The organism is Methylobacterium sp. P1-11, assembly GCF_008329595.1.
In the GTDB taxonomy this organism is placed as follows: Bacteria; Pseudomonadota; Alphaproteobacteria; order Rhizobiales; family Beijerinckiaceae; genus Methylobacterium.
The window spans coordinates 333,654-444,869 of record NZ_NPKS01000001.1 but is presented as its reverse complement, the minus strand read 5'-3'; the positions used below and the strand labels follow the sequence as shown (position 1 = coordinate 444,869).

At 68.6% G+C, this 111,216-nt stretch carries 100 protein-coding genes, 4 tRNA genes and 2 pseudogenes (1 of these 106 cut by a window edge); 51 read left to right on the top strand and 55 right to left on the bottom strand.

The features are described 5' to 3' along the window. Positions 1–343: 343 nt before the first annotated feature. Genes CIW48_RS02110 through metG form a run of 3 tightly spaced genes read right to left on the bottom strand, consistent with a single transcriptional unit; the run spans position 344 to position 3,564 of the window. A complete protein-coding gene (locus CIW48_RS02110; protein ID WP_149308602.1) occupies positions 344–1,147 on the bottom strand; it encodes an MBL fold metallo-hydrolase in 804 nt (267 codons plus the stop codon). A gap of 23 nt (positions 1,148–1,170) precedes the next feature. Further along, positions 1,171–1,971 (bottom strand): TatD family hydrolase, encoded by an 801-nt coding sequence (locus CIW48_RS02105; protein ID WP_149308600.1) that lies wholly within the window; start codon positions 1,969–1,971, stop codon positions 1,171–1,173. Positions 1,972–1,986: 15 nt separating this feature from the next. Then, positions 1,987–3,564: a methionine--tRNA ligase gene (metG, locus tag CIW48_RS02100; protein WP_149308598.1), complete on the bottom strand. Its 1,578-nt coding sequence runs from the start codon at positions 3,562–3,564 to the stop codon at positions 1,987–1,989. 984 nt (positions 3,565–4,548) lie between these two features. On the opposite strand from metG, the gene CIW48_RS02095 reads away from it, so the two are divergent. Beyond that, positions 4,549–5,487: a LysR family transcriptional regulator gene (locus tag CIW48_RS02095; RefSeq protein ID WP_149308596.1), complete on the top strand. Its 939-nt coding sequence runs from the start codon at positions 4,549–4,551 to the stop codon at positions 5,485–5,487. A 9-nt stretch (positions 5,488–5,496) separates the two neighbouring features. On the opposite strand, the gene CIW48_RS02090 is transcribed toward CIW48_RS02095, so the two are convergent. Next, positions 5,497–6,981: a DUF2252 domain-containing protein gene (locus CIW48_RS02090; RefSeq protein WP_149308594.1), complete on the bottom strand. Its 1,485-nt coding sequence runs from the start codon at positions 6,979–6,981 to the stop codon at positions 5,497–5,499. A 263-nt stretch (positions 6,982–7,244) separates the two neighbouring features. Here CIW48_RS02090 and CIW48_RS02085 point away from each other — a divergent pair, with 263 nt between their 5' ends. The 6 genes from CIW48_RS02085 (at position 7,245) to CIW48_RS02055 (ending at position 16,176) form a co-directional block, all read left to right on the top strand. After that, positions 7,245–8,897: an acetolactate synthase large subunit gene (locus tag CIW48_RS02085; RefSeq protein ID WP_149308592.1), complete on the top strand. Its 1,653-nt coding sequence runs from the start codon at positions 7,245–7,247 to the stop codon at positions 8,895–8,897. A 43-nt stretch (positions 8,898–8,940) separates the two neighbouring features. Beyond that, positions 8,941–10,116: an iron-containing alcohol dehydrogenase gene (locus tag CIW48_RS02080; protein WP_149308590.1), complete on the top strand. Its 1,176-nt coding sequence runs from the start codon at positions 8,941–8,943 to the stop codon at positions 10,114–10,116. A 253-nt stretch (positions 10,117–10,369) separates the two neighbouring features. Further along, complete coding sequence (locus CIW48_RS02070; protein WP_149308588.1) at positions 10,370–11,200, top strand: poly(R)-hydroxyalkanoic acid synthase subunit PhaE; 831 nt, start codon at positions 10,370–10,372, stop codon at positions 11,198–11,200. Further along, complete coding sequence (gene phaC, locus CIW48_RS02065; RefSeq protein WP_149308586.1) at positions 11,193–12,323, top strand: class III poly(R)-hydroxyalkanoic acid synthase subunit PhaC; 1,131 nt, start codon at positions 11,193–11,195, stop codon at positions 12,321–12,323. The genes CIW48_RS02070 and phaC overlap by 8 nt, the downstream gene beginning before the upstream one ends. 375 nt (positions 12,324–12,698) lie before the next feature. Next, positions 12,699–14,711 (top strand): CoA-transferase, encoded by a 2,013-nt coding sequence (locus CIW48_RS02060; RefSeq protein WP_149308584.1) that lies wholly within the window; start codon positions 12,699–12,701, stop codon positions 14,709–14,711. Then, positions 14,704–16,176: an NAD-dependent succinate-semialdehyde dehydrogenase gene (locus CIW48_RS02055; RefSeq protein WP_149308582.1), complete on the top strand. Its 1,473-nt coding sequence runs from the start codon at positions 14,704–14,706 to the stop codon at positions 16,174–16,176. Before CIW48_RS02060 ends, CIW48_RS02055 begins: the two co-directional genes overlap by 8 nt. Positions 16,177–16,259: 83 nt before the next feature. Here CIW48_RS02055 and CIW48_RS02050 read toward each other — a convergent pair whose 3' ends face one another. The 9 genes from CIW48_RS02050 to pedF form a co-directional block, all read right to left on the bottom strand. Then, positions 16,260–16,544 carry a hypothetical protein gene (locus CIW48_RS02050; RefSeq protein WP_149308580.1) on the bottom strand — a complete coding sequence of 95 codons (285 nt, stop codon included), beginning with the start codon at positions 16,542–16,544 and terminating at the stop codon, positions 16,260–16,262. Between the two features lie 62 nt (positions 16,545–16,606). Then, positions 16,607–17,530 (bottom strand): HlyD family secretion protein, encoded by a 924-nt coding sequence (locus CIW48_RS02045; protein WP_149308578.1) that lies wholly within the window; start codon positions 17,528–17,530, stop codon positions 16,607–16,609. After that, positions 17,527–17,736, bottom strand: a complete 210-nt coding sequence (locus CIW48_RS02040; RefSeq protein ID WP_149308576.1) for a DUF1656 domain-containing protein — start codon at positions 17,734–17,736, stop codon at positions 17,527–17,529. Before CIW48_RS02040 ends, CIW48_RS02045 begins: the two co-directional genes overlap by 4 nt. Continuing rightward, a complete protein-coding gene (locus CIW48_RS02035) occupies positions 17,733–19,787 on the bottom strand; it encodes an FUSC family protein (protein ID WP_149308574.1) in 2,055 nt (684 codons plus the stop codon). Before CIW48_RS02035 ends, CIW48_RS02040 begins: the two co-directional genes overlap by 4 nt. Continuing rightward, entirely contained in the window at positions 19,784–20,269 is a 486-nt protein-coding gene (locus tag CIW48_RS02030) for a MarR family transcriptional regulator (RefSeq protein WP_149308572.1), read from the bottom strand. Before CIW48_RS02030 ends, CIW48_RS02035 begins: the two co-directional genes overlap by 4 nt. 500 nt (positions 20,270–20,769) lie before the next feature. Continuing rightward, positions 20,770–21,429, bottom strand: coding sequence for a response regulator transcription factor (locus CIW48_RS02025; RefSeq protein WP_149308570.1), 660 nt, complete (start codon positions 21,427–21,429; stop codon positions 20,770–20,772). Positions 21,430–21,604: 175 nt separating this feature from the next. Further along, on the bottom strand, positions 21,605–23,374 hold the full coding sequence (locus CIW48_RS02020) for a PQQ-dependent methanol/ethanol family dehydrogenase (RefSeq protein ID WP_149308568.1): 1,770 nt from the start codon (positions 23,372–23,374) through the stop codon (positions 21,605–21,607). Positions 23,375–23,798: 424 nt separating this feature from the next. Further along, positions 23,799–24,659, bottom strand: coding sequence for a transporter substrate-binding domain-containing protein (locus CIW48_RS02015; protein WP_149308566.1), 861 nt, complete (start codon positions 24,657–24,659; stop codon positions 23,799–23,801). Next, positions 24,649–25,068 carry a cytochrome c-550 PedF gene (gene pedF, locus CIW48_RS02010; RefSeq protein WP_149308655.1) on the bottom strand — a complete coding sequence of 140 codons (420 nt, stop codon included), beginning with the start codon at positions 25,066–25,068 and terminating at the stop codon, positions 24,649–24,651. Before pedF ends, CIW48_RS02015 begins: the two co-directional genes overlap by 11 nt. A gap of 341 nt (positions 25,069–25,409) precedes the next feature. On the opposite strand from pedF, the gene CIW48_RS02005 reads away from it, so the two are divergent. From CIW48_RS02005 to CIW48_RS01985, 5 genes are all read left to right on the top strand, one after another. Then, positions 25,410–26,528, top strand: coding sequence for an ABC transporter substrate-binding protein (locus tag CIW48_RS02005; protein WP_246695092.1), 1,119 nt, complete (start codon positions 25,410–25,412; stop codon positions 26,526–26,528). Then, complete coding sequence (locus CIW48_RS02000; protein WP_149308561.1) at positions 26,525–27,532, top strand: YVTN family beta-propeller repeat protein; 1,008 nt, start codon at positions 26,525–26,527, stop codon at positions 27,530–27,532. Before CIW48_RS02005 ends, CIW48_RS02000 begins: the two co-directional genes overlap by 4 nt. A gap of 281 nt (positions 27,533–27,813) precedes the next feature. After that, positions 27,814–29,913, top strand: coding sequence for a 4Fe-4S binding protein (locus CIW48_RS01995; RefSeq protein ID WP_246695096.1), 2,100 nt, complete (start codon positions 27,814–27,816; stop codon positions 29,911–29,913). Continuing rightward, positions 29,910–30,887 carry an FAD:protein FMN transferase gene (locus tag CIW48_RS01990; protein ID WP_149308557.1) on the top strand — a complete coding sequence of 326 codons (978 nt, stop codon included), beginning with the start codon at positions 29,910–29,912 and terminating at the stop codon, positions 30,885–30,887. The genes CIW48_RS01995 and CIW48_RS01990 overlap by 4 nt, the downstream gene beginning before the upstream one ends. A 246-nt stretch (positions 30,888–31,133) precedes the next feature. After that, a complete protein-coding gene (locus CIW48_RS01985) occupies positions 31,134–32,276 on the top strand; it encodes a serine hydrolase (RefSeq protein WP_149308555.1) in 1,143 nt (380 codons plus the stop codon). Between the two features lie 298 nt (positions 32,277–32,574). On the opposite strand, the gene CIW48_RS01980 is transcribed toward CIW48_RS01985, so the two are convergent. The 5 genes from CIW48_RS01980 to rpoN all read right to left on the bottom strand — a co-directional run bounded on the left by CIW48_RS01980 (position 32,575) and on the right by rpoN (position 40,490). Further along, the gene (locus CIW48_RS01980) at positions 32,575–33,729 is read right to left on the bottom strand and encodes a M20 family metallopeptidase (RefSeq protein ID WP_149308553.1); all 1,155 of its coding nucleotides are present in this window, start codon (positions 33,727–33,729) and stop codon (positions 32,575–32,577) included. A gap of 549 nt (positions 33,730–34,278) precedes the next feature. Further along, the gene (locus CIW48_RS01975) at positions 34,279–34,965 is read right to left on the bottom strand and encodes a TylF/MycF/NovP-related O-methyltransferase (RefSeq protein WP_173009153.1); all 687 of its coding nucleotides are present in this window, start codon (positions 34,963–34,965) and stop codon (positions 34,279–34,281) included. A gap of 517 nt (positions 34,966–35,482) precedes the next feature. After that, positions 35,483–37,309 (bottom strand): glutamine--fructose-6-phosphate transaminase (isomerizing), encoded by a 1,827-nt coding sequence (gene glmS, locus CIW48_RS01970; RefSeq protein WP_149308550.1) that lies wholly within the window; start codon positions 37,307–37,309, stop codon positions 35,483–35,485. Positions 37,310–37,461: 152 nt separating this feature from the next. After that, positions 37,462–38,841 carry a bifunctional UDP-N-acetylglucosamine diphosphorylase/glucosamine-1-phosphate N-acetyltransferase GlmU gene (gene glmU, locus CIW48_RS01965; RefSeq protein WP_149308548.1) on the bottom strand — a complete coding sequence of 460 codons (1,380 nt, stop codon included), beginning with the start codon at positions 38,839–38,841 and terminating at the stop codon, positions 37,462–37,464. A 74-nt stretch (positions 38,842–38,915) separates the two neighbouring features. Further along, positions 38,916–40,490: an RNA polymerase factor sigma-54 gene (gene rpoN / locus CIW48_RS01960; protein ID WP_149308546.1), complete on the bottom strand. Its 1,575-nt coding sequence runs from the start codon at positions 40,488–40,490 to the stop codon at positions 38,916–38,918. A gap of 422 nt (positions 40,491–40,912) precedes the next feature. Between rpoN and CIW48_RS01955 the strand changes: the two genes are divergently transcribed. Next, the gene (locus tag CIW48_RS01955; protein ID WP_149308544.1) at positions 40,913–41,632 is read left to right on the top strand and encodes a Crp/Fnr family transcriptional regulator; all 720 of its coding nucleotides are present in this window, start codon (positions 40,913–40,915) and stop codon (positions 41,630–41,632) included. Between the two features lie 37 nt (positions 41,633–41,669). Here CIW48_RS01955 and CIW48_RS01950 read toward each other — a convergent pair whose 3' ends face one another. Beyond that, entirely contained in the window at positions 41,670–41,918 is a 249-nt protein-coding gene (locus tag CIW48_RS01950; protein ID WP_149308542.1) for a hypothetical protein, read from the bottom strand. A gap of 6 nt (positions 41,919–41,924) precedes the next feature. On the opposite strand from CIW48_RS01950, the gene CIW48_RS01945 reads away from it, so the two are divergent. Further along, positions 41,925–42,206: a hypothetical protein gene (locus CIW48_RS01945; RefSeq protein ID WP_246695091.1), complete on the top strand. Its 282-nt coding sequence runs from the start codon at positions 41,925–41,927 to the stop codon at positions 42,204–42,206. Positions 42,207–42,215: 9 nt separating this feature from the next. On the opposite strand, the gene CIW48_RS01940 is transcribed toward CIW48_RS01945, so the two are convergent. The 4 genes from CIW48_RS01940 to CIW48_RS01925 form a co-directional block, all read right to left on the bottom strand. Beyond that, entirely contained in the window at positions 42,216–42,587 is a 372-nt protein-coding gene (locus CIW48_RS01940; protein ID WP_149308540.1) for a hypothetical protein, read from the bottom strand. 4 nt (positions 42,588–42,591) lie between these two features. Next, complete coding sequence (locus tag CIW48_RS01935; protein WP_091786040.1) at positions 42,592–42,822, bottom strand: hypothetical protein; 231 nt, start codon at positions 42,820–42,822, stop codon at positions 42,592–42,594. A gap of 121 nt (positions 42,823–42,943) precedes the next feature. Beyond that, positions 42,944–44,533, bottom strand: a complete 1,590-nt coding sequence (locus CIW48_RS01930) for a glucan biosynthesis protein (RefSeq protein ID WP_149308538.1) — start codon at positions 44,531–44,533, stop codon at positions 42,944–42,946. Between the two features lie 88 nt (positions 44,534–44,621). Continuing rightward, a complete protein-coding gene (locus CIW48_RS01925; protein ID WP_149308536.1) occupies positions 44,622–45,287 on the bottom strand; it encodes an SCO family protein in 666 nt (221 codons plus the stop codon). 242 nt (positions 45,288–45,529) lie between these two features. Here CIW48_RS01925 and CIW48_RS01920 point away from each other — a divergent pair, with 242 nt between their 5' ends. Then, positions 45,530–46,432, top strand: a complete 903-nt coding sequence (locus CIW48_RS01920) for an MBL fold metallo-hydrolase (RefSeq protein ID WP_149308534.1) — start codon at positions 45,530–45,532, stop codon at positions 46,430–46,432. Positions 46,433–46,467: 35 nt separating this feature from the next. Here the strand turns inward: CIW48_RS01920 and CIW48_RS01915 are convergent, their stop codons facing one another. Both CIW48_RS01915 and CIW48_RS01910 read right to left on the bottom strand, forming a co-directional pair. Continuing rightward, positions 46,468–48,039 (bottom strand): EAL domain-containing protein, encoded by a 1,572-nt coding sequence (locus CIW48_RS01915; protein ID WP_149308532.1) that lies wholly within the window; start codon positions 48,037–48,039, stop codon positions 46,468–46,470. A 212-nt stretch (positions 48,040–48,251) separates the two neighbouring features. Further along, positions 48,252–48,684: pseudogene (locus tag CIW48_RS01910) on the bottom strand (helix-turn-helix transcriptional regulator). A gap of 570 nt (positions 48,685–49,254) precedes the next feature. On the opposite strand from CIW48_RS01910, the gene CIW48_RS33080 reads away from it, so the two are divergent. Both CIW48_RS33080 and CIW48_RS01905 read left to right on the top strand, forming a co-directional pair. Continuing rightward, positions 49,255–49,401, top strand: a complete 147-nt coding sequence (locus CIW48_RS33080) for a hypothetical protein (protein WP_173009152.1) — start codon at positions 49,255–49,257, stop codon at positions 49,399–49,401. Between the two features lie 213 nt (positions 49,402–49,614). Beyond that, positions 49,615–49,965: a hypothetical protein gene (locus CIW48_RS01905; RefSeq protein ID WP_246695090.1), complete on the top strand. Its 351-nt coding sequence runs from the start codon at positions 49,615–49,617 to the stop codon at positions 49,963–49,965. A 58-nt stretch (positions 49,966–50,023) separates the two neighbouring features. On the opposite strand, the gene CIW48_RS01900 is transcribed toward CIW48_RS01905, so the two are convergent. The 3 genes from CIW48_RS01900 to CIW48_RS01890 all read right to left on the bottom strand — a co-directional run bounded on the left by CIW48_RS01900 (position 50,024) and on the right by CIW48_RS01890 (position 52,809). Beyond that, on the bottom strand, positions 50,024–51,097 hold the full coding sequence (locus tag CIW48_RS01900; RefSeq protein WP_149308530.1) for a Gfo/Idh/MocA family oxidoreductase: 1,074 nt from the start codon (positions 51,095–51,097) through the stop codon (positions 50,024–50,026). Between the two features lie 2 nt (positions 51,098–51,099). After that, positions 51,100–52,227, bottom strand: a complete 1,128-nt coding sequence (locus CIW48_RS01895; protein ID WP_149308527.1) for a Gfo/Idh/MocA family oxidoreductase — start codon at positions 52,225–52,227, stop codon at positions 51,100–51,102. Positions 52,228–52,732: 505 nt separating this feature from the next. Next, a tRNA-Pro gene (locus tag CIW48_RS01890) sits at positions 52,733–52,809 on the bottom strand. A 140-nt stretch (positions 52,810–52,949) separates the two neighbouring features. On the opposite strand from CIW48_RS01890, the gene CIW48_RS01885 reads away from it, so the two are divergent. From CIW48_RS01885 to CIW48_RS01845, 9 genes are all read left to right on the top strand, one after another. Further along, on the top strand, positions 52,950–54,230 hold the full coding sequence (locus tag CIW48_RS01885) for a glycosyltransferase family 1 protein (RefSeq protein ID WP_149308525.1): 1,281 nt from the start codon (positions 52,950–52,952) through the stop codon (positions 54,228–54,230). Between the two features lie 162 nt (positions 54,231–54,392). Then, positions 54,393–54,713: a rhodanese-like domain-containing protein gene (locus tag CIW48_RS01880; protein WP_091785975.1), complete on the top strand. Its 321-nt coding sequence runs from the start codon at positions 54,393–54,395 to the stop codon at positions 54,711–54,713. A 145-nt stretch (positions 54,714–54,858) separates the two neighbouring features. Continuing rightward, positions 54,859–56,013: an efflux RND transporter periplasmic adaptor subunit gene (locus tag CIW48_RS01875; protein WP_091785973.1), complete on the top strand. Its 1,155-nt coding sequence runs from the start codon at positions 54,859–54,861 to the stop codon at positions 56,011–56,013. Positions 56,014–56,120: 107 nt separating this feature from the next. After that, positions 56,121–59,318: a multidrug efflux RND transporter permease subunit gene (locus CIW48_RS01870; protein ID WP_149308523.1), complete on the top strand. Its 3,198-nt coding sequence runs from the start codon at positions 56,121–56,123 to the stop codon at positions 59,316–59,318. Between the two features lie 106 nt (positions 59,319–59,424). Further along, entirely contained in the window at positions 59,425–59,940 is a 516-nt protein-coding gene (locus CIW48_RS01865) for a hypothetical protein (RefSeq protein WP_149308521.1), read from the top strand. Positions 59,941–60,015: 75 nt separating this feature from the next. Continuing rightward, positions 60,016–60,795, top strand: a complete 780-nt coding sequence (locus tag CIW48_RS01860; protein ID WP_149308651.1) for a lysophospholipid acyltransferase family protein — start codon at positions 60,016–60,018, stop codon at positions 60,793–60,795. 403 nt (positions 60,796–61,198) lie between these two features. After that, entirely contained in the window at positions 61,199–61,645 is a 447-nt protein-coding gene (locus CIW48_RS01855; RefSeq protein ID WP_091785964.1) for a hypothetical protein, read from the top strand. 135 nt (positions 61,646–61,780) lie between these two features. Further along, positions 61,781–62,887: a DUF2125 domain-containing protein gene (locus CIW48_RS01850; protein ID WP_149308518.1), complete on the top strand. Its 1,107-nt coding sequence runs from the start codon at positions 61,781–61,783 to the stop codon at positions 62,885–62,887. 397 nt (positions 62,888–63,284) lie between these two features. Beyond that, positions 63,285–63,947: a phosphoribosylanthranilate isomerase gene (locus CIW48_RS01845; protein WP_149308516.1), complete on the top strand. Its 663-nt coding sequence runs from the start codon at positions 63,285–63,287 to the stop codon at positions 63,945–63,947. A 33-nt stretch (positions 63,948–63,980) separates the two neighbouring features. Here the strand turns inward: CIW48_RS01845 and CIW48_RS01840 are convergent, their stop codons facing one another. The 4 genes from CIW48_RS01840 to rpsA form a co-directional block, all read right to left on the bottom strand. Further along, positions 63,981–64,349, bottom strand: coding sequence for a LapA family protein (locus tag CIW48_RS01840; protein WP_149308514.1), 369 nt, complete (start codon positions 64,347–64,349; stop codon positions 63,981–63,983). Positions 64,350–64,367: 18 nt separating this feature from the next. Further along, the gene (locus tag CIW48_RS01835; RefSeq protein ID WP_091785957.1) at positions 64,368–64,679 is read right to left on the bottom strand and encodes an integration host factor subunit beta; all 312 of its coding nucleotides are present in this window, start codon (positions 64,677–64,679) and stop codon (positions 64,368–64,370) included. Between the two features lie 50 nt (positions 64,680–64,729). Further along, complete coding sequence (sppA, locus tag CIW48_RS01830; protein ID WP_149308512.1) at positions 64,730–65,692, bottom strand: signal peptide peptidase SppA; 963 nt, start codon at positions 65,690–65,692, stop codon at positions 64,730–64,732. A 343-nt stretch (positions 65,693–66,035) separates the two neighbouring features. Further along, on the bottom strand, positions 66,036–67,748 hold the full coding sequence (rpsA, locus tag CIW48_RS01825; protein ID WP_091785953.1) for a 30S ribosomal protein S1: 1,713 nt from the start codon (positions 67,746–67,748) through the stop codon (positions 66,036–66,038). A 548-nt stretch (positions 67,749–68,296) separates the two neighbouring features. Between rpsA and CIW48_RS01820 the strand changes: the two genes are divergently transcribed. Next, positions 68,297–69,064 (top strand): Crp/Fnr family transcriptional regulator, encoded by a 768-nt coding sequence (locus tag CIW48_RS01820; RefSeq protein WP_149308649.1) that lies wholly within the window; start codon positions 68,297–68,299, stop codon positions 69,062–69,064. A 12-nt stretch (positions 69,065–69,076) separates the two neighbouring features. Here CIW48_RS01820 and CIW48_RS01815 read toward each other — a convergent pair whose 3' ends face one another. Further along, entirely contained in the window at positions 69,077–69,925 is an 849-nt protein-coding gene (locus CIW48_RS01815; RefSeq protein ID WP_149308510.1) for a transglutaminase family protein, read from the bottom strand. Positions 69,926–70,254: 329 nt separating this feature from the next. Between CIW48_RS01815 and serA the strand changes: the two genes are divergently transcribed. Together serA and CIW48_RS01805 are read left to right on the top strand one after the other, a co-directional pair. Continuing rightward, on the top strand, positions 70,255–71,505 hold the full coding sequence (gene serA / locus CIW48_RS01810; RefSeq protein WP_149308646.1) for a phosphoglycerate dehydrogenase: 1,251 nt from the start codon (positions 70,255–70,257) through the stop codon (positions 71,503–71,505). Positions 71,506–71,678: 173 nt separating this feature from the next. Beyond that, positions 71,679–72,158: a hypothetical protein gene (locus CIW48_RS01805; protein ID WP_149308508.1), complete on the top strand. Its 480-nt coding sequence runs from the start codon at positions 71,679–71,681 to the stop codon at positions 72,156–72,158. Between the two features lie 3 nt (positions 72,159–72,161). Here the strand turns inward: CIW48_RS01805 and CIW48_RS33075 are convergent, their stop codons facing one another. Beyond that, positions 72,162–72,314 carry a hypothetical protein gene (locus CIW48_RS33075; RefSeq protein WP_173009151.1) on the bottom strand — a complete coding sequence of 51 codons (153 nt, stop codon included), beginning with the start codon at positions 72,312–72,314 and terminating at the stop codon, positions 72,162–72,164. 314 nt (positions 72,315–72,628) lie between these two features. Here CIW48_RS33075 and CIW48_RS01800 point away from each other — a divergent pair, with 314 nt between their 5' ends. Beyond that, a complete protein-coding gene (locus CIW48_RS01800; protein ID WP_091785939.1) occupies positions 72,629–72,844 on the top strand; it encodes a hypothetical protein in 216 nt (71 codons plus the stop codon). A 200-nt stretch (positions 72,845–73,044) separates the two neighbouring features. Here CIW48_RS01800 and CIW48_RS01795 read toward each other — a convergent pair whose 3' ends face one another. The 6 genes from CIW48_RS01795 to CIW48_RS01775 form a co-directional block, all read right to left on the bottom strand. Continuing rightward, positions 73,045–73,377 carry a hypothetical protein gene (locus CIW48_RS01795; protein ID WP_149308506.1) on the bottom strand — a complete coding sequence of 111 codons (333 nt, stop codon included), beginning with the start codon at positions 73,375–73,377 and terminating at the stop codon, positions 73,045–73,047. A gap of 314 nt (positions 73,378–73,691) precedes the next feature. Continuing rightward, complete coding sequence (locus CIW48_RS01790; protein ID WP_149308504.1) at positions 73,692–74,270, bottom strand: NADPH-dependent FMN reductase; 579 nt, start codon at positions 74,268–74,270, stop codon at positions 73,692–73,694. 72 nt (positions 74,271–74,342) lie between these two features. After that, positions 74,343–74,759 (bottom strand): hypothetical protein, encoded by a 417-nt coding sequence (locus CIW48_RS01785; RefSeq protein ID WP_246695089.1) that lies wholly within the window; start codon positions 74,757–74,759, stop codon positions 74,343–74,345. 331 nt (positions 74,760–75,090) lie between these two features. Beyond that, positions 75,091–75,216 carry a hypothetical protein gene (locus CIW48_RS34450; RefSeq protein WP_281407327.1) on the bottom strand — a complete coding sequence of 42 codons (126 nt, stop codon included), beginning with the start codon at positions 75,214–75,216 and terminating at the stop codon, positions 75,091–75,093. A 103-nt stretch (positions 75,217–75,319) separates the two neighbouring features. Further along, positions 75,320–75,634: a hypothetical protein gene (locus tag CIW48_RS01780; protein WP_149308500.1), complete on the bottom strand. Its 315-nt coding sequence runs from the start codon at positions 75,632–75,634 to the stop codon at positions 75,320–75,322. Positions 75,635–75,668: 34 nt separating this feature from the next. Further along, complete coding sequence (locus CIW48_RS01775) at positions 75,669–76,529, bottom strand: SDR family oxidoreductase (protein WP_149308498.1); 861 nt, start codon at positions 76,527–76,529, stop codon at positions 75,669–75,671. Between the two features lie 409 nt (positions 76,530–76,938). On the opposite strand from CIW48_RS01775, the gene CIW48_RS01770 reads away from it, so the two are divergent. The 9 genes from CIW48_RS01770 to map all read left to right on the top strand — a co-directional run bounded on the left by CIW48_RS01770 (position 76,939) and on the right by map (position 80,800). Further along, the gene (locus tag CIW48_RS01770; RefSeq protein ID WP_149308496.1) at positions 76,939–77,121 is read left to right on the top strand and encodes a hypothetical protein; all 183 of its coding nucleotides are present in this window, start codon (positions 76,939–76,941) and stop codon (positions 77,119–77,121) included. Positions 77,122–77,192: 71 nt separating this feature from the next. Then, complete coding sequence (locus tag CIW48_RS01765; protein WP_149308494.1) at positions 77,193–77,510, top strand: hypothetical protein; 318 nt, start codon at positions 77,193–77,195, stop codon at positions 77,508–77,510. 162 nt (positions 77,511–77,672) lie between these two features. After that, entirely contained in the window at positions 77,673–77,867 is a 195-nt protein-coding gene (locus CIW48_RS01760; RefSeq protein ID WP_149308492.1) for a hypothetical protein, read from the top strand. 375 nt (positions 77,868–78,242) lie between these two features. Next, positions 78,243–78,371, top strand: coding sequence for a hypothetical protein (locus CIW48_RS34445; RefSeq protein ID WP_281407326.1), 129 nt, complete (start codon positions 78,243–78,245; stop codon positions 78,369–78,371). 24 nt (positions 78,372–78,395) lie between these two features. After that, positions 78,396–78,656 (top strand): hypothetical protein, encoded by a 261-nt coding sequence (locus CIW48_RS01755; protein WP_149308490.1) that lies wholly within the window; start codon positions 78,396–78,398, stop codon positions 78,654–78,656. Next, entirely contained in the window at positions 78,653–78,937 is a 285-nt protein-coding gene (locus tag CIW48_RS01750) for a hypothetical protein (RefSeq protein WP_149308488.1), read from the top strand. The genes CIW48_RS01755 and CIW48_RS01750 overlap by 4 nt, the downstream gene beginning before the upstream one ends. Then, on the top strand, positions 78,928–79,152 hold the full coding sequence (locus CIW48_RS01745; RefSeq protein WP_149308486.1) for a hypothetical protein: 225 nt from the start codon (positions 78,928–78,930) through the stop codon (positions 79,150–79,152). Before CIW48_RS01750 ends, CIW48_RS01745 begins: the two co-directional genes overlap by 10 nt. Before the next feature lie 27 nt (positions 79,153–79,179). Then, positions 79,180–79,383 carry a hypothetical protein gene (locus CIW48_RS01740; RefSeq protein ID WP_149308484.1) on the top strand — a complete coding sequence of 68 codons (204 nt, stop codon included), beginning with the start codon at positions 79,180–79,182 and terminating at the stop codon, positions 79,381–79,383. Positions 79,384–80,047: 664 nt separating this feature from the next. Continuing rightward, the gene (gene map, locus CIW48_RS01735; RefSeq protein WP_149308482.1) at positions 80,048–80,800 is read left to right on the top strand and encodes a type I methionyl aminopeptidase; all 753 of its coding nucleotides are present in this window, start codon (positions 80,048–80,050) and stop codon (positions 80,798–80,800) included. Positions 80,801–81,158: 358 nt separating this feature from the next. Here the strand turns inward: map and CIW48_RS01730 are convergent, their stop codons facing one another. Both CIW48_RS01730 and CIW48_RS01720 read right to left on the bottom strand, forming a co-directional pair. Further along, positions 81,159–81,377, bottom strand: a complete 219-nt coding sequence (locus CIW48_RS01730) for a hypothetical protein (protein ID WP_149308480.1) — start codon at positions 81,375–81,377, stop codon at positions 81,159–81,161. Between the two features lie 206 nt (positions 81,378–81,583). Beyond that, positions 81,584–81,808, bottom strand: a complete 225-nt coding sequence (locus CIW48_RS01720) for a hypothetical protein (RefSeq protein WP_149308476.1) — start codon at positions 81,806–81,808, stop codon at positions 81,584–81,586. 1,227 nt (positions 81,809–83,035) lie between these two features. On the opposite strand from CIW48_RS01720, the gene CIW48_RS01710 reads away from it, so the two are divergent. Continuing rightward, positions 83,036–83,911, top strand: a complete 876-nt coding sequence (locus tag CIW48_RS01710; protein WP_149308472.1) for a transporter — start codon at positions 83,036–83,038, stop codon at positions 83,909–83,911. A gap of 944 nt (positions 83,912–84,855) precedes the next feature. Here CIW48_RS01710 and CIW48_RS01700 read toward each other — a convergent pair. Then, positions 84,856–85,773: pseudogene (locus CIW48_RS01700) on the bottom strand (Y-family DNA polymerase); the annotation flags it as partial. A 243-nt stretch (positions 85,774–86,016) separates the two neighbouring features. Here CIW48_RS01700 and CIW48_RS01695 point away from each other — a divergent pair. The 3 genes from CIW48_RS01695 (at position 86,017) to CIW48_RS33070 (ending at position 87,554) form a co-directional block, all read left to right on the top strand. After that, complete coding sequence (locus CIW48_RS01695) at positions 86,017–86,271, top strand: hypothetical protein (RefSeq protein ID WP_149308470.1); 255 nt, start codon at positions 86,017–86,019, stop codon at positions 86,269–86,271. 33 nt (positions 86,272–86,304) lie between these two features. After that, a complete protein-coding gene (locus tag CIW48_RS01690) occupies positions 86,305–86,547 on the top strand; it encodes a hypothetical protein (RefSeq protein ID WP_149308468.1) in 243 nt (80 codons plus the stop codon). An 836-nt stretch (positions 86,548–87,383) separates the two neighbouring features. Further along, positions 87,384–87,554, top strand: coding sequence for a hypothetical protein (locus tag CIW48_RS33070; RefSeq protein WP_173009150.1), 171 nt, complete (start codon positions 87,384–87,386; stop codon positions 87,552–87,554). 361 nt (positions 87,555–87,915) lie between these two features. On the opposite strand, the gene CIW48_RS01685 is transcribed toward CIW48_RS33070, so the two are convergent. Continuing rightward, positions 87,916–87,991: transfer RNA gene (locus CIW48_RS01685), tRNA-Asn, on the bottom strand. Positions 87,992–88,320: 329 nt separating this feature from the next. On the opposite strand from CIW48_RS01685, the gene CIW48_RS01680 reads away from it, so the two are divergent. Continuing rightward, positions 88,321–88,509 (top strand): hypothetical protein, encoded by a 189-nt coding sequence (locus tag CIW48_RS01680; protein ID WP_246695088.1) that lies wholly within the window; start codon positions 88,321–88,323, stop codon positions 88,507–88,509. Between the two features lie 325 nt (positions 88,510–88,834). Beyond that, positions 88,835–90,514: a HAMP domain-containing methyl-accepting chemotaxis protein gene (locus CIW48_RS01675; RefSeq protein ID WP_149308464.1), complete on the top strand. Its 1,680-nt coding sequence runs from the start codon at positions 88,835–88,837 to the stop codon at positions 90,512–90,514. Positions 90,515–90,566: 52 nt separating this feature from the next. Here CIW48_RS01675 and CIW48_RS01670 read toward each other — a convergent pair. The 4 genes from CIW48_RS01670 to CIW48_RS01655 form a co-directional block, all read right to left on the bottom strand. After that, positions 90,567–90,640 (bottom strand) — tRNA-Cys (locus CIW48_RS01670). 118 nt (positions 90,641–90,758) lie between these two features. Continuing rightward, positions 90,759–91,628, bottom strand: coding sequence for an urease accessory protein UreD (locus CIW48_RS01665; protein ID WP_149308462.1), 870 nt, complete (start codon positions 91,626–91,628; stop codon positions 90,759–90,761). Beyond that, complete coding sequence (rocF, locus tag CIW48_RS01660) at positions 91,628–92,596, bottom strand: arginase (RefSeq protein WP_149308460.1); 969 nt, start codon at positions 92,594–92,596, stop codon at positions 91,628–91,630. Before rocF ends, CIW48_RS01665 begins: the two co-directional genes overlap by 1 nt. Positions 92,597–92,755: 159 nt before the next feature. Next, positions 92,756–93,271, bottom strand: a complete 516-nt coding sequence (locus tag CIW48_RS01655; protein ID WP_149308458.1) for a hypothetical protein — start codon at positions 93,269–93,271, stop codon at positions 92,756–92,758. Between the two features lie 473 nt (positions 93,272–93,744). On the opposite strand from CIW48_RS01655, the gene CIW48_RS01650 reads away from it, so the two are divergent. Further along, positions 93,745–95,901, top strand: coding sequence for a methyl-accepting chemotaxis protein (locus tag CIW48_RS01650; protein WP_149308456.1), 2,157 nt, complete (start codon positions 93,745–93,747; stop codon positions 95,899–95,901). A 22-nt stretch (positions 95,902–95,923) separates the two neighbouring features. Here CIW48_RS01650 and CIW48_RS01645 read toward each other — a convergent pair whose 3' ends face one another. Further along, positions 95,924–97,333, bottom strand: a complete 1,410-nt coding sequence (locus CIW48_RS01645) for an ATP-binding protein (RefSeq protein ID WP_149308454.1) — start codon at positions 97,331–97,333, stop codon at positions 95,924–95,926. Then, positions 97,330–98,085 (bottom strand): response regulator, encoded by a 756-nt coding sequence (locus CIW48_RS01640; protein WP_173009149.1) that lies wholly within the window; start codon positions 98,083–98,085, stop codon positions 97,330–97,332. Before CIW48_RS01640 ends, CIW48_RS01645 begins: the two co-directional genes overlap by 4 nt. A 124-nt stretch (positions 98,086–98,209) precedes the next feature. Here CIW48_RS01640 and CIW48_RS01635 point away from each other — a divergent pair, with 124 nt between their 5' ends. Both CIW48_RS01635 and CIW48_RS01630 read left to right on the top strand, forming a co-directional pair. After that, positions 98,210–99,454, top strand: a complete 1,245-nt coding sequence (locus CIW48_RS01635) for an acyl-CoA dehydrogenase family protein (RefSeq protein WP_149308450.1) — start codon at positions 98,210–98,212, stop codon at positions 99,452–99,454. Positions 99,455–99,560: 106 nt separating this feature from the next. Beyond that, the gene (locus CIW48_RS01630) at positions 99,561–101,426 is read left to right on the top strand and encodes a glycoside hydrolase family 15 protein (protein ID WP_149308448.1); all 1,866 of its coding nucleotides are present in this window, start codon (positions 99,561–99,563) and stop codon (positions 101,424–101,426) included. A 280-nt stretch (positions 101,427–101,706) separates the two neighbouring features. Here CIW48_RS01630 and CIW48_RS01625 read toward each other — a convergent pair whose 3' ends face one another. Then, positions 101,707–102,189, bottom strand: a complete 483-nt coding sequence (locus CIW48_RS01625) for a MarR family winged helix-turn-helix transcriptional regulator (RefSeq protein ID WP_246695087.1) — start codon at positions 102,187–102,189, stop codon at positions 101,707–101,709. Positions 102,190–102,942: 753 nt separating this feature from the next. Between CIW48_RS01625 and CIW48_RS01615 the strand changes: the two genes are divergently transcribed. From CIW48_RS01615 to CIW48_RS01605, 3 genes are all read left to right on the top strand, one after another. Beyond that, positions 102,943–104,028, top strand: a complete 1,086-nt coding sequence (locus CIW48_RS01615) for an efflux RND transporter periplasmic adaptor subunit (protein WP_149308444.1) — start codon at positions 102,943–102,945, stop codon at positions 104,026–104,028. Further along, a complete protein-coding gene (locus CIW48_RS01610; protein WP_149308442.1) occupies positions 104,025–107,147 on the top strand; it encodes an efflux RND transporter permease subunit in 3,123 nt (1,040 codons plus the stop codon). The genes CIW48_RS01615 and CIW48_RS01610 overlap by 4 nt, the downstream gene beginning before the upstream one ends. A 567-nt stretch (positions 107,148–107,714) precedes the next feature. After that, positions 107,715–108,257: a TetR/AcrR family transcriptional regulator gene (locus tag CIW48_RS01605; RefSeq protein WP_149308440.1), complete on the top strand. Its 543-nt coding sequence runs from the start codon at positions 107,715–107,717 to the stop codon at positions 108,255–108,257. A gap of 49 nt (positions 108,258–108,306) precedes the next feature. Here the strand turns inward: CIW48_RS01605 and CIW48_RS01600 are convergent, their stop codons facing one another. From CIW48_RS01600 to CIW48_RS01580, 4 genes are all read right to left on the bottom strand, one after another. Next, entirely contained in the window at positions 108,307–109,125 is an 819-nt protein-coding gene (locus tag CIW48_RS01600) for an oxidoreductase (protein ID WP_149308438.1), read from the bottom strand. Positions 109,126–110,105: 980 nt separating this feature from the next. Beyond that, entirely contained in the window at positions 110,106–110,378 is a 273-nt protein-coding gene (locus tag CIW48_RS01590) for a hypothetical protein (protein WP_149308434.1), read from the bottom strand. A 229-nt stretch (positions 110,379–110,607) separates the two neighbouring features. Continuing rightward, positions 110,608–110,683 (bottom strand) — tRNA-Lys (locus CIW48_RS01585). A gap of 100 nt (positions 110,684–110,783) precedes the next feature. Continuing rightward, a protein-coding gene (locus CIW48_RS01580; RefSeq protein ID WP_091779008.1) for a 2-isopropylmalate synthase crosses the window boundary here: on the bottom strand, positions 110,784–111,216 show its final stretch. It continues 1,133 nt past the right edge of the window; the window shows 433 of its 1,566 coding nt (coding positions 1,134–1,566); its start codon lies off the right edge, out of view; it ends in the stop codon at positions 110,784–110,786.

The window sequence follows — 111,216 nt, the reverse complement described above, 5'->3', positions numbered from 1 at the left end:
ACAACAGATCGGCACAAGTCTCTCACGCCAGGTCCTAAGACCCAGCCGCAAGGACAAACGCCGCCCGCGTCTCCCTTCCTCATTCCAACTTGTCAAAGAACTGCCCCAGTCACCCGAGGCTCATCAGAGGCAAACAGAAGACCACCCGGCTACTTCGCCGGCCAGTCCCGCCGCTTGTCAGAAGATGGCTCAGCGCCCGGTCCACTTCCGCGGCCGGCGCCGATGAACCGGGGTATACGGCCACCCATCCGGCCCGTCAACAGGCTTCTTGGCGGGACGGTCGATTTTCTTGGACTCCGCCGACGACAGGCGTGTGACGCCCGATTCGCGCGCTCCGCCGCGCTCAGGCGTTGAGGCTCAGGGTCAGGCCGTCATAGGCGGGCACGATGCCGTCCGGCAGGCGTGCCGCCAGGGCGCCGTAGTCGAGGTCGGTGTGCAGGTTGGTGAGCACGGCGCGGCGCGGCCGGACCGTACGGATCAGCGCCAAGGCGTCCGAGACCGAGAAGTGCGTCGGGTGCGGGGTGTCCCGCAGGGCATCGATGATCAGCAGGTCGAGGCCGTGCAGCCGGGCGAGGCTCGCCTCCGGGATCAGGCTGACGTCGGGCATGTAGGCCGCCGCGCCGAAGCGGAAGCCCAGGGCGGCCTCGTTGCCGTGCTCCACCGGGAGCGATTCCACGGTGATCGAACCCCCCTCCCCCTCCAGGGTCAGGTCGCGGCCGGCGGCGAGATCGCGCAGGTCGAGGATCGGCGGGTAGGCGCTCCCGGGGGGCGTCTCGAAGCAGTAGCCGAACCGCGTGGTGAGCAGCGACCGGGTCAGGGCGTCGGCGTAGACCGGGATGCGGGCCCGCATGGCGATCACCAGCGGGCGCAGGTCGTCGATCCCGTGAGTGTGGTCGGCGTGGGCGTGGGTGTAGAGCACCGCGTCGAGGCGGGTCACGCCGGCGTCGATGAGCTGCTCGCGCAGGTCGGGCGAGGTGTCGACCAGCAGCGTGGTCCGCCCCGCCCCCGACGCGCGCTCCACCAGGATCGAGCAGCGTCGCCGGCGGTTGCGCGGCTCCTCCGGGTCGCAGGCGCCCCAGCCGCTGCCGACCCGCGGCACCCCGCCGGACGAGCCGCAGCCGAGGATGCGCAGGGTCAGGCTCGCCATCCGGATCTCCCGCTCCTCACGCGTCACGCGGCGCCCGGAGGCGTTGCGGCGGCCTTGTCGAACAGCGTGAAAAAGTTTGCCGTCGTGATCCGGGCGAGGTCCTCGGCGGGCAGCCCCAGGGTCTCGGCCAGCGACCGGACGGTGTCGGCCGTGTAGGCCGGCTCGTTGGTTCGACCGCGATGGGGCTCGGGCGCCAGGAACGGCGCGTCGGTCTCCACCAGGATCCGGTCGCGGGGCACGGCCCGGGCGATGTCGCGCAGGTCGTGCGAGCGCCGGAAGGTGACGATCCCCGAGAAGGACACGTACAGCCCCAGCTCGACCCCGGCCTCCGCCAGCCGCCTCCCCGACGAGAAGCAGTGCAGCACCGCCCGGAACGGCGCCCGGCCCATCTCGTCGGCGAGCACCCGCTCCATGTGGTCGTCGGCGTCCCGGGCGTGGATCACCAGCGGCACCCCGGCGAGGCGCGCCGCCGCGATGTGGGCGCGCAGCACCCGCTCCTGCACGGCCTCGGGGGCGGCGTCGGAATAGTGGTAGTCGAGCCCGGCCTCGCCGATCCCGACGCAGCGCGCGTTGGCCTTGGCGATGGCGGCGATCGTCTCGGCGGCGACGTCCGGCTCCTCGGCGGCGCCGTGGGGATGGGTGCCGATCGTGTACCAGACCTCCGGATGGGCCTCGGCGATCGCCCGGTAGGTGTCGGCCTTGGCGACCCGGGTGGCGATCGTGAGCATGCCGGTGACGCCCGCCGACCTGGCGCGGGCGATCACGCCCGGGATGTCGGCCGCGAAGTCCGGGAAGTCGAGATGGCAGTGGCTGTCGATGAGCATCGGGTCTCAGGGCCGTCAGGCTGCCGGAGCTTCGGGGCGCTCGAAGCGCGGGAAGATCGGCGCGGGGGCGGGCAGCGCCGTGCCGGGCACGAGCCTTCCCCCCTCCCCCACAGCGGCGAGGCTGCGCCGGTCGGCCGGCACCGCCAGCAGGTCGAGGAGCTTGGCGGCCGCCCCCGGCACGAAGGGCTGGGTCAGGATGCCGAAGACGCGCAAGCTCTCCAGCGTCGTGTAGAGCACGGCGTTCATCCGCGCCGGGTCGGACTTGCGCAGTTTCCACGGCTCCTGGGCGGCGAAGTAGCGGTTGGCCTCGGCCACCACGGCCCAGATCTCGGCCAGGACGGTGTGGAGCGCCAACTCGCCCATCAGGGCGCGGGCTCGCGCCGGCAGGGCATCGGCCTGGGCCAGCAGGGCTCTGTCCGCGTCGTCCAGGCTGCCTGGATCCGGCACCGCGCCGTCGCAGTTCTTGGCGACCATTGAGAGCGAGCGCTGGGCGAGGTTGCCGAGGTCGTTGGCGAGATCGGCGTTGATCCGGCCGATGATCGCCTCGTGGCTGTAGCTGCCGTCGCCGCCGAACGGCACCTCGCGCAGCACGAAGTAGCGCACCGGGTCGACCCCGTAAGTGTCGGCGAGCTCGAACGGGTCGAGGACGTTGCCCAGCGACTTCGACATCTTCTCGCCCTTGGAGAGCAGGAAGCCGTGGCCGAAGACGCGCCTGGGCAGGGGCAGCCCGGCCGACATCAGGAAGGCCGGCCAGTAGACCGCGTGGAACCGGACGATGTCCTTGCCGATCACGTGCAGGTCCATCGGCCAGAATTTCGTGTTGGGGTTCTCCGCGTCGGGGAAGCCCGTGACCGTCAAGTAGTTGGTCAGGGCGTCGACCCACACATACATGACGTGGTTCGGGTGGCCGGGCACCGGCACGCCCCAGTCGAAATTGGTGCGGCTGACCGACAGGTCCTTGAGGCCGGAGCGCACGAAGCTCGCCACCTCGTTTCTTCGTGTGTCCGGCCCGATGAAGCCGGGCTGGTCCTCGTAAAGCTTCAGCAGCCGGTCCTGGTAGGCGGACAAACGAAAGAGGAAATTCTCCTCCTCCATCCACACCACGGGCGTGTCGGTGGCGAGGCTGCGGCGGCTGCCATCCTCCAGGAGCCGGGTCTCGGCCTCGTCGTAATAGGCCTCGTCCCGGACCGAGTACCAGCCGGCATACTTGTCGAGGTAGATGTCGCCGTTGGCCTCCATGCGCCGCCAGATCGCCTGGGCGGCTTCGTAATGGCCGGGCTCGGTGGTGCGGATGAAGCGGTCGTAGGCGCAGTCCATCCGGTCGGCCATGGCCTGGAACCGGGCGGCGGTGCCGTCGACGTATGCGCGCGGGGTGGTGCCGGCCCGGGTCGCCGCCTGCTGGATCTTCAGCCCGTGCTCGTCGGTCCCGGTGGAGAACAGCACATCGTAGCCGTCGAGCCGATGGAAGCGCGCGATGGCGTCGGCGGCGATCACCTCGTAGGCGTGGCCGATATGGGGCGCGCCGTTGGGATAGGAGATCGCGGTCGAGAGACCGAAGGTCTTTCGGGGATTCGCCGGGGCGTTGGACGTCACGTCTGTGGTGTTCCAGATGAGCGCGGGAAGCTGCCCGCGTTGTCGCGCGGCCGGAGCCGGGACGCAACCGGTGCCGCCCGTGAGACCGGCGCCATGGCGTCGTCGGCCGATCCGGGCGGCAGGGGGAACTCGGCCATCTCCGGACATGCGTCATCGTCCCCGCGCGCCTTTGGCGCCGGGGGCATGGCCCGGGAGATCACGAGGGACGCGGGACGCCGCGGGAACCCTGTGTCGGCCAGTCAACGCGCGGGATCCGATCCCCGCGGCGCCCGCGGCATCGACCGGGCGTGGTCCCCGGCCGGTGCCGTCTTTCTCGTCGCGGTGTCTTTCGACGCCCCGGACCTGCGCCTGCCTGCCAAGCGGTCTCTGCGAGGCGCACGCACCTCCGGAACCCGCTATCAGCGCCGTGGCCTTCCAGCCGTCCCGCCTCGTCGTGGGCGGGTTCGCAGGTCGCTCAGGGTCGGCCCAGAAGCGGGTCGGCGCGGGGGCATTTCCGCACCCGCCGGGCAAAGCACCGCCCGGTCTCACGCCCGCCACCGAGACACGCCCCGTACCGGTTCGCCGCCCGGGGCGATGGCGGCTGAGAGCCACCGACGCGGGCACCGCCCTAACCCACGGACCCGCCCGGTCAGCCACCAGACGGGCCCCATGACGGACGCCGCGGGATCGCTCCCGAAGTGCCGTGGACAGGTGCGGCTAGGAAGCACAAAATAGGAACATTGTCAAGATCGGGGAGCGACGGGACGTCTCGACGCGTGAGCGCGCGGCGCGGGCCCCCTCTCCCGCACGGGAGAGGGGGTAGGGCGCGGATGTCTCGACCGATGACGCCTGCCTTTCACACCGTTGCAGCACGAGCGGGAACGGCCCAGGAGCCGCCGTCGGAGCGGAATCCTGGCATGTCGGCGCACCCTGCTCCCGGGAATGACGGGGAAGCGGCCACGTCTGCTATGTCGGGCATCCGAGCCCTCACCGATCGCGTCGCCCGTGGCCATCGACCATATCGATCTCAGCCGGATCGACCTGAATCTGCTGGTCGCCCTCGACGCGCTTCTCGACGAGCGCAGCGTCACGCGGGCCGCCGCGCGGGTCGGGATCGGCCAATCGGCGATGAGTTCGAGCTTGGCCCGCCTGCGGCGGCTGTTCGACGACGAGCTCCTGACCCGGGCACCGGACGGAATGCGGCCGACGCCCCGGGCCCTCAAGATCGCCGAGCCGCTGCGCGCCACCCTCCGGCAGGTGCAGGCGCTGGTGCACCGGGAGGAGCAGTTCGATCCCACCACCGTCGAGCGCACCTTCACGGTGAGCCTGCCGGACAGCGTCGAGGCGCTACTCGGCCCGCGCCTGATCGCGCAGCTCCGGCGGGACGCGCCCGGCATCCGGCTGCTGCTGCGCTCGATCGACCGGACCCGGATCCTCGACGAACTCGACGCCGACCGGGTCGATCTCGCCATCGGCCTGTTCTCGGAGGGGCAGCTCCACCATAAGCAGCGCCTCCTCTACCGGGACAGCTACGTGGTGCTGTTCAACGCCGCGCTGATCGGCCTCCAGCCGCCGATCGGGCTCGACGATTACCTGCGCTTCCCGCACGTGCTGACGTCCCTGCGCGAGACCGCCCACGGGGTGGTCGACGACGCCCTCGCGCTGATCGGGCGCTCGCGCACCTTGGCGGTGACGACCCCGCGCTTCCTCGTCGTCCCGTTCATGGTCCGGGCGGCGCCGGTTATCGCCACGATGCACGCCCGGCTCGCCACCTCCTTCGCCAGTGCCCTGGCGCTCAGCGTCAGCCCCGTGCCGGTGCCCCTCGACGACGTGGCCGTATCGATGCTCTGGCACGCCTCCTACGACCACGACCCGGCTCACCGCTGGCTGAGGGATCTCCTGGTCCGGCTCGCCCACGAGCCGCCGGCCCCCGGCATCATCTGAGCCCCGCGCTCACAGGCAGGGATCGTCCGCGGCCTCCAGGCGGCCGCTCGCGATCGCCGCGCGGAACAGGGCAAAGTCGGCCGCATTGCGCTCCGCGTAGGCGGCGGCCCAGTCGGCGATCGCTCCGCTCAGGTCGTGGTGCTTGCCGCTGCCGCAATAGCCGGCGATCGCAGCCGCATCCCCGGTTCGGGCATGGGCACGGGCCAGCAGCGTCCCGTAGGCATACGAGAAGGTCAGAAGCGGCGCGCCGGACATCCGCGCCAGCGGAATCGCGCCCTTCAGGTTCTTCATCTGACGCACGTAGAACGGCCGGCCCGCGATGCTGGTCCAGCCCAGCAGCGGGTCGCCCACCGCCTGGAGCAGGCGCTGGCCGTAGATCACCCGCTCGCCCTCGTGCCCGGAGAACGGGGCCGGCACGCCCGGCAGGTACGGCGCGTGCGCCGGGCGGACCGCCTCCTTGACCTGGAGGAAGAGTGCGTCCGCGTCGGAATTGCCGAACAGCAGCGCCAGGTAGGCTCGGGTCCCGACGCTGCCGACACCGACGACGCGGTGGGCGACATCGACGACATGGTAGCGGTCGAGCATGAAGCGCCGCTCGCGCGGCAGGGTCTCGGCGTAGCGCTCCAGGCCGGTGACGACGCCCGCGCGGGTCGCCTCGTCCACGGGCGTCAGGATCGGCGGATCGGTCTGCAATTGCCAGCTGCCGTCGGTGCGCCGCTCGGCCACCTGGGCGAGGAGGCTGCGGTTGTTCCGCCGCCGCGCCTTGTCGACAGCGCGCCTGACCACGGCCCGGGCCTCCGCGTCCATCTGAAGCCCGGCGATGTCCGGGGCGTCGGCGCGCGTGGTCTGGTACCAGACGTCGAGGGAGCCCTGCGGCGCGAGGCGGCGCATCGTGTGCTGGTAGGCGGAGACCGCCTCCATGACGGCCGCGCGCCGCTCGCTCGCCGGTGCGCCCGCATCCGCGGTGGCGACCGCGAGCCCGGCGGCGAGCCGTTTCAGATCCCATTCCCACGGGCCGATCGTGACCTCGTCGAAATCGTTCAGGTCGAGGACGATGTCGCGCTGGGGCGTGCCGAACAGGCCGAAATTGTCGGTGTGCGCGTCGCCGTTCATCACGACGTCGATGCCGCTGCGCGGGCCGCGCGAAAGGTCCCAGGCCATGACGTGGGCGGCCCCGCGCAGGAACGCGAAGGGCGAGCTCGCCATCCGGGCGACCCGCAGCGGGATCAGGTGCGGCTGGCGGCCCTTATGGGCGGCCTCGATCAGGGCGATCGGGTCGGGCCGGTCCGGATCGGAGACCAGCGTGGCTTGGCCCGCATGGGGCACCTCGGCGCGCAGCCGCTTGCCGGCCCTGCGGCGCTTGTCCCAGGCCTCGACGCCCATGCGGAGGTCGATCCGCGGAAAGTCTGCGACCGGCGCGAGCACCGCTTCCACGCCCGGAGCGTCAGTGTCCCGGTCCTCCGGCGCAGTCTTGTCGCTTCCGATGCGATCCATCGATGTCCCACCTTGGAATGCAAAACGGGCTCAACCGCACGGTCATCCGCCCCGAGCCGGGGCAGACCTCCACGCGTTAGCATCCGGCCGGCTCTGTGACTTCTCGGGCCCGGACGGCCCTTGACCACTCTACAGGCGAGCCCTCTAACGAACCGAATAGTCAGGGGTTAATCCCCCGTCCTGTGCCGTTCACGGCCTCGCGATCGGAGGGCCGGAACTGCTCCGGGCGCTTCCGGGACGCCGTTGCATCAGCGAGACTTCGCATGCCCAAGGGTTCAGATCTCCTCGTCGCGGCGCTCGAGAACGAGGGCGTCGACCGCATCTTCGGCATTCCCGGGGAGGAGAATCTCGACGTCGTCGAATCCCTGCGCAACTCCAAGATCGAGCTGGTCCTCACCCGTCACGAGCAGGCGGCGAGCTTCATGGCCGCCACCCACGGCCGCCTCACCGGCCGCCCGGGCGTCTGCCTCTCGACGCTCGGCCCGGGCGCGCTGAACTTCTCCACCGGGGCCGCCTACGCGCATCTCGGCGCCATGCCGATGATCATCATCACCGGCCAGAAGGGCATCCTGACCTCGCGCCAGGCGAAGTTCCAGATCGTCGACGTGATCTCGTCGATGAAGCCGATCACCAAGATGGCCCGGCAGATCGTTTCGGCCTCCTCGATCCCCACCATCGTGCGCGACGCCTTCCGGGTCGCCACCGAGGAGCGGCCCGGCCCAGTGCTGCTGGAGCTTCCCGAGGACATCGCCGCCGAGGAGGCCGAGGCCGACCTCGTCCCCTCCCACCCGATCGACATTCCGGTCGCCCATCCGGCCGCGATCGAGCGCGCCGCCGCCATGATCCTCGGGGCCAAGCGACCGCTGGTCATGCTGGGCGCCGCCGCGAGCCGCCCCCGCGCCACCGGCGAGCTCGGCGGCTTCGTGCAGCGCACCGGCATCCCGTTCTTCACCACCCAGATGGGCAAGGGCACCGTCGCGGGCGGGACCGACCTCTACATGGGCACCGCGGCGCTGTCGGAGCGCGACTACGTCCACGAGGCGATCGACAAGGCCGACCTGATCATCGCCATCGGCCACGACACGATCGAGAAGCCGCCCTTCTTCATGGGGCAGGCCGACCAGAAGGTCCTGCACATCAGCTACATGCCGGCCAATGTCGAGCAGGTCTACTACCCCGACGCCGAGGTGGTCGGCGACCTCGGCCCGACGCTGAAGCTGCTGGCCGACAAGCTCGACGGCAAGCTCCCCAACGCGGGCGCGCTGCTGCACCTGCGCGAGCATATCCTCACCCATATCGGTGACCGGGCCGGCGAGGATCGCTTCCCGGTGACGCCGCAGCGCCTCGTGCGCGACGTGCGCCGGGTGATCCCGGAAGACGGCATCGTCTGCCTCGACAACGGGATGTACAAGATCTGGTTCGCCCGGAACTACCGGACCTACGTCGCCAACACGCTGCTCCTCGACAACGCGCTCGCCACGATGGGCGCCGGCCTGCCCTCGGCCATGATGGCGGCGATGCTCTACCCGAAGCGGCGCGTGATGGCCGTATGCGGCGACGGCGGCTTCATGATGAACAGCCAGGAGCTGGAGACCGCGGTGCGGCTCAAGCTCAACCTCGTGGTGCTGGTGCTCGACGATTCCGCCTACGGGATGATCCGCTGGAAGCAGGCCGTCGACAAGTTTGCCGATTACGGCATGACCTTCAACAACCCGGATTTCGTCCTCTACGCCAAGTCGTACGGGGCCACCGGCCACCGGGTCGAGTCGGTAAACGACCTCGTGCCGACGCTGGACCGGGCCTTCGCGGCGGGCGGCGTCCACCTCGTGGCGGTGCCGATCGACTATTCCGAGAACACCCGCGTGCTGGTCGACGAGCTGCGCGCCAAGGTGAAGGATTTCGAGCCCGCCGAGTGACCTCGGCCTCGCAGAGACTCGGCATGCAAGACAGGGAAGCGCGATGAATCCGTTCACCTTCCAGACCACGCCGAACGTGCTGTTCGAGGCCGGCGCCTCCCGGAAGCTGCCGCAGATCGTCGGCAGTTTCGGGGCCAAGCGCGTCCTGCTGGTCACCGACAAGGGCGTGCGCGGCGCCGGGCTGACCCGGGCCGCCGAGACGGCTCTGGCCTCCGCGGGCGTCACGCTGGACGTCTACGAGGACGTTGTTGCCGACCCGCCCTCCACGGTGATCGAGGCGGCGGCCAGGCGCGCCCGGGAGCTCGGGACCGATCTCGTCCTGTCGATCGGCGGCGGCTCGGCGCTCGATACCGCCAAGCTCGTGGCCTACCTCGCCAAGTCGGACGAGCCGCTCGACGCGATCTACGGCGTCGGCCTCGCCAAGGGCGACCGCCTGCCGCTGATCCTCGTACCCACAACGGCCGGCACCGGCTCCGAGGTGACGCCGATCTCGATCGTCACGACGCCGACCACCGAGAAGAAGGGCGTCGTCGCCCCGAAGCTCCTGCCCGACTGGGCGGTGCTCGACCCGGAGCTGACGCTGGGCCTTCCGTCCCACGTGACGGCCGCCACCGGCATCGACGCCATGGTCCACGCCATCGAGGCCTTCACCAGCAAGAACAAGAAGAACCCGATCTCCGACCAGCTCGCCAAGCAGGCGTTGGCGCTGCTCTCGGCCAACATCCGCACCGCCTGCACGGACGGCAAGAACCTCGAGGCGCGCTCCGGCATGCTGCTCGGTTCGATGCTGGCCGGCATGGCCTTCGCCAACGCGCCGGTCGCGGCGGTGCACGCCCTCGCCTACCCGGTCGGCGCGATCTTCCACGTGCCGCACGGGCTCTCGAACGCCCTCGTGCTGATGGGGGTGATGCGCTTCAACCTCTCGCACGCGGAGGCGCTCTACGCCGAGCTGGCGCCGATCCTCGACCCCGCCGCCGCGGACCTGCCGCGGCCCGAGGCCGCCAAGCGCTTCGTCGAGAGCCTCGACGCGATCTGCCGCGACTGCAAGGTGCCGGCCTCGCTCGCCGAGGTCGGGGTCGCCCGGCAGGATCTGGAGCGCATGGCCACCGACGCGATGAAGCAGACGCGGCTCCTCGTGAACAACCCGCGCGAGGTCACCTACGACGACGCCTTCGCGATCTACGCTGAGGCCCTCGGGGAGACGCGCCCGGCGGTATGAATACCCGACCGCTCGCGATCTCCCACCCTCTCCCTCATCCTGAGGTGCCCGCGTCAGCGGGTCTCGAAGGAGGGCTCCAGGGATCGCGCGGCCGGCTGGAGGGCTCCTTCGAGGCCTCCGCTCCGCTCCGGCACCTCAGGATGAGGAGAGTGAGTTGGAGATCGGCGGTCTGGATGAGGGCCCGGACGGGCCCGTGCGCTGACGACACGCTCCGCGGCATCGTGGGGCCGGAACGGCCGGGAGGAACGCCAGCATGGACCAGTTCGACGCGTTCCGGGCCATGGGCGAGTTCTGGACCCGGGCCGGCGCGGGGTTCTTCACCCCCGGCGCCGGGCAGGCCGCACCCGGCTTCGGCTGGCCGGTTTTCCCGGGGGGCGATCTCGCGGCTCTCGCGGCCGCGCAGTCCAAGCTGACCGAGGCCTGGACCTCCGCCACCGCCCTCTCGCAGACATTGACGCGATCGCTCCAGGGCGGCCCCGGCGCGCCGGACCCGACCGCGGGGGCGGTGCTCGCCCGGATCTTCGATCCGCAGGCCTGGCTCGGCGGCTCGGGCGAGTTCGACGCCGCGCTGACCCGCATGGCCGAGGGCCCGCAGCTCGCCGACCTGTGGCAGACCGAGCGGCGCTACGCGGCCCTGTTCACCGCCTGGGCGAGCCTGCGGCGGGCGCAGAGCGAGCATCAGGCCGTGATGCTCGAAGCCTGGACGCGGGCGGCCGGAACCTTCGCCCAGGAGGCCAATGCCCGCGCCGAGCGGGGCGAGAGCTTCACCTCCGCCCGGGACATGATGACCCGCTGGATCGACACCGCCAACGCGGTCCTTCTGGAGGTCCAGCGCTCGGAGAAATTCCTGGCCTCGCAGCGGACGGTGCTGCGGGCCTCCACCGACCTCCGGCTCGCCCAGCAGGATGTCGCGGCCTTCCTGTCCGAGTTCTACGGCCAGCCGACCCGGGCCGAGCTCGATGACGTCCACAAGAGCCTGACCGAGCTGCGCCGCGAGGTCCGGGCGCTGCGCCGCGAGCGACGGCAGGCCGGCAAGGTCTCGAAGGCGGGTGGTTCACAGTCCGGGGAGGACGCTCATGGCTGATCAGGAGAGCCCGAAGGCGCCGGCCGCGCCGCTCGCCCTCACCCCGGCCGAGATGCTGGCCGAGGTCAACACGCTCGGCCGGCGCATCAGCGCCGGCGCCAAGCTGTTCGCGGAGGTCCGCGACGCGGATGTCGAGATCGCCACCACGCCGAAGGATCTGGTCTGGAGCCAGGACAAGGTCAGCCTCTACCGCTACCGGCCGCTCGCCGAGAGCAAGGGCCTGCCGCCGGTGCTGATCGTCTACGGGCTGATCGGCCGCTACACGATGGCCGATTTGCAGGAGGACCGCTCGCTCGTCCGCAATCTGCTCAACCTCGGGCTCGACCTCTACGTGGTCGATTGGGGCAATCCGGGCCGAGCCGACCGCTACGTCACCATCGACGATTACGTGGACGGCTATCTCGCCGAGTGCGTCGCCTTCATCCAGGAGGCGGCCGGTCGGGAAAAGATCAGCCTGCTCGGCATCTGCGAGGGCGGTGTCTTCACCACCTGCTACGCGGCGCTCTACCCCGAGACCGTCAACGCGATGGTGCTGACCATCACGCCGATCGACTTCCACGCCGACACCCGGGAGAACCGGGCCGGCCACGGCTTCATCAACGTCTGGACGCGCTCGCTCACGCCCGAGGATGTCGACCGCCTGATCGAGGCGCAGGGCTCCCTGCCCGGCGCCTTCATGGGCTCGGTGTTCTCGATGATGACGCCGATGCGGACCATGACGAAGTACAACCTCGACCTGCTCGATGCCCTCGACGACAAGAAGAAGTTCCTGAATTTCCTTCGCATGGAGAAGTGGATCGCCGACCGGCCGGATCATCCCGGCGAGGCGGCCAAGCAGTGGCTGAAGGATCTCTACCAGGACAACAAGCTCGTCGAGAGCGCCTTCGAGCTCGGCGGCCGGAGGGTGGATCTGAAGGCCATCACCTGCCCGGTGCTGAACGTCTTCGCCCAGGACGACCACATCATCCCGCCTGCCACCTCGCAGGCGCTGAAGGATAAGATCGGCACCACCGATTACACTGAGATGGGATTGCCCGGCGGCCATGTCGGCGTGTTCGTCGGCGGCAAGGCACAGAAGCTGCTGGGGTCGGGCATCGCCGATTGGCTGGGCCAGCGGGGGTAGGATGTCTGCCCAACGGTTCTCGATGAGCACGACGCCCCTCCCCTCCCCCCGCTGCGGGGACGGCTACTGGACACACACATCGTGCGCGGCGGCGTGGCGGCGGGATCGAGCGCGGGTCCCCTCTCCCGTGCGGGAGAGGGACAGGGTGAGGGATCAGGTCTGTCCGAAAAATGCGCAACCTGACGGCGCTTCGAGGGCGTGCTCCATCCTGACGCGTCCCGTCCCTCACCCCAACCCTCTCCCGCAAGGGAGAGGGAGCGCGTCGCAGACTGCCGCCGAGGCGGGCGTTCAATCCAGGCCGATGGACATCGTTGCTCCCCGCAGAAGGGCGCGCCGAGCCGCTCCGGCCGCATCCCGGGCGCCGAGGACCACCCCATGGGCAGCCTGAAGAACAAGATCGTCAGCGCCGACGAGGCGGTCGCCATCCTGCAGGACGGCGACATGGTGGCGGTGTCGGGCTTCGTCGGGATCGGCACGCCCGACGAGCTGATCCTGGCACTGGCCCGCCGGTTCGAATCCGGCGCCGGCCCGCACGGGCTCGGCCTGATGTTCGCCGCCGCCCCTGGCGACGGCAAGGAGCGCGGCCTCAACCGCCTCGCGATCCCGGGCCTCGTCCGCCGCGTCGTCGGCGGCCACTGGGCGCTCGTCCCGAAGCTCGGTGCCATGGCGGTCGCGGGCCAGATCGAGGCCTACAACCTGCCGCTCGGTGTGGTCTCGCACCTCTACCGGGAGATCGCCGCCCACACGCCCGGCCACATCACCAAGGTGGGCTTACGCACCTTCGTCGACCCGCGGCTCGAGGGCGGCAAGCTCAACGCGGTGACGCAGGAGGACCTCGTCAGCGTGGTCGAGCTCGGCGGCGAGTCCTGGCTCCACTACAAGGCCTTCCCGGTCAACGTCGCCCTGATCCGCGGTACCACGGCCGACCCCGCCGGCAACATCACCATGGAGCGTGAGGCGCTCACCCTCGACAACCTCGCCGCCGCCATGGCGGCGAAGAATTCCGGCGGCTTCGTCATCGCCCAGGTCGAGCGGCTGGCTGAGGCCGGCTCCCTCAACCCGCGCGAGGTGCAGGTGCCGGGCGTGCTGGTCGATTGCGTGGTGCTCAGCCAGCCCGAGAACCACCGGCAGACCTACGGCACGCCCTACAACCACGCCTTCACGGGCCGCCAGCGCGTGCCGCTGGACCGGATCGCCCCGATGGCGCTCGACACCCGCAAGGTCATCGCCCGCCGCTGCGCCTTCGAGCTGCCGCCGGGCGGCGTGGTCAATCTCGGCATCGGCATGCCCGAGGGCGTCGCGGCCGTCGCCGCCGAGGAGCGGGTGCTGAAGTACCTGACGCTCACCGCCGAGCCCGGCGTGATCGGCGGCCTGCCGCAGGGCGGGCTGGATTTCGGCGCTGCCCTGAACCCGGCCGCGGTGCTGCACCAGAACCAGCAATTCGATTTCTACGATGGTGGCGGCCTCGACCTCGCCTGCCTGGGCCTCGCGCAGTGCGACGCGGAGGGCAACGTCAACGTCAGCCGCTTCGGCAAGAAGCTCGCGGGCGCGGGCGGGTTCATCAACATTTCGCAGAACGCCAAGAGCCTCGTCTTCGCCGGCACCTTCACGGCCGACGGCCTCAAGGTCGCGGTGGAGGATGGCGGCATCCGGATCCTCGCCGAGGGCCGCTCGCGCAAGTTCATCGACGCGGTGGAGCAGGTGACCTTCTCGGGGTCCTACGCGGCCGAGCGCGGCCAGCCGGTGCTCTACGTGACCGAGCGCTGCGTGTTCCGGCGGACGCGGGCCGGCATGGAGCTCGTCGAGGTGGCGCCGGGGATCGACATCGCGCGCGACATCCTCGGCCAGATGGGCTTCACCCCGATCGTGCAGGACCCGCAGCCGATGGATCCGCGCCTGTTCCGCGAGGCCGTGATGGCGCTGGAGCCGTGGCTGCTGGGCCTCTCGCTCTCTGAGCGGATCAGCTACGATCCGGAGCGCAACATCCTGTTCTCGAACCTCGAGGGTTTCCAGGTCCGGACCATCGACGACGTCGAGCTGGTGCGCCGCGAATACGAGCGTGCCTGCCAGGAGATCGGCCGCAAGGTCCACCTGATCGCCAACTACGACGGATTCGAGATCGACCCGACCGTGAGCGACGCTTACTTCTCGGCGATCGCCTACCTCGAAAACCGCTATTACGAGACCGCGTCCCGGTATACCACGAGCGCGTTCTTGCGATTGAAACTCGGCGCCTCGTTGGCGAGCCGCGATCTGGCTCCCCATGTCTTCGAGACAAAAGCCGAGGCGCAGGCGAGGAATACGGCCCAGAGCGTGCCTCTCAAGCCGCGGCCCGGTATGTCTCAGCCCGACATGCCGCGGCCGCCGAAGGAACCGTTGGATGCCTGAATTCGAGACCCCCTCCCTGAAGGACCCCGCCCTGTTGGTCGATGCCTGCCTGATCGGCGGCGAATGGTCGAAGGCCGGTTCCGGCAGCATCGACGTCACCAACCCGGCGACCGGCGCGCTGATCGCCAAGGTCCCGAATGCCGGCGCCGACGAGACCCGCCGGGCGATCAAGGTCGCCCACGAGGCCTACCCGGCGTGGCGCGCCAAGACCGCCAACGAGCGCGCCGTGCTGCTGCGCAAGCTCGCGGCGCTCGTGACCGAGCATCAGGAGGATCTCGCGCAGATCCTCACCGCCGAGCAGGGCAAGTCGCTGACCGAGTCCCGCGGCGAGGTCGCCATGTCGGCGGCCTACGTGCTGTGGTTCGCCGAGGAGGCGCGCCGCGTCTACGGCGACGTGGTCCCCTCCCCCTGGGGCGACCGCAAGATCCTCGTCACCAAGGAGCCGGTCGGCGTCGTGGCGGCGATCACGCCGTGGAACTTCCCGTCCTCGATGATCGCCCGCAAGATCGCCCCGGCGCTCGCGGCCGGCTGCCCGATCGTGATCAAGCCCGCCTCGCAGACCCCGCTCTCGGGCCTCGCCTGGGGCGTGCTGTGCGAGCGCGCCGGCTTCCCGGCCGGTACGGTCTCGATCCTCACCGGCTCGGCCCGGGCGATCGGCGCCGAGATGACCGGCAACCCGCTCGTCAAGAAGATCACGTTCACCGGCTCCACCGAGGTTGGCAAGGTGCTGCTGGAGCAGGCCGCCCACACGGTGAAGAAGGTCTCGATGGAGCTTGGCGGCAACGCGCCCTTCATCGTGTTCGACGACGCCGATCTCGACAAGGCGGTCGCCGGCGCGATGCTCGCCAAGTACCGCAATTCCGGCCAGACCTGCATCTGCACCAACCGCTTCCTGGTGCAGGACGGGATCTACGACGCCTTCGCGGAGAAGATGGCCGAGGCGGCCAACCGCCTGAAGGTCGGCAACGGCGTCGAGGACGGCGTCGCCCAGGGGCCGCTGATCGACATGGCGGCCGTGGAGAAGACCGAGGCCCATATCCGCGACGCCGTCGAGAAGGGCGGCCGCGTGGTCGCGGGCGGCCATCGCCACGCGCTGGGCGGCCAGTTCTTCGAGCCGACGGTGATCACCGGCGCCACGCCCGCCATGGCGGTGGCCCGCGAGGAGACCTTCGGGCCTTTGGCGCCGCTGTTCCGCTTCCGCGACGAGGCGGAGGCGATCCGCATGGCCAACGACACCGAGTACGGGCTCGCCTGCTACTTCTACACCCGCGACCTCGGCCGCACCTTCCGGGTGGCGGAGGCGCTGGAATACGGCATGGTCGGAATCAACGAGGGCATCATCACCACCGAGGTGGCGCCCTTCGGCGGCGTGAAGGAATCCGGCCTCGGCCGCGAGGGCTCGTACCAGGGCATCGAGGATTACCTGAACACCAAGTACCTGTGCGTCGGCGGGCTCGGCGCCTGAGGCCACGGCCTCGACTGGATACGCATCGCGATCTGACGGGCTCTCCCTACCACCGCGAAGGGGGGAGGGAGAGCCGGCGCGCCTTACCGGCCGCTCGGCGCGGCGCCGCTTCCGGTGGTGCCGTTGCCCGAGCTGCTGCCGGCGGGCGCGCCCGGGGTGCTGACGCGCGGGCCGCCGCTGGTGCCGGGCGCCATGCCGACGCCGGTGGAGCCGGTGCGCTCCATCGTCCCGGTTCCGGTGCCGCCCACCGCGCCGGACTTGTTCACGTTGCCCTGGTCGGCCCCGCCCGTATGGGGCGCCTGCGCCAGCGCCGCGCCGGATGTGGCGAGAACGAGTGACGTGGCCAGCGCGAGGATCGTCTTCGACATGGTACCTCCTGAAACGTGGTGTCAGGCCAACCCGGCTGCCCCGGGATGGTTCGGCAGCCGCCTCAGCGGGCGAGCGCCTCGCGCCACGCGGTCCAGGGCCAGCGCAGGGTTTCCCCGCCCGCCGGGGTGATCGACACCGTCGCCGTCCGGCCGCTCACCAGCCGCGGATCCGCCGTGCCGCCGTCGAGGGTGATCCGCACCGGAATCCGCTGGGCGAGGCGCACCCAGGAGAAGGTCGGGTTCACGTTCGCCAGGAGGTTGGTCGCGTCGCTGCGGCCGGTCTCGCCGATGCCGCCGGCAATGCTCGCCACCCGGCCCTTGAGCACGCCGTCCTCGCCCATCAACTGGATGGTCACGGGCGCACCGACGCGGATCCGCGGCAGCTTGGTCTCCTCGAAATAGCCCTCGATCCGGACGGTGTCGCTGTCGATCAGCGCCATGACGCCGCGGCCCGTGGTGACGTAAGCCCCCGGCCGCAGCTCCATGTTGGTGATGCGGCCGTTGACCGAGGCCCGCACCGCCGAACGCTCCAGGTTGAGCTTGGCGAGGTCGCGATCCGCCAGGGCCTGCTCGTAGGCGGCCCCTGCGGATAGGTCGGCCGCCTTGGCGGCCTCGACCTTCTGCTGCGACACCGCCGCGTCGGAGAGCTTGCTGTAGCGGGCGTAATCGGCCGCAGTCTGCTCGGCGGTGGCCCTGCGGCCCTCCACCATCGCCTCAGCCTGCCGCAGCCCGAGGCGGAACCGGTCCGGATCGATCCGGAACAGGACGTCGCCCTTCCGCACGACCTGATTGTCCTCCACCAGCACCTCGGTGACGAGGCCGGACACGTCGGGCGCCACCGCCACCACGTCGGCACGGACGCGCCCGTCACGAGTCCAGGGGGCGTCCATGTAGTAGTCCCAGAGGCCGACGCCAACGATCAGCGCCGCGGCCACCATGCCGAGGGTGACGAAGACGCGGCCGAGGACGGAAAGAAGGGCAGTCATTGCAGGGTCCGGTGGGCGAGGGCCACGACGCCGCCGAGCAGGACGACGTAGAGGGCGAGGTCGAAGAGCGGCCGGTGCCAGACGAGGCGGTAGAACCCGGTCGCCGTGAGGAGGCGGCGGAGCGGCAGGCTGAGCGCGAAGGCGATGGCCATCCAGAGGGCCAGCCCCGGCACGAACACGCCGTAGAGGTCGATCTCGCCCATCATGCCGCCATCTCCCGCTGATCCAGCACCGGGGCAGCCCGGTAGGCAGGCGCATCCGGGAACAGGCCGCGGCGCAGGCCGGTAAGACCGATCAGACTGGCCCGACGCTCCGGCGACGCCGGCACGCCGGCAACGGCATCGAGGGCATCGTCCAGGGCGGCCAGGAGATCGGTGTCGCCGCGGCCCGTCCGGCGACGCAGCTGACGCGCCGCCAGCGCCAGGACGTGATCGACGGCGGTGCGGGCCGCGCCCGTGAGTTGCCGCCGCACCCGCCGGACCTCCACGAGGTTGATGCCCACCCGCACGTCGGCCAGGAGGTCGCCCATCGCGACCGACGCCTCGGCGGGCAGCGTCGCCAGGCGCGGGGCGATCAGGCCGGCGCGGTCGAGCATCAGGGCCGCGAGTTCGAGCCCGTGCCCGGTGCCGCGCCCGTCCGCGGCGGCCGCGAGGCTGCGGCGGTTGATCCGCACCAGCCGGCGTGCGCTCCAGCCCGCGCCGACCGAGCGGATCAGCCGGGTCACGACCGCGCCGATCCACATCCCGACCACTGAGGCGACCACGCTGTTGGCGAAGGGCGCGAAGTCGCCGCTGTAGCCGTTCTGGAGCGCCAGCAGTGTCGCCCCGTTGAGGGCCGCGCCCATGCCCATCGGGGCGAAGCGGGGCTGGGTCATCATCAGGCCGCAGAGGATCAGGGCGGGCGCCAGCGCCAGGGCCAGCATCTCGAAGGTGGTGGCGAGCGGCAGCACCGCGAACAGGTACAGACCGGCGCCGATGGCGCCGACGATCGCCGAATTGGTGAAGCTGAGGATCTGCGGCGCGGGGTCGTCCTGCGCGGCGAACAGGCAGCACGCGACCGCCCCCATCATCGGGGCCGCCGAGCCGTCGGGCCAGCCGGTCGCGATCCAGACGGCGCAGCAGACCAGCAGGCCCACGAACACCCCGAACGCCGAGAAGGCCGCGAGCCCGTGGTCGCGGTGACGGACGGTCCTGACCCGCGCCGTGTACGCGAAGGCGAGGGGCGCCCGCGGCGCCGTGCCGGCCGCGAGGTGGAGGCGGAGCGCCCGCAGGTCCTGGCGCAGGTCGATCACGTCGCGCAGGCGAACCGAGAGGCTCGCCAGCAGCAGCGTGGTCCAATCGGGGTCTCGGCCGAGAGCCGGCTCGAACCCGTCGATCCGGCTGCGCAGCTGCGCGGCGCCTTCCGGATCGTCGCCGTCGTCGGCGAGCCAGCCGGCAAGGTCCGACAGGAAGGCCCGGACCCGTGCCGGAAGGGCACCCTCCCGCTCCAGGATCGCGACGCGATCGGCCACCGCCGCGACGATCGGCAGCACCATCAGCATGTGCTGGCGGAGCGGCGCGAAGGCCGCCGCGGCGCGCTCCGCGCCTGTGGCTTCGTTGCGCAGGGCCAGGCCGAGGGCATCGAGCCCGATCGCGTCCGAGGCGAGCCGCAGGCGCAGGTTCCGGTCCTCGTCCGCGTCGCCGGCATTCGGCGCGCCGGCCGCCGCGAGGGCGGTCTGCGTCCACGTCCGGGCCTCGTCCAGCCAGAGGTTCAGCCGCGCGACGATGACCGGCGCGGCCGATTGCGGCAGCACCAGCGTGGCGGCGAGGCTGGCGCAGAGGATCCCCAGGGAGATCTCCTCGGCGCGCGCCACGGCGGTGTCGAAGATCGCGCCGGGATCGTCGACGGCCGGGAAGCCGATCAGCGCCGCCGTGTAGCCGGCGAGCATCGGCAGGTAGCTCGCGGGCGTGCGGTCGAGGAGCGCGACGTAGAGGCAGAGGGCGACCCAGAGCGCGACCGCGAGGCTCAGCAGGATCGGCTCGTTGACGAGGTTCGGCACCAGCACGACGCTCATCGCGGCGCCGAGCACCGTGCCGCAGACCCGGTAGACGGCCTTCGAGCGCGTCGCGCCGGACAGCACCTGGCTCGTGATGTAGACGGTGCCAAGCGCCCAGTAGGGACGCGGCAGGTCGATCCAGAGCGCGAGGTACAGGGCGAGCATGGCCGCCGCGTAGGTCTTCAGCGCGAAGGCCCAGTCGCGCCACCCGGGAACGGTCACGATTCCGGCTCCTGCTCGGGCGCGGTGGATGCGCGGCCGTAGCGCTGAAGCGCCGCGAAGACCCGGAGGCTCGCCTCCAGGTCACCATCACCGATCTCCGCAAAGACACAGGCCCGCAGGGTCGTAAGTTCGGCCTCGATCCGCTCGAAGATCTGACGGCCGCGCGGGGTCAAGCCGAGCACTTTGGCACGGCGGTCAGAGGGATCCGCGCGGCGGACCACCAGCCCGGCGGCAGCGAGCTGGTCGAGGAGGCGCACCAGGGACGGCCCCTCGATGCCGACGGCTTCAGCCAGGACGTTCTGGCGCGGCTCCTCGGCCATCCGGCCGATGATGATGAGCGGGTGCGCGGTCGCGTCGGACAGGCCATGTGTCTCCCCAACCGTGTTGGCGGCCCGGCGCCAATGACGGCCGGTCGTCAGGAGGGCATGGGTGACGGCCTGCTGCAATCGCTCGCGCGTCTTCGGATCTTCGATATCGGGCACAGCCAGAACCAGTGCGGCGCGGATCCGGGGAAGATCCCGGGTCGATCAGCTCGCATCCTGATAGATAGCATCATATCGATTTGGCTTGGGGTCGGTCCTGAAGGATCAGGGTTGCGAGGGAAGAATGGGCTTCTCGCTTTCTCAGGCGCATGCGGCGCCGGCGGAATGCGGCCGGGGATCCATCACGAAGCAGCGCGGCCGCGTCCGCGGTCCAGCCTTACCTCTGCCGCCGCGCGCTCTGCGCTGGATCGAGGCGTTACACGCGTGCGATGCTTCCCCTGCCGTGCCGGCGAAGCGCATGGACGACGGCCCTCGCCGTCCTTCCGGTGCGACGCAGGCGAGCCCGGAAGCCAGAATCGCTGTGGCGACAGGGGCTTGGTGCGTGGCGAATCCGGATCCCCGGCGCCGCAGCCTGGTCCCGGGATGACGGCGTGAGAGACCTCAGCCAGAGGTTCCGGAAGACGCGATCGAGCATCGCGCGCTCCGGATGATCGCGCCCGTCAGGCCGAGTGGCTGTTGTGGATCTGGTCGAAATCGAGCGACGCCGTGTCGATCACGATCTGCGTGCGGCTGATGACCTCGAGCTTGCGCAGGATCTCGGACACATGCGCCTTGACGGTCGAATCGCCGACCTGAAGCTCATGGGCGATCTGCTTGTTGAGCTTGCCCTGCCGGATCATCATCAGGACCCGCAGCTGCTGCGGCGTGAGCCGGGCGAGGCGTTCGGGCAAGGGCGCCTTCTTGCTCCGCGGCGCGGGCGCGCTGGCCTCGGCGAGACCGGGGGGAAGGAACAGCGCGCCGCTCATCACCTCGGTGATCGCCCGGGTGAGCGTCGCCTTGTCCATGGCCTTCGGGACGAAGCCCGCCGCCCCGTGCTGCAGGGCCTCGCGGACGATGCGCGGATCCTCGTGCCCGGACACGATCAGGATCGGGATGCGCGGGAAGCTCGCCCGGATGGTGATCAGCCCGTCGAAGCCGGTCACGCCCCGCATCGACAGGTCGAGGAGCGTCAGGTCGATGCCGCGGTTCGCTGCCAGCACCGCGCAGGCCGCCTCGATCCCGTCGGCTTCGTGCAGAACCGCGTCCGGATGCGCGAGGCGGATCGTGGCCGCCAGGGCGTCCCGGAACAGAGGGTGGTCATCGACGATCAGGAGATGCACGGAGACCTCGGTCCTTCGCTCGAGAGCCTCACAGGATCCGCCGAATACGCGGGCGGGAGGTCCGAAGGTGATCGATGCAGCCCCGGCGCGCAAGCGGGTGTTGAGACGATCGCCGTCGCCCCGGGGCCGCGGCGTGCCGGCCGGTGGAGGCCGGCACGCTTTCTGATGAGCGCCGTCAGCGCGAGGCGACCGTCTTCGGCAGCTTGAACGCCCAGAAGCTGCCGCCCTGGTTGATGCCGGCGGTGGACTTGGCGACCTCGCCGCCCCAGAGAGGCACAGCGCCGCCCCAGCCGGCCGCGACGCCGACCCATTGCTCGCCGTCCTGCTCCCAGGTGATCGGCGAGGAGACCACGCCGGTGCCGACCTGAAACTTCCAGACCTCCTCGCCGGTCTTGGCGTCGAAGGCCTTCAGGAAGCCCTCCGGGGTGCCGGTGAAGACGAGATTGCCCGCCGTGGTGAGCACGCCGGCCCAGAGCGGGGCTTTGTTCTTGTACTCCCACACGACCTTGCCGGAGGCCGGGTCGATCGCCTTCAGCGAGCCGATATGGTCGTCGAAGACGGGCTTGATGGTGAAGCCGGCGCCGAGATAGGCCGCGCCCTTCTTGTAGTTCACCGGCTCGTTCCAGATATCCATGCCCCACTCGTTGGAGGGCACGTAGAACAGCTTGGTCTCGGGGCTGTAGCCGATCGGCATCCAGTTCTTGCCGCCGAGGAAGCTCGGCACGGCGAAGACCGACTTGCCCTTCTTGTCGTCCCCCTGGGCCTTGCTGGGATCACCGGGCCGGTTCTCCTCATTGTAGATCGGGCGGCCGTTCTCATCGATGCCCTTGGCCCAGTTGATCTTCTCGACGAACGGCGTCGCCGAGATGAACTTCCCGTTGGTCCGGTCCAGGACGTAGAAGAAGCCGTTGCGGTCGGCGGTGGCGCCGGCCTTGATGGTCTTGCCGCCCTTGTTCAGCTCGAAGGGCACGAACTCGTTGACGCCGTCGAAATCCCAGCCGTCGTGCGGGGTGGTCTGGAAGCCCCAGACGATCTCGCCGTTGTCGGGGTTGAGGGCGAGGCGCGAGGAGGTCCACTTGTTGTCGCCCGGCCGCAGCCAGGAGTTCCACGGGCCGGGGTTGCCGGTGCCGAAGTAGATCAGGTTGGTCTCGGGGTCGTAGGTGCCGCCGAGCCACGTGGCGCCGCCGCCGAACTTCCACATGTCGCCGGGCCAGGACTCGTTGACCTTGCCGGTCATGGTCGAAGGCTTGCCGTTGAGCTCGCCCATGTGGCCCTCGATCACGGGCCGCTTCCACACCACCTCGCCGGTCTCGGCGTCGCGGGCCTCGATCCGCCCGATCACGCCGAATTCGCCGCCGGACACGCCGGTGATGATCTTGCCCTTCACGATGATCGGGGCGGCCGTGTAGCTGTAGCCGGCCTTGAAGTCGTCGATGTCCTTGCGCCAGACCACCTTGCCGGTCTTGACGTTGAGGGCGACGAGCTTGGCGTCGAGCGTGCCGAAATAGACGTTGTCCTTGTAGAGGGCGGCGCCGCGGTTCACCACGTCGCAGCAGGGCAGGATGCCCTCCGGCAGGCGGGCGTCGTACTCCCACTTCTTCTCGCCGCTGCGGGAATCGATCGCGTACATGCGCGAATACGAGCCCGTGACGTAGATGATCCCGTCCTTGACCAGCGCCTGGCTCTCCTGGCCGCGCTGCTTCTCGCCGCCGAACGAGAACGACCACGCGGGCACGAGGCCCTTGATGTTGTCGCGGTTGAGGGTCTTCAGCGGGCTGAAGCGCTGGGCCTGCGGACCGAGGCCGTAGGTGACGACGTCGCCGGGCGTCTTGGCGTCGTTGATGATGTCCTGCTCGCTCACGCTTTCGGCCATGGCCGGCAGGGCGCCGCCCGCCACGAGGGCGGCGACGCCCACCGCGGCGAGGAACCGGGTCCGCATTCTCATGACGTCTCCTCCGTCTTCGACTCCGGTCCATGTGGCCGGAGCATCCGGGTTTCAGCGTGGACCGCACGAGTCGCGGGACGCTCCCTTGGAGGACGAAGCTATCGATGTTCTCAGAGAAGTCTTATTGGCCATTGGTCCAATGGGTCAGTGCGTAGGCTGGAGGAAAGACTGTATTCGGCAATGCGGTTATCGCCGCCGGTCCGGTCTTCGGCCCGGAATGGCGGCCTGTGGCCTTGCGGTGACTGTCCAGCCCGATCCCCTCCTTCTGAGGTGCCGGAGCGCGGCGGAGGCCTCGAAGGAGGGCTCCAGGGATCGCAGTGGCTTCCGGAGGTCTTCTTCGCGGCGCCTGCGCCGCACCTCAGGATGAGGGCGCGGTCAAGCCGTTCTCCGTTCTCGTCGTCCGTCGCGTCGGGTGCGCCGGCCTTCAGTAACCCTTCGGCGGCGTGTAGCTGACGCCATAGGGCGCGCAGATCATCTTGAGGCGCCCGTCCGCGTTGAGGGCCGTGAGCGCGTCCCCGACCGCGTAGGCGAGGTCGCGGGAATCCGTGCGCACCGCACCGCCGATCTCCCAGCGGGTCTTGACCAGCCCCGTCGAGGGAAAAGTCGCGATCGGGTTGTCGTCCTGGGGCGCCTTCGCGGCGAACAGCGCCGCCTCGATCGCCGCCCGCGTGCCGGCCAGGATCGGCGCCTCGCCGGCGAGATAGGCCTTCGCGGCCTCCTCGAAGCTCCTGTAGTGCTTCAGATTCTGACGGAACCGGCCGCCCTGCGCGGTGAGCAGCATCAGGTCGGCCGCGCCCGTGCCCTCCAGGGCGACGCTCCGGTCGCCGATATCGTCGAGCCTGGCGAAGCCCTCCAGCGCGTCCTTCCGGTACGCGAAGGCGATCTCCTGCTCGAAATACGGCGCGGTGAAGAACACCTGCTCGTTGCGCAGGGCGAGCTGGCGGTCGGTGGGCACGTGCAGCATCAGGTCGGCGAGTGGCGTGCCAGCGAGGTCGCCGCGCCACAGGTTCAGGCGCAGGTCGCCGTCGACATTCTCGCCGGCATCGACCACGCGCAGGTCGAGCTTCACCTTGAGCACGTCAGCGATGGCCTGCGCGAGATCGGAGTCGATGCCGTGTGCCTTGCCGTTCACCGTGTCGGAGAACGGCGCGTTGTCGCCATAGACCGCCACCCGCAGCGTTCCGTCGGCGACGACCTGATCGAGCGGACGCGCGGCGACCTCCGGCGGAGACCGGAGTGCCAGCAGAAGCCCGCCGGCAAGGAGGAACCGCGCACTACTCCTCATGCTTCGACTCGATGTAGCTGCGGATCGCCCAGAGGCCTTCCTGCGAGATGATCCCTTCGAAGGCCGGCATCTTGGTCACGCCGTTGATCACGGCGCCGTGCTTCATGCGCTCGACGAAGTATTCGTCGCCCTCTTTGCCCTGCGGCAGGTAGCGCAGGTCCGGGGCGAGGCCGCCGGAGATCATCTCCAGGCCGTGGCAGCGGGCGCAGTTCTGGTTGAAGCCCGAGGCGCCGATCGAAATCGCGTGCGCATCGCCCTTGTAGGGGTTCTCGGCGACCCATTCGGTGCCCAGCGGCTTGAGGCCGTCGGTCTTGACCGGCTGGGGCTGGACGTCGCCGTGCCCGAGGGCGCCGCCGGCGCCGACAGCCAGCCCGAGCGCCACGAACACGCCGACCGCCGCCGTCTTCATCCTGCCCATGCCCCGCCTCCCATCGTCTTTCACCGACGGTTATCAAGCTCCGGGCTCGCGACCCATTATGCTTTGGTACGGATCGACCAGTTTATGCCGATGCACGACTTGTGTTGCACTGCATCAAGATTGATAGGTGCACCTTGGTCCAATATCCGCAGTCAGCATCTCGCTTCTAGAGTTCTCGCAACGATCAGATCCGCGGGGACGGAGGGAGGCGGGCGAGGATGGTATCCCCCGGTGCGCGACGGGTCTCGACGTGCGGGCGGCCTTTGGCCGTCCTGCTGCCGTGCATCCTCGCGAGCCTCGCGCCGGTCTCCCCGGCGGAGGCTGCGACCCCGATGGCGGGGCCGCCCCTCACGATCCACTACCTCGAGCGGCGGGTCGAACGGCCGGTACCGCTGAACAACGAGGATCCGATCCCCGACGATGAGGGGGCCAAGGGCGCGGATCTCGGCCTGAAGGATTCGAATGCCACCGGCCGCTTCCTCGGCTTGAGCTTCGCCCTCGACGCGAAGGTCGTCGCGCCGGGCGACGACATCCGCCAGGCGTTCCGGGATCTCGCCGATCCCCGCCTCGTGGTCGTCAACGCGCCGGCCGCGGATGTCATCGCCCTCGCCGACCTGCCGGAAGCGCAGGGCAGCGTGCTCCTCAACATCGCTGCGCCGGACACGCGGCTGCGCGATGTCGATTGCCGGAAGAACCTGCTCCACATCCTGCCCTCCCGCGCCATGCTGGCCGACGCGCTGGTGCAGTTCCTGGCCTTCAGGCGCTGGTCGCGGATCCTGCTGGTGTCCGGGCCGGCGCCCGGGGACGCGCTCTACGCCGAGGCGCTGAGGCGCAGCGCCAGGAAGTTCGGCGCGCGGATCGTCGCCGAGTCGCGCTACGACCCGCAGGGCGGCGACGTCCGCGACACGGCTTTGCGCGAGTTCGCCCTGCCGACCCGCGGGCCCGAGCACGACGTGGTGGCGGTGGCCGACGAGGCCGGCGCGTTCGGCGCGAGCCTCAACTACAACACCGCCTCTCCCCGGCCCCTGGTCGGCACCCAGGGCCTCGCGCCGGCCGCCTGGGGGCGGCCCGTGGAGGCCTGGGCGGCGGTGCAGCTCCAGGGCCGGTTCCGGAAGCTCGCCGGGCGGCCCATGCGGCCCGTCGATTGGGCCGGCTGGATGGCGGTACACGCCGTCGGCGAGGCGGCCGTGAAGGCGCGCAGCACCGATCCCGCGAAAGTCCGCGCCGCCCTGACGGCGCCCGGCTTCGAGGTCGGCGGCTTCAAGGGCCGGCCCCTGAGCTTTCGCGCCTGGGACGGGCAACTGCGCCAGCCGGTCTTCCTGCTCTGGCCCGGGGCCGTCGCCGCGACGGCGCCGATCGAAGGCTACCTCCATCACCGCACGGAACTCGACACGCTCGGACTCGACGAGCCCGAGAGTGCCTGCCGCGCGTTCGCCGGGACGCCAGGATGAGCCGGCGCGCCGCCCTCGCCCTCCTGCTCTGCCTCGCGGTGCCGGCGCGGGCCGAGGAAATCTTCGTCTCGAACGAGCGTGACAACACCGTTTCGGTGCTCGACGGCGACAGCTTCGCGGTGATGCGCACCTTCCCGGTCGGCCGGCGGCCCCGCGGGCTGACCTTCTCGCAGGACGGGCGGTCGCTCTACCTCTGCGCCAGCGATTCCGACGCCGTGCAGGTGATCGACCCGGAGACCGGCGAGGTCCGGCACAACCTGCCCTCGGGCGAGGATCCGGAGCAATTCGCCCTGGCGCCGGACGGGCGCACGCTGTTCATCGCCAACGAGGAGAACGCCACCACCACGGTGGTCGACGCGCAGACCCGCAAGGTGCTGGCGCAGATCGATGTCGGGATCGAGCCGGAGGGCGTCGCGGTGAGCCCGGACGGTCGCACCGCCGTGACGACCTCGGAGACCACCAACATGGTCCACTGGATCGACACGAAGAGCCTGGAGGCGATGGACGCGACGCCGGTCGGGCAGCGGCCGCGCTTCGCGGCGTTCTCGGCGGACGGGACGCGGCTCTGGGCCTCCTCGGAGATCGGCGGCACCGTCTCGGTGATCGACGTCGCCACCCGCAGGGTCACCGAGACGATCGCGTTCGCCGTGAAGGGGATCGCGGCCGACCGGATCCAGCCGGTGGGTATCCAGATGTCGAAGGACGGGCGCCACGCCTTCGTGGCGCTGGGTCCGTCCGACCGGGTCGCGGTGGTGGATACCGCGACCTTCAAGGTCGAGAGCTACATCCTGGTCGGCCGCCGGGTCTGGCAGCTCGCCCTGAACGCTGCCGGCACGCGGCTCTTCACCACCAACGGCGTCTCGGGCGACGTGACGGTGATCGATGCCGAGACGTTCAAGCCGATCAAGACCGTGAAGGTCGGCCGCTTCCCCTGGGGCGTGGCGGCGCGGCCGATGCCCGGCGCCGCTGCAGCGGAGGCGCGCGCCGCCGGTGCGGCGCCGTGAGTTTTCCGCAATCCCGCGCGGCTGCATTCCCCTCCCCCGCACAGGCGACCGGGTCCGCTCATCGGCCTTGCCGGCGCGGCTTCGGGACGGAGCGCGGCGTCCCTCTCCCGTGCGGGCGCGGGCAGCCAGCGCGAGTTGCAGCCGGCGTCCGTGTTCGACCCGGATGTATGACCAGCGGAGCCGGCGGCGGAGGCAGGGAGGATGCCCGGCCGATGCGGAGCGGACCGTCTCCGGGCCCGCCCGCGCTCCGAACCGCGGTGGGTGGCGGCCGGGTCGCGGGTATGCTCCTGCGCGCCGCGCTACTTCTTCTCGTCCTGCTCCTGCCGACCCTTCCGGTCTGGGCCGGCCAACTCGACCGCGCAGCCCTGGAACGATACTTCCCGCCTCCGCTGGTCGTCGGCGAGACGGACGACAGGCTCCCGGTCTGGCCGATCCTGAAGCAGCAGGCCGGCGCCTACGAAATCTTCGCCTACGCCTTCGAATCCGTCGATCTCGCGCCGATCCCCGGCTTCGGCGGCACGCCCCCTGACCTGCTGATCGCGCTGGCGCCTGACGGCACCTTCCGCGACGTGAAGGTAATCGCGCATCACGAGCCGGTCTTCCTCGAGGGCCTCGGCTCTGAGCCGCTCTTCGCCTTCGTCGAGCAATATGCCGGCCTCTCGGCCCGCCAGGCGATCCGGGTCGGACGGCCGAACGCCCGGGCCGCCGGCGCCGCGCCGCAGACCACCGTCGACGGCATCTCCATGGCCACCGCCTCGACCCGGGTCATCAACCAGTCGATCCTGGCCTCGGCGCTCGCGGTGGCGCGCGTGAAGCTCGGTTTCGGAGCCGTCAATGTCGGCCTCAAGGTCGAGGCCAGGGCCGACCTCTACGCGCCTCTCACCCTGCCTGACTTGCTCGCCCGCGGCTGGGTCAAACGGCTCACGGTCACGAACGCCGCCGCCGCCGCGGCCTTCAAGGGAACCGGCGCGGACGACCGCGCGGAGGGACCGCCCGATGCGGTACGGACCGACCTCCCCGTCGCCTATCTCAACGTGCCGGCGATCGGCCGCAACCTGCTGGGCAGGGCCGGGTACGACGCGCTGATGCGCGAACTCGGCCCCGGCAACCACGCGGTGATGGTGATCAGCGCCGGGCCGGAGGAGGCGCCCGAGAACCCGATCGGCGACAGGTTCGTGCTGGGGGCGGTGCCCGAGCGGCTGGCCGTCAGCCAAGGCGGCCTGATCGTGAACGCCCGCGACATGGCGGTGGAGCGCCGCGATGCCGGCCGCGCGGAGGGTTTGCCGCCCGGCCCCTGGACCATCCTGCGGATCGATCAGGCGGCCGGCTTCGACCCGTCCGCGCCCTGGGTCCTGGCCGAGACGATCGTGCGCGAGCGCGGGCAGATCCTGTCGGAGAAGATCGCCCGCACCTTCATGGTGGAGACGAAACTTCCCGCCGATCTGTTTACCCGCATCCACCCGGAGGACGGGCCGGGCTGGACCGATCCGTGGCGCGCCCGGGCACCTGAACTCGGGCTGATCGGGCTGATGCTCGCGGTGCTGGTACCGGTCCTCGGCCGCCAGCGCGGGCTGGTGGCGGATCGACGGCTTTTCGCGCGCTTCCGCCTCGGCTTCCTGGCGCTGACCCTCGGATTCGTCGGCTGGTACGCGCAGGCGCAACTCTCGATCGTCACCCTCGTCGGCCTCGTGCGCGCCGCCACCGTCACCCACGACCTCACCTTCCTGCTCTACGATCCGCCCTCGCTGGTGCTCTGGGTCTTCGCGCTGTCCGCGCTCGTGGCCTGGGGACGCGGCACGTTCTGCGGCTGGCTTTGCCCCTTCGGCGCGCTGCAGGAATGCGTGGCGCTGCTGGCGCGGCCCCTGCACATCCGGCAGGTCGTGGTGCCGGCCGGCCTCGACCGGGCGCTGCGTCAGCTGAAGTACGTCGTGCTCTTCGGCATCCTCGGTGCCGCCGCCGCCGGGTCGCCCCTCGCCGACACCGTGTCGGAGGTCGAGCCGTTCAAGACCGCCATCACGCTCTCCTTCGTGCGATCCTGGCCGTTCGTCGCCTACGCGGCCGGGCTGCTCGTCCTCAATCTCTTCGTCTACAAGGGGTTCTGCCGCTACCTGTGCCCGCTCGGCGCCGGTCTCGCCCTCATCGGCCGCGTGCGGCTCCTCGACTGGATCCCGCGCCGGGCGGAGTGCGGCTCCCCCTGCCAGCTCTGCAAGGTCCGCTGCCGCTACGGGGCCATCGCCCCCTCCGGCCGAGTCGACTACGCCGAGTGCTTCCAGTGCATGGATTGCGTGACGATCATCCGCGATCCGGCGCAATGCGTGCCGCAGGTGGTGGCGCGCAAGCGGGCGCGCCGGGTCGCGCCGCGGCCGGTGACCGTGGGATGAGCGCGCCGGGTCGCTTCGCCCGCGCGCGCCGCCGCATCCTCGTCGGAGCTGCCGGGCTCGCGGGATTGGGCGGGATCGCCGCCTTTTGCGCCTCCGCGGCGACGCGGGGGCTGACACTTCGCACGCGCGCCGGGCTCGCCTTCGGCACAACTGTGGCACTCACCGCCGCCGGGTCGGAGGCTTCCGTCGTCGAGGCCGCGCTTGCGGACGGGTTCGCGGCGATGCGCGCCGTGGAGAGCGCCGCCAGCCTGTTCCGGGCCGACAGCGCCCTGGCGCGGCTCAACCGTGACGGCGCTCTGGAGGCACCCGATCCGCACCTCCTCGCTCTCCTGCGCTTCGCTCTCACCCTCGCGGACAAGACCGACGGCGCCTTCGACCCGACCGTGCAGCCGCTCTGGCCGGTCTGGGCCGGTGCGGCGGCCCGAGGCGAGCGACCGGGTGCGGAGGCCCTCCGCGCGGCCCTGGCTCAGGTCGGCTGGCGGCGCGTGCAGATCGGGCCGGACCGCATCGTCCTGGAGCCCGGAACGGCGGTGACCCTGAACGCCCTGATCCAGGGCTACGCCGCCGATCAGGTGATGGCCGCGCTCCGGATGCGCGGCATCGGCGATGCCTTCGTGGATACCGGCGAGTTCGGTGCGTCCGGCACGCATCCCGACGGTACGCCCTGGCGGCTGGGCCTCGCCGATCCCCGCGACCCCGCCACCGTCGCCGCCGTCATCGCCCCGTTCACCGGCTTCGCAGCGACCTCGGGCGACTACAACATGCGCTTCTCGGATGATCGCGCCGACCACCACATCTTCGATCCGACGACGGGCCGATCCCCGCGCTCCCTCTCGTCCGTGACCGTGACGGCGCCGACCGGATTGCTCGCCGACGGGCTGTCGACCGCCTGCATGGTCCTGGGGCGCGCGCGGGGCGCGCATCTCGTTGCGGCCCATCCGGGTTGCGCCGTGCGCTTCACCGGAAAGCTCTGATCCGGCCATGCGGATGGCGGCCTGAACCCTTCGACCCCGATCCCGGAATTCTCGAAGGCAGATCCTGCCGCGGCGATGGGGCCCGCGGAGCCCGTGTCGCGCAAGATCGATCGCGACGACCGATGCGGCTCCGACATCGAACGGCCTGAGCCCTGCCGGCTCGGCGACACCGCCCTACCTGCCCGGAGCCCCACGGCGCAGCCCCTGCATGCGCAGCGACGGGGGAAGTCCCTCAGGAGATCGCGCGTGACCCAAGGAACCGAGCCGTACTGGCCGACGGAAGTCTGGGCGGAACAGGACCCGGGTTCGGCCGGACTCGATGCCGAGCGGCTGGCGGAGGCGGTCGCCTTCGCCGCGGCCCATGAGAGCCTGTGGCCGCGCAGCCTGTACTATCCCGATGGCCGCTATGTCGGGATCGTCGAGTGGAACGAGCGGGGGCCATGGAGCGACATTGCCGGTCCGGTCCGCCCGCGGGGCGGCCCCGCCGGCGTGATCCTGAAGGGCGGTCGTCGCGTCGCCGCCTGGGGCGACACGCGCCGGCCGGACATGACCTTCTCGATCGCGAAGAGCTACCTCGCGGTGCTGGCCGGCCTCGCTTCCGACGACGGGCTGATCCCCGACGTGGATGCGCCGGTGCGGGAGAGCGTTCCCGATCCGCTTCTCGACGGCCCGCATAACGGCGCGATCACGTGGCGCCACCTGCTGCAGCAATCGAGCGAGTGGCAGGGCACGCTGTTCGGCAAGTCCGATCAGGTCGACCATTTCCGGCAGATCGGTCCGGGCGCCGATAACAGCCGGAAGGGGGAAAAGCGGATCCCGCGCCCGCCGGGCTCCTACTACGAGTACAACGACGTGCGGGTGAACCTGTTGTCCTATTGTCTGATGTGCCGCTTCGGCCGCGCCCTGCCGGAGGTGCTGCGCGAGCGGATCATGGACCCGATCGGTGCCTCCCGGGACTGGGAATGGCGCGGCTACGACACTGCTTGGGTCGAGATCGACGGCACCCGGATTCAGTCGGTCCCCGGCGGCGGCCATTGGGGCGGCGGCCTGTTCATCGGGGCTGACGACCATGCACGTTTCGGTCTCCTGATCGCCCGCGGCGGTGCCTGGAATGGCCGTCGGCTTCTGTCCGAGCGATGGATCCGCGCGATGCTGGACCCCTCCCCCACCCTCGACAACTACGGCTATCTCTGGTGGCTGAACCGGGGTGCCGCCGCCAAGCCGCAGCTTCCCGCCTCCGCCTTCAGCGCGCTCGGGGCGGGCAACAACGTGATCTGGTGCGATCCGGAACGCGACCTCGTCGCAATCCTCCGCTGGATCGACAAGGCCGCCCTCGACGGCTTCCTGCTGCGCCTCGCAGCCGCGACGGGGCCAGGGGCGCTCTCGTAGTCATCACGGTCCGTCCGGGTGCGGAGAGGGACGGCTCGAGGATCGCGCGCGTCGCAATCGGCCTTCACCCTTGCCGTCCCGGCGCGGCTTCGCCTGGGTCCCGCATCGCGGCGACGCCAGCGTCCTGATCCCCGAGACGCGCAGGATCCGGCAGCTTGAAGAGGCCGCGGCTGCGGCCGACCTCGTGCTGTCTGAGGCGGACCGTCAGGCCATCGACCGCGCGATGCCGCAGGAGACCGGTCGCGCACCGCGCGACGGCGACGCGTCGCTGGCGCTGGCGCTGGTCGATCTCCGACCGTCAGCCCGCCGCCAAGGCCGCGATGGTCTCGGCCATCGCGCGCGCCCGCGGAACGAGGCTTCCGACCTCCAGATATTCCTCCGGGGAATGGGCCTTTCCGCCGACGGGGCCGACGGCGCAGAGGGTCGGGCAGCCGACGCTGGCGGTGAAACCGGAATCGGCGCAGCCGCCGGCGAACTCGCCCGCCACCGGCGTGCCCTGTTGCGCGCTGACCCGCGCGTAGGTCTCGAACAGGGTCCGCGAGGCCTCATCCTGCACCAGCGGCAGGAACTCGCCCTTGATGGTCAGGTGCGCGGTCGTGCCGGGCACTGTGGAATGCGCCACGATCGCGGCGATCCGGCCCATGGCCGCCTCGCGATCGGGCGGTGTCACGTAGCGCAGGTCGATCTCGCAGGTCGCGCGGGGCGCCACGGTGTTCACCGACTGGCCGCCCGCGATGAGCCCGACATTCACCGTGGTGCCGCGGTCGAGATCGGTGATCGCGTGGAACGCGACGGTCTTGTGGGCGAGTTCCAGGATGGCGCTGCGCCCGTCGGCATAGTTGCCGCCGGAATGGGCTGCCTTGCCGAGCACCTCCAGGTGCATGAAGATGCCACCCTTGCGGCCGGTGACCACGTTGCCGGTCGGCCGGCCCGGCTCGGAATTCAGCACCGCGCGGGCGCCGCGCGCGGTCTCCTCGATGATCGGGCGGCAGGCCGGCGAGCCGATCTCCTCGTCGCTGGTGAACAGGCCGACGAGCGGCACCGGCGCTCCGCCGGCCCGGTGGTAGGCCGCAAGCACGAAGGCGTTCATCACGAGGCCCGCCTTCATGTCGGCGACACCGGGCCCGTGGGCGCGGCCCTCGGCGATCCGGAACGGCCGCCGGGACGGCTCCCCCTTCGGGAAGACGGTGTCGCGGTGGCCCATGAGGACGACCGGCCGGTTGCCGCCGCCCGACCCGGCCACCTCGGCCTTCAGGGCGTCGCCGTAACCCTCAACCGGGATCGTCGTGACCGGGATGCCGTGGCCGGCGAGAAACTCCGCGATGCGAAAGCCGACAGCATCGACGCCCGGCTTGTCGTAGGAGCCGGAATCGATGTTCACCAGCTCTTCGAGGAGCGATAGCATCGCACCCTCCTGATCTTCGAGCCAGCGAACGGCATCACCTTCCATCATGAGGTTCCTCGTACCGGGATCGATGAACCGTACGTCGAACCGGCTGCGCGAGCAAAGCGAGGCAATCCAGGTTTGCGCAACCTCTCGCGACGGAGCGTGGCAAAGACTGCTTCGCAGCGCTCGCAAAGTCGGTGCCGACTCGAGCAAGGCGCGGATTCATCAGGCCGAGCTTATCCTGCCGATATTGCCTGAGAGTGGCCGGAGGCTCGGACAAGCTTCCTCGATGACCATCGCCCGCGCCCGGCGAGGGATTGGGCCGTGCCGCGCTCAAGCCAGATCGAGGGTCGCTGCAATCCGCTGGGCTGACGGCCGGCGCTCGACGGCCGTTGGGCCCCATCCGGAGGCGAGAGGCTTATTCAGACTCCACGTCTGAACCTCTTCGAAGCCATGATGCTGAACCGTCCCCGACGATTTTGTCTCCTGCCACGCGTCGAAGAACCTGGGTTGGTACGCCGTCACTGACTCCGTGGTGCCGGCGGTGACACCCCTTTCTGATGACAAGGATCGAGCGGCGATGTGACCCTCACACTCGTTCCTTGCCCTGAACGCTCAGCCTTGAAGGCGGGTCTTGATAATGACTGCGTGCCCGTTGAGGTTATGCAACGTGATGCAGTCATGTCTTGCCCGTAATTCTTCGTTGACAAACTTAATGACGCCCGCACAATCGACCCATCCGTAATCATCGAAAACGACGACGCCCCCGACGGACAAGCGGTCCCAAGCCCAATAGAACGTTTCTTTTGCCGATTGATAGACGTCAACATCAATATGGACGAGCGAAAATATTTTGTCGCGAAGCAGATGGGCCGTGTCGTCAGGGAAAATGCCTTTGTAGAGCTGCACGTGGCCGAGATCGAACTCGGACATTCGCGACTGCACGAAATCGAGACTTGTATCAGAGAACTCGCCGCCTTTGTAGAACGGGTCGTTGACCCCGGCTTTCACGATGCCTTCGAATGTATCGCAGACATGAACGGGGCGCGTAGCGAGAAAACGTTTGGAGGCGAGACCAAACAGGATTGCCGTTCCGCCGCGCCAGGCACCGACTTCGAGGATATCGCCTTCAATTACCGCGGCTTGTTCTGTCAGTTGCCAGAGTTCGTAGCAGCGGAGGTGGTCGACCGCTGTCAAGGGCCCCGCTTTCTGGAATGCGGCATGAAATTCCGGGTCCGCAAACCAGGGGGAGTAATTTGACTGAGAAACGATCTGCGATTTCGGGAGGCCGTACTCAATCATCATCGCAAGCCTACAATGTGAACTACAAGTCAAATTGAATAATGCCGACCAATCTGTAGTGGCGAACAGAGATCTTTGAGGAGCCGACAGGGATTTGTAAACATGTAAGCTTGCGCGAAGCTTTTCGACGCGCGGAGCCGATTGCAAAAGATTATCGTCTTGAGCGGGCTCGACGGTCGCGCGCGAGCATTGCGACCGTCGCGTGCAGCCCCGTGAGCGCTTGACTGGCTTCGTCAGCGCCTACCACTTCACCCGCCACCTCAAGACCCTCCGGGGTCTTGCGCCCGACGATGCCATCTCCCAGGCATGGTCGGCCGAGCCTGGCCAATTCACGTCTGACCCACTCCACCAAATGCCGGGCCGCGGCATCTGGCGAGGGGCATCGGGATCGCGCGAATGCGCGGAGGATCCTGTTCAGGGTTCCACGCAGTCGTTCTGCCTGGAAGTTCTACGTCGCACCCGGAGGATCGGCGCAACGCTCATGCGACGCTCACGACGGGCCTCAGGGAGCGACCGCCTATTCGACTGTGACCGACTTGGCGAGGTTCCTGGGCTGGTCGACGTCTTTCCCCATGAACACCGCCGTGTGGTAGGCGAGCAGCTGGATCGGCACCGCGTACACGATCGGCGCCACGGTGGCGTTGACCGCCGGCATGGTGAAGGTCGCGAGCGTGTCGAGCCCGTGCTCGGCCGCGCCCTTCGCGTCGCCGATCAGCACGATCCGCCCGCCGCGGGCGGCCACCTCCTGCATGTTCGAAACCGTCTTCTCGAACACCGCGTCGTGCGGCGCGATGACGATCACCGGCACGCTCTCGTCGATCAGCGCGATCGGCCCGTGCTTCAGCTCGCCCGCCGCGTAGCCCTCGGCGTGGATGTAGCTGATCTCCTTCAGCTTCAGCGCGCCCTCCAGCGCCATCGGATAGCTGGTGCCGCGGCCGAGATAGAGGACGTCCCGCGCCTTCGCGACCTCCCGGGCCAGCACCTCGATCGCCGTTTCATGAGTCAGCGCCTCGGCCATCAGGCCCGGTGCCTTGATAAGCGCGTCGACCAGCCGCCGCTCGCCGGCCGCGTCGAGCGTCCCGCGGGCGCGGCCCGCCGCGATGGCGAGGCACAGCAGAACCGTGAGCTGACATGAAAACGCCTTGGTGGAGGCGACGCCGATCTCCGGCCCGGCCAGCGTTGGCATCACCACGGAGGATTCCCGCGCGATGGTCGAGGTCGGCACGTTGACCACGCTCAGCGTGTGCTGGCCCTGGCTCTTGGCGTAACGCAGGGAGGCAAGGGTGTCGGCGGTCTCGCCGGATTGCGAGATGACCAGCGTCAGCCCATCCTTCTCCAGCGGTGCCTCGCGGTAGCGGGCCTCGGAGGCGACATCGATCTCCACGGGCAGGCGCGCCACCTGCTCGAACCAGTAGCGGGCGACGAGGCCGGCGTAGAAGGCCGTGCCGCAGGCGGTGATGTAGACCCGGCTGAGCTTGGCGAAGTCGAAGGGCAGCGCCTCCGGCAGCATCACGCGACCCTGCGCCATGTCGACGTAATGGGCGAGCGTGCGGCCCACCACTTCGGGCTGTTCGTGGATCTCCTTGGCCATGAAGTGGCGGTATTCGCCCTTGTCGATCCGGTAGGCCTGCGTGGCGATCTTCTGGCGCGCCCGCTCGACCGTCGCGCCCGACGCGTCCCGGATCTCGGCGCCGGTCCGGGTCAGGATCGCCCAGTCGCCCTCGTCGAGATAGGTGATCGCGTCGGTGAACGGGGCGAGCGCCAGGGCGTCGGAGCCGAGATAGGTTTCGCCCTGGCCGAAACCGATCGCCAGCGGCGCGCCATGGCGGGCACCGATCAGCAGGTTCTCCTCGCCGGAGAACAGGAAGCCCAGGGCGAAGGCGCCGCGCAGCCGCGGCAGGGCCGCCGCCACCGCCTCCACGGGACCCATCTGCCGGTCCATGTTGCGGCTGACGAGCTGGGCGACGACCTCGGTGTCGGTCTCGGTCTCGAATACGACGCCGTCAGCCTCCAGCTCCTGCTTCAGCTCGCGGAAATTCTCGATGATGCCGTTATGGACGACCGCCAGCCGCTTGGTGGCGTGCGGGTGGGCGTTGGTCTCGTTCGGCCGGCCATGGGTCGCCCAGCGGGTGTGACCGATGCCGATCGTCCCGGTGAGCGGCTCCTGCGCGAGCTTGGCCTCCAGGTTGACGAGCTTGCCGGAGGCGCGGCGCCGCGCCAGGCGGCCATGCTCCAGGGTGGCGATGCCGGCGGAATCGTAGCCGCGGTATTCGAGCCGGCGCAGGGCCTCGATCACCTGCCCCGCCACCGCGTCGCGTCCGACGATGCCGACGATGCCGCACATAGGAGTGTCTCTCGCTCTGACGCCCGGCTGGCCGCGCCGAGGCGCTGCGCAGAGTCCGGGCCGCCCCGCTCAGCGCGGGTCCAAGCGTGACTTCTACCGGATCGGGGTGGCGCAGGGCCAGCCCCGGTCGTGCTCGGCCTGCCGAAGCGGTCTCAGGAGCCCGTCCGGCGCCGCGCCTTCTCGGCCTGCAGCGCCGCACGCTTCTCCTTCGCCCAGCCCGGCTTCATCGCCTGCCGGCCGCGGGCGACCGCCATGGCGTCGGCCGGCACGTCGTCGGTGATCACCGAGCCCGAGGCCACGTAGGCCCCCTCCCCGATGGTGACCGGGGCGACCAGCGCCGAGTTCGAGCCGATGAAGGCGCCCGCGCCGATCGTCGTCCGGTGCTTGAGCACGCCGTCGTAATTGCAGGTGATCGTGCCGGCGCCGATATTGGCTTTCGCACCGACCTCCGCATCGCCGAGATAGGTCAGGTGCGCGGCTTTCGCGCCCGCGCCCATCCGGGCGTTCTTCAGCTCGACGAAATTGCCGAGTTCCGCGCCGGCCTCCAGCACGGCGTGGCCGCGCAGCCGCACGAACGGCCCGATCCGGACGCCCGCCTCCAGGTTGGTCTCGGTGAGATGCGCGAAGGACCGCACGGTACAGCCATCCGCCACGCGCACGCCGGGACCGAACACGACGTTGGGCTCCACGATCACGTCGCGCCCCAGCATCGTGTCGTGGCTGAGGAACACCGTCTCCGGCGCGATCAGGGTGGCGCCGCCCAGCATCGCGGTGCGGCGCAGCTGGGCCTGGATCGCCGCTTCCGCGACGCTGAGCTGCACCCGGTCGTTGACGCCCTGCGCCTCGGCCTCGTCCACCGGCACGACCGTGACGGGCAGCCCGTCGGCGACAGCCAGCGCCACCGCGTCGGGCAGGTAGTACTCACCCGCGGCGTTGTCGTTGCCGATACGGGCGAGCAGCGCCAGGGCGTGCCGCCCGGCAAGCGCCATCAGACCGGCATTGCACAGGGTCACGGCCCGCTCGGCCGCGCTCGCATCCTTCTCCTCGCGGATCGCCAGGACCCGGTCGCCCTCGGTCAGCACCCGACCATAGCCGGTCGGCGTCGCGGTCTCGAAAGCCAGCACGGCCACCGCGGCGCCGTCGGCGAGGGGCGCGCGCAGGCGCAGGAACGTCTCGGCCGTGACCAGAGGCGTGTCGCCGAAGGCGATCACCACGTCGTCGTCCGGCTCGGCCAGGATCTCCCGCGCAGCCAGGACCGCGTGGGCGGTGCCCAGCCGCTCGACCTGCGGAAAGACCTGCGCACCGGGCGCCGCCTTCGCGATCTCGGCGGCGACGTCGTCGCGGCCGGGCTCGGCCACCACGGCGATCCGGCCCGCGCCCGCCGCCTGCACAGCGGCCAGGACGTGGGCGAGCATGCTGCGCCCGGCGATCCGGTGGAGCACCTTCGGCAGGTCCGAGCGCATTCGCGTGCCCTTTCCGGCCGCGAGCACGATGGCGGTGAGGCTGCGCGGGGGCGTTCCGGTCGGGGTCATCGCGGGTCCAGGCGTCGATCAAACGGCAGGACGGATGGGCCGGACGGAAGCCGGGCGCAACCCCATCCGGGTGATCAGCGAAGAGCCAGGGCGGCGTGCTGGCCCGAGCCGTGGGCGAAATGCTCGCGGCGGCGCTCGATCGAGCTGGGGATCCGCAGCGATTCCCGGTACTTCGCCACCGTGCGCCGGGCGATGTCGACACCCTCCCCGCGCAGCTTCTGCACCAGCGCGTCGTCGGACAGCACGTCGTCCCGGGTCTCACCGTCGACGAGCTGCTTGATGCGGTGGCGCACGGCCTCGGAGGAATGGGCGGCGGCACCGGCTGCACCGGGGATCGCCGCGGTGAAGAAATACTTCATCTCCAGGGTGCCGCGGCTCGTGCCGATGGCCTTGTTGGAGGTGACCCGCGAGACGGTGGATTCGTGCATGCCAATCGCCTCGGCCACGGTCTTGAGATTCAGCGGACGCAGGTGGCTGACCCCGTGGACGAAGAACCCGTCCTGCTGGCGGACGATCTCGGTGGCGACCTTGAGGATGGTGCGGGCCCGCTGCTCCAGCGAGCGGGTCAGCCAGTTGGCGTTCTGGAGCGCCTCCGACAGGAAGGCCTTGTCGCCCTCCGCGGCGGCGTTGCGCGACACGCGGGCGTAGTAGCTCTGGTTCACCAGAACCCGGGGCAGCGCCTCGCTGTTCAGCTCGACCAGCCAGGAGCCGTCCGGCGCGGCGCGCACGAACACATCCGGGATCAGAACCTCGACGGCGCTCGATCCGAAGGCGCGGCCCGGCTTCGGATCGAGCCGGCGGATCTCGCCCAGCATGTCGACGAGATCCTCGTCATCGACACCGCAGAGTCGGCGCAGCGCCGCGAAATCGCGCTTGGCCACGAGGTCGAGGCGCGAGACCAGCGCCTGCATCGCCGGGTCGAACCGGTCGCGCTCGCGCAGCTGGATCGCGAGGCATTCCGAGAGATCGCGGGCTGCGATTCCCGGCGGATCGAAGGTCTGAATCAGCGCCAGCATCCGGCCGACGAGGGACGGGTCGGCGCCGAGCCGCTCGGCCACACCTTCCACGGTCTCACGGAGGTAGCCGGCCTCGTCGACGGCGTCGATCAGGAAGCCGCCGATCAGTCGCTCCGCGGGATTCCGGGTCGCGAGGTCGAGCTGGCCCGCGAGGTGATCGCGCAGCGAGGTCTCCGCCGTGAGGGTCGCCTCGAAATCGGGCGCCTCGGCATCGAAGCTGCCGCCGGTGCTGCCATAGGGCGGCGGCGTCAGCGAGAGCATGTCGCCCCCACCCGCTTCGCGCGCCTGAACCGGCACCTCGTCCGGGAAGACATTGTCGAGCCGGGTGTCGAAATCGCTCTCGATCTCGCTGCGGTTCGGATTAAGGTCTGCGGACAGCCACGATTCGGGTTCCGCCCCCTCGAATCCGTCCGAACCCGCCTCCTCCGCGTGGCCGCCCATATCGGGGGATTCGCCGGCGCCCGGCAATTCAGGCTCCGCGCGTTCCAGCAGCGGATTGCGCTCCAGCTCGGCCTCAACATAAGCCGCGAGATCGAGCTGCGACAATTGCAGGAGCTTGATCGCTTGCAGGAGCTGCGGCGTCATCACCAGGGCCTGGCCCTGACGCACTTCCAGCCGTTGCACCAAACTCATGCGAGGCCCCGATGCCCTTCCGGCGCAGTTCGCCAGCCGGAGCCACGCTGCTCACGGCATGGTTCTTGCTTGCTCCGTTGCGCTTTCTCTAGCTCGATCCGATCCGCGCGTCAAAGCGCGTCCGTGCATGCACATGTTGGCAAGTGCGTCTCGGTCCCGAGCGCGTGGCATGGCGGCCACAGCGCCGGTCCCTCGGCAGTGTGACGTCAGATCTTAAAGGAAGCTTTGCGCATTCATCCGCACGTCACGGCCCACATGTCCGATGAAGCCGCACATTGCTTTGTCTGTTCGCAGACGGTTCGGACACTAGATGAAATATCCGCTCGCTATTGCGTGGTGATCCGAGCATGGCACGGAGGCGCGTTCCGGTTCGCGGACTTGAGCCGGAGCGCGTATGTCTACTTCTGCGTACGCGTTCGCCGATGCCGCATCAGAACCGCCTTCTGGCTGCCCTATCCGAGGCGGATGGCGCGCTGCTCGGGCCTCATCTCGAGGCGGTCGACCTTCCCCTCGGCAAGGTGCTCGTCGAGCCGGCCACCGCGATTCCGCACGCTGTCTTCATCGACACCGGCCTGTGCTCCATGGTCTCGACCCTCGCCGAGGGCGCCCGCATCGAGGTCGGCCTGTTCGGCCGTGACGGCATGGCCGCGCCGGCGCTGCTGCTGGGAACCGATACGATCCCGTACCAGGTCTTCATGCAGGTCGCAGGTCGCGGGCAACGCATCTCCGTGCCGGCGCTGCGCGACGCCTTGACGTCCAGCCCGTCGCTGCGGAACCTGCTCCTGCGCTACGTCCAGACCTTCCTGGTGCAGGTCGCCCAGACCGCCATCGCCAATGCCGGGGCACCCGCCGAGGAGCGGCTCGCGCGGTGGCTCCTGATGTACCACGACCGGCAGGACGGCGACGATCTCTCCGTGACACACGAATTCCTGTCGATCATGCTCGGCGTGCGCCGACCGACCGTCACGGTCGCGATCCACACCCTGGAGGGCGCTGGCCTGATCCGCGCCCGGCGCGGCCGGATCCGGGTCCTGAGCCGCAGCCGTTTGGAAGAGGCCGCCGGGCAGACCTATGGGCCTGCCGAAGCCGAGTACGAGCGGCTGATCGGCCCGCTGCGGCGGACGCAGAGCGCGCTGGCATAGGAGCCTTCGGCGCCGACGAAGCCGGCATCGCGCGTTATCACGACGCTTTGCGCACGCCGGGCACACCCTTCATGCCGAGGCCCATCGCCTCGGCCGGGAGCGTTCGATCAAATGTCTGTGCGAAACCATACATTTTTGCGGCAGGCCGGGGATCACTCGCGCGGGGATCGCGTTCTCTGCGCGGACGCCGCGGCTTGGAGAAATCGGCGACCCTGTCGCGCGGGGCGAGGCCGGCGTCCACACACAGGTTAACGACATCGCTCCTGCGGCGGCCCAGGTTCGTCATCTGGCCGTGAGGTCCTGCGCCGTGCGCTACTTCACCGATTTCACCGACGATCAGGGTCTGTCCCGCGACGAGGAGGGACTGCACTTCGCTCATCGTCACGAGGCGTGTCTCTCGGCGACGGAAGCGCTGATCGAGGCCGCGCATGACCGGCTCCGCGTCCGGGCGGACCGGCCGCTCCCCGGGGATGACGGCCTGATCCTGGAGGCGCAGGTCCGGGACGCGGCCGGAAGCACGGTCTTTCGCGCCCGCCTCACCCTCAACCTGGATTGGCGGGACACCGACAGCTGAGCGCCCGCTCTACCAGCCGCAATTCGGCACCGGCGGCTGTGCCTTGGCCATCGCTGATTTCTCGATCGGCACCATCGCGCCCCAGGCGTATTTCTGGGCGTGGGGCGTGACGTTGGCGAACAGGCAGCCGAGCTGGAAATGCGTCGCCCCCATCTCGCCCGCGAAGCCCATACAATCCAGGAAGGTCCAGGTCTTGGGAACCGGGGTCATGGACCGCCAGCGCGGCATCGCGACCGGCGAGCAGACCTTGACGGCCCCGGTGCCGTCATCGGCATTCAGCGCGTCGCCCGGGCTCTGCGCCGCACAGGGGTGGACGGCAAGGCCGAGCAGCAGCGCCGCCGCGAGGGCCGCTCGGCGGGTGATCAGGGCGTGTCGGCTCATCGGGTCAGCGCATCGTCCACCACAGGCCCGCGAGGATCGCGAAGCCGAAGACGTTGTAGAGGATCGCCCAGATCCAGACACCCAGCACGGCCCGGCTCGGCTGGCGCGGTTGCGGCCGGCCGAGACGCAGGCGGTGTCGATCCTCCGGTGTCGGCCAGATCGCCGCTCTTGGGGCCTTGAGGAGGCGCGTCAGCGCCTCCGGAAGACTCGGGCCGGGCGGTGTCTCACCGGTCATGACGGCCTCGGATGCGAGGATGGGCTTACTCCGGTCCAACCCGCCCAAGGCGGGAGCGGTGCGGCTGTCCGTCCGTCCGCGGGCCCGGCCGGTTCGCCGCTGCCGACGGTCCGCCAGCCATTCACAGCACCGTGCCGGGCGCCTGCGGGTAATATTGGTAGGCCCAGGTCTCGGACAGCAGCCGGTCCCCCGCTTTCAACTGGAGACGCATCTCCACCGGATCCGGGCCCTCGGCATAGACCTTGAGGAAAACTCGCCACGGGCTCGGCTTGCCGTACGGAGCCCAGGTGGCGGCGACCTCCCCGGCGCTGCCGCGCGACAGGGTGAGCGCGACCGTGGCCTTCTCGGGATCGAGGCCTGACAGGGCCGCACCCGCGAATTCCAGAACGAATTGCCGCACGAGGTTGGCGCGGCCCGGGCGCCTCTCCGCATCCGCGAGCCACGCGGCCTTGGTGGCGCGGGTCGCGACGCAGCGGGCGAGATCGGTGCCGACCGGTTCCTTCACGGTCCAGCGCAGACGGTAGGCGAAGCTGCGGTCGGATCCGGCCTGAGGCGGATCGTCCGGCACCCAGAGGGCGACGATGTTGTCGTCGGTCTCCTGGTGGGTCGGGATCTCCACGAGCTGGACGCTGCCGCGGCCCCAATCGCCCTGCGGCTCGACCCAGATATCGGGCCGGTTCTCCTCGAAGCCGTCGTCGATGTAGGTCTCGTAGGCGCGGTCGCGCTGGAGCAGGCCGAACCCCTTGGGCGAGCGGTCCGCAAAGGCGCTGACGCTGAGGCGGGGCGGATTGTTGAGCGGGCGCCAGATTAGCTCGCCGGCCCCGGTCTGCATCAGCAGACCGTCGGAATCGTGCACCTCCGGGCGCCAGTCGCTCGCGACGAAGCGGCTCATCCCCTCCGAGTACCAGAGCATCGAGGTCAGGGGCGCCATGCCGAACCGCTCCACCGATTTGCGCATGTAGAGCGTGCAGGCGACGTCGATGACGACGTGCGGCTCCTTCCGGGCGACGAAGCGGTAGGCGCCGGTGAGGCTCTGACCTTCGAGGAGCGCCAGCACGGTGACGGCGCCGTCCGCGGCCGGGCTGACGTAGAACCGGGTGAAGACCGGGAATTCCTCGGTCTTGCCCGGCGCCGGCGCAGTGTCGATGGCGATGCCCCGTGCCGAGGCGCCGTATTGCGCGCCGTCCCCGGCGGCGCGGAAGTAGGACGCGCCGAGGAAAGCCAGCCAATCGCCGTCGTCGCCCGGCTGGCCGGCAGGGGCCTTCTGGAACCGGAAACCCGCGAAGCCCGCCCCGTCCGGCACGTCCTGGGCCGGGTTGCCGGTGGGATAGGTGAACAGGTCGTGGGCGTAGAGCACCTCGCGGGCCTGGCCGCCTTCCAGGGCGTAGACCTTCACGGGGTGGCGGAAGAAGTTGCCGAGGTGGAAGAAGGTCACCGGATACGGGCTCTCGGCGTACAACGCGTGGCCCGGCGGGTAGCGGATCTCCTGGAGTGGCCCGTAGGTCAGGGCGTCGAGGGCGGCCGAGGCCGGAGCCTCGGGCGGCGGCGCGTAGGGCTGGTCCCGCAGCCTCCGGGCGAGATCCTTCAGCCGCTCGAGATCCATGGGCTCGGGCGGCGCGAGGCGCGGGCCCCCGGTGGCGGCCTGGGCGAGGCCCGGGAGCGGCGCGAGGGCGAGAAGCCCGATGGCGGTCAGGACGCGGCGCGTGATCAACTGGGATCCCCCGGATGCGGCCGGGCCTCGCGGCCCGCGCCGCCCTCTAGCCACGCTGGCGCCAGGACGCAATTTCCCGGGCCGCAGCTCAGCTGCGCGGGCCGCAGCTGCCGGTGCTGCCGTCGGTAGCCCAGAGATTGGCGCCGCCCCCCGGCGGGCACTGGCCAGGCAGCGCCAGGGTGATCAGCTTGGCGAAGGTGCGGGCCTCGTCCTCGCCGTACCCGATCTCGCCGACCATGCGGCCGGTCTTGTCGAACAGCGCCACGGTGGCGGAATGCTCCATCGTGTAGTCGCCATCCTTGGTCGGCACGCGCTTGTAGGCGACGTGGTAGGCGTCGGCCATGCGGGCGACCTGCTCGGTCGTGCCGACGAAGCCGCGGATCCGCGGGTCGAAGGAGGCGAGGTAGTCCCGCAGGGTGTCGGGCGTGTCGCGCTCCGGATCCAGGGTGACGAAGACGACGGTGAGGCGGTCGGCGTCGCGGCCCATCCGGCCAAGGGCGGTCGCCAGGGTGGCGAGCGTCGTCGGGCAGACATCCGGGCAGTGGGTGAAGCCGAAGAACAGCACGGCCGGCTTGCCGCGGAGGTCGGCCTCGGTCACCGGGCGACCGTCGAGATCCGCCATCGTGAACGGGCCGCCGACCTTCCGGTTATGGCTGAACCGCGAGCCCTGCTGGAGGACGATCGCCCCGGTGCCGCCGGCGATGACGGCCACGAGGGCGGCGGAAGCGATGAGTGCGAGGGGGCTCGGTGCCATGCTGTGACCTGCGACGGCGCATCGATGCCGCCAATATGGGGTTCGTGTCGACCGGCGCGATGCCGCGCGGCGCGGCGCGGCGGCAGGAACACGTCCGGGGCAGCCCGGTTGGCCAGGATACGGGCAGTCTCGCCATCCGGCGCCGAGACCCCCGCGGCTGCGACGGGGGCCCGCTTCCCGCGGCCTCGGCCGGGACGCGCCCGACCGTCCCCTCCGCGACCGGATACGGGAGTGTCTACCAGATGGCCCAGCAGATCCCCGTCGACCCGCAGGCCCGGGCCGACGATCCCCGGCGCGACGCCGAGCGGGACGATGCCACCCATGCGATCGCCGACGACGTGGCCTATCAGCGCCACGTCTTGGTCAACGTCGTGTTCGTGGGCGCCCCCGGGGCGGGCGATCGGGGTTGGGTCCTGATCGATGCCGGCGTGATGGGCTCCAAGCGCCGGATCGAGGCGGCCGCCGCGGCGCGATTCGGCACGGATGCGCGGCCGGCCGCGATCGTCCTGACGCATGGCCACTTCGATCACGTCGGCGTTCTGGAGGACCTCGCCGCGCAATGGGACGTCCCGGTCTACGCGCACGCGCTCGAGCGGCCCTATCTCGACGGCAGCGCCGCCTACCCGATGCCGGACCCGAGCGTTGGCGGTGGTCTCCTGGGCCGCCTCTCGCCCCTGTTCCCGACTCAGCCGGTCGACGTCTCCGCGCGGCTGCACATCCTGCCCGAGGATGGGACCGTGCCGCCCCTGCCCGGCTGGCGCTGGATCCACACGCCGGGCCACGCGCCCGGCCACGTATCGCTCTGGCGCGAGGCCGACCGGACGCTGATCGCGGGCGACGCGTTCATCACGACGGCGCAGGAATCCGCCTACGCGGTCGCCACGCAGGCGCCGGAATTGCACGGGCCTCCGATGTATCTGACGATCGACTGGCCTGCGGCCCGCACGTCGGTGCGCGCCCTCGCCGCGCTGGAGCCGGAGCGGGTCATCACCGGGCACGGACGCCCGCTGCAGGGGCCCGAGATGCGACGCGCCCTCGACGCCCTGGCGAAGGATTTCGATCGGGTCGCGGTGCCTGAGCGGGGACGTTTCGTCGACCACCCGCTCGGCGCGGCGGACGGCTCCGCCTACCAGGAGCCGCGCTGACCGTCACGGCTCCGGGCGGCGGGGCCATCCCGCGCCTACGAGGCGCGCGCGAAATCCTGGAGCGGCGGCACGGGTTGGGTGGCCGCCAGGACGTCATCCATCTCGGCCTTCGGCATGGCGTGACCGAACAGATAGCCCTGGCCGAAATGGCAGCCTTGGTCGGACAGCCAGTCTAGGCTTGCATCGGTCTCGATCCCCTCGGCCGTGGTGGAGAGGCCGAGGCTCGCCCCGAGCTTGATGATGGCGTCGACCAGCTTGGCGCGCTCATCGTTCATCGTGATCGCGTCGACGTAGCTGCGGTCGATCTTCAGCTTGTCGAACTTGAGTTCGCGCAGGTGGTACAGGCTTGAATAGCCGGTGCCGAAATCGTCGAGCGCGATGCGCACGCCGAGTTCTCGCAGCGACAGCAGCGTCATCCGTGTCGCCTCCAGATCCTGGATCAGCGCGCTCTCGGTGATCTCAACCTCGAGGCGCCGCGGCGGGAAGCCGGTCTCGGTCAGGATCGCCAGGATCCGCTGGGCGAGCCAGGCGTCCTGGAACTGCTGCGGCGCGATGTTCACCGCGAGGATCAGGTGCGGCGGCCAGGCCCGCGCATCCAGGCAGGCGCGACGGATCAGATTGTAGCTGAGATCGGCGATCATCCCCGTCTCCTCGGCCACCGGGATGAACTCGCTGGGGCCGACCAGTCCGCGCGTCGGATGGCGCCAGCGTGCCAGCACCTCGACGCCGACGATCTCCTTCTCGGGCAATGACACGACCGGCTGGTAGAAGGGTTCGATCGCTCCCGTCTCGATGGCGGTGCGGAGTTCCGTCTCCATGCGGGCGCGGGCGCGCAGCTCCGCATCCATGGTGCTGCGAAAGAACCGGAAATTGCCGCGCCCGTCCTTCTTGCCCTGGTACATGGCGAGGTCGGCCGCGTGGAGGATCGCGTCGGCATCCCCGTGTTCGGCCGACACCGCGGCGACGCCGACCGTCGCGCCGACCTTGAGGTCGTTCTGGTTCCAGGTCACCGGCTCGGCGATACGGGTGATGACCGCCTGGGCGAGGCGCGTCAGCCCCTCGCTTTCGTAGCGCAGCGGCACCAGCATGGCGAACTCGTCGCCGCCCAGGCGGGCCGCCAAGCCGCCCGACGGCACGAGTTGCTGGAGACGCTCCGCCACGGCGCACAGGACGGCGTTTCCGGCTGCGTGGCCGTAGAGATCGTTGACCGGCTTGAACCGGTCGAGGTCGATCAGCAGCACCGCCGCGTCTTCGGGCGCCGATGCGTGCGCCCGCTCCACGGCCTCGATGAAGCGGCGGCGGTTGGCGAGACCGGTCAGGCCGTCATGCCGCGCGATCGCCTCGGCCTGTGCGGCAGCGGCGGCGCGTTCGAGCATGAGCCGGCGGAGGATGATCGATTTGCGGATGCTGGCGCCCCACTGCGCCACCCCCATGCAGGCGGCTAGGAGCAGGAGATCCGTCAGGTTGTAGGTGCCGACGAGGCCGTTGAGATACGCGAAAGTCCCGAGCGTGACACCGACGAACCAGATCCCGACCCCGATGACGAGCAGGCACAGGGTCTCATACAACTCGCCGCGGCCCCAGGCGGTCGACGTTTCGGTCGGCATGTTCTGGATCCGGCTTCCGTCGCAAGATTGAAACATGCTGTCCGCTAAAATGCTGTAAATCACGCTTTGAATGCGGGAGCCTGTCTACATCTTTGCCGGTCTTTGTCTTGGTTAATCTGAGTTAAGGCGCGCTTCGCCGTGGATGCGCGTGAGCGCCATCATCGGAATTCGTGCCGTGGATCCCGGGAAACCCTCTCGCCGTACCGGCTTTGTTACGGCTCGACGGCGGCGTCCGGGTCTCGTGCGCCCGTGCGGCTTTCGTGGAGCGCGGCTGCCGCCTTGACGATGGACAGGATTCCGCCGCGGGTCGTCTCGTCGGCAATGCTGGTGAACGCCACTACGAGTTCCATGACCTTCGGATCATCGAACAGGGCCGTCGGACCCACTTTCCCGCTGTCGCCGTCCCGCGGATCGGCGAAGAAGGTATTGACCGGCACCCGCAGCAGGTCGGCGATCGCCTGGAGGCCGGCCTGCGCCGATACGGTTGCGGCCCTTCTCGTATTTCTGAACTTGCTGGAAGCTGACGCCGATCGCCTGACCGAGATCCGTCTGGCTCAGCCCTTGAGCCACGCGCAGCGTCGCGATGCGGCCCCCGATCGTGCGATCGGCCTCGGTGGCAGATTTCGGCTTCGGGGAGGAGGACATTGGATGGAAACCTTCGGCACGTCGGGACGCGTGCGACTAACCCACACGCACCGCGAAAAACACAACCGAAAACTGCTTAGTGCACCGATAAGTTGCTAAATTTACAGCTGCATGGTGCGCATGGCGTGTCCGTTGATGGCGCGTTGAAGGCGCATGGTCGTCACGACGTCGGACCGTGTCGGCTTCGAAGTTCACTCAGGCCCATGATCACGTGATGGTCTCCACCGAAGCGTGGACCGGTCCGGCCAACCTCGAGATCGAATAATTTGCGATCCGCGGACAGGATGAAGAGTACCGAGATCATGAAAGATCGTCGCGCAAGGCGATGGTCCGAGGATCGCCCTGGAAACAGGGCGGGACTGCGCCACTGGCCCTCGGCGAAGACTCCGTCCATGGGGCCTTCGGGTACTGTGAGTCGGCCGCCCGGGTGCCGGTCTCTATTGCCGCCGGGAATTCCCCCTTATCACCCGCGCCAACACTGCATGAGCCGGTCAAGAAAATCTATGAAATGATGTATTCACCCGCCGAGCCCGGCAGTATGGTCGATTTCCCGTCACAGCGCCCGCGTCGATGACTGATTCTCTCATCACTCTCCCGGAGCCAACCGCAGCCACCGGTCAGGGCGACCCGGTGCCCGAGACGGGTGCCCTCCGCGCGCATATCGAGCGGATCCTGCGCAAGCTCGCTTCGGCCAAGCCGACGCCCATGGTTCGCTGAGCCCATCAGCGGCGGCGGATGGGCCATTGCAGGTTTGAACTGCAACTTCCCCCGTGTGGTTGAGCCAGCGTGACTCTTTGCAACGACATGGCGGGAAGAACGCGTATGATGTCTGGATCCGGTTACCGACCTGTGGCCGCACGGTCGCTTTGGCGCGTCGCGGCGGTTCTCGTGGTCGGGTCGATCGCCGGCGGCGCCGGCGCCGCCGGGACGATGCCGACCGTCGATCTGATCATGACGGTTGAGAACGGAGCCGCGAAGTGCGCGCCAGCCGACCTGCGCCTGCCTGCCGATACGGATGTTAGCATCCGGGTCGAGAACCACACCACGAGCCAGATCGTCCTGACCGCGCCGCAGATCTTCGAGAACAAGAACGTTCTTCACCACGACGGCGACGTCGTGCACGTCGCGAGCAATGACGGCTACACGGTCAAGCAGAATGGCAAGGGCGAGATCCGCGTGCGGACGATCGCGGCCGGTCAGTATCCCTATGGCTGCACCAGCGTGAACGACAAGTCGCAACCCTTCCGGGGAACCCTGACGCTCAGCCCGGCGGCGCGCTAGCGGGCTGCGACACGATCCCCCGGGGATCGCGTCCGTCGGTGCGACGGGCCGTCGCCGGTCAGGCGACGGCTTCCACCGGGTGCGGGCGGCGGGGACGGATCCGCTCCAGGATGTCGAGCGTGCGGGCACTGTCGGCGAGGGGCATGATCGGGCTCTCGCGCTCGCCGGTGCCCAGGCAGCGGTGCACCTCGTCGATCTGATGCCGCAGACCGAAGCCGGCGAACGGGGTCGGGATCAGCGCGACCCGGCGGACGTCCAGCGGCTGCAGGAGCCGTTTGGCGAAGGCGAACCGGCCGACGCTCTGGCGGCGCGGCGCGGCGCGTTCGGCCAGCGCCGGAGCCGGTGCGGTGCGCACACGCGTCAGGAATGGCGGGCAGAGGAACTGACGGTGCAGGTGGATGCGACCGCGCGCGCCGATGATCACGGCGGCATTGTCGGCTTCGCCGGTCGAGCCGCAACTCAGCGTCGCGCTCCTGTCATCCCATGCGAGGGCGAGCGCAGCCTGCTGGGCATGCGCGCCGCCACGGTCGAGCACGGTGCCGGACACCTGGGCGGGGGCGCCGAACAGATGCAGTGCCAGCGACACCGGATAGACGCCGAGATCGAGGAGCACGCCGCCCTCCCCTGGGTCGTGCGTCTGGCCCGCGATGGGCTGTGGCCGGGGGAAGAACAGGCGGGCGTCGAGGTGCAGGGGATCGCCAATCTCGCCCGCCTCCAGCATCGCCTTGGCCCGCACCACACCGGGCGTGAAGCGCATCCACATCGCCTCCATGCAGAAGACGCCCTTCCGCTCCGCCGCCTCTGCGATGCGCCGCGCCTGCGCCGCGGAAAGCGCGATCGGCTTCTCGATCAGGACGGCCTTGCCGGCCTCGATGCAGGCCAGCGCGCTGTCCATGTGGTCGCTGTTGGGTGTGGCGATGTAGACGATGTCGACATCCGGCCGCGCGGCCAGGGCTTGGACGCCGACCACGGCAGTCGGTGCGCCGAAGGCGCGCGCGAAGGCCTCGGCGCTGCCGGGGCTGCGCGCCCCGACGGCGGCAAGCCGCGCGTCCGGCCGCCCCAGCAGATCGCTGACGAACCGCTGGGCGATCGTTCCGGTGCCGAGGATGCCCCACGATATGGTTCGGGCCATGGCTAGAACCGCGACTTCAGCTGGATCACGGCACCGCCGCCGGCATTCTGCATGGCGAGGGCGATTTCGGTGATATGCAGGACGAACCGTGCCGAGAGCGGGGCCGGCTGGCCCTTCCGGATCGCTGCGGCCTGGGCGGCGGGCCCGCGCGCGAAATCCATGCGCGACGGGTAGGCCGGCAGCCTGCCGTCGAAGCGGGGAACCGGCAGCTTCCGGCCGAGGAAGCTGCGGCCCGGGAGATGGCGCTGGATCCGGTGCAGCAGCCGGCCGAGGCGCCCGGGCGCCTCGCCGCTCGGCGAGCGGAGGTAGACCGGGCCCTGGCTGGACCAGGAATCCGTCACGGTCAGGACGCCCCGATCACCGACGATGTGCAGGGAACGATCCTGCGGGGCGACGAGGCCGCAGGTGATCCGCGCGACGACGCCGGAGCGGAACTCCAGGCAGGCTGTCGAGAAGTCGTTGGCGATCGCCTCCGGGGGCTGGCCGGTGCCCTTGTCCGGGTAGAGGCGGGACGCGAAGGCAGTCATGCGCTCGACCGGGCCGAACATCATGCCCATCCAGGTCAGATAATAGCCGGCGTGTTCGAGGGTGCATCCGACGCGGTACTCATCCTCCGCCGGCCAGGGCGCCCCGGTCGCGCTGCGCCATTCATGCACCGGCTCGCGGAACACCGGGCCGTCCTCCAGCTCGGCATAGACGAGCCGGACTCGACCGACTTGGCCAGCCGCGACGGCGTCCCGCACCGTCGTCCCCGCTTCACCCAGGATGCTGGCGGGCGCACCGCTCAACGACAGGCCTTTTGATTCGGCGAGGTCCACCAGGGCTTCGGCCTGCGCGTACTCCATGGCGAGCGGCTTCTCGGAATAGACGTGCTTGCCGGCCTCCAGCGCGGCCTTGGTGACCGCGAAGTGGCTGTGCGGATTGGTCAGGTTGAGGATGAGACCGATCGCGGGCTCGGCCAGCAGCGCCTCCAGACTGTCGAAGGCGCGGGCCTGATAGTGACGGCAGAAGGCGGCACGCCGCTCCGGGTCCCGGTCGTAGACGCCGGCCAAGACCAATTCAGGGTGGTTGACGAGGGTCGTCATATAGAAGTCTGCGACATAGCCGCAGCCGACGATCCCGATCTGCATCTCTGTCCCCGGACTCCGCTCGCACCGGAATCGGGGCGTAGCGGCAAGGCTCCGTTCTCAATCCTCATCCATTGGGCGTAGGGGCGGCTGCCGGGATCCCGAAGACCCGGGCGGGGTGACGCCGACCCATGGGTAAACCCGCCTGCGGCGGCTCGGTCGCACGATTCGGATGGCGCTGGAGGAAACAACTCTCGGGCGAGCCGGTGCTTAACCGTCCGTTCACCAAGCGGCTTGAGAGTTCCGATCGCAATCGGAGCCCTGTAAGCAGCCATGCTTGATGTCGCCTTCTGGTGGTGCGTGGCCGTGGCCCTGACCGGATCGGTCGGCCTGATCGGCCTCGCCCTCTTCGCCGGACGCACGGCCCGGTCGCAACCGCGCGGCATACGGCTCGCGCGGAGCGAGCCACTCGTGCTTCGTCACTTCGGGCGCGCTTAGGACGGGCGATCGGCCGGCTCGGCGACCGGCACGAGACTTCTACGGCTGATCGATCATCGTGGAAGAAAAATGGTCGGAGTGGCCGGACTTGAACCGACGACCCCCTGTCCCCCAGACAGGTGCGCTACCGGGCTGCGCTACACTCCGACGCCGCTTGGGCTTGCGGCTCTTAGCCTCCGCGCTGCGCCCGCGCAACCCCTGCGGGGCCGGGGTTATGCGCCGAGATGCTGGCACTTGCGGATCAGGACCGCTACGGGAGGCCCTGCCCCGACGACTGCCAGAGGATCATGACGGACCGACCGATCGCCTTCGATCTCACGCGCCTCGTCACGCGCCTGCGCCACGCGAGTCCGTCGGGGATCGACCGTGTCGACCTCGCCTACGCGCGTGCCTTTCTCGGCCCAGCGGAGACAGCCGTCGGCGTGGTTTCGACGGCTTTCGGCCCGCGCATCCTTGATCGCGCGCAGGCTCTGGCGATCGTCGAGGCTGTGGCGGCCGGCTGGGTCGAAGACCGGCACGCCGTATCGGACCCGGTCTATCGGCAACTGGCGACCCGCTGCGGAGACCCGGCCGCAGTGCCGCCGTCCCTCTCCGCGCCGCAGGCCGGTGCCGCCGACCGGCGACGGATCCAGGCGCGGAAGACAGTCGACATCGCGCTGCGCGGACGTTCGGTCGCCACCCTGCCGCGGGATTCGCTCTACCTGCATACCTCGCATCTGCGCCTCGACGATCCGCGGCGCTTCGACTGGCTCTACACGCGGCGCGACGTGCGGGCCGCCTTCTTCGTCCACGATCTCATCCCGATCACCCATCCCGAATACGGCCGGTTCGGCGAGGCCGACCGCCACCGGGCGCGCCTGCGCACGATCGGCCGGCACGCCGCCGCGATTCTGGTGAACTCCGAGGATACCGGCCGTCGCACCCTCGCGCATCTCGCCGCCGAGGGATTCGGCCGGCCGCCGGTGGCGGTGGGTCATCTCGGGGTCGAGCCCGCCTTCGGACGCACGGGACCGCAGTTCAGGCCCGACCGGCCGACCTTCCTGGTCTGTGGCACCATCGAGTCACGCAAGAACCATCTGCTGCTGTTCCAGATCTGGCGGCTCTTGGCCGAGCGCCACGGAGCCGCCACCCCGCGGCTCATCGTGGTCGGGCGTCGCGGCTGGGAGGCCGAGAGCGCCATCGATATGCTCGAGCGGTGCCCCGGCGTGCGCGCCCACGTCATCGAGGCGTCGGGATTGTCCACGCACGGGCTCGCCGCGCTGATGCGCAGCTGCACCGGCCTGCTGATGCCGTCCTTCACCGAGGGGTTCGGCATTCCCGTGGTCGAGGCGGCAGCCTCGGGATTGCCGGTCATCGCCTCCGACATTGCCGTCCACCGGGAGATCGGCGAGGGTTTCGCCCTGTTCCGTGATCCCCTGGACGGCCCCGGCTGGATCGAGGCGATCGAAGCGCTGGCACAGCCGGATGCACCCCTGCGCGCCGAACTGACGGGACGCCTCGACGGGTACCGTCCGCCGGACTGGCCCGCGCATTTCGCCGCCGTGACTCCGACCCTCGCCATGCTCTGAGAGAGCTCCGCGATCCGCGCGGCGGGCCACTCCGCGTCGCCGCCTCCCGGCCGCGGAGCCGGTGAAGCCGGCCACGCACGTTGCGCCGCTCGGGTCTGACGAATAAGGAAAAGCGTCAGTCAGCCAGGCCGGCCAAGCGCGGGCGGAACGGAGATCCTGCCGATGCGGGTGGTCGACCTCGATCGTGAGACGGTCAAAAGCGGGATTCGCGATGGCTCGATGCTGATCATCGATGTGCGCGAGCCGCATGAATATGAGGCCGGGCACATTCCCGGCGCGGTCTCGCATCCCCTCTCCACCTTCGACCCGCAAGCCGTGGCAGACCTCGTCGCGGCGGACGGCCGGCGGCCGGTTTTCTCGTGTGCCTCCGGCGTCCGCTCGGTCCACGCGCTGATGGCCGCGCAGAATGCCGGGCTCGATCTCGCGGAACACTACAAAGGTGGATTCAAGGATTGGTACGGCGCAGGCGAAACAATCGCCTGACCTGCTGTTTCAATCCAGCTCACGAGCCCGTGATGTGCGCTCGCGCACAAGCAAGAGCGTGAGGCGCGGGTTACGGCCCACTCGCGGCGGAACAATCGTCAAGCTCGGCACGACCGAACGGTCGGCCAACGGACAGCAGGACCCGATGCGCAGCCGGCTTCCCAGCCTTCTCACCGTCTTGTCAGGCCTGATCGCGGGTCTCGCGACAGGCCCTCTCGCGACACCGGCCCGCGCGCAGGCGCCGGGCGGGCCGCCACCCAAGGTCACTGTGGCCAAGCCGGTGGTGCGTCAGATCGTCGAGCAGGACCAGTATACCGGTCGATTTGATGCGATCGAATACGTGGAGGTCCGTGCCCGCGTCACCGGCTACCTTGAGAAGATCAACTTCGTCGACGGCCAGACCGTGAAGAAGGGCGACGTCCTGTTCGTCATCGACCGGCGGCCCTACAAGGCGGCCCTGGAGCAGGCCCAGGCAGCTTTGGCCTCCGCCAAGGCGCGCCAGTCCTTCTCCCAGACGGACCTCGAGCGCGCCCAGACCCTGTCCCGCAGCGGCAACATCTCCGAGCAGGTCACCGACCAGCGTCGGCAGGCCTCCTTGACCGCTCAGGCCGACGTCGACAGCGCACAGGCCGCCCTCAACAACGCCCAGCTGAACTACGATTTCAGCGAGGTGAAGGCGCCGATCAACGGCCGGATCAGCCGGCGCCTGGTCACCGAGGGCAACATCGTCAGCGCCGACCAGACGATGCTGACGACGATCGTGTCCCTTGACCCGATCTATTTCAGCTACACGGTCGATGAGAAGTCGTTCCTCAAGTACCAGAACAGCCTCGGCATCGGCATGGGCCAGACCCAGCAGGGCAAGGGCGTGCCGATCCTGATCGCCCTGTCCGGCGAGGCCAAGCCGAGCCGCAAGGGAACCCTGGACTTCGTCGACAACCGCGTCGACAACGCCACCGGCACGATCCTGCTGCGGGCGACCGTCCCCAACGGCGACCTGTTCATCAAGCCCGGCCTGTTCGGCATCGTCTCGATGCCGGCGACCAAGCCGGCCCAGGGCGTGCTGATCCCCGACGAAGCGGTCGCCGCCAACCAGGACAAGCGGATCGTCTACATCGTCGGACCCGAGAACGTGATCCAGCAGAAGGACGTCGTTCTGGGACCGAAGGTCGACGGCTACCGGGTGATCCAGTCGGGGCTGAAGGGTGACGAGACCGTGGTGGTCAATGGCCTCTCGCGGGTCCGGCCGGGCGCGAAGGTCACCCCCGAGACCATCGAGTTGCCCCCGAGCAAGACCTGAGCCCGAGCGGCTCGACACGAACGCCGTCGCGCGCGCCGCGCGGCGCGCTCCGCACCGACGACGCAGGGCCCCGACCGGGAGACCGGCGGGCCTCAGAGGTTTGACCGATGCGTTTCGCCCATTTCTTCGTCGACAGGCCGATCTTCGCGTCCGTCACGTCGATCGTGTTCCTGATCCTCGGCTTCGTGGCCTACGAGAGCCTGCCGGTCTCGCAGTATCCCGAGATCGTGCCGCCGACCGTGACGGTGCGCGCCTCATATCCGGGCGCGAATGCCGAGACCGTGGCCGCCACGATCGCGACGCCGATCGAGCAGGAGGTCAACGGCGTCGACAACATGCTCTACATGACGTCGTTGTCGACCAACGACGGCAACATGCTGCTGACCGTGACCTTCAAGGTCGGCACCAACCTCGATATCGCCAACGTGCTGGTGCAGAACCGGCTCTCGGTGGCACAGCCGCGCCTGCCGCCGGACGTGCGCAACCTCGGCGTCACGGTCCGCAAGGCCTCGCCCGATCTGATGCTGGTCGTGCACCTGCTCTCGCCGCACAAGACCTACGATCAGAACTACCTCGCCAACTACATCTACCTGAACATCCGCGACGAGCTGCTGCGCCTCGACGGCGTCGGCGACATCACGATCTTCGGCGGCAACGAGTACGCCGAGCGCGTCTGGGTCGATCCCAACAAGCTCGCCGCCTACGGCCTCTCGGTCACCGACGTCACGACCGCCCTGCAGGAGCAGAACGTCCAGGTGGCCGCCGGCCAGCTGAACGGCCCGCCGGCGGCTAAGGGCGAGGCGTTCCAGCTCGTCGTGCAGTCGCAGGCCCGGTTCAAGACGCCCGAGCAATTCGCCGAGGTGATCATCAAGGCGCAGGACGGGCGCCTCGTGCGGGTGAAGGATATCGCCCGCGTCGAGATGGGCCAGAAGGACTACACGACCAACTCGTTCCTCAACGACACGCCCGCTGTGGGCATCGGCGCTTTCCAGCGGCCGGGCACCAACGCGCTCGACGCGGCGGCGTCGGTCAAGAAGGTGATGGAGGAGGTCAAGAAGAACTTCCCGCCGGACGTCGAGTACCGCATCGCCTACAACCCGACGGAGTTCATCGAGGAATCGATCCACGAGGTCTACAAGACGCTGTTCGAGGCCGTCGGCCTCGTCGTCATCGTGGTGCTGGTCTTCCTCCAAAGCTGGCGGACGGCGCTAATCCCGGTCATCGCCATTCCGGTCTCGCTGATCGGCACCTTCGCGGCGATGGCGGCCTTCGGCTTCTCGCTCAACAACCTGACCCTGTTCGGGCTGGTGCTCGCCATCGGCATCGTGGTCGACGACGCGATCGTGGTGGTGGAGAACGTCGAGCGCAACATGGCCGAGGGCCTGTCGCCGGGCGACGCCGCCCACAAGACCATGGACGAGGTCGGCGGCGCGGTGATCGCCATCGCACTGGTGCTCGCGGCGGTGTTCGTGCCGACGGCGTTCATCCCGGGCATTTCGGGCCAGTTCTACAAGCAGTTCGCGCTGACCATCGCGGCCTCGACCCTGATCTCGGCTTTCAACTCACTGACCCTGTCGCCGGCCCTCTGCAAGCTGCTGCTGGTGCCCCACCATGCCCGCAAGGAGCCGAAATTCTTCCTGACCCGGTTCGTGAACTGGCTGGCCAACGGCTTCAACCGCGCGTTCGACGCGACCTCGAACGCCTACGGCCGGACCATCCGGGTCCTGACCGGCGGCATCGTGGGCTTGGGCGTGATGCTGCTGATCTACGCGGCGGTGATTGCCGGCACGCTGCACCTCGCGCAGACGACGCCGACGGGCTTCATCCCGGACCAGGACCAGGGCTACCTGATCGGCGTGGTCCAGCTGCCCTCGGGCTCGTCCCTCGATCGTACGACGGACGTGATCCTGCGCGCCGCCAAGCAGGCCCGTACGGTCGACGGCGTGGCCAATGCGGTGATCATCGCGGGCTTTGACGGAGCGACCTTCACCAACACCACCAATGCCGGCGTGATGTTCCTGACCCTCAAGGGCGCCAAGGAGCGTGCCGTGACGGGCCGGAGTGCGGCGGTCGTCACCGGCGACGTGCTGAAGGCCACCTCGGACATCCAGGAGGCGCGGGTCATCGTGATCCCGCCGCCGCCCGTCCGCGGCCTCGGCAATGGCGGCGGCTTCAAGATGCAGATCGAGAGCCGCCAATCGTCCGACATCGGCGCGCTCATGGCGGCGGCCGGCGAGGTGATCGGTCAGGCCAACCAGAGCGCGGACGTGCAGCGCGTCTTCACGACCTTCGACAACTCGACGCCGCAGCTCTTCCTCGACATCGACCGCACCATCGCGCGGATGCTGAACGTGCCGCTCGCCAACGTCTTCTCGTCGGTCCAGGCGGATCTCGGCGGCACCTACGTCAACGACTTCAACACGCTCGGCCGCATCTACCAGGTGCGCCTGCAGGGCGACGCGGCATTCCGCTCGTCGGTGCAGGACATCTCGCAGATCAAGGTGCGCTCCTCCACCGGCGCGCTGGTACCGATGGGGACGCTCGCCTCGGTGCGGGACGTCACCGGTCCGCAGATCGTGCAGCGGTTCAACCTGTACTATTCGGTACCGGTGCAGGGCGTGGCCAAACCCGGCGTCTCCACCGGTCAGGCGCTCAACGCCATGGAGGAGATCGCCAAGAAGGCGCTCCCCGATGGCTATTCCTACGACTGGACCGAGATCGCCTACCAGCAGAAGGCGGCCAGCGGCACCGCGGGCGCGGTCTTCGCCCTCGGCGTGCTGCTCGTCTTCCTGGTGCTCGCCGCGCAGTATGAATCCTGGGCTCTGCCGCTCGCGATCCTGCTGGTGGTGCCGACCGGGGTGCTCGCCGCCCTGGCGGGCGTGCAGTTCCGGGGACAGGACAACAACATCCTGACCCAGATCGGCCTGATCGTGCTCATCGGCCTCGCGGCGAAGAACGCGATCCTGATCGTCGAGTTCGCGCACGATATCGAGCAGCGGGAGCATCGCGGCCCGGTCGAGGCGGCGGTGGAGGCCTGCCGGCTCCGCCTGCGCCCGATCCTGATGACCGCCTTCGCGTTCATTCTCGGCACCCTGCCGCTGGTCGTCGCCACCGGTCCCGGCGCCGAGATGCGCCAGGCGCTCGGCACCGCGGTGTTCTTCGGGATGATCGGCGCGACCTTCTTCGGCCTGTTCCTGACGCCGGTCTTCTACGTGGTGATCCGCCACTTCTCGCTGTGGCTGGGCCGGTTCCGGAAGAAGCACACCCACGGCGATCCCGGCGGCGCCGCTCAGGCCCACGGCTGACGCGCGGCGCCTCGGCGGCCACATCCTGGAAGCCGCGCCGGATCCGCGAGGATCGGGCGCGGCTTTCGCGCGACGGGTGAGGACGGCCGGTGTAGAGGCTCGCGGCATGTATGCTTTCAGCCGCCTGATTCTCTGGGCCTTCGCCCTCCTGCTCGCGGTTCCGACCGGCTTCGCCGTCCTCGTCCTGGCGCTGTTCGTCGATCCGGCCGCCCAGGTCTGGATGACGAACGGCGCGCTCGCCGGCCTCGACATGGCCCTGTCCGACCTCTCCGCCGGCCTGCCGCCGGAGGGATTGGCACTGTTGATCGCCGGCCTCGCCAAGGCGCTGTTCGTGCTGCTGTTCATGCCCCCTGCGCTAATCGGGCTCGGCGGTGAGATCTTCGGGCGCCGCGGCCTCCTGTGGTACGGCGCCGGCTGCGGCCTGCTGACCGCCGCCCTCCCCTGGCTGACGCGCGGCGCAATCCGGTCGAGCGGGGGCCGCGACGCCGCTCTTCTCGCCGGCGAGGTGCGCCTGACGCTGATCCTGTTCGTGGTCGGTGCGAGTGCCGGCTTGGTCTACTGGCTCGTCGCCGGGCGCAAGGCCGGGCTGATCCGCGATGCAGGGCTGCCGGACGGCGCCTGATCGGCCTCGGTGACGTCGCCCTTGGCCGCGGACATGCGGGCGCGCTACAGGAAGACCGCCACGACACGGTACCCGATGCTCGCCCTGCGCTCCTTCGCCTTCAACCTCTGCTTCTACGCCGTCACGACAGTCCTCGCGGTCGCCGGGCTGCCCATGCTGGTTTCCGGGCGATCCGTGCTGCGGCTCGCCCGCGCCTGGGGGCGGATCACCCTGTGGTTGCTGCGGGTCGTCGCTGGGATCCAGGTCGAGTTCCGCGGGCTGGACAACATCCCGCCGGGGCCGCTGCTGGTGGCGGCCAAGCACCAATCGGCCCTGGAGACCCTGGCCCTCTGCACCGTGCTGCCGGATTTCGCCTACATCCTGAAGAAGGAGCTGCTGCTCATCCCGCTGATCGGCTGGTACCTGTCGCGCAGCGGCATGGTGGCGATCGACCGGTCCAAGGGCACCCGGGCCATGAGCCTGATGAATGCCGCCGCCGGCGACGCAATTCGGCAAGGGCGTCAGCTCATCATCTTTCCCGAGGGTACCCGCCGGCCTGTCGGGGCGCCCCCCGCCTACAAGCAGGGGCTCTCCCATCTCTACACGGCGCTGCAGGTCCCTTGTCAGCCCGTGGCGCTGAACACCGGTCTGTTCTGGGCGCGCAACAGCCTCGTGCGTCGGCCGGGGAATGCCGTGATCGAATTCCTGCCCGCCATCCCGCCCGGCCTGCCGCGCCAGGAATTCCAGGCGCTGGTACAGGAACGGCTTGAGACCGCCTCGAACGCCCTGGTCCAGGGTGGGCTGGAAGGCCTCGCAGCCGCCGGCCACGCCGTACCAGCGGACGAGGCCGCGGCCGCGGCGGGGCCTCGCCGCTGAGCCGTTCCGGTCTCCGTCGCGGGGTGGCTCTGGATCCAAGCGACGGCGGGCAAGCAACGCCGAGCCGTCCGGTCACTGCGTCAGCGAGAAGTGCTGCGCACCAATCCTGAAGGCGAACTTCGGCGGACTGCACCGCCAGCCGAAGGGCCTCTTAGAGGCCGGCGCCGTATCGGGGCACCGGAGCCAGAGGATGCCGATGCAACGACCCGCCTGGCCGTGTCGAATCGGGGCCTCCGGTCGATTATCGCCACGCGCTCGGACGCGGTCCCAGGCCGTTCGCGATGGATGCTTCCTTCTCCGGAATAGGTCGCCTCCGCTTGTGGATAACGGGCATCATCACCACATCCGCTCTTAGGAACGTCGCCCTTGACGCCTGTGGATATCGCGCGTTAGGTTGGAACAAATGGCGAACAGAAGAGCCCTGTCCTGGTCGGCCGCGCTTCGCGACCTGAAGGACGATCGCAGCCGGAGGCAGGACGTGCGTGAAGAACGCCTCAAGACGACCGCAGGTCTTCGCGGCTCCCCCGCGCTTCCGCTCTCGGCCTGGCGCGGCCGGTCCGGTCGGCGCTACGTGGTCGGGGTCCATCCGGCCGGGGGCTTCGAGCTCGACGAGATGGCGCAGGCCGTGGTGATCGCCGTGCGTCGGGACAATGCCGGCATTGCCGAGATGGTCTCGGTGGCCAGCTCCAGCGAGAGCCCGCGCGATCATCTGCGTCGGACTTGGCTGGATCGTGTCCGCCGCCGGGGCGCCACCGAGATGCATGTGCATCGCCTTGCCGAGAACGAGGCCGAGCGGGTGGCGATCGTCGAGGATCTGCAGGTCGACACCGTCGAGCCGGCGCAGGTCTGACCGGAAACGCGACGCGCAGTCGGATCTGGTTGGCGGCGGTCGACCCAGGGCGCTACTGCCCCAGTTTCGCCCCTTGCGTGGCCTCAAGGCGGGGCCGCGATGTCTCTGCGGAGACCGGGTCGGGGAGCGGAACGCATGGTGCAGGATCGGACGCGGCCGGAGGGCGCCGCCCAGACAGCCCCGGGACCGGGCGCACGGCGGTCCCGGCTCGGGCTGTTCCTCCCCTACATCCTGCTGACGATCGTGCTGGTCGGATGGTCGGCCGGCTGGCTGTGGATGCGGGAGCGCGCGGCCAGCGAGATCGACGGCTGGACCGCACGAGAGGCGGCGGCCGGGCGCACCTGGACCTGCACGGATCGCGCCCTCGGCGGGTATCCGTTCCGTCTGGAGCTGCGCTGCAGCGGCGTGACCCTCGACCGAGCCGATGGACGTTTCCGCCTCGGGCCGAGCACCGCAGTGGTGCAGATCTACCAGCCCCGTCTCGTCGTGTTCGAGAGCGTCGGCCCGTTCCATGTCGAGCAGGGCGATCTGATCGGTGATGCTTCCTGGGGAGCCCTTCAGGGCAGCTTCCACGGCGCCGCGGAGGGTTTCACCCGAGCCTCGCTGGTCGTCGACAAACCGAACGTCACCGTGAAGGGCGCCGAGCCCGGTCCGATCGCGGTCGCGGGCCGGCATCTTGAACTCCATGCGCGGCCGAGCCCCGGCCGCTACGAATCCGACGGCGCCGTGGATGTCAGCCTGCGCCTGAACCAGGCCGCGGTGCCGCAGCTCGACGCGGTCACCGGTAGCCAGGACCCGGCCGATCTGGCCCTGGACGCGACCCTGACACAGGCCACCGTGCTGCAGACCGGGACGGTGGAACGCGAGCTGGAGCGCTGGCGTCGGGCCGGCGGCACCTTGGATCTCACCGCTCTGGCGCTCGCCAAGGGGGCGCAGCGCGTCCAGGCCACGGGCACCCTCGCCCTCGACAATGGCCATCGCCCGGCGGGCCAGATCGATCTGCGGGCGGCCGGCGTCGATGCGCTGGTCGGCAGCATCGTCGGTCAGCGTTTCGGTTCCGACAGGGGCGCCCTGGTGGGCCAGCTGGTCGGCGGCCTCTTGGGGCTCAGCCGGCGTCCGAGCCCCGACGCGCCAGCCGATGCGACTCCGCTCAAGGCACTTCCGCCCCTTCGGCTCGTCGACGGGAAAATCGTCTTCAGCGGCTTCCCGATCCCGAACGTCTTCGTGCCGGCGCTGTACTAGCGCGGTTCCTGTTCGTGCCGGGAGCCGGGCCGGCGTCGTCGGTTTGGATGCAGCGCTGCGATTCTTCTCTCGCGCGGCCTGAGGGCTCCCCATCGATGCCACCCGCCGTCGATCAGGGTGGGCCGCAGTCAAGCCTGGACCCGCTGGGGCATGCCAGAGGCGGGCAGCCCTGAACCATGGCCGGGGCGTGTTCTTAGCGCGTCGACATGTCCGGATCCCGGGCTCCGCCACCCGATCCCGGGATGAATGGGAGAAACGGGCGCGCGGTCTCGACCCCGGCGCAATCGTCGGCCGATCTGGGATGCGTCTTGCCTGATGTGCGAGCCTCGGCCCGCGCGGCGGTGATCGACAGCAGCGCGGGCCTGATCGGCGCCGCGGGATCGGCTATAGGAGCTGGATGGCCTTCCAATCCGCGCCCACGACCCGCGTCAAGATCTGCGGGCTCAGCACCGAAGAGACCCTGACCGCCGCCCTGGAGGCCGGAGCGGACTGGATCGGCCTCGTGCACTTCCCGCGCAGCCCTCGGCACGTCGCGCTCGACCGGGCCGCTGCCCTGTCGGCCCGCGCCCGCGGGCGGGCCGAGCGGGTGATCCTGCTCGTCGATCCGGACGACGCTCTGCTTGCCGCGGCGCTCGAGGCCGTGGACCCGGATCTCATCCAACTCCATGGGCGCGAGAGCCCGGAGCGCGTCGCGGCGATCCGCGCCCGGACCGGCCGGCCGGTGATGAAGGCGATCGGTATCGCGACGCCCGCGGATCTCGCATTCCTGCCGGCTTACGCGGCGATCGCCGACCGGATCCTGCTGGACGCCAAGGCGCCGCCGGAGGCCACCCTGCCGGGCGGCAACGGCCGGTGCTTCGATTGGGAAATCCTGCGCGGCGCCGCGCTTCCGTCCGGCACGATGCTGTCGGGCGGTCTCGATTCCGATAACGTCGCCGATGCCCTCCGCCGCACGGGAATCGGCGCCGTCGATGTCTCGTCCGGGGTCGAAACGGCGCTTGGCGCGAAGGATCCGGCCAAGATCGCGGCGTTCGTGGCGGCCGCGCGACGTCCGCGATAAGTGTTCGGCGCCGTCGCGCTGATCGGGAGAGGCTTACCGCGGCGCTGGCAGCGCCGTCCGGCCGGTATTCGGGACCGTGTAGGGGCTCGAAGTCTCGCTGTCCGGCGCGTAGGCCCGCAGCCGCGACACCTCACGTTCGTGCCGGACGGCCTCGCGGCGATGATAGCGCGCCCGGGCGCGGGTCTTGCCCTGACCCAGCCAGGTGAAGATGCCGCCCACGACGATCCCGAGCGCAACCGCACCGAACAGGATCGCGTAAAGTGGCAGGGCGACGCTGAAGACCGGCGCGTCCGCGTTGAACGGATCGAAGGAGAGCTGCACCGGCGCGCGGTTGGCCACCGCCAGCAGGATCACCAAAGCGGCGATCGGCAGCAGCACGAGGCTCTTCAGAAAACGGATCATCGCGCTCTCAGGTCCTTCCTACTCGGCCGCCGAGGCACTCTCGCCGATCCCCGCGGCGTTGAGGCGCTGGCGCATCTCCTTCCCGGTCTTGAACACCGGGATCGCCTTCTCGGACACGGCAACGGCGGCACCCGTGCGCGGGTTGCGTCCCCGGCGCGCCTCGCGGCGCTTCACCGAGAAGGCGCCGAAGCCGCGCAGCTCGACCCGGTCGCCGCGAGCGAGCGCATCGGAAATGGTGTCGAGGATCGCGTTGACCAGGATCTCCACGTCGCGCTGGTAGAGATGCGGGTTCTGCTCGGCGATCTTGAGGACGAGCTCCGACTTGATCATGGCGTCTAGTCTTCTCGCGGGATCGGGGCGGGCTGCGCGGCGGCGGTCGTTCAGGGTTCCGGACGCCAGAGGGCGAGCATCCCACCCTGCGCGGCCTGTGCTTCGGCGCCGACGGTCCTGAGCCGCGCCGCAAGGCCGTCCAGGCCCAGAAGGTCTGCGCCGATTCCGGCGGCCGACCAAAGGGAGAAGTTGCTCTCAGACGAGGGCTTCCAATCCTTGATCGGCAGATTCTTCTGGACGCCGCGGGCGCTTTCCAGCCACGCCACCGCCTGTCGCTCGCTGCCGAGTTCGTCCACCAGCTTCAGCGGCACGCTCTGGCGCCCGCTGAACACCCGGCCATCCGACACGGTGTTGAGCTGGGACGGATCCATGCCGCGGCGCTCGGCCACGAGGCCCTTGAACCACGCATAGGTGTCGCCGACCACGGAGGCCAGCGCGGCGCGCGCCTCCGGCGAGGTCGGGGTGAATCCCGAGGGCTCGGCCTTGAGCGGTGACGATTTCACCGACTCGACCTTCACGCCGACCTTGTCCAGGAGCCCAGAGAAATCGGGATACTGGAACAGCACGCCGATGGAACCGACCAAGCTGGTCTCGCGCGCGACGATGTGATCGGCCGCGATGGCGGTGATGTAGGCGCCGGAGGCGGCGGTGCCGTCCACGAAGGCGACGATCGGCTTCTTGGCGGCGAGCGCCCGCAGGTTGCGGAAGATCTCCTCCGATCCGGTGGTCGTGCCGCCGGGCGAGTTGATCGAGACGACGACGCCCTTCACGGCGTCGGAGTCGCCCACCCGCTTCATCAGCTTGGCGGTGGATTCGCTGCCTGCGATGAAGCCTGAGACCGAGATGCGGGCGATCTGCGGCTGCACCGCGAACGCGCCATCCGCTCCCGACCGCACCCGGTAGCCGAGGGCTCCGACCGCCACGATGAGCCCGCCGACGCCGAGCACGCGCCAGAGGGACAATCTGCGCCGCAGGCGCCGCCGGTCAATCAGCAGTTCGGCATCGGCTGCCATGCAGTCGCTTCCCCTAAAGCCCTCCGGCCGGCCCCTCGACGGGGTGCGGGAGCCGCGTCCCCGCGCCGGGCAAGTCCTTGGTTTCCTTCGGCTCGCTCGGTCCGAGCCGTGCGAGGCCGGTGTTCTAGAGCATTTACTGCGGGCGTGGATATGGGGCGCGCGAAGAAAATGTCGGGGTGGCCCGTCGCTGTCGCCTGGGACGGTCGGGCTCGACCTGGGATCGGTCGTCGACTACCTTGAATTGTCGGACCAAAAAAAGAACCCGCGCAGGACATTGGTCCTGCGCGGGTTTCGGTATTGCGGATCCGCCGCCCGGACCGGCCGGGCGGCGGATGGCGGCGTCTTACTCGTCGTCGGAGCGCTTCTTGTTGAAGGCGGCGCCGAGGATGTCACCGAGCGAGGCGCCCGAATCGGCGGAGCCGAACTGGGCCATGGCCTCCTTCTCCTCGGCGACCTCGAGGGCCTTGATCGAGACCTGCACGCGGCGGGCCTTCCGGTCGAACTGGACGACGCGGGCGTCGAACTTCTCGCCGGTGGCGAAGCGCTCGGGGCGCTGGTCGCCACGGTCGCGGGCGAGTTCGGCGCGACGGATGAAGGTCTGCATGTCGGTGTCGACGATCTTCACCTCGACGCCGGCATCCTTCACCTCGACCACCTCACAGGTGACGATCTGACCCTTCTTGATCTCGCCGGCCTCGGCGAAGGGGTCACCGCCGAGCTGCTTCACGCCCAGCGAAATCCGCTCCTTCTCGACGTCGACGTCGAGAACCTGGGCGCGGACCATGTCGCCCTTCTTGAACTCCTCGATGACCTGCTCGCCGGGACGGTTCCAGTCGAGATCCGACAGGTGGACCATGCCGTCGACATCGCCCTCGAGGCCGATGAACAGGCCGAACTCGGTCTTGTTCTTGACCTCGCCCTCGACCTCGGAACCGACCGGGTGCTTCTCGGCGAAGGCCTCCCAGGGGTTCTGCAGGGTCTGCTTGAGGCCCAGCGAGATGCGGCGCTTGACCGGATCGACCTCCAGGATCTGAACCTCGACCTCCTGGGAGGTGGAGACGATCTTGCCCGGATGGACGTTCTTCTTGGTCCAGCTCATCTCGGAGACGTGGATCAGGCCCTCGATCCCCGGCTCCAGCTCCACGAAGGCGCCGTAATCGGTGATGTTGGTCACGCGGCCCTTGAGCTTGGCGCCCTCCGGGTAGCGGGCGGCGATGCCCTCCCACGGATCGGCCAGCAGCTGCTTGATGCCGAGCGAGATGCGGTGCGTCTCGTGGTTGATCTTGATGATCTTGACCTTGACCGTCTGGCCGATGGTCACGACCTCGGACGGGTGGTTCACGCGGCGCCACGCCATGTCGGTGACGTGCAGCAGGCCGTCGATCCCGCCGAGATCGACGAAGGCGCCGTACTCGGTGATGTTCTTGACGACGCCGTCGATGACCTGACCTTCCTCAAGGTTGGCCACCAGCTCGGAGCGCTGCTCGGCGCGGCTCTCCTCGAGCACGGTCCGGCGCGACACGACGATGTTGCCGCGGCGGCGGTCCATCTTGAGGATCTGGAACGGCTGCGGGGTACCGAGCAGCGGGGTGACGTCGCGGACCGGACGGATGTCGACCTGCGAGCGCGGGAGGAACGCCACGGCGCCGTCCAGGTCTACGGTGTAGCCGCCCTTGACCTGGTTGAAGATCGTGCCGGTGACGCGGTCGTTGTTCTCGAACGACTTCTCGAGCTTGACCCAGCTCTCCTCGCGACGCGCCTTGTCGCGCGAGATGACCGCCTCGCCGAGCGCGTTCTCGATCCGGTCGACGTAGACCTCGACCTCGTCGCCGACCTTCAGCTCGCCCTCGCGGCCGGGACCGGTGAATTCCTTCAGCGCGACACGGCCTTCCGTCTTGGCGCCGATGTCGATGACGGCCACGTCCTTCTCGATCGCGACGACGCGACCCTTGACGACGGACCCTTCGGTGATCTCGTGTTCGAGGAAGCTCTCCTCGAGGAGTGCGGCGAAATCGTCGCGGCTCGGGCTATGCCCCAGAGCGGTACCTGCGGTCATTCTGTCTCCTGAACGGCCTCCGGCGGAGGCCCGTTGCGTCGGCGGCTCGCGTTGCAGGCGCCCCCGTTCGCCGCGGCCTCCCCGGAGTCTTTCGGGAGAGGCGGCCGGTCCCGCGGGAACCGGCTTGCCGACGCGTCGATACGGATGACGAGGGCGGTCCCGCCAGTGGCCCTGCGGGCGCGCCAGAAGACGTGCGCGCGAAGGCGGATCCGGGAGGACGCGCGTCCCTTACAACATCACCCTTGCGACTTCAACCGATGAGGGTTTTAGGCTCGGCGGGCGGATATTGGGGCACTGAGGAAGGGGGGTCTTGCCGCCGGCAACAGATGCAGCAAGTCTGTCCCCGGGTGGACACTTGCCGGCGCTATATCCGCCGGGCGCCAGGGGCCGGCCCGGTTGCCCGGGATCCGGGCCGGTCCGGCGATCCGGGGCCATGTGGGGGAGAAGCGTGCCGCGTCCTGACCTCGACTTTCGCGCTGCCCGACTTCGTCGTGACAGGCCTCAGCGTGCAGCTCTGCGCGCGCCGCGATTCCGGACCTGACCAGCCGATGCCGGACGGGTACAACACCCCGATGGAGATGCTGGCGCGCAAGCTCGACAGCATCGCGCGCCTCGCGGAATCCGACCGCGACGCGCTCCTCCATCTGCCCCACACGGTCCGGAACCTGCCGGCCCGCCACGACATCGTCCGGTTCGGTGACCGGCCAAACCACAGCTGTCTGGTCCTGCAGGGCTGGGTCTATCGATACGCGGCCCTGTCCGAAGGTGGGCGTCAGATCCTGTCGTTCTACATCGCGGGCGACCTGCCGGACCTGCAAAGCCTCCACCTGCACCGGATGGATCACAACCTCGCCACGCTGACGGCCAGCGTCGTCGCGCTGATCGCACATGACGATCTGCGCCCTGTCCTTCTGCGGAACCCGGGACTGGCGGCCACTCTCTGGCGCGACAGCCTCATCGATGCCGCCCATTACCGCGAGCGGATCACCAGTCTCGGGCGGCGTCAGGCCCTCGGTCGCGTCGCCCACCTGTTCTGCGAGTTGTATCTCCGACAGAAGGCCGTCGGGCTCGCGCGCGATCTGAGCTGCCCCCTTGTCCCCAAGCAATCCGAGCTCGCCGATGCCCTTGGCCTGACCAGCGTCCACCTGAACAGGGTTCTGCGCACCCTGCGGGGCCGCGGCCTCGTCACCTTGAGCGGTGGCATCCTGACCATCGAGGACTGGGATGCGCTGACGGAAGTCGCGGAGTTCGATCCGACGTTCCTGCACCTGGCGAACAGCCCGGCACCCGTTCGTGGGATCGTCGAGACCGTCTAACGCCCGGTCGCCTCAGGCGGCGCGAGCCAGCGCTTCCGGTGCTGCGGTCACGTCGTCGGTATGGACGTCGAAACGGACCAGATGGGCTGCGCCGAAGCTCGTGGTCAGGGCACAGTCGGTGGCATCGCGGCCGCGGGCCATGACGATCCGGCCGATGCGGGGCCGGTTGTGCCGGGCGTCGAACGTGTACCAGCGCGGCCCGTCGGGCCCTTCGAGGAAGACCTCGAACCACGCGGAGAAGTCCATCGGCGCCGGGTCCTTCGGAACGCCGATATCGCCGAGGTAGCCGGTGGCGTAGCGCGCCGGGATGTTCATGCACCGGCACAGGGTGATCGCCAGATGCGCGAAGTCGCGGCAGACCCCGACGCGCTGATTGTAGCCGTCGAAGGCAGTGCGGGTGGCATCGGCCTGCTGATAGTCGAAGCGCAGACGCGAGTGGGCGAAGTCGACGATCGCCTGAACCCGGGCCCATCCTTCCGGCGTGCCGCCGAACTGGGACCACGCAATGCCCGAGAGCTTGTCGGTATCGCAGTAACGGGAACCGAGCAGGTACTGCAGGACTTCCTCGGGCAGATCCTGCACGGCAACCTGCCGGGCATCCGGTGCCTGATCGTCCGGCACGCCGTTGTCGGCGATCGTGAAATCCGTCGCCATGGTGATCCGCCCGCCCGGTGCAACGATACGGGTGCAGACATTGCCGAAGGCATCGACGTGCTGCGTCGCCACGACCGGAGGGTCGAACGTAATCACTTCCGGGGTCACGAGATCGTGCCTACGCTCCGGCCGTACGTTGAGGAGCAGGTTCATCGGCGTTGGGCCGAACGTATCGAAGGCGATCGAGAAGCCGGTGCGAATGTGCATCGTCGAGGACCGTGAGGCAGGTCGCTGTCCGGTCGTGCCGGAAGGCGGGTCGTTACAGTAGAGAGCCCTACAAGCCACGAGGCGATGTCAAGTTCCGTCTGCGAGCCCGGTTCAAGACACTTTGAGCTGCCTGAATATCCGGCAGCAGGCTGGTCGGGTCGTTTCTACCGAAGCCATGCAGCAGGGCGAGGGCGGGGCTGCGGCCTGGCGGGGCCGGCCGGCGTCGCGCGATGTTGCAACGCACACTGCGGCCTCCTATTCCCTGACCCCGCGAATCCAGGGTCGGCGGGCTTCGGCCCCAACGACCTGATGCCGGACGATCGATGCCCATGATACCCGACAAGCTTTCCCTGCCGAAGGACAAGATCCGGGTCCTCCTGCTCGAGGGCATCAACGACAGCGCCGTGACGCTGATGCGGGCAGCCGGCTACACCAACTTGACCCGGCTGCCGAAGGCGCTCGACCGGGAGACCCTGCATGAGGCGCTCCAGGGCGTGCACATGATCGGGATTCGCTCCCGCACGCAGCTCGATGCGGCCGCCTTCGAGGCGGCGGACCGGCTCCTGGCGGTAGGCTGCTTCTCGGTCGGCACGAACCAGGTCGATCTGGAGGCGGCCCGCCACCTGGGCATTCCGGTCTTCAACGCCCCCTTCTCCAACACACGTTCAGTGGCGGAGCTGACGATCGGCGAGATCGTGATGCTGTTGCGCCGGATCGTTCCGCGCTCGGTCGGCGCCCACGCCGGCCGCTGGGACAAGTCGGCCACAGGTTCTCTGGAGGTCCGCGGCAAGACGCTGGGCATCGTCGGCTACGGCAATATCGGGACGCAGCTCTCCACGCTCGCCGAAGCCATGGGCATGCGGGTTCTGTATTACGACCACACCGATAAGCTGCGCCACGGCAACACCGAGCCGGTCGAGACGCTGAAGGCGCTCCTGGCGCAGAGCGACGTCGTCTCGCTTCACGTACCGGAGACCGAAGCCACCGCCAACATGATCGGCGCGGCCGAGATCCGCGCGATGAAGCCCGGCGCCTTCCTGATCAACAACGCGCGGGGCACCGTGGTCGATCTCGAGGCGCTGGCGGCGGCGTTGCGCGACGGTCATCTCAAGGGCGCGGCCGTCGACGTCTTCCCGGTGGAGCCCGGCTCCAACGCCGAACCCTTCGTGAGCCCCCTCCAGGGGCTCGAGAACGTGATCCTGACTCCGCATATCGGCGGCTCCACCGAGGAGGCTCAGGAGCGCATCGGCTCCGAGGTGGCGCGCAAGCTGGTGGATTATTCCGACATCGGCTCCACGGGCGGCGCCGTGAATTTCCCGCAGGTGCAGCTCCCGGCACGTCCGACTGGGACGCGCTTCATCCACGTGCAGCGCAACCTGCCCGGCATGCTCGGGCGCCTCAACGACGTGTTCTCCCGCGGCCGCGTCAACATCGCCGCGCAGTTCTACCAGACCGACGGCGAGGTCGGTTACGTGGTGCTGGAGACGGACGCCACCGATGCGGATGCGGAGGCGCTGCTCGCCGAGATCCGCGCCATTCCGGGCACGATCCGCGCCCGCCTGCTCTACGAGCGACGCTGAGCGGGAAGACGCGCTCCGCGACCATCAGCCAAACGGGAATTTAAGCGACGCGCGTGAACGCCCTTGGTCTTGCCGCGTTCGTCTTGCGCGGCCAAGCTGGCCGCTGTTCAAGTCTTGGACGGCATCATTGACGGCGTCGACCGATCGAGCGCCCGACCGGCGGAGGAATTGCGGTGACGAAGCGGGTAGCATGCGCATGGGCCACCCTCGTGCTCGGCATAGCCGGGGCGGCCTCGGTCGTCTCAAGCGCGTCGGCGGATTGCCTGCGCCGCGTCTATAACCGGTCGAACCTCGTTCTGGTCGCCCGCCAGGACGGCGGGCCCCCCGCGACGCTGCTGCCGGGTCGGTCCCTGCCGGTGCGGCTGTCGCGGCCAGGCCAAATCGATATCGCGGGCTATTGCGGCATGCCGCAGGCGGGCGGGGCCCCGGTCACCCAACGGACCTTCGACTATGAGGCGGTGCTCGACCGCTGCTTCGTCCGGTTCGGCGGCGACCTGTTCGTCCCGCAGCTCGGGCGCGGCTTCATCGGCCTTCAGGAGACGGCGCCGTTCACGGTGAACAATCCGCGCCAGGGGGACATCGTCCTCGGCCCTGCGGCCGGAGCCTCCTGTCCGCTGCCGAGTCCGGCTTCCGTCCTCAGCCGACGCGGTTGAACGTCAGAGATAGTGCCGGAAGACCACGCCGGCATCCTCGGAGGCGCTGGGCTGCTGGGGCGATACCGGCCCTACGAATGGGCTCGCGAGGCGCAGTGCCACGAGGCCGAGGGCCGCCAGCGCCGGAGCGAACAGGCGGAACGGGCGAGCGAGCATGGACGCCTCCGTTGCGCGTCCGTTTCAGCCTGCGTCGTGCATGCAGACCGGATGCGCATGTGAAGCATCGCACCTCACGGTCGAGCTGGACGTGCCAAAGCGCACATGGGTAACGTTAAGCGTGGTCCCGGGCCTTCGAACGCGGCAACAGGCCGGCGTGACGTGACGGCAGGTCGAATGCGTCCACCGCGCCGCTGGCATGTGCACCGATGCGCTCCTATGCTGCACGGCGTCGGGGGTTGCCTGGGATCGCGCTGCACGGGCCGCGATGGCGCTTCCCGGGTGGAACCGACTGCGTGAACGAGGACGCGCGTATGCTGACCCAGACAGGCAACTCGATTCTCCGAGGCGATCTCGGCGTCGAGGAGACCATCGAGTCCGACAACATCGTCCGCTGGGACGGCGAGCGGCTTTATGTGGAGCAGGACGTCTTCCACAACGGCCAATTGGTTCACCGCAAGTATCGCCGCACCGTCACCGAGCCGGTCGCGCGCGTTCTCTGGGCGATCATCAACCGCGCCAAGCAGTGACCCGCCGGGCATCGGCCGAGCCTGCTCGGACCGACGTTCCGGCTATCGGGCCATACCGAAGGGCACAATTACCAGCGAAGAGTACCGGTCACGGCGATCCGCGCTTCGGAAGCCGACCGCAGCGCTGCCGGATGCATCGAGGGGCGACCTGCTGGCACCGGTTCCCTAAACCGGCGGCCACGCTCGAAGCCGCGCCGCCTCTAGGCGGCGACGGCCGCGGTCGGTTCAACGAGCGTGAGGTGGGTCGGCCGCAGCACATCGAGGCGCTCATGCGCGTTGTCGAAGGCGGCCCGGATGGTCGTGCTCGCGTCCTCGACGGCGACCAGAACTGCCAGTTTCTGCGCGCTGGCCCGATCCGCGAGGCTGCGGGCCGCTGTGACGAGCGACTGCTCCAGGTTCAGGAATTCCGCTTCGGCATCCTTCCCAGCTTCGCGCGCGACCGAGGCAAGGCGGTCTAGCACGGCTTCCAGGGCATGGCGCAGGACAAGCGTCCGCACGCGCTCCAGCAGGAGCGCCCTCTCGTCGATCTTCATCGGAATCGGTCCGGGTTCGGGAACACGGCCAAGCTCTCATACTTCGACGCCATGTGCAGCCACCTTTTTGCAACAGCGTAATACTGTCTCGCGACCTCCTCGCTCCGCGGGTTCACCGTTTCGGTGGATCGCCCGTGCAAAGTTGTTCTGCAATCATATGCTGAGTATTTGTGCAATTCGAGTATTAAATGCGCCTCTTCGATAGCGTCATCGCACAGATTCGCGCGTTTGAAGGCGCGTGTCGCTGCGCGAATAGTGCTGATTTGCGGGTGACGCGGCGCGTCGCGCGTTCCGGCCGCCGGCGCCCCCGCTTCTCAGTACGGCGTGCCGCGCTGGCGCCGATCCCGCAGCGCCTCGGCGTGCCATTCCAGCTCGTCGAGGAAGCGGGCGGCCGCCGTCGCGAGCCACGGCTCGGTGGGGACGCCCTGCGCATCGATGACCTTATGGAGCCGCGGGACCGGCAAGAGCGAGGGGATGCTGGACATGCCCATTTCGGCGAGCATCGCCCGCAGCGGCATCGCTGCCCGGACGCCGCCGAACTGGCCGGCCGAATAGCAGCAGATGGCCGAGGGCCGCCAGAAATACTCCTCGAGGAAGTGATCGAGGGTGTTGGACAGCGCCGGCGGGACGCCGTGGTTGTACTCGGCCGTGACCACAAGAAAGGCGTCGGCACGGCGGAAGAGTTCGGCGAGCCGCTGCAGAGGCTCCGGCGCGGTCCCGGCCGGGTATTCCTTGTACATCCGGTCCAGGAGCGGGAGCTTCAGCTCGGCCGGATCGACCAGCGGAGCGACGTGGCCGCGCGCCTCAAGCTGCGCGATCAGGAAGCGGGCGGCGCGGATACCGATGCGGTCGGTCCGAACGCTGCCGACGATCACGAGGACGGTCAGGGGCATGGCGATCTCCGGTTCGTCGGATCATGCCAGAGGTCACGGCGCGGCTCCAGACGCCACGCACGCCCGGGGTTATCAAGCCTTGGTGCTGCTGGTGAGCGCGGCCGCGATGCCGAGAGGGCCGCCGGTCGCATAGGCGGTGATCGCTTTCGTCACCTGTTGCAGGAAGGATTGCAGGTCGCTCCCGCTGCCCGTCGCCGCCGCGGCTTCGCCGGTCGGCGTCGCGCTGGCAGGCGTGCTCGCGGACGAGGACGCATCCGACGCGCTGCCGGTCTGCTCGGCCTCTCCGTTCTGCGTCTCATCCGAAACCGGCCGATGGCCATGGTGGCCGCGATGAGGGTGGACGGGAGCGGCGCCGGCCGCGGCCTGGTCCGGCGCCGTGCCGGTCGTGGACGTGTCGTCAGCATTGGCCGTGGCTTCCGCCGGCGCCGTGACGCCGTTCTGAAGACCCATCTGGCTGAAGTCGGATTGCAGTTGCAGGAGCGACGCCATCAGATCGTTCGACATAGCCGGTGTCGAGGCTGTGCCGGCGGCCTGGGCAGTACTCCCCGCGTCGGCCGCTGTGCCGGTCGCCTGGCTCGCCGCCGCGGCGGTGCCGATGTCGAGACGCGTGGCATTCGCCGCGCGCGCCTGCCTCAGGGCGCTGACAAGATCCCGCTGGAGAGAACTGCCCGTAACCGCATTCACCGACATGGTACGCCTCCGCGACCGCTTTCGGTGAGGGCAGGCATGGACCGTTCCAGGATTCTCCCAATGATTTCAACAATGCTCCGGGGCTTCCTTCCGGCAGGATTCGCCGAGCGGCAGAATCTGCCGGTCCGCCCTAGCCGGCCGACATGGATCGGATGAGGATGAGGCCGGTGGCATGCCGGCTGCCGAAGAAGGCCAGCAGCGCGATCATGGTCAGCAGCACGCTCAGCAGGAACAGGGCACACAGCCCATCGGTCACGGCCCCGGCCGCCGCGACAGCGCTGCGATCAGGGCCGGAAACACATAGTCGCTGACGGCATGGATACGGGTCGGGATCATGTCCCGCGGTCCTCCTCGCGAGGTCAGGATGATTGCGGGCCGGTGCTCGCGTCGCCGAGATGGCGGAGGTTCTCGGGCGGTGTCTCGGCCTCCGTCGCTTCGACCGAGGCCACGCTGCCGCCGCCCACCGCGTCGAGACGCTGCTGCCCCGACGCGATGCGGGCGACCTCGGCCTCCCAGCTCGGATCGGACTGGCGCTCACGCTCGAGTTCCGCCGGGCGGCCGAGATCCCGGGCTTCGTCCTGCCCGAGATCCTGACCGTTTCGGTCGGCATTGGCGCTGAAGCTGCGGAGGTTCGGTCGGGCGGATGGTTTCGGATCGGCCGGATTCTGGGTCATCGATGCTTTCCTGGGAAGAAGGAGCGGGCTCGGGTCAGATAATCGGCTTGCCGCCGGTCACCGCGACGGTGGCGCCGGAGACGTAGCTCGATTCCGGGCTGGCCAGCATCACGTAGACCGGGGCGAGTTCGCAGGGCTGGCCGGGGCGCTTCATCGGCACCTGCGAGCCGAAGGTACGCACCTTCTCCTCCGGCATGGTGGAGGGGATGAGCGGCGTCCAGATCGGCCCGGGGGCCACGCAATTCACCCGGATGTCGCGCTCCGCCAGCAGCTGGGCCAGGCCGCCGGTGAAGTTCTGGATCGCGCCCTTGGTGGTGGCGTAGGCCAGCAATTGCGGGCTGGGCGTATCGGCGTTTACCGAGGTGGTGTTGATGATCGCGCTTCCGGCCTTCATGTGCGGCAGAGCGGCTTTCACCAGATAGAACATCGCGTGGATGTTGGTCGCGAAGGTGACCTCCCACTCCTCATCGGAGATCTCCTCCGGATTGGCGAAGGTTTTCTGGTGCGCGGCGTTGTTGACGAGCACGTCGACCTGCCCGAACGCCGCCACCGCCTTGTCGACGATGGCACGGCAATGTTTCGGGTCCTTGATGTCCCCTGCCATGGCGACGGCGGTGCGGCCTGCCGATTCCACCAAGCGGCAGGTCTCGCGGGCATCGTCGTGCTCGTCGTAGTAGCTGATCAGCACATCCGCCCCCTCTCGGGCGAAGGCCAGCGCCACCGCACGGCCGATCCCGCTATCCGCACCGGTGATGATCGTCTTGCGGCCGGCGAGCCGGCCGGAGCCGCGGTAATGCGCCTCGCCGTAATCCGGGCGCGGGTCCATGTCTGTGTCGCGGGCCGGCGGGGTGAGCTGTCGCTGCCGATCGAAGGGCGGCTTCGGAAAGTCGGTCATGATGACGCTCCTTGCAAAGGTGGCGAGGCGCCCGCGATGCACGGGTCTCGACGCGCTGCGCCGAACAGGAAGGCGGACCGCCGCTTCGACGGCTGAATCGATCCGGCCGGGTCTCACACCCGCCGACGTTTTCCGACGGCGCGGACCGGATTCACGTTCTGAGAAATCCTCGGGAGCTCTGGCCCCTGCTTCGACAACCCGACCCGGCGATCATTGTTTCGCGTGTCACCGCAGTATAGATGCCGCCGGTGCCGATCGATCGCGGCGTCTTCTCGGGAAGTAGAACGTATATTTGTGCTCTTTCGGCACTGCGCGCGAGGCTTAGCTGTCAAGCGTGGCCAAATAAGCCTGGTGCGGAACGATGCGGATCTTGTCGGGTTGGCCCCACATTGGGCACCGCGGAGTACACATGACGACCAAGCCACCGCCTGTTCCTCCGGCCAACCGCTCCGACAAGGGGCCCGGTAGCGCCACGGAGGCGCCGCTCACCCAGGGTCGGTCCGGATCTCAGACAAAGGATCCGGACAAGGTCGGCCAGGCCGGAAATTCCAAGGTGAACACCACCAATCAGGGCTACCAGCAGGACCGCTGAGCGCCCGCTGCGCGTGGGTGCAGCCTCTGGTTGCGCCCAACGATTTCGTTGAACCGCACCGGAGGATGATCATGGCGAATGCAAGTCGACACAAGGTCGGCCCGGGCGCCCAGGGCAAGGGCTCCGGAACAGGGGCCATGTCGGAGCTGCCCGACGGCGTGTTGCCGGAGAACATGGTGCTCAGCAACCGTGATAAGTCGCGACACAGTGATGAGCGCGGCTTGGACAGCAAGAACGTTCAGACGGAGCAGTATCAGGACCATGCCGGCAACCGGCAGGTGCTCGCCGATGTGGGGCCTGAAGAGGATGGCAATACCAGCGGCATGGCAAACCCGAAGACAGACGATTCCGGGGCGCAGAGCAGCCTGAAGCGTCAGCAGCACTCATAGAAGTTTCGCCGGGTTGTCCCAGAGGCGCGGCGCGTCGGCCGCGTCTTCCGCGACCGCGCCGGGCATGGCGGTCGCAGACCCTTGTTGGCGCGCCGCGCTCGGTATCCGGCTTTGAGGAGGCCGGGCGTCTGCCGGCCTCCTGTTCAACGGCGGAGACGCCTCATGTGGAGACCGGTTTCCCTGGCGGTGTCGCTTCTCGGCTTGGCAGCCGCCCGCGTTCACGCGCAGGCGATCAATCCAACACCTGGAACCGAGCCGGCACAGTCCAACGGACTCCTCGGCATGCCATCCTTGCTGCTCGTCGGCGTGATCATCGCCTTCGCGGTTCTGTACGCGCTCCGCGCCCGCCGTCGCTGAGCGACGGGTCCGTGGCTTGCTGACGACGGCAAAGTCGTTCGGGTCGCGTATCTTGAGCTTGAGCGCCGATTTGGAAAAGCGGATTGCCGCGGACGCGGAAAAGTCGAGCCCTCACCGTGGCGCCGTGTAGCGGCGGCCTCGTATCGGCGAGGGCGCTGAAAGTCTTGATTGTGATGGAGCCGGTCTTGTGGCTCCCCGAGCCGGACTCGAAGCTGCGACAAGGCGACTAACATTCGGGACGATCCTACCGATTTCACGCGAGCGCGTTACCTCGCGGCGTCTGCCTCCGAGCGCGCAATAGACCCCCTCCCCCCGCCACGTTAGCCTCATCCAATGTGTCCTGCCCGCAATCCGATTCCCGAAGCTGTCGCGGCCTTGGTCGCCGCCGGCTACCTGGTCGAGCCGTTTGCCGAAGATCCCGCGCTGTGGCGGGTGAATGGCGAGGTGATGACCGGCACTGAGCTCCTCGATGAGGCAATACGCATGGGCCTCATGGACGGCTGAGGCCGCCTCCGGTAGCTCTTCACCATGGCCAAAGAACCCGCGACCGCCCCCGAGCTGCGCAAGGCCGCCGAGGTCAGCGACCAGGACATCGACGCCACGGTCCACGCGGTGCTGGCCGACCTCGCCTCCGAATCGTACCCTCTCGCGAAGGGCTGGACCCTCAACCTCGTCGAGACGCTCCGCGCGAACACGCGCGCGGCCGAGGCGCTGACCACCGACAAGCCGGTCTGGAAGCGGCACATGGTCCGAACCGCGATCCTGCTGGCACAGTCGGTGACGGGATGAGCGGACGAGTTGCCACAGCCGAAGGCCGGCACTGGTTCTACGACAACAAGATCCTGGTTGCAGCGTTCTGCTTGGTGTTGATCGTAGTCATTTTCTGGCGGGTAAGCCGCTTCGAGGGATTTGAGCCGATCTTCACCTGTGCATCGGAGAAAGACCTGGATCTCGGACTGCTGTCGATTGGCATGGAGGCGTGCATGGCGGGTGCGAAATCGCAAACGGCCCAAGCGCGCTGCATGCACGTGGTCCACCTTCTCGCCTGCAAGGAGGAGCGGTGGCGGTGACGGATGTCGGGTCTGCTCAACCGGAGGCCTCGCGCCAGCGCGCGGCGATCCAGCACATGATGCGGCGCCTTGACGGATTTGCGCGCGCGCTAGGATTGGACGAGGCGGCCACGCGGGAGATCGTCGCGAGGATCGCTGCCGATATGCCGGGACGGTCGGACGACGAGCGGCTCGAGACCGCACGCAGTTGCCTGCTGGCAGCGGCGTCGGCGTAAGTCGTCGGGATAGAAGCGACAAGCGCGATGACGCCGCAGACACTCACCGGCTGGATCTTGTTCGCTGCCTTATGGCTTTCAGGGCCGATCACCGGCTACGCCGCATTGAACCTGGCCGCCGCCCGCTGGGAACGTGACGCAATGAAGAGGCGCGACGTGCTTGCAGCGAGCATTCTGGCTCCTCTGTTGCTGGTCTCAGCGCTGCTGCTCATGTTCGTGGATGGCTTGTAAGCAGCATGCCGAACGCTCCACCGTCTCGGGGCGCCCGGCCGCGCCGAGACATCCGCCCGCATTTCCTGGCCACGCCCAAATCCGAGCCGTCTACGCCCACCGAGATCGCCGAGCGCGCCGGGCCGCCCGGCCGGGAGCGCGCCAAACACGCCGCCTGAGCGCTGGCGTGCCTGGAGGCCGACGGCTTGGCGACACTCAGACCCGGCGGAACTCGACGCGGTGGCGGTCCGTGGAGGCCGCGTTCACGTCTCTTCGACCTGATACCGGAGCACGATCTCAGGACCGCGAAGGCCGCTTTCGACCGGTTTCGATGAAAAACGCGGTGCCAGCACCCCAAATGTCACCAGAGACGGTGCCTGAAGAGAAAATTTACCTCTCTCCGCCGGTGCGATCCAGCTCCTGCAGTCTATGACGGGCTCAACTATAGTGGATAGTTCTCGGGCCGAGATCCTTGGCGGCGTTGCTTCGAACAGGACCCAAGTCTTTCAACAAACTCGATCCCAGTCAGGCATGTGGAACGTCATCACGAGCGCCTTGAAGCGGTCATCTGCGATGAGCCGTGGCTTGAGGCTCTGCGTGGACGGCGGTCAGCAACGATATGGAAATTGCGGACTTTAGAATTTCGCTCCACTACAGCCTCTTTGGGGCTCGCAAGAGATACCGCATGACCGTGTCGAGCGACGACGACCTCGTAGGGCTCAAGACGATCGGACGCATCGTTGCCGACACGCTCGAGGTGATGGGCCGCGCCATCGAGCCCGGCATGACCGAGCGTGAATTGGACCAAATCGGCCGGGACCACCTGAACGCGGCCGGTGCTCGCCCGGCTCCCGAACTGGTCTACGGCTTCCCGGGCGCGACCTGCATCAGTGTCAACGAGCAGATCGCCCATGGCATCCCCGGCGATCGTCGTGTCAGGGCGGGAGACCTCGTCAATATCGATGTCTCCGCCGAGAAGGATGGTTATTTCGCAGATACGGGCGCGTCGTTCGCTGTGCCTCCGGTGACACGAGCGGTCCAACGGCTCTGTCGCGACGGGCGTCGAGCAATGTGGACCGGATTGCGTCAGGTCAGCACCGGCAAGCCATTTGCCGGCATCGGTCGAGCCGTTGGCACCTTCGCTCGGCAGAACGGCTATACGCTCGTGCGCAATCTCGCCAGCCACGGGGTCGGCTTGTCGCTGCATGAAGAGCCGACGGAGATCGCAACTTGGCCCGATGCTTCAGAACGGCGGATCATGACGGACGGGCTCGTCTTTACCGTCGAGCCGTTCCTGTCTCTCGGTGCAGAATTTGCCGAGGATGGCGACGATGGCTGGACGCTCTATAGCCAGCCAAGAGCTCCGACAGTGCAATACGAGCACACGGTTGTCGCGACCCGGAACGGGCCCTTGGTCTTGACGACACCATCACCATAGGAGCGCACGTGACCGGCAGCGGCTGATGCGCGCCGATACGGCATGCCCGCCCAAGCAGGGTTTGGCCAATTGCGGCCCTGCAAAGAACATCGGCTTCAAGGCCTGCGCTGCTCGCAAGCAGATCGACAGGAATCCACCTGCACCGGCCATTCGGCGCCCGACCCATGCCAGTCATGAAGAGAGCCGTCGGCGCTTCCCGAAAGCGGTCATTCGTGGGCCAACGGACAACGCCGATCCGAGGTCCTGAGCGGACGGCACCAAGTGTTGGATTGGCCCAGTTGAGGGTTTGCCGTGAGCCTTCCCAGGATCATATCGGCGAAACCCGCGTCGGTCGGGATCTTGGTTTCGCCGGCAACGGCTACTGTGCTCGACCTGGCCCGTCCCTCAAGCCTAACCGCAAAGCCATCACAAACAGGGCGTTGAGCGTGATCCAGTCACCGCCGTCGATCCGCCAGCGGGCGAAGTCGTCATCCGGTTCAACCGTGTAGCCGTGGCACTGGAGGACGGCGACCGCGTCCAGCACCGGGTCATCGCCTTCGCCTATGCTGGCATCCTTTCGGTCATGGAAGTGGGTCACGGCTGAGCCTCATCACATCCGCGAGCTGGAACAGGAGGTCGCCCACGACAGCGATCGGCAGCAAGACGCAGAACTCATTGTCGTTGGGCGAACGTAATCGGACCGCCAATGTGCTGCCGCCGTCGATGATCACGACCGATCGCACCCCCGCGGCACCCAGCACGTATGGGACCCCGTTGTCCGACACAGTCATCCTCGAAGGTCCATCACGCGATTTCCATCTCGAGGGCCACGTCGGCCAGATAGGCCGCTATGCGCGTGCTCGCCTGGGTGTCGGTCGCTTCGATGATGAAACCCGCCGCGCCGGGCGGGGCGTCATATCGTCGAAGAACGGATTCGGCCTTGAGCGCCGCCTCTCGCTCCGACGTCGCGAGCAGGATGCGCTGATCGCCGTTGATACGGATCATGATGCGGAATGGGGCGCGCTTCATGCTTGGACCGCCTCGGTCTTCTCACCCGCGCTATCGCGGCTCGATTGGTCAAGTTACGGAAAAGCTGGCAAAACCGTTCCGCAATCCGAGAGGATTTCTGGTCAGTCGATCGTCAGTAACGATTTCCAGCTCTTTGAGTGCTTTGCGGCCTGAGCTGGTTCCGGTGAAACGCCTGCGCGCCCGGCAATTTTGCGCAAGCGCAGCGAATCTGCGCCCCGTTCAGGGCTCGAGGTACTGGTGCGGTGAAGAAGGTCCCGACGGATCGTGAGCGGGGGCGACTTCCGCTTTCGTGCACCGGCGCCCGAATGCGCATTGGCGGAAATCCCCCAAACCGACCAGGGGCTTCCACAGGGTCCCCTCGTCCTTAACCCACCTGCGGTCACCAGCACCGCCGGCAGGTGCCCACCACTGGATCCTCGCCTCGATGAGACTCGACCTCCCTTCTGTCCTCGCGGCCATCATGGTTGGGCTCTACCGAACAAAGTGTGCGCGGGCAGCGTTGATGTACGATCCCGAAATTGGGACGATTGAGGAGCCGCCTATGCGCATGAAGATGTACGGCCTTGCGGCCGCGCTTACTGTTGCTCTGACCGGCACAGCCTACGCCCAACAGCCAGCCGGCGGCGGTAGCGCTACGGGCAACATGAACAACCCGGGTTCCGTGAAGAGCGAAGGGCAGAAGGCGACCGAAGAGACGACAGGCACCAGCACTCGCTCACCCGCAGCTGGCGCCGCGGCGGTGCCCGGAACCGGGACTGCGCGTCCTGGCGTCGGAGCAGGCGGGAGCGCCACTGCACCCGCACGGTAAAGCGCGCGGGCTTACCCGCACAACGCGATCTTTGAATTCTCGGCAGGGGCCGCCTCGAAGGTGGCCCCTTCCAACATCACGCGGTCGTGACGCAGCTCGAGGCATCACAGCAGCCACTCGGGTCCGGCGACCGACCCAACCCAGCCGCCCGGCCGTCGTCGGCGCTTCTCCAAAGCGGCCGCTCGCCAGTCCTCCGGAAACTTCGGCTCCGGGTGTGAGCAGGCTCTGGCTTTTCGCCCGGAAGCGGATGCTCCGCCACTCGCCGGGCCTCACCGGGAATGCAAGCCTTCGTTGTGTCGGCTGTTGCCCGATGGCTACGCTCGCCTCGCAACTCTGCACGCCACGCACGAGAAGGCCGCTTAATCCGTGCCGGCATGCAATAAAGGCCGATCCGACGACGGAGAGGTTTGGGCCGCGGAATGACGACAGCTGGGCTTATCCGGGCAACCCATACCGCTGCCATCGCTGCCGCGCTCACCTGCGGGTGGGCCACCATTTCCGCGCAGGCAGGCTCGTCGGCGCAGCCTGGACAAACCGTGGGGCAAGCCCCGGGCGCCCCGTTGCCGATTGGACTCTACTTCATCGACACGTCGAGTTTCGGCTCGCGCGCTATCACCCCACGCGGCACCGACTCGAACATCAACCTGCCGTCCTTCATCTGGGCGACACCAGCCGAAGTGGTTGGCGGCCGACTGCAATTGGTCGTGTTGCAGCCGATCACGGCTTCGAGCACGCGGGGCGCGGCGTACCAAAGCGGGTTCGGTCAGACGCTGCTCGCCGCACAGGTGGCCTGGAAGCTCGGCAACAACCTCAATTTCAGTTATCTGCTCGGCGCGTACCTTCCGAGCGACACCAAGATCGTCATCCAAAATCCGGTTCTGCACCAACGCTTCGCCATCACCTACAATGGCGATGGCTGGAACCTGACTGGCAACTTCCTATACGGGACCTTCTTCGATACGCGGTCGGCCAGCGGTAGTTTCTACCCCGACTTCCTCAATCTCGACCTTACGGCCACCAAGCATTTCGGCAAGTGGGAGATCGGGCCGGTAGCCTTCGGATCGACCGACCTGCCGACCACCAACCCGTCCTATGCTCGGCAGGGCCAGTTCGCTGTAGGCGGCCTGGTCGGATACAATTTCGGTCCGGTCAATCTTCAAGCCTATGTCACGCGGGACGTCGTTCAGCGCAACTACGCCGGACTCGAGACCCGCGGCTGGTTGCGCGCCACGGTGCCGATCTACCAGGACAAGGACGAAATGCCCGAGCCGAGCCCCCTCCTACGCAAATTCTGACACCGTCTCGGACGCGCGGGGTGAATGCGTTCGCTCCCGCGATGGTGGCACGAACGTCCCTGCAGGACCCCGAATGTCTGAACGGATCGGATCAGCAGGAGCTGAGGACCGCTCAAGCTTGGCCTGATCAAAAGCGCGCGCCTCAACCTCTGCCCGGCCCTGTCGTGACGGCTGTTTCGTCGGGTACCTGGAACCAGACCTTCTCGAAGCCTGCTACGGATCGAGAACGTGCGGAACGGCTATCCGCTCAAATGCCTGCCTCGCCCGGACAGTGACAGGCGGAAATCCACCCGATGCGGACCTTTCCAGGGGCAGACATCAGCTTCGGAGCCTTTAAACAGGCTCCTGTCTCTCGCTGCTCGGCGGTAGTACCCGCTTCCGCCCGCTTCGAGCCAAATCACGGACCGTGATCAAGCGTATCGGCGTCTCCGCTTTCGGTGTTGCCAGAATGACGCGATGCTGCGCGGCCCAGCCACCAACCACCATTGTGTTGCGGCGCGACATAAATTGATTTCGTCCCGTTGGGATCAGTGGTGGATCGACAGCGTTCTTACCATCGCTGGCAAATATTCGCGGAGCATCGTCATGGGTCTCGCCGCATTTGTTGTCTTCGTCGTCCCGTGGGTGGTGCTGGCGGTGTATTTCACGCGCGCGCCTACGGTGCTTCGTTTGGGGGCCGCCCCCGCTCCTTGGCGGGCGCTGCCGACCCACAGGGAGTTGGCACAGGCCCACCGGCAGGCGACGCATCCGAACCACGGGCGCAATCCAGATCACGGCGCCATATCGAACCGGGACGGGCACGGTCGGACGGATTCGCCTCAAGGTGGAGCGCTCGGTACGAGCGTGGAGCCTACCGAGCCAGACGACAAGCTGAGTTAGTGTACCATAGCGCGTGCGGCAGCATGCGATCGCGAGTGCAGCAAATCGCTGACCTGTGTCGTCCTGTGCCGCGCCGCCTTGATCAGCGCCAGCGTGTCCGAGCCGTGCTCCTGCCGGCGCGCCGTGGTCGAGACGGAGCGGATCGGCTCGTCCCGGCCGTGCTCGCTCGTGTGGTAGAAGATCGTGACATGATCGGTGCCGAGCCCCTCGCGTCGCAGCTTCTCGCCGCGCCGAGCCGAGTCTCGCGTGCCGCCACCACCTCGTCCCGCACCGTCCGTATGGTGATCGGGCTGGAGAGCGCGCGCGCCACTGCACAGCCCTCCCGCCGCGCCGGCACCATCTCCAGCGGCAGGGAGGCCATGCCGCGCGGGTCGTGGATGATCCGCTCGCCCACAACGGTCAGACCCTCGCGCATGGGACGCGGGTCGAGGTTGCGCAGATGCGTCACGCTCTCGACGCCCATCGCCTGAAGCTTGGCGAGTGAGGCCCGGTCGATGCCCCAGATCTCGGCGACGTCGGTCTCGCACAGCCACTGCGCATAGGCCGCCGGATTGATGAGGTCGCACACGCTTTCCAGCGTCGGCTCGCCCTCGGCGATGTGGTTGGCGAGCTTGGCCAGCGTCTTGGCCGGTCCGATGCCGACGCAGGTCTAGATGCCGATCCAGGCCCGCACCGCGGCGCGCAGATCGCGGGCGAGTTCGACCCGGAGCGCCGGCGCCGCGTCAGACGGAGTCCGGAAACGCTCGTGGATGGAGTAGATCTCCACCTGCGGGCTGAGCTGCCGGTACACCGTGTTGGTCCGCCCCGACACGTCGCCGTAGAGGGTGTCGTTCGTCGAGAACATCCGCCCCCCCCTGCGCATGCCACAGGCCGCGGATCTCGAAGTACGGGTCGCCCATCCGGACGCCGACCGCCTTGGCCTCGGCGGTCCGGGCGATGGCGCAGCCGTCGTTGTTCGAGGGCGCGATCAACAACACGGGGACGGCGTCGGGGTCTGGACCAGCAGCGCGTCGATCCGGTTGAGGTGCACCCGCGGCTTGGCCGTGTTAGAACAAAAACAGAACCAAGCATGTGCGCGAGCCGCGTGCAATCGGCGGACGAGACGTTTCTTCCCGGCCGGTGGACGAAAGTGAGCTCGGGTCGAAATGCCGGTCGCAGCTGTGTCTTATGCGGACTGCACGACCGGTAGAGAGCGGGTGACAGGCTGAGGCGAGCGAGAGGCGGCGATGGCGATGAAGACGGCGTTCGTGGTGCAGTCGTTTGAGGTGCACCGGAAACGGCTACGGCCGGCCCGGCAGGAGCCGGCACAGACCGAGAGCGGGGCGGTGAAGAAGGCCGAAAACCTGGCCAGGCGCATGCCGGGCGCAGCTGCGCTGAAGGTGGTGGCTGACGACGAGACCGGCGAGCTGGAGGGCGTCACGATTCTCGGTGCGTGGGGCGAGATCCCGGACGACTTCGCCGAGAGCCTGCAGGGCGCGTAGATCGGGAATCCATCAGCCAGATGGGAGAGCGCCATGTCGGCCGTTCGGCGGATCGGGAACTTCCTTCAGGTGCAGGATGGCGACGGCTGCCGCCACCTGCTGCGTGTCACGAGCGTTCAGGCGCTCAGCGATACGGACCTGATGCGCAACGAGACCTTCATCACGGCGGCGGGGCGCACCATCCGGGTGACGCAGCCGCTCGACGAGATCGTGGAGCTCGTCGCGCCGGGCGAGCGAGCGGTGTCGGAGCAGAAGGATGAGGCGTGGCCGTTCTAGCGATCCCGCGCAGCGAACTGCCAGATCGGTATCTCGGGCGTCCGGCCCTACCGGTCGGACCAAGAATGCGGGAGAGGGAAAGTCAGGCCGAACGCTTCATCTCTGTATGATCAGAGCTCTTCACACCTGCGCTCAGTTGCTGTTGCCGCTTTTGGCTATGCAAAGTGACGACACGAGAAGCGTAAGCGCTCACTGGCGGCGTGCGCCTCACAGCAAACAGTAAGGCTGCGCTTGCAGCACATGCCACGGTGGCCCCGACCGGTGCCACAAGGATTGCGATCGCACCCAACCAAGGCCATGTACCGGCAACCGAAAGGACGGCGCCCGCGAAGGCCGATAGAACATGGAATAACAGATTCATAATTGCCCCCCAGCTGCGACAGGAGATAACACTCATCGCCTGCTAGGCGCTGTGACCTGCGAACAACGCGGGATTTGAAATTCCGAACTGTTAAGTTTTAGGCCTTGTGACGCGTGCTCGTCTCCGGCCTTCAGGGGCGTCGCTCTTATGAGCCACTGACGATGCCCATCGACATCTACGACCGCTTCCATCGGTGCATCATCATCATCGCACTGGTAAGCGGCGGCGCCGCGATGATGGCAGCGGCCAAAATTTGCGATACCGTGTAGTCCCGGCGGCATCCGCTCGATCCCGCCCCGATCTGCTCACGGGGCGAGAGAGCGCCTGATCTCATCAGCGTACTGGTCGAGCTGATACGCAACGCGGCTTACATATGGGACGGCCGGCAGCGACAGCCGCAGACCATCCAAGCGAAACTGAAACTTAAGCTTACCGGTTCACCTTCCCGGTCTCGTCACGGCGACCGGTGGCATCCATGACCCTTGCTCTATTGGCCGCCCTGCTTGCCGGGGCGCTGTGTCTCGGGATGCTGTCCACGTTCCTGCCGCTGAGGCCACGGCGCGAAGACATTGAGTTGGCACCAGTGCTCGACGACGAATTCTTCGACGTTAGCGGTCCCATCATCGATCTAGAACCAATCCGCTGAAGAGCATCACGGCAGACCTGTCGGCCGCCATCGCCTTTGACAGGAAAGCCCGCACCGGTGGACCCAGCCGGCTTTCCCAGATCCCGGCGCTGCGGGATCGGCCGCCGAGTCTACGGCAAGCCTACCGCGGCGGCCGCGGGGAAGGCCCGGCCGCCGGGTGATGCCACACACCTTTTTCTGGGAAGAACAGGATAAAACCGTGCGTCGGTGATGGAACGACGCACGGTTTCTGCGTGCAACGAACTTGTCCGAAGGGCGCGAACAAGGCTGAAACAAGCCTCGGCAACAGGGGCGCGATCCGCGGTAACGCGAAGCTATCGCCCCGTCTTCTCTAAGCGCCTGATTGTATTGGGAGAAGTGATGGCTCCCCGAGCAGGACTCGAACCTGCGACAAGGCGATTAACAGTCGCCTGCTCTACCAACTGAGCTATCGGGGATCACGAGGGGGTCTCTACACACCGAGATCGCCGGACGCAAGGGCCTCGATGCATGTTCCGCCGACGATCTGGCGCGTAGCGGTCTTCGGAGCGGCGCATGATCCCCGCCGATGGGGTCGGATGGGCCGCCGCGTGGCTGACCGGCAACACCAATCTGCCGGCCCCGACCGACGATGTCATCCGTCGAAATGTCCCCACGGATCCGCGGTCATCCGGCTGTCGTGACACGATCCTACGGGAGCCACCCCGCCGGCGTGCCGGCTGTTCCCGGTGTCGCCATGTTGACCCATCGCTGCCTCAACCCCCAAGACCCCTATGCGGAGCGTGAAGTGCGTGTCGCCTTCGAATGGGCCGCCGACCATCCCCGTCTGATCGCAGCCCTGGACGAGCAGGAGGCCGATATTCTGCCCGACCTCGTGGAGGCGCAGCGCGACGATCTCTGCCGGGAGATCGTGTCCGCCCTCCTCACGCGACGGCCGGTCCACCCCGCGCGGCGCACGGGTCGATCGGCGCGATGACCGACCGCTGACCAGACGCCCCTGCGCTGGGCAGTCTAAGACGCGGCCCACCCATGGCGCCCTCGCGAATTCAGTCTCGACCCCAACCAGGCTCCTGGCGAGGGATCCTCCTCGACTGCACAGGGGCAGCTCGATCGGATCAGATCTGGAAACAACCGGCGTATTGCAATTGTAATCAAATTGAATGGGCCAGTGGTTTGTCGGCAAATTATCAAAATCCGCACAGTATAAAAGAAATGATTTTGCCGGCTGTATTTAATTGTTAAGTTCGATTTGTTTCTGCATAGCTTGGCCATCCGAAACCTTGGCCAAGGCGGCACGTCCCATGCGCATCTCACTCGGCCTGAAGCTTTTTGCAGTGATCGGGGTGCTGGCTCTGGTGGCGATCGGCATCGCGGCCTTTTCGGTTCGGCAATCGAACTGGGAGCAGGAGCGCGCCGCCGCCACGGACCGGATCTGGAATGCAGGGCTGCAGGCGGGGGCCCTGGGCCAAGCGATCGAGCACGCCGTGGTCCAGGCCACGGCACTCTACACGGCGGAGAACACGTCAGACGCGCGCACGCGTCTGTCGGCCCTGCACGACGCTCTCGCGACTGTGGAACAGGTGCGGGTTCCCTTCCTGGCGGCCATGGAGGATCAGCTTCCCGCAGACCGCCGTCGCCGGTTTGATCTCTTCGTCAAGGAGTTCATCGCCTATCAGACCGACACGGCCGAACTCGGTCTCACGGTCTCGCCCAAGGCCGCCCTGATCCAGGCCACGGATGAATCCACCGTGAAGAACCGCGAGCGCATGGTCGCCGAGATCGGCGCCCTCGGACGAGAGGTTCTGGACCGGCTGAATGCCCGCCGCGCCGAGGACGCGGCCGCCCGCCGCCAGGCGCGGATCACCCTCGTGATCGTGCCGGCCGCGGCGCTGGCGCTGGGTCTGCTCGCGGCGATCTGGATCATCGTGAGCCAGGTCCGGCAGCCCCTGCATCGGCTCAAGGATGGAATGACGGCGCTTGCCGCCAACGATCTCGGTCGTACGATCCCGTTCACGCACCGCCGCGACGAGATCGGCGAGATGGCTGCCGCCATCGCGGCCTTCCAGAGGGCCCTGATCGAGAAACGCGATCTCGACGCGGAGGCGCAGGCGCGCCGCGATCGGGACCGCGACCGGGCCGAGGCCTTGGACGCCGCAACCCACGCTTTCGAGGCCGAGACGCATCGCGCCGTCGCCGATCTCGCCGGTTCCGCCGAGGCGATGCAGACGTCGGCCGACACCCTCTCGGGCAATGCGGGCGCGATGGCGTCCGAGGCTGCCCGCGTGGCAGAGGCCTCCGACCAGAGCGCAGGCCTCGTCGACAGCATCGCCAGCGCTGCCGAAGAACTCTCGGCCTCGGCGCGGGAGATCGAGGCCCGGGTCCGTTACACAAGCGAGATTGCCTCCTCCGCGCTCACCGATACCGAGGGTCTCAAGGAGACGGTGATGAACCTCTCGCGGGCGGCCCAGGAGATCGGCGCCGTCGTCACGCTGATCCGTGACGTGGCGGACCAGACGAACCTCGTGGCGCTCAACGCCACGATCGAGGCCGCCCGCGCCGGCGCCGCCGGGCGCGGCTTCGCGGTGGTTGCCGCCGAGGTGAAGGCGCTCGCGGGCCAGACGGCGCTCGCAACCGATCGCATCACCGGGCAGGTCGGTTCGATCCAGGGTGCAGCGGGACGGACGGTCGGCGCGATCGATACGATCGGCGAGACCATCGCCCGGATGAGCCTGATCGCCTCCGAGGTGGCTGACGCCACGGACCAGCAGGGCCAGGCCAGCCAGGAGATCGCGCGGGCGATTTTCGGCGCGGCATCGGAGGCCCGGCAGGTTTCGGAGAGCATCGCCGGCGTTCAGGCCGCTGCCGCCTCCAACGAGGCGCAGGCCGGGCAGGTGCGCGGTAGCGCGGCGCGGGTCAATGCCGGAACGCACAGCCTGCAACAGGCGATCGAGACCTTTATGAAGCAGGTCCACGGCGCATGACGGTGCGCCGGCTCCCGGACCGGCGCATCATGGCCGGATCAGCCTGGAAGGATGGAGGCCTCGGAGGGAATCGAACCCCCGTACAAGGATTTGCAGTCCTCTGCGTAACCACTCCGCCACGAGGCCTTCCTGAACGGCGCCGCCGTCCCGTCCGGAGCTTGGCGGACAGCTCCGGGTGCGCGTCTCTAGCAGAGGTCGGCCGTCCCAGGCAACGGCTCCGAGGCTGCGCCTCGTGCAGACCGTGTCAGCTCTGCCAGACCCGCGGCATCGGCAGGCCGCGATAGCCGGCGAGGAAGCGGGCGATCACGCCACGCAGCGGCCCCACAGCCTCTCCCAGCGCACGGACCGCCAGATGCCCGTTCCAGGCGCTCGCCGCCGCATGGGTTCCCGGCGACGCGGCCTCGGCCAGACGGGTGCGCACCTCTTCCAGACGTGCCTCGGCCCCGGAGGAGACGTCGACGATCGTCGCGCAGGCCCGTGCGCCGCCGCCGACGGCAGGGCGGGCGAGAAGATCGCTGATCGGGCCGTCCAGCAGGAAATCGTCGGCGTAGGCGAGCCGCCCGTTCCGACGGATCCGCCACGAATCCGCGAACAGCCCGTCCGCGATCCGCTCACCCCTGGCCGCACGGCCGAAGGCTACCACCTCTACGGCGAGCAGAGCGGCTCCTTCGGCGAGATCGGCCTCGAAGCGGCGCCGCACCCGGGCGCGATCGAACAGGATCGTTTCCTGCGGCAGCCAAGCGAGGTGCGCCTCCGCCCCCAGGGTCAGGGTGTTCGCGATGTGGCTCACGGGACCGTCCGAGCGGTAGATCTTCTCGGCGGCCGTGGTGGTCAGCACCAGATCTGCGGCCGGTTCGAGGGCGAGGTCGATGGCGAAGGTGTCGCCGCAGGCGACGCCGCCCGCCGTGTTGACGAGGATCGTCTCGAGCGCGCCCGAGCCCCGTGGGAAGCGCAGCCGTGACGGCCCGGATTCCGCGAGATCCAGGATCCGCGTCCCGCCGCCGGGACAAGCCGGCCCAACCCGAAGCCGGACGCGTCCGTTCGAGCGCTGGCGCGCCGGTGCAGTGTCGGTCTCCGCCGGCGGTGACGATGCACGAAGGGGGGGACTATCCATCAGCTCCGCCCGGTCGGCTCTGCGGGCAGGGCCTCGATCGGCAGGGTCGGCCGGTCGAGGATGCGCCGGCCGAACAGGCTCGCCACCAGTTCGACCAAGACCCGGGCGCTGCGCCCGCGCTCGTCGAGAAACGGGTTGAGTTCCACGACGTCGAGGGAGCGCACCAGTCCGGAATCGTGGAGCATCTCCATGATCAGGTGCGCCTCCCGGAAGGTGGCGCCGCCGGGCACGGTGGTGCCCACGGCCGGCGCGATCGACGGGTCGAGGAAATCGATGTCGAGGCTGACATGGAGATGCGCCCCTTGCGCCGCGACGCGGTCGAGCACCCGCCGCAGCGGCGCCACGACCCCGAACTCGTCGATCGTGCGCATGTCGGTGACGCCGACCTGCCGCTCCGTCACGAGCGCGCGCTCGCCTGCGTCGATCGACCGGAGGCCGAACAGGTGGATGTGGGCGGGGTGCAGAGGCTGCGGCACCGGCTCGGCGAACAGGGGCGGGAAGCCGGGCTCGCCGCACAGGGCCGCGAGCGGCATGCCGTGCACGTTCCCGGAGGGTGACGTCGCCGGCGTGTTGAAGTCCGCATGCGCGTCGAGCCAGAGCACGAAGACCGACTGGCCACGCCGCGCGCAGTGCCGCATCACCCCATCGACGGAGCCGAGGGACAGGCTGTGATCGCCGCCGGCGGTCAGTGGAACGCTGTCCGCGTTGAGGACATCCTCCACGACCCTGGAGAGCGCGTGGGTCCAGGCGGCCACGCCGATGAGTCCGCGTGCACCTGCAGGTCCGTCGGGGACGATGTCGCCGCGATCCGTGACGGTGTGGCCGAGTTCGCAGAGCACTCGGACCAGGCCAGCCGTGCGCAGGGCTGCCGGCCCCATGAGCGCGCCGGGCTCGCTGGTTCCGACCTCGATCGGTGCTCCGATCAGCGCGATGCTGCGCGCCGGGTCCGGCTGGGCTTCGCCGCTCATCCCATCTCCATCGTCGTCTCGAAGCGCCGGTGCTCCGCGGCCGCTCTACCACTCGGACTCATAACCGGCCGATGACGGTGACCGCGAGACAGGATCGGCAGCAAGATCCGTGACGGTGTGTTCGGGCCGGGATCTTGTGCATCGCGTCCGGAGACGCGCTCAGAGGAGCAGAAGAACGAGGAGCGCGGCCGCGAGAAGTTGGGCGGTCCAGGGAAGCGCCGAATGCCGGGCATCCGTCACCACCCGCAGGATCATGAAGACCAGACCCTGCCCGATCAGCAGGAGGCAGAGCTGGCCTGCGAAGATCCGCGCCGTGTCCCACAAAGATCGATCCTGAGGAGCGGCGCGCAATTCCACGTACAGGGTGCCGGCCGCGGCTAGGGCCAGGGTCAGGAGGCCCGCCCCTGCGAGCCCGCGCAGGCTGCGAGCGCCGCACTCGTCCCCGCATCGGCGGCGCAGAGCCGCGATCTCGACGGCGTAGAAGCCGACCACGGGCGTCGCGAGGGCCGCGCCCACGATGGCGAACCGCGTCGGCACCGGCTTGGCCGCCAATGCCGGCCGTCGCGCGATCCGGCTGACCCAGACCAGATGCGCGACGATGATCCCGACGCACAGGACGAGGGCGATCATGAGAAACCGGAACGCGCCGGCCAGGGCGTCACCGTTGACGAACATGCCGCCTCTCCGTCGACGCCGGTCCGCGGATGCGCCGCCCCGCCGGTCCCGATCGCGGGTCCGAGTCTTCCATCATCGTCACCGCGGAAGGAAGCCGGCAGCACACCGTGTCGAACAGCGCCCGGGGCATCGTTCTCTCGCCCAGGCCGCCGACGGGGCGCGACGGGTTCCCGGTGTGAGCACCGTCCGTGTCCCGCCGGTCTTGTCGGCAGCTTTCTACGTTTGTCCCGATCCCGCTCGGCGCGAGGGTTGTTCAAGCGTGCAGGATTCCGACGACGATCCGCGCGGCGGAATCTTGTCAAGACGCGGGAATGGACCATTCACAACTTGGGTTCGCCGAAGCCGACTGTCTTCTAAGTTGTATGTCCAGGCTTTGGAGAACTTTTGAGCGGTGTATTGGTGTTTACGAGATTTTTATAAGGATTGGGCGATTGGTTCGCCTCAAACGAATCTCTCAAAAGTCCAGGGCCATCATGATCACGCTATCGCGGCTGAGCACGCGCCTTCCCGCGACGACCGTCGGCCTGGCGCTTCTGAGCGCCACCGCCATGGGCGGATTCAGCTGGTACTCGGCGCGGGCAGGGTTGATGACCGCCGCGCATGAGCGCCTCGAACTCGCCGCGGCGGCGCGCCGGGACGCGATCGAGCTGGTGGCGGACAGGGCCCAGGCCGACTTCCAGGCGGTGGCGGCCCATCCCCAGATCGTCTCGAACTTCCCCGACCTGATCGAGGCTCTCGACCCGGCGAAGCCCGACACCGCCAGCGTCGTCGAGGCGTTCCGCGCGCCGCAGACCACCGAGGCGCGGGTCGCCCTCGACGGCAGCGGCATGTCGTCGATGTATGGGCGCCGGCACGTGAAGGTCCAGGAGGTGGCGCGCAAGCTCGTTGCGCAGCCCGGCTATGCCGACCTGATGTTCATCGATGATAACGGTCGGATCAACTACACGACGACGAAGGGGGCCGATTTCGCCAAGTCGGTCTCGGACGAGGGCCTGGCGGGCACGGCGCTCGCGCGCCTCGTCGAGCGTCTCAAGTCCGCCGATCCGGGCGCTGTTCTCTTCGAGGATTTCGCCGCCTATCCGGTGGACGGGGTCCCGGCCGCCTTCATCGGTCGTGCCATGACCAAGCGTGCGAACGTTGCCATGGGCACCGCGCAGGCCGCCGAGCGGATCGGCTACATCGTCATGCGGGTCACGCCGGCTCTGTTCGATCAGACCCTCTCCAAGCGGACCGGACTCGGTGAGAGCGGCCAGATCCTGGCGGTCGGTACCGACGGCCTCCTGCGCAGCAACCCGCCGCTGAACCCGGCTGTGCATGCCGGCGCGGGTCTCGTCGGCCTCGGCATGGCCGCAGACCGGCTCAAGGCCGGCGTCCCCCTCGATTTCACGGCCGCGGATGGCGCCCATATGGCAGCCGCCTCGCCGGTGACCGTCCTCGGCGCGCCCTGGACGGTGGTGGCCGAGCAGACCCAGGCCGAGGCGATCGACGCGGTCCAGGCGCTGTCGCGCATGCTGATCCTCACGGGCCTCTTCGTCCTGGCCGGAACCGCGGTGCTCGGCCTGTTGCTCGCGCGCTCGATCGTGGCGCCGCTCGGCGCCCTGACCCGCGCGCTGAAGGCGCTCGCCGACCGCCAGGCCCTGACCGACGTGCCCGGCAGCAAGCGCCGGGACGAGATCGGTGACATTGCCCGCGCTGTCGTGACCATCCGCGACATGTCCCTGGACGATGCCGCCCAGCAACTCCAGACGACGGAAGCCGCGCGTCTGCGTGAGGAGCAGAGCCGCCGCGCCATGCTCAAGGAACTGGCCGACGGCTTCGAGCACTCGGTCGGCGGCATCGTCGAGGGATTGACGGGGGCCGTCACGGAACTTCAGGGGGCGTCGGACACCATGCGTGTCGCGGTCTCCGGCACCTCCGTGCGCTCGACCAGCGTCGCCGGGGCCGCTCAGCAGACCTCCGACAACGTCAACACCGTCGCGGCCGCGGCCGAGGAGCTTGGTGCGACCGTTCAGGAGATCGGCCGCCAAGTGGAGCAGGCGGCGGGAATGTCCGCCACCGCCGTCGGCGAGGCCCGCCGGGCCGAGCAGACCATGACCGACCTCGCCGCGGCCGCGACGCGCATTGGCGATGTGGTTGGCATGGTCTCGACGATCGCCGGCCAGACCAACCTGCTGGCGCTGAACGCCACGATCGAGGCGGCGCGGGCTGGCGAGGCCGGACGCGGCTTCGCGGTGGTCGCCGCCGAGGTGAAGGAACTCGCGGCCCAGACCACCCGCGCCACCGAGGAGATCAGCCGGCAGGTCGCCGCGATCCAGACCGTCACGGACGACGCCGCCGGTGCGATCCAGGGCATCACGGCCCAGATCGAGGCCATGAATCAGGTGTCGACCAGCATCGCCGCGGCCGTGGACCAGCAGGGCGTCACCACGCAGGACATCGTCCGCAGCATGGGTCAGGCGTCTGCCGGCACCGGCACGATGACCCTGGAGATCGCCGAGGTTGCCCGGGTCGCGGGCGATGCTGGCGAGGCCGCGGATTCGGTGGCGCAGGCCTCGGATTCCCTCGCGGCGCGCTCGGAGCAGCTCCGCGCCGAGGTGGCGCAGTTCCTGCGCAACGTTCGGGCGGCGTAGACCGACGAGACCCGAGGCGGTCTCAGGCCGCCTCGGCAGGAAACGGTGCGGGCTTCTGCGCCGCGCGGCCGGCGAAGGCCTGAGCAGCCAAGGGCAGCTCGATCGAGGCACAGAAGCCGCCTCCTGGGCGGTTTTCCAGCCGCAGGCGCCCGTTATGGGCCTCGACGATGGCCTGCACGATCGAGAGGCCGAGGCCGAACCCGCTGGCCTCGTTGAGATTGCGGGCCCGGTCGCCGCGGACGAACGGCTGGAGCATTGCCTCGCGGTCCGCTTCGGGAATCCCGGGGCCGGAATCCAGGATGCAGACCCGGACACCGCGTGCGGACGCCTCCATCTGAACCTCCGCGCAGCCGCCGTATTTGACGGCGTTGTCCACAAGGTTGGTCACCGCCCGCTGGAGTTCCTCGGGCCGACCCTGGACCAGGACGTGTCGGCTGCGGCTGACGCTCACCGGCGCGCCGAAATCCGAGAAATCGTCGCAGACCGTCTGGACCACCGAGGCGAGATCCACGAGGCTGTGGCTGTTGGCGTCGCGGATCTGGCCGTCGCGCACGAAGGAGAGTGCCGCCTCGACGAGGCCGTTCATCTGGTCGAGGTCGCGCAGGGTGGAAGCCCGGGCGTTCTCGTCCTCGATGAACTCGGCGCGCAGCCGGAGCCGGGTGATCGGCGTGCGCAGGTCGTGGCTGATCGCCGCCAGCATTTGCGTCCGGTCGTCGATCAGGCGGCGGACGCGCGACCGCATCCGGTCGAGCGCCCGCGACACCGCGAGCACCTCGCGCGGGCCCGCTTCCGGCAGCGCCACGTGGTCATCGCGGGCGCCGAACGCCTCGGCGGCGCCCGCGAGTCGCTTCAGCGGCGCCGTGAGGGCGCGGGTGGCCCAGACGCAGAGCAGCGCCAGCGTCAGCGCCAGGAACACCACGGTGAAGATCAGCGCCCCCTGGCGGGGTGCCCGGAGCGGATCGTTCGGCAGCGTCGCCTGGAGCCGCACCCCCGCCGGCGTGACGATGCCGATATGCAGACGCGCGTCCGACCGGTCGCGCTCGGGATCGGCCGCGGCGAGATCGGTGATCGTCACCGGCCTGCCGGCGCCGTAGCGCAGCTTCCGGATCACCGGCAGGTCGGGGAGCGACTTCGCCCCCGACGGCACGGTCCCGTCCCAGGGCTCGACCTGGATGAGCGGCAGGCTGCGACCGCTCGCCAGCAGGGCCGGCCGCGCCGCCGGGTCGGCCGCGTCCAGCAATCGCACCAGGACCCCGAGGCGGCTCGCGGCCACGCCCGGCAGCGTGTCGGGATTCTGCGACTCGTGCAGCATCAGGAACGCCGCGGTGGCGACCACGTGGGCCACCGCGATGCCGGCGACCACGAGCAGCGCGATCTGCCCCGCGATGGTCTTCGGGCGCAGCCGCGCGCGGAGCCGGCGCAGGCCGCTCATGACCGCGTGACCTCAGGCGTGAACAGGTAGCCCCCGGACCGGATCGTGCGGATGAATTCGGGGTTGCGGGTGTCGCGCTCGATCTTCTGGCGGATCCGGGAGATCAGCACGTCGATGCTCCGCTCGAACGGGCCCGCGGCCCGGCCCTGGGTGAGGTCGAGGAGCTGGTCCCGCGACAGCACCCGCCCCGGCCGCAGGCACAGGGCGTGGAGGAGGTCGAACTCTGCCCCGGTGATCGAGATGCGGGCGCCCTCGGGCGAGAGGACCTGCCGCAGGGACACGTCGAGGGTCCAGCCCGAGAAATGCAGCCGCCGACGCTCGTCCGCGTCCGGCGCCTCGGCCGCGACCCGGCGCAGGATCGCGCGGATGCGGGCGAGCAGCTCCCGCGGGTTGAACGGCTTGGCGAGGTAATCGTCGGCGCCGAGTTCGAGGCCCAGGATCCGGTCCACGTCCCCGGATTTCGCCGTCAGGATCAGGATCGGGATCTGCGACGTGCCGCGCAGGCGCTTGCACAGGCTCAGTCCGTCCTCGCCGGGAAGCATCAGGTCGAGCACGATGAGGTCGATGCGCGCTTCCGCCAGCACCCGGTCCATGTCGGACCCGTCACCCGCCAGTGTGACGCGGCAATCGTTGCCGCGCAGGTAGCGCGCGATCAGAGCCGAGATTTCCCGATCGTCCTCGACGACGAGGATGTGGGGTGTTGCGGGAGCGCTCATCGCGAAGGAGTCGGTCTGCGGTTCAGACTGCATCATCAGGCTATTATGACGCCTTCCGCCGATTATTCGAAGGTGGGGGACGGAACCAATTTGTAAGCGCGTGTTTCCCGCACGGGCCTGAACTGAGTTGCCGCACGGCGTCACATCACAGGGAGGAATGATGACCGGATCCGAGGATCGGAAGGACGTGATCGCGCCGCAGCCGCCTGAACTCGCATCGCCCTGGCGGACCGAGGCTCGGGCGGCACTCCAGGCCGAGGCCCGCGCCTTCGCCCGCGACACGGTGCTGCCGCTGGCCGACGAACTCGACCGGCAGAAGGCCGAGATGCCGCGCGCGCTGATCGACGCCATGGCCGAGAAGGGCTGGTTCGGAATCACGATCCCGGCGGAGCATGGCGGCCTCGGGCTCGGCGTGTTCGAGTACTGTCTCGTCTCAGAGGAGCTGGCGCGAGCCTGGCTCTCGGTGGGCAGCATCCTGGCCCGTGGCCAGGGCCTGGGCACCCAGACCCTTGATCCGGAGCGCCGGGCGGATCTGCTCCGACGCTCGGCCCGTGGAGAGTGGATCGGCTCGATCTCCCTGTCGGAGCCCAATGCGGGCTCCGACCTCGCTGGCGTGCAGACCCGGGCGGTGCGGGACGGCGACCGGTGGCGGCTCACCGGCACCAAGCGTTGGGCGGGCTTCGCCAAGGGTGCCGACTTCATCGAGGTCCTCGCGCGCACCCGCGATCCGGAGCCGGGGGAACCGCGTTCCGCCGGATTGGAGCCGTTCCTCGTGCTGAAGGAGCGCGACAGCTTCCCGCCCGGCGTGACCGGCCGGGTGATCGACAAGATCGGCTATCACGGCTTCGAGACCTTCGAGCTGATCCTCGAGGATGTGTCCGTGCCCGAGAGCGACCGCCTCACCGGGCTCTACGGCGACCAGGGAGCGGACGCGGATTCGGGCGGGTTCGCCGCCGTCCAGCGCGGCCTCAACATCGCCCGGGTCCACACGGCGGCGCGGGCCGTCGGCGTCGCGCGGGCGGCGGTCGAGGACTGCCAGAGCTATCTCCAGGAGCGAGTCCAGTTCGGCCACCCGATCGGCGACTTCCAGGCTTTGCGCTTCGCGCTGGCCGACATGGCCGCCGAGGTCGCGCAGGCACGGGCCTTCTGGCATCAGGTCGCCCATCTCCTCGACCAGGGTGAAGCTGCCGAGAGCGAATCGGCGATGGTGAAGCTGTTGGCCACCGAGATGGCGGTGCGGGTCACCAACCAGGCGATGCAGCTGCACGGCGGCAATGGCTACACCACAGAGCGCCGGGTCGAGCGCTATTGGCGTGACGCGCGGCTGACCACGATCTTCGAGGGCACCAGCGAGATCCAGCGGCGGATCATCAGCGACCGGATGCTGCCCCGACCCGCCGCCTGATCGATCGTGCGGCGAATCGTCGAGCGGGACTCCCCGCCCGGCGCCACCCGGCTACCTCAGGGCCTTGTTCTGCCCGGCGGACCGGGTGCCGTCACCCGGAAGCCCCGTGTCGAAGCCCATCAGCGATTACGCGATCATCGGCGATACCCATTCCTGCGCGCTGATCGCCGGGGACGGCTCGATCGACTGGCTGTGCTGGCCGCGTCACGATTCGCCGGCATTGTTCGTGAAGCTCCTCGACGACGACAAGGGCGGCGCGTGCAGCGTCGCCTTCGACAGCCTGAGCGCGCGCGCGCGCCGCTACGTGCCCGACACCAACATCCTCGAGACCACCTTCACGACGGAGACCGGTCGGGCGCGCCTCATCGACGTGATGCCGGTCACCCCCCCGAGCCCGGAACCGGACGAGGGCCCGGACGGCGAGAGCGAGAGCCGGCTGATCCGGCTGCTCACCTGCGAGCACGGTCGGGTGACGGGCGCGTTCCGGGTGCGGCCGACATTCGACTACGCGCGCCGCCCCTGCACACCCCTGGTTGAGGGCGGCTCCGTGCTGTTCGAGGCCGGGGATTGGCGCGTGCGGGTCAACGCTGAGCCGTGTCCGACCCTCGACGGCGATGCGGCCGAGGTGCGCTTCAGCCTGACGGAGGGGCAGACCGCCTATCTGGTCCTGACCCACGGCGAGGACCAGGACGACGCAAGCATCGACGATTTTGACGGCGCCCGACGGCGCCTTGAGACGACCACCGATTATTGGCGGCGCTGGACTGCCCGCAGCACCTATCGCGGCCCATATCGCGACGCGGTGATGCGGTCGGCTCTGTGCCTTAAGCTACTCACCTACTCGCCCTCGGGCGGGATCGTAGCGGCGGCCACCGCCGGTCTGCCCGAGGCGGTGCCGGGCAACCGCAACTATGATTACCGCTTCACGTGGATGCGGGATGCATCCTTCACCGTCACCGCCTTCGTGATGCTCGGCTATGTCCGCGAGGCGGCCGAATTCCTGCGCTTCCTGCGCGAGCGCGACGGCACCTACGGACGAGAGACGCGGCTGATGTACGGCATTGCCGACGTCATGCCGCCGGAGGAGGAGCTGAGCCATCTCGCCGGCTGGAACGGCGTGCGGCCGGTGGTGATCGGCAATGTGGCGGCGGCTCAGGACCAGCATGACATCTACGGCGAGCTGCTGCGCGCGCTGTGCGTCTTCCTGGAGGCGGTGGAATACGACCCGCCCGAGAAGGTCAACGACCGCCTGCCGGAAGTTCTGGACAACCTCACAGCCCGCGCCATCCGCCACCGGCACAATGCGGATCACGGCATCTGGGAGTTGCGCACGGGACCGCGCCAGCAGGTCCACACCAAGGCGATGATCTGGGTGGCGCTGAAGGACGCGGCCCGGATCGCCCGCAACATCGCGGGTGTACCGGAGGAGAAGATCGCCGGATGGGAGCGCATCGCCGCCGAGATCCGCGCCGAGTATCTCGAACGCGGCTGGAGCCCCGAGCGGCAGGCCTATGTCGGCGCCTACGACTCGCATCACCTCGATGCCGCGGTGCTGCGCGCGGCCCTGTTCGGGGCCCTCGACCCGAAGGAGCCGCGCATGCGTGCGACGCTCGCCGCCGTCGAGCGGGACCTGGGCGTCGGTGACCTGATCTATCGCTACCGCATGGATGATGGCCTGGAGGGCGACGAGGGCACGTTCACGGCCTGTGCGTTCTGGCGGGTCGGCTGCCTCGCCCTCGGCGGGCGCACTGATGAGGCCAAAGCCGCCTTCGAGCGGCTGATCGCCCGGTGCAACGATGTCGGTTTGCTCGCCGAGGAGATCGACCCGGCCACCGGGGCCCAGCGCGGGAACACGCCGCAGGGCTTCTCCCACATGGCCCTGATCAACGCGGCCTTGCGGCTGGATGACAGCTTCGCGCGCTTCGGCGCTGGCGAAGAAGCGGAGGCCCCGGCACGGTCGGCGGCCGAGTAGCGCGCCGCGCCTGGGCGCCGACAGCCGCGGCCCCGCCGCGGGGCCGCCTGAACCGGCGGTGCTGCCGGGCTTCATCCACCAGACGGTATTCGACCGATCGAGACACTCAGTTCCAGTTCAAGACAACGGCCCAAGGCGCAGCGGCGATGAAGTCGGCCCAATGAGCGTCCATTTGTTCTTGGACGTCATGGTCGTCTCGCCTGACAATCGCAGCGAAGTCCACAATGGCTGAACGCCGAGACTCCAAAACCCTCTCGGTCGAGGAATGGTTCGGCCAGATTCAAGCCGACAAGGCGTTCACGGCGGCACGAAAGGCGTCCTGATCGATCTTTCCGAGTTGCTGGCCCAAGGCATCCTGGGCTCGCTGCCACAACGGATAGGCCTCACCGAGGAGTGTGTGACCCTCGTCACTGAGCATGACCCGCCTGATCCGGCGATCCTCGGCATCGCCCTGAATGCGCACGAGGCCGCGGCGTACCAGGGGCTTCAGGTTGGCCGTGATCGTCGTGCGATCTGTGGCCAGATGCTGCGCGAGGGTGCCGACGGTCGGCGGCTCATCCCGGACGAGCATCATCAGCAACGTGAACTGCCAGTTCGACAGACCGGTCGAGCGAAGGGCCGCATCATATTTGCGGCCGATGGCACGCGCCGCCTTCTGTGCCGCGAAGCTGAAACACGTCTGTTCGACAGAGGCAGCCACCGTCGGGGTCAGCGCGGGATGTCGTGCCATCGGCAGGCCTATAGTAACGTTGATACCAACCATATAGGGATTGCCTCGCTGCGCCTAGGGGCCAGGCAAAAGCGACGTGGCGCCGAACATAAAAGTTGATATCAACATTTGTGCGCCAGCGCACTTCATTCCGAGAAGATACGTTTATATCAACCTTATCGCGACGAGCTGGGAGGCCGGGTCCGAAGGGACGGGCGAGGCCGATCGCTCAATCGATGAGGAGGACTGTAATGACCGTTCGCACCATACTGGGCATCATGGCCGTAGCCATCACGTCTGCAATCCCGGCCGCCGCTGAGGACGGTCGATCCTTCGAGGCCTGGGGCCACACGTTCGACGTTCCTGGCGCGCAATCCGGTAAGGCATATGTCGCGGCACCTCGGCAGCACGCCGTCCGCGTGACTCCTTCGCACTCACCCAGGCACGCCTATGCGTCCGGAAATGCCGGACGCCCGCTTCAGAGCGAGGCCATCGTACCTGCCCCGGCATCTCGCACGATCAATGTGTGGGGCGCACGCTTAGAGGTTCCGGCGCGCTGATCCAAAGCGAGGGCGTCACCTCCGCGTCATCAGCCGTAAGAAGCCGGCGATCCTCATTCGGCGGCTTCATTCTCGGAGGCATTGCTGTCCCGGTGGTCAGGCGCGGCCGAGCGCACCGCATCCCCGTCCACGGATGCGGCTTGAGCCCGACTGCCGTTGACGGGCCGCCTGCACCACAATAGATGATGATCATAATTTTAGAGTCAGCCTGAGAGCCGGCATCGAAATGATCTCGGGGAGTCGAGCGATGAAAGCCAAATGGATGCTTGGGGTCGCCGGCTTGACGCTCGCGGCATGCTCGCCGGCCGAAACGGCCGTGACGCCGGAGTCGCCCCTGGTGCAGGTCGTCGCGGTCGCACCCGCCACGGGAGCCGTCGCGCGTTACACCGGCGTGATCCGGGCTCGCACCGAGAGCAACCTCGGCTTCCGAGTCGGCGGCAAGATCTTCGAGCGCCTCGTCGATCCCGGCGACCATGTGCGCCGCGGCCAGCCGCTGATGCGCCTCGACCGAACCGACTTCACCCTGGCGCTCAACGCGGCCCGTGCCTCAGTCGAGGCGGCCCGCGCGCAGATGATCAAGGCCAAGGCCGACGAGGAGCGCAGCCGCAAGCTCGTCGGCGACGGCTGGACTTCGAAGCAGACCTACGACCAGAACAAGGCCGCTGCGGACGCCGCCATCGCCCAGTTCGCCAGCGCCGAGGCACAGGCGGGCCAGATCGCCAACCAAGCCGGATACGCCGAGCTTCAGGCGGACGCCGACGGCGTCGTGATGGAGGTTCCGAGCGAGCCGGGCCAGGTCGTGGCCGCCGGTCAGACGGTGGTGAAGCTCGCCCGCGACGGCGCCCGCGAGGCAGAGGTGTTCCTGCCCGAGGGAAGCCGGCAGCTCGCGAAGGGCATCGCGTTGGCGACCCTCTACGCCGAGGGTGAAAAGACCTTCCCGTCCACGCTCCGGGAGCTGTCGGCCACGGCAGACCCGATGACCCGCACCTATCGGGCCCGCTATATCCTCTCCGGAGGCGGCGAGACTGCGCCCCTCGGGGCGACCGTCACCCTCCAGCTGAAGGCTGCCCAGGCGCAGCCGACGGCTGCGGTCTTGGTGCCGCTCGGAGCACTTTTCGACCAGGGCGGCGGTTCGGCGGTCTGGCGCTACGACGCCGAGACCCAGACCGTCGCGGCGCAGCCCGTCGCCGTCGCGCGCCTGTCCGAGGAGAGCGCGGAGGTCGCGTCGGGGCTGAACCCAGGAGACCGGATCGTCTCGCTCGGCGCCCACCTGCTCAAGGCCGGCCAGAAGGTTCGACAGGCCAGCGCCAGCATGACGGGGGTCGGCCGATGAACGCCTCCGGCTTCAACCTCTCGGCCCTGGCGGTGCGCGAACGCGCCGTGACGCTGTTCCTCCTGCTCGCTGTCACCGCGGCCGGGTTCTTCGCCTTCGAGAAGCTCGGGCGCGCGGAGGACCCGACATTCACGGTCAAGACGATGGCCGTCTCGGCCGCGTGGCCCGGAGCGACTACCCCCGAGATGCAGCGTCAGGTCGCCGACCCGTTGGAGAAGCGGCTCCAGGAACTCGTCTACTACGACCGGGTCGAAACCACGGTTCGCCCCGGCCTGATGCTGATGAAGGTATTCTTCAAGGACAGCATGCCGCCGGCCAAGCTCCAATCGGAGTTTTATCAGGCGCGCAAGAAGCTCTCCGACCAGGCTTCCAGCCTGCCGCGCGGCGTGATGGGGCCGCTGTTCAACGACGAATTCTCGGACGTCTACTTCGCGCTCTACGCGCTGCAGGCGCATGGGCTGCCGCACCGGCACCTTGTTCTGCGTGCCGAGGACCTGCGCCAGCGGCTCCTGCGCGTGCCGGGCGTCGAGAAGATCAACATCCTCGGCGAGCAGGCCCAGAAGATCTTCGTCGAGGTCTCCTACCAGCGCCTGGCGACGCTCGGCATCACCGGCCAGCAACTGCTGACCGCCTTGGCCAACCAGAACGACGTGACCCCCGCCGGCTTCGTCGAGGCCGATGGTCCGCGCGTGTATCTGCGCCTCGACGGCGCCATCGACGGAATCGACGCGATCCGCGACGTGCCGGTGGCGGCCGGCGACCGCAGCCTGAAGCTCGGCGACATCGCCGAGGTCAAGCGTGGCTACGAGGACCCGAAGGTCTTCGCGATCCGCAATGATGGCGAGCCGGCCCTGATGCTGGGCCTCGTCATGAAGCCGGGCTTCAACGGTCTCAGCCTCGGCGAGGCGCTGAACGCCGAGGAGGTCGCGATCCACCATGAGCTTCCGACCGGCGTCACCTTCACCAAGATCACCGATCAGGCGAAGGTCATCGACGACGCCATCCACGAATTCATGGTCAAGTTCTTCACTGCCCTCTCGGTGGTGATCTTCGTCAGTCTCGTGGCTCTGGGCTTCCGCGTCGGCATCGTGGTGGCGCTGGCCGTGCCGCTGACCTTGTCGGCCGTCTTCGTGGTGATGATGGTCACCGGCCGCGACTTCGACCGGATCACGCTGGGCGCCCTGATCATCTCATTGGGCCTCCTCGTCGACGACGCCATCATCGCCATCGAGATGATGGTGGTGCGCATGGAGGAAGGGGCCGACCGCGTTTCGGCGGCCACCTACGCCTGGAGCGCCACCGCGGCGCCGATGCTCACCGGCACCATCGTCACCATCGCGGGCTTCCTGCCGGTAGGCTTCGCCGCCTCCACGGCGGGTGAGTACGCGGGCAACATCTTCTGGGTGGTGGCTTTCTCGCTGATCGTCTCCTGGATCGTCGCCGTGACCTTCACGCCCTATCTCGGCGTCAAGCTCCTGCCCAATATCAAGACGGTCGAGGGTGGGCACGAGGCGATCTACGCCACGACGAACTACGAGCGCCTCCGCCGCGTCGTGCGGATGTCCGTCGATCACAAGTGGTTCGCGGCTGGCGTCACCGTGGCGCTGTTCGCGGCGGCCGTGATCGGCATGGGCAAGGTCGAAAAGCAGTTCTTCCCGAACTCGGAGCGATCCGAACTCATCGTCGAGGTCACGCTGCCGACAGGCTCCGCGTTCGCCACCACCGAGGCCAGCGTCGAGCGGGTCGAGGCGGCGGTGCGTGAACTGCCGGAGGCGCGGGAAATCACGAGCTACATCGGCCAGGGCATGCCGCGCTTCGTGCTTTCCTTCGATCCGGAACTGCCCGATCCCGCCTTTGCGCAGATCGTCGTGCAGACTGCCGACGCTCACGCCCGCGACGTGCTGCGCGGCAAGGTGCGTCGGCTCGTCGACGAGGGCCGCTTCCCCGAGGCGCGTGTGCGGGTGCTGCAGATCGTGTTCGGGCCGCCGGTGCGCTTCCCCGTCGCCTTCCGGGTGGTCGGACCCGACCTCGACGTCATCCGCGGCATCGCCGCCGAGGTGCGCGACGTCATGATGGGCAACCCGAACATGCGCCTCGTCCACCTCGACTGGGGCGACAGGACCCCAAGCCTGCATCTCGCCCTCGACCAGGAGCGCCTGCGCCTGATCGGCCTGACCCCGAAGGAAGCCGGCCAGCAACTGCAGAGTTACCTCAACGGCACGCCCGCGACCCAGGTGCGCGAGAACCTGCGCTCGGTGGACGTGCTCCTGCGCAGTCCCGGCCCCGAGCGCCGCTCGCTGGGCGACATCGGCGACCTGACGCTGGCCACCAAGGACGGCCGGCAGGTCCCGCTCGCGCAGGTCGCGCATCTGGAAAGCCGCAACGAGGATGCGGTGCTCAAGCGCTACAACCGCGAGACCTACATCCGCGTGCAGGGCGACGTGCTCGACGGCCGGCAGCCGCCGGACATCCACGCGCAGATCTTCCCGCTCCTCGACTCGATCAAGGCGAAGCTGCCGCCGGGCTACCGCATCGACACGGCCGGTTCGGTCGAGGAGAGTGAGAAGGCGATGAAGGCGTTGGTGACGGTCTTCCCGCTGATGCTGATCGTGACGCTGACGGTCATCATGCTGCAGGTGCGGTCGTTCACGACGATGTTCATGGTGTTCGCGACGGCGCCCCTTGGTCTTGTGGGCGCGGTCCCGATGCTGCTGCTCTTCCACCAGCCCTTCGGCTTCAACGCGATCCTCGGCCTGATCGCGCTGTCGGGCATCCTGATGCGCAACACCCTGATCCTCGTGGATCAGATCCACCACGACCGCGCGGCGGGCCTGTCGGACTACGAGGCCATCGTCGAATCGACGGTGCGCCGGGCCCGTCCCGTGATCCTTACGGCGGCCGCCGCGATGCTCGCCTTCATCCCGCTCACCCACTCGGTGTTCTGGGGGGCGCTGGCCTATGTGCTGATCGGCGGTGTCGGGGTCGGGACGTTGCTGACCTTGCTGTTCCTGCCGGCGCTCTACGCCCTCTGGTTCCGGGTCCAGAGGCCCAGCGTCACCATGGAGGCCGCGAAGGCCCGCACAGCCGCGTCGGCCAGCGGGACCCCGGCATCGGTTTAGGGCGAGGTCTCCGGAAGACCGCGCCTGATCGGATCGCAGGCGCACCCAAGGGCGCGTGCGGCAACCCGGCGGGCCCGCGTATCCGCCCCCCACAACGGGCCCACCGGACCTCACGGATGATGGCATCCCGTCAGAAGGAGCGCTGTTCCGACGGACCCTGGCAATGCGGGATCGCCCAGCATCCAGTGTTCAGGGACGGACGCGACGCCTCAGGCCGTTCTGAAGCGGGAGCATCTCTGAAGCGGGAGCATCGGGGACGCTGCCGCTTCACCGCACCGAAACAGCTGGCCCGTGTCAGACGTGCCGGGCATCTCACTTTGAGCCCTGTCCTTGCCGTCTGCCGCTGATGGGCCCTCTGATATGGAGGCAAGACGCAAGCCGCAGGTCCGGTACGTCAGACCTTTTGGAACGCTGTCTCTGTCGGAGCGTACGCGGGCCGAACCCGGGCGCAGATCGATCCGAGTAACGCACGCCCACCGATCAGCGTCGCGCAACCGGATGTCCGGGCAGCCCTTCATATATGATATTGAGCATGTATATTTGGAGGGGGCGTCGGAGGAGCTGGGTATGCCGAGGGTGTCGCAGGAGCAAGCCAAGCTCAACCGCCAGCGTGTTGTCGAGGTTGCGGCCTCCCTGTTCCGCGAGCGCGGCCTTCACGGCGTCGGCGTTGCGGACATCATGGCTGCGGCGGGACTTACCCATGGCGGCTTCTACGGGCAGTTTGCCAACAAGGACGCCCTGGCGGTCGAGGCGTTCGACGCAGCGCTCAACGAGGAATACCGCGGAACACTGGACAACCTGATTACGAATTACCTGTCCGTCGGGCACGTCCAGACCCCGGGCAAGGGGTGCCCGCTCGCGGCCCTCGCCAACGATATCGCGCGCGAGCCCTCAGGCAGTCCGGTGCGGTCGCGGTTTACCCACGGTGTCCAACGCCTCGCCGGCTTGATCGCCGACTTGATACCCAAGACATCCAAGGAACGCCGGAGGCAGCGGTCCCTGGCGAACCTGTCGACCCTGGTCGGCGCGGTGGTCCTTGCCCGGGCGGTCGACGACGAGGCCCTGTCGAACGAGCTGCTCCAGGCGGCGAGGACCTCGGTCACGGGTTAGCGTTCCAGGCGAGACTTCGCCGAGCCAAGGACCAAGCCGGACCTCAGAATCACGAGATCGCGGGAAGGCCCATCTGCTTGCGGAAGCTCTTGTCGAAGGCGCTCACCGGTACGAAGCGGCGCAGCAGGCTGACCTGTCTCGCCACGGGCCCCGCGGCGCAGCGCCTTTTCGGCGCCGGCGCGGTTGCGGCCTCCACGACCGCCTTCGCGACAACTTCGGGCATGTCCGCCCTCTTCATAGCCTCTCGGAGGAAAACCATACGCTCAGCCCGCACTTTGTCGTAGAGCGCAAGGGGCGTGTCGGCCGATGCCAAATTCTGATCGAAGGCGGTGCGCGTGAAGGCGGGCTCGACCAGCACGACACGGATGCCCTGGTCACGGATCTCGTGGTCGAGCGACTCGGAGTAGCCCTCGACCGCGTGCTTGCTGGCGGCGTAGAGGGCCATGTAGGGGCCGGGGACAAATCCCATCACCGAGCTGATGTTGACGATGCGCCCCTTTTTCTGGGCGCGCATGATTGGGAGGACCGCGCGGATCGTGCGAACGATACCGAACAGGTTGACGTCGAACATTGCCTGCGCCTGTCCGACTGACGATTCCTCCGCCGCGCCGCTCACTCCATAGCCGGCATTGTTGACGAGGAGGTCGATGCGCCCGGTCTCGCCGGAAACCGTTTCGACCATGGTGGCCACGGACGCCTCGTCGGCGACGTCGCAGACCAGCATCACAATGCCATCAACGCTGGTCGCCGGCTTCCGGCTCGTACCGAACACGCGATATCCCGCGGCCCGAAGGGCTTTGGCCGATTCCAAGCCGATGCCGGAGGTGGCTCCGGTGATGAGCGCGGTCCTGATGCTGGGCTTCGTCATGGTTCATCCGTCTCCGCCGGCGCAGATCACCGTGCGCATATAAATGATGTCCATCATGTTAAATAGCAAGTGCCGTCGACGTGTCACGAGCGAAGCGTGACGTCGGAGGCACGCTGCCGCGTGCGCACCGACGGCCGCAGGGCGATCCGCTACGCCGACGCCAACCGCACCACGACACTGCTCGCCCTTGCCGGCCTCGCCTGCGTCCTTAGCTGGCTCGCCCGTTCCTCGCGCTGACATGGCGCCAACCAAGAGATCCCGATGATCCGCGAGATCCTCACCGCCTTCCTGGCAACGAGGGTGATCGCCTTCATCACGCGCCGCGTGACGGGCCGGTCCGCGACCCCGCAACGCCGCGGCTACTGACCGCCGCTCCGGTCGCGGCGACGCAGCGGCTTCCACGCTTGGCGGGTTCCGCCGACCGATCACGGAATGAATGTGGCGTGAGCAGGGGATATCCCTCGATCATGTCACGCAGCAGGCCGGGTTCAGCCGCTCGGAGATCCTTGCGCGTCTATCGCGTGAGCTGCCCTCGGCCATCGACCGCTACGCGACCGACGGTCGTCGTACCGCCCGACATCGAACGCCGCATGTCCCGGACACGCCGAGGCACGGCCGAGCCACCAACAAAGGATCGGTATCGCCGGCCCATTGACGCCGCCGGAGGCTCGACCGGCCATGTTGCCGACCCGCGTCGCGACCGGGCCACGCTACGGCCCGGTGCACGCGTCGGCCTCAGCGCGAACATAGCTGCGCGCAGACGCCGGGCGGCAGCGGCCGAAGTGCCGGTTCTGGTCGCCGGCCTATCGCCTGCTCCCGGGACCGCGTGAAACGGACAGGACGTTGCGATCGACCTCGCGGGCCCGCTGCTTCTCAAGTGCCGGATCGGGATCGGCGACGCATGCTGGCACTTCATCGCTCATACGGCCCGCGGCAGACCTGCAGGCTGAGCATCTTAACTGGCCTCGAGGCCGCCGGAATCACGCCTTGGCGGCGACAGCCGGCCTGCAGTAGCTGTCGCGCACGGCTGGGACGGCATCGTAGCCGTCGACCGTGCAGAAGTACGTGCACACAAGCCAGGCGGCCAAGGCAATGCTGAGCGCGCCGTTGTAGAGCCACAGGCCGATCACGCGCCTGGTGGGCAGGTTCGGCAAGCCAACGACGGAGCCGGGCACCCAATCGACTGCGAACACGACGATGCCGAACGCGCCCAGAACGCCGGCCATCATCACGGCGAGAGCGGTGGACGTCATGCCGCTTCCTGCCCAAGATGTCTGCGGCAGGGCCGATGCAGCGCGCGGAGCCGCATTCTCGTCACAGCTCGCCCCTGCCCTGCTGACCCTCGCCACCACCGCCCCCCAATTGGGAAGGCACCGAAGCTTCGAGATCCGTAGAGGAGAACCTCTTCAACCCGAGGCGTCATCCGCGCGGCGAGGCCGAGAGTTAAGGAGCCAGAGATTTCGGCTGCGTTCCGGGAAGGCTTGGTGGGCGCACTAGGGTTCGAACCTAGGACCCGCTGATTAAGAGTCAGCTGCTCTACCAACTGAGCTATGCGCCCGATCGCGTCTGCGACCGCCCGGTGGCCACCAAGTCCGTCCGGGGTGGCGGGCTGATACCAACGCGGCCGGGGCCTGTCCACCCCCGGCCGCAGCTTTTTCTCATTCCGCCGCCGCATGCTGTGCATGCACGCGCACGGAATGCGCCGAGAGCTTGTTCAGAGCCGAGAGGTAGGCCTTTGCCGAAGCGACCAGCGTGTCCGGATCGGCGCCGCGAGCCGTGACGCTGCGCTCGCCGTCCCGCAGGCGCACGGAGACCTCCGCCTGCGCATCCGTGCCGCCAGTCACGGCATGGACCTGATAGAGTTCCAGCTGTGCCTGATGCGGAACCAGCGCCGAGATTGCGTTGAAGACCGCATCCACCGGTCCGTTGCCGTCGGCCTCCTCGATCCGCGTACCGGTCTCGTCGGCGATGCGCAGGGTCGCGCGCTGCGGCCCGCGGGTTCCTGCGATGACCGACAGGGAGACCAGCCGGATCCGGTCGTGGGCCGTGGCGAGGTTCTCGTCGACCAGCGCCTCGATATCCTCGTCGTAG

Coding starts and splice junctions, on each gene's coding strand:
- CIW48_RS02110 (WP_149308602.1), bottom strand. CDS start 1,147: ATGGCGAGCCTGACCCTGCGCATCCTCGGCTGCGGCTCGTCCGGCGGG.
- CIW48_RS02105 (WP_149308600.1), bottom strand. CDS start 1,971: ATGCTCATCGACAGCCACTGCCATCTCGACTTCCCGGACTTCGCGGCC.
- CIW48_RS02090 (WP_149308594.1), bottom strand. CDS start 6,981: ATGGATCGCATCGGAAGCGACAAGACTGCGCCGGAGGACCGGGACACT.
- CIW48_RS02085 (WP_149308592.1), top strand. CDS start 7,245: ATGCCCAAGGGTTCAGATCTCCTCGTCGCGGCGCTCGAGAACGAGGGC.
- CIW48_RS02080 (WP_149308590.1), top strand. CDS start 8,941: ATGAATCCGTTCACCTTCCAGACCACGCCGAACGTGCTGTTCGAGGCC.
- CIW48_RS02070 (WP_149308588.1), top strand. CDS start 10,370: ATGGACCAGTTCGACGCGTTCCGGGCCATGGGCGAGTTCTGGACCCGG.
- phaC (WP_149308586.1), top strand. CDS start 11,193: ATGGCTGATCAGGAGAGCCCGAAGGCGCCGGCCGCGCCGCTCGCCCTC.
- CIW48_RS02060 (WP_149308584.1), top strand. CDS start 12,699: ATGGGCAGCCTGAAGAACAAGATCGTCAGCGCCGACGAGGCGGTCGCC.
- CIW48_RS02055 (WP_149308582.1), top strand. CDS start 14,704: ATGCCTGAATTCGAGACCCCCTCCCTGAAGGACCCCGCCCTGTTGGTC.
- CIW48_RS02050 (WP_149308580.1), bottom strand. CDS start 16,544: ATGTCGAAGACGATCCTCGCGCTGGCCACGTCACTCGTTCTCGCCACA.
- CIW48_RS02045 (WP_149308578.1), bottom strand. CDS start 17,530: ATGACTGCCCTTCTTTCCGTCCTCGGCCGCGTCTTCGTCACCCTCGGC.
- CIW48_RS02040 (WP_149308576.1), bottom strand. CDS start 17,736: ATGATGGGCGAGATCGACCTCTACGGCGTGTTCGTGCCGGGGCTGGCC.
- CIW48_RS02020 (WP_149308568.1), bottom strand. CDS start 23,374: ATGAGAATGCGGACCCGGTTCCTCGCCGCGGTGGGCGTCGCCGCCCTC.
- CIW48_RS02015 (WP_149308566.1), bottom strand. CDS start 24,659: ATGAGGAGTAGTGCGCGGTTCCTCCTTGCCGGCGGGCTTCTGCTGGCA.
- pedF (WP_149308655.1), bottom strand. CDS start 25,068: ATGAAGACGGCGGCGGTCGGCGTGTTCGTGGCGCTCGGGCTGGCTGTC.
- CIW48_RS02005 (WP_246695092.1), top strand. CDS start 25,410: ATGGCGGGGCCGCCCCTCACGATCCACTACCTCGAGCGGCGGGTCGAA.
- CIW48_RS02000 (WP_149308561.1), top strand. CDS start 26,525: ATGAGCCGGCGCGCCGCCCTCGCCCTCCTGCTCTGCCTCGCGGTGCCG.
- CIW48_RS01995 (WP_246695096.1), top strand. CDS start 27,814: ATGCTCCTGCGCGCCGCGCTACTTCTTCTCGTCCTGCTCCTGCCGACC.
- CIW48_RS01990 (WP_149308557.1), top strand. CDS start 29,910: ATGAGCGCGCCGGGTCGCTTCGCCCGCGCGCGCCGCCGCATCCTCGTC.
- CIW48_RS01980 (WP_149308553.1), bottom strand. CDS start 33,729: ATGATGGAAGGTGATGCCGTTCGCTGGCTCGAAGATCAGGAGGGTGCG.
- CIW48_RS01975 (WP_173009153.1), bottom strand. CDS start 34,965: ATGATTGAGTACGGCCTCCCGAAATCGCAGATCGTTTCTCAGTCAAAT.
- glmS (WP_149308550.1), bottom strand. CDS start 37,309: ATGTGCGGCATCGTCGGCATCGTCGGACGCGACGCGGTGGCGGGGCAG.
- glmU (WP_149308548.1), bottom strand. CDS start 38,841: ATGACCCCGACCGGAACGCCCCCGCGCAGCCTCACCGCCATCGTGCTC.
- rpoN (WP_149308546.1), bottom strand. CDS start 40,490: ATGAGTTTGGTGCAACGGCTGGAAGTGCGTCAGGGCCAGGCCCTGGTG.
- CIW48_RS01955 (WP_149308544.1), top strand. CDS start 40,913: ATGCCGCATCAGAACCGCCTTCTGGCTGCCCTATCCGAGGCGGATGGC.
- CIW48_RS01950 (WP_149308542.1), bottom strand. CDS start 41,918: ATGACGAACCTGGGCCGCCGCAGGAGCGATGTCGTTAACCTGTGTGTG.
- CIW48_RS01940 (WP_149308540.1), bottom strand. CDS start 42,587: ATGAGCCGACACGCCCTGATCACCCGCCGAGCGGCCCTCGCGGCGGCG.
- CIW48_RS01935 (WP_091786040.1), bottom strand. CDS start 42,822: ATGACCGGTGAGACACCGCCCGGCCCGAGTCTTCCGGAGGCGCTGACG.
- CIW48_RS01925 (WP_149308536.1), bottom strand. CDS start 45,287: ATGGCACCGAGCCCCCTCGCACTCATCGCTTCCGCCGCCCTCGTGGCC.
- CIW48_RS01920 (WP_149308534.1), top strand. CDS start 45,530: ATGGCCCAGCAGATCCCCGTCGACCCGCAGGCCCGGGCCGACGATCCC.
- CIW48_RS01915 (WP_149308532.1), bottom strand. CDS start 48,039: ATGCCGACCGAAACGTCGACCGCCTGGGGCCGCGGCGAGTTGTATGAG.
- CIW48_RS33080 (WP_173009152.1), top strand. CDS start 49,255: ATGACTGATTCTCTCATCACTCTCCCGGAGCCAACCGCAGCCACCGGT.
- CIW48_RS01905 (WP_246695090.1), top strand. CDS start 49,615: ATGCCGACCGTCGATCTGATCATGACGGTTGAGAACGGAGCCGCGAAG.
- CIW48_RS01900 (WP_149308530.1), bottom strand. CDS start 51,097: ATGGCCCGAACCATATCGTGGGGCATCCTCGGCACCGGAACGATCGCC.
- CIW48_RS01895 (WP_149308527.1), bottom strand. CDS start 52,227: ATGCAGATCGGGATCGTCGGCTGCGGCTATGTCGCAGACTTCTATATG.
- CIW48_RS01885 (WP_149308525.1), top strand. CDS start 52,950: ATGACGGACCGACCGATCGCCTTCGATCTCACGCGCCTCGTCACGCGC.
- CIW48_RS01880 (WP_091785975.1), top strand. CDS start 54,393: ATGCGGGTGGTCGACCTCGATCGTGAGACGGTCAAAAGCGGGATTCGC.
- CIW48_RS01875 (WP_091785973.1), top strand. CDS start 54,859: ATGCGCAGCCGGCTTCCCAGCCTTCTCACCGTCTTGTCAGGCCTGATC.
- CIW48_RS01870 (WP_149308523.1), top strand. CDS start 56,121: ATGCGTTTCGCCCATTTCTTCGTCGACAGGCCGATCTTCGCGTCCGTC.
- CIW48_RS01865 (WP_149308521.1), top strand. CDS start 59,425: ATGTATGCTTTCAGCCGCCTGATTCTCTGGGCCTTCGCCCTCCTGCTC.
- CIW48_RS01860 (WP_149308651.1), top strand. CDS start 60,016: ATGCTCGCCCTGCGCTCCTTCGCCTTCAACCTCTGCTTCTACGCCGTC.
- CIW48_RS01855 (WP_091785964.1), top strand. CDS start 61,199: ATGGCGAACAGAAGAGCCCTGTCCTGGTCGGCCGCGCTTCGCGACCTG.
- CIW48_RS01850 (WP_149308518.1), top strand. CDS start 61,781: ATGGTGCAGGATCGGACGCGGCCGGAGGGCGCCGCCCAGACAGCCCCG.
- CIW48_RS01845 (WP_149308516.1), top strand. CDS start 63,285: ATGGCCTTCCAATCCGCGCCCACGACCCGCGTCAAGATCTGCGGGCTC.
- CIW48_RS01840 (WP_149308514.1), bottom strand. CDS start 64,349: ATGATCCGTTTTCTGAAGAGCCTCGTGCTGCTGCCGATCGCCGCTTTG.
- CIW48_RS01835 (WP_091785957.1), bottom strand. CDS start 64,679: ATGATCAAGTCGGAGCTCGTCCTCAAGATCGCCGAGCAGAACCCGCAT.
- sppA (WP_149308512.1), bottom strand. CDS start 65,692: ATGGCAGCCGATGCCGAACTGCTGATTGACCGGCGGCGCCTGCGGCGC.
- rpsA (WP_091785953.1), bottom strand. CDS start 67,748: ATGACCGCAGGTACCGCTCTGGGGCATAGCCCGAGCCGCGACGATTTC.
- CIW48_RS01820 (WP_149308649.1), top strand. CDS start 68,297: ATGCCGGACGGGTACAACACCCCGATGGAGATGCTGGCGCGCAAGCTC.
- CIW48_RS01815 (WP_149308510.1), bottom strand. CDS start 69,925: ATGCACATTCGCACCGGCTTCTCGATCGCCTTCGATACGTTCGGCCCA.
- serA (WP_149308646.1), top strand. CDS start 70,255: ATGATACCCGACAAGCTTTCCCTGCCGAAGGACAAGATCCGGGTCCTC.
- CIW48_RS33075 (WP_173009151.1), bottom strand. CDS start 72,314: ATGCTCGCTCGCCCGTTCCGCCTGTTCGCTCCGGCGCTGGCGGCCCTC.
- CIW48_RS01800 (WP_091785939.1), top strand. CDS start 72,629: ATGCTGACCCAGACAGGCAACTCGATTCTCCGAGGCGATCTCGGCGTC.
- CIW48_RS01795 (WP_149308506.1), bottom strand. CDS start 73,377: ATGAAGATCGACGAGAGGGCGCTCCTGCTGGAGCGCGTGCGGACGCTT.
- CIW48_RS01790 (WP_149308504.1), bottom strand. CDS start 74,270: ATGCCCCTGACCGTCCTCGTGATCGTCGGCAGCGTTCGGACCGACCGC.
- CIW48_RS01785 (WP_246695089.1), bottom strand. CDS start 74,759: ATGGCGTCGCTCCTGCAACTGCAATCCGACTTCAGCCAGATGGGTCTT.
- CIW48_RS01780 (WP_149308500.1), bottom strand. CDS start 75,634: ATGACCCAGAATCCGGCCGATCCGAAACCATCCGCCCGACCGAACCTC.
- CIW48_RS01775 (WP_149308498.1), bottom strand. CDS start 76,529: ATGACCGACTTTCCGAAGCCGCCCTTCGATCGGCAGCGACAGCTCACC.
- CIW48_RS01770 (WP_149308496.1), top strand. CDS start 76,939: ATGACGACCAAGCCACCGCCTGTTCCTCCGGCCAACCGCTCCGACAAG.
- CIW48_RS01765 (WP_149308494.1), top strand. CDS start 77,193: ATGGCGAATGCAAGTCGACACAAGGTCGGCCCGGGCGCCCAGGGCAAG.
- CIW48_RS01760 (WP_149308492.1), top strand. CDS start 77,673: ATGTGGAGACCGGTTTCCCTGGCGGTGTCGCTTCTCGGCTTGGCAGCC.
- CIW48_RS01755 (WP_149308490.1), top strand. CDS start 78,396: ATGGCCAAAGAACCCGCGACCGCCCCCGAGCTGCGCAAGGCCGCCGAG.
- CIW48_RS01750 (WP_149308488.1), top strand. CDS start 78,653: ATGAGCGGACGAGTTGCCACAGCCGAAGGCCGGCACTGGTTCTACGAC.
- CIW48_RS01740 (WP_149308484.1), top strand. CDS start 79,180: ATGACGCCGCAGACACTCACCGGCTGGATCTTGTTCGCTGCCTTATGG.
- map (WP_149308482.1), top strand. CDS start 80,048: ATGACCGTGTCGAGCGACGACGACCTCGTAGGGCTCAAGACGATCGGA.
- CIW48_RS01720 (WP_149308476.1), bottom strand. CDS start 81,808: ATGAAGCGCGCCCCATTCCGCATCATGATCCGTATCAACGGCGATCAG.
- CIW48_RS01710 (WP_149308472.1), top strand. CDS start 83,036: ATGACGACAGCTGGGCTTATCCGGGCAACCCATACCGCTGCCATCGCT.
- CIW48_RS01695 (WP_149308470.1), top strand. CDS start 86,017: ATGGCGATGAAGACGGCGTTCGTGGTGCAGTCGTTTGAGGTGCACCGG.
- CIW48_RS01690 (WP_149308468.1), top strand. CDS start 86,305: ATGTCGGCCGTTCGGCGGATCGGGAACTTCCTTCAGGTGCAGGATGGC.
- CIW48_RS33070 (WP_173009150.1), top strand. CDS start 87,384: ATGACCCTTGCTCTATTGGCCGCCCTGCTTGCCGGGGCGCTGTGTCTC.
- CIW48_RS01675 (WP_149308464.1), top strand. CDS start 88,835: ATGCGCATCTCACTCGGCCTGAAGCTTTTTGCAGTGATCGGGGTGCTG.
- CIW48_RS01665 (WP_149308462.1), bottom strand. CDS start 91,628: ATGGATAGTCCCCCCCTTCGTGCATCGTCACCGCCGGCGGAGACCGAC.
- rocF (WP_149308460.1), bottom strand. CDS start 92,596: ATGAGCGGCGAAGCCCAGCCGGACCCGGCGCGCAGCATCGCGCTGATC.
- CIW48_RS01655 (WP_149308458.1), bottom strand. CDS start 93,271: ATGTTCGTCAACGGTGACGCCCTGGCCGGCGCGTTCCGGTTTCTCATG.
- CIW48_RS01650 (WP_149308456.1), top strand. CDS start 93,745: ATGATCACGCTATCGCGGCTGAGCACGCGCCTTCCCGCGACGACCGTC.
- CIW48_RS01645 (WP_149308454.1), bottom strand. CDS start 97,333: ATGAGCGGCCTGCGCCGGCTCCGCGCGCGGCTGCGCCCGAAGACCATC.
- CIW48_RS01640 (WP_173009149.1), bottom strand. CDS start 98,085: ATGATGCAGTCTGAACCGCAGACCGACTCCTTCGCGATGAGCGCTCCC.
- CIW48_RS01635 (WP_149308450.1), top strand. CDS start 98,210: ATGACCGGATCCGAGGATCGGAAGGACGTGATCGCGCCGCAGCCGCCT.
- CIW48_RS01625 (WP_246695087.1), bottom strand. CDS start 102,189: ATGGTTGGTATCAACGTTACTATAGGCCTGCCGATGGCACGACATCCC.
- CIW48_RS01615 (WP_149308444.1), top strand. CDS start 102,943: ATGAAAGCCAAATGGATGCTTGGGGTCGCCGGCTTGACGCTCGCGGCA.
- CIW48_RS01610 (WP_149308442.1), top strand. CDS start 104,025: ATGAACGCCTCCGGCTTCAACCTCTCGGCCCTGGCGGTGCGCGAACGC.
- CIW48_RS01605 (WP_149308440.1), top strand. CDS start 107,715: ATGCCGAGGGTGTCGCAGGAGCAAGCCAAGCTCAACCGCCAGCGTGTT.
- CIW48_RS01600 (WP_149308438.1), bottom strand. CDS start 109,125: ATGACGAAGCCCAGCATCAGGACCGCGCTCATCACCGGAGCCACCTCC.
- CIW48_RS01590 (WP_149308434.1), bottom strand. CDS start 110,378: ATGACGTCCACCGCTCTCGCCGTGATGATGGCCGGCGTTCTGGGCGCG.